This window comes from Corallincola luteus, assembly GCF_004336975.1.
In the GTDB taxonomy this organism is placed as follows: Bacteria; Pseudomonadota; Gammaproteobacteria; order Enterobacterales; family Neiellaceae; genus Corallincola; species Corallincola holothuriorum.
On sequence record NZ_SJXE01000003.1, the window covers coordinates 173,015 to 288,357 of the forward strand.

Annotated in this window: 91 protein-coding genes and 3 tRNA genes (2 of these 94 running past the window's edge); 44 read left to right on the plus strand and 50 right to left on the minus strand. The window is 49.7% G+C overall.

All coding sequences use genetic code 11. The features are described from left to right. On the minus strand, positions 1-503 hold the beginning of the coding sequence (locus EZV61_RS08880) for an LPS-assembly protein LptD (protein WP_131415089.1). 1,786 nt of this gene lie to the left of the window's left edge; the window shows 503 of its 2,289 coding nt (coding positions 1-503); its start codon is at positions 501-503; the stop codon falls past the left edge of the window. A 145-nt stretch (positions 504-648) separates the two neighbouring features. Between EZV61_RS08880 and EZV61_RS08885 the strand changes: the two genes are divergently transcribed. From EZV61_RS08885 to djlA, 3 genes are read left to right on the plus strand one after another with little or no spacing between them, the layout of a single operon-like run. Beyond that, positions 649-1,647: an aminoglycoside phosphotransferase family protein gene (locus tag EZV61_RS08885; protein WP_131415091.1), complete on the plus strand. Its 999-nt coding sequence runs from the start codon at positions 649-651 to the stop codon at positions 1,645-1,647. Next, positions 1,644-2,333: an N-acetylmuramate alpha-1-phosphate uridylyltransferase MurU gene (gene murU / locus EZV61_RS08890; RefSeq protein WP_114338239.1), complete on the plus strand. Its 690-nt coding sequence runs from the start codon at positions 1,644-1,646 to the stop codon at positions 2,331-2,333. The genes EZV61_RS08885 and murU overlap by 4 nt, the downstream gene beginning before the upstream one ends. Further along, positions 2,330-3,169, plus strand: a complete 840-nt coding sequence (gene djlA, locus EZV61_RS08895) for a co-chaperone DjlA (protein ID WP_233496470.1) — start codon at positions 2,330-2,332, stop codon at positions 3,167-3,169. The genes murU and djlA overlap by 4 nt, the downstream gene beginning before the upstream one ends. Positions 3,170-3,176: 7 nt before the next feature. On the opposite strand, the gene EZV61_RS08900 is transcribed toward djlA, so the two are convergent. Together EZV61_RS08900 and EZV61_RS08905 are read right to left on the minus strand one after the other, a co-directional pair. After that, positions 3,177-4,061: a DUF3530 family protein gene (locus EZV61_RS08900; protein ID WP_131415093.1), complete on the minus strand. Its 885-nt coding sequence runs from the start codon at positions 4,059-4,061 to the stop codon at positions 3,177-3,179. A gap of 10 nt (positions 4,062-4,071) precedes the next feature. Beyond that, a complete protein-coding gene (locus tag EZV61_RS08905) occupies positions 4,072-4,785 on the minus strand; it encodes a pseudouridine synthase (RefSeq protein WP_131415095.1) in 714 nt (237 codons plus the stop codon). A 121-nt stretch (positions 4,786-4,906) separates the two neighbouring features. Here EZV61_RS08905 and EZV61_RS08910 point away from each other — a divergent pair, with 121 nt between their 5' ends. Then, on the plus strand, positions 4,907-5,776 hold the full coding sequence (locus EZV61_RS08910) for an SMP-30/gluconolactonase/LRE family protein (protein WP_131415097.1): 870 nt from the start codon (positions 4,907-4,909) through the stop codon (positions 5,774-5,776). A gap of 43 nt (positions 5,777-5,819) precedes the next feature. Here the strand turns inward: EZV61_RS08910 and EZV61_RS08915 are convergent, their stop codons facing one another. Further along, the gene (locus EZV61_RS08915; RefSeq protein ID WP_131415099.1) at positions 5,820-7,493 is read right to left on the minus strand and encodes a FapA family protein; all 1,674 of its coding nucleotides are present in this window, start codon (positions 7,491-7,493) and stop codon (positions 5,820-5,822) included. 133 nt (positions 7,494-7,626) lie between these two features. After that, the gene (locus EZV61_RS08920; RefSeq protein WP_131415101.1) at positions 7,627-8,358 is read right to left on the minus strand and encodes a helix-turn-helix domain-containing protein; all 732 of its coding nucleotides are present in this window, start codon (positions 8,356-8,358) and stop codon (positions 7,627-7,629) included. A 132-nt stretch (positions 8,359-8,490) separates the two neighbouring features. Here EZV61_RS08920 and EZV61_RS08925 point away from each other — a divergent pair, with 132 nt between their 5' ends. The 5 genes from EZV61_RS08925 to EZV61_RS08945 all read left to right on the plus strand — a co-directional run bounded on the left by EZV61_RS08925 (position 8,491) and on the right by EZV61_RS08945 (position 17,483). Further along, positions 8,491-11,940, plus strand: a complete 3,450-nt coding sequence (locus EZV61_RS08925) for an acyl-[ACP]--phospholipid O-acyltransferase (RefSeq protein ID WP_131415103.1) — start codon at positions 8,491-8,493, stop codon at positions 11,938-11,940. 110 nt (positions 11,941-12,050) lie between these two features. After that, positions 12,051-13,100 (plus strand): polyamine ABC transporter substrate-binding protein, encoded by a 1,050-nt coding sequence (locus tag EZV61_RS08930; protein ID WP_131415105.1) that lies wholly within the window; start codon positions 12,051-12,053, stop codon positions 13,098-13,100. Next, the gene (locus tag EZV61_RS08935) at positions 13,097-15,514 is read left to right on the plus strand and encodes a putative bifunctional diguanylate cyclase/phosphodiesterase (RefSeq protein ID WP_131415107.1); all 2,418 of its coding nucleotides are present in this window, start codon (positions 13,097-13,099) and stop codon (positions 15,512-15,514) included. The genes EZV61_RS08930 and EZV61_RS08935 overlap by 4 nt, the downstream gene beginning before the upstream one ends. 117 nt (positions 15,515-15,631) lie before the next feature. Then, complete coding sequence (locus tag EZV61_RS08940; protein WP_165569559.1) at positions 15,632-16,123, plus strand: cupin domain-containing protein; 492 nt, start codon at positions 15,632-15,634, stop codon at positions 16,121-16,123. A gap of 139 nt (positions 16,124-16,262) precedes the next feature. Next, positions 16,263-17,483, plus strand: a complete 1,221-nt coding sequence (locus EZV61_RS08945) for a uracil-xanthine permease family protein (RefSeq protein WP_114338249.1) — start codon at positions 16,263-16,265, stop codon at positions 17,481-17,483. A 61-nt stretch (positions 17,484-17,544) separates the two neighbouring features. Here EZV61_RS08945 and upp read toward each other — a convergent pair whose 3' ends face one another. Next, positions 17,545-18,174, minus strand: a complete 630-nt coding sequence (upp, locus tag EZV61_RS08950) for a uracil phosphoribosyltransferase (protein WP_114338250.1) — start codon at positions 18,172-18,174, stop codon at positions 17,545-17,547. 180 nt (positions 18,175-18,354) lie between these two features. Here upp and EZV61_RS08955 point away from each other — a divergent pair, with 180 nt between their 5' ends. From EZV61_RS08955 to EZV61_RS08970, 4 genes are all read left to right on the plus strand, one after another. Beyond that, positions 18,355-18,549, plus strand: a complete 195-nt coding sequence (locus EZV61_RS08955) for a hypothetical protein (RefSeq protein ID WP_114338251.1) — start codon at positions 18,355-18,357, stop codon at positions 18,547-18,549. Positions 18,550-18,843: 294 nt separating this feature from the next. After that, on the plus strand, positions 18,844-20,403 hold the full coding sequence (locus EZV61_RS08960; protein ID WP_114338372.1) for a Re/Si-specific NAD(P)(+) transhydrogenase subunit alpha: 1,560 nt from the start codon (positions 18,844-18,846) through the stop codon (positions 20,401-20,403). 11 nt (positions 20,404-20,414) lie between these two features. Further along, a complete protein-coding gene (pntB, locus tag EZV61_RS08965; protein WP_114338252.1) occupies positions 20,415-21,824 on the plus strand; it encodes a Re/Si-specific NAD(P)(+) transhydrogenase subunit beta in 1,410 nt (469 codons plus the stop codon). Positions 21,825-22,045: 221 nt separating this feature from the next. Continuing rightward, positions 22,046-23,089: a GMP reductase gene (locus EZV61_RS08970; RefSeq protein ID WP_114338253.1), complete on the plus strand. Its 1,044-nt coding sequence runs from the start codon at positions 22,046-22,048 to the stop codon at positions 23,087-23,089. 63 nt (positions 23,090-23,152) lie between these two features. Here EZV61_RS08970 and EZV61_RS08975 read toward each other — a convergent pair whose 3' ends face one another. The 5 genes from EZV61_RS08975 to EZV61_RS08995 form a co-directional block, all read right to left on the minus strand. Continuing rightward, positions 23,153-23,608, minus strand: coding sequence for a methylglyoxal synthase (locus EZV61_RS08975; RefSeq protein WP_114338254.1), 456 nt, complete (start codon positions 23,606-23,608; stop codon positions 23,153-23,155). A gap of 22 nt (positions 23,609-23,630) precedes the next feature. Beyond that, complete coding sequence (locus EZV61_RS08980) at positions 23,631-25,784, minus strand: cation:dicarboxylate symporter family transporter (RefSeq protein WP_131415111.1); 2,154 nt, start codon at positions 25,782-25,784, stop codon at positions 23,631-23,633. Between the two features lie 104 nt (positions 25,785-25,888). Then, positions 25,889-26,215 (minus strand): antibiotic biosynthesis monooxygenase family protein, encoded by a 327-nt coding sequence (locus EZV61_RS08985; RefSeq protein ID WP_131415113.1) that lies wholly within the window; start codon positions 26,213-26,215, stop codon positions 25,889-25,891. Between the two features lie 111 nt (positions 26,216-26,326). Further along, positions 26,327-26,839 carry a PDZ domain-containing protein gene (locus EZV61_RS08990; RefSeq protein WP_165569560.1) on the minus strand — a complete coding sequence of 171 codons (513 nt, stop codon included), beginning with the start codon at positions 26,837-26,839 and terminating at the stop codon, positions 26,327-26,329. Between the two features lie 15 nt (positions 26,840-26,854). Next, positions 26,855-27,061, minus strand: coding sequence for a hypothetical protein (locus EZV61_RS08995; RefSeq protein ID WP_114338258.1), 207 nt, complete (start codon positions 27,059-27,061; stop codon positions 26,855-26,857). Positions 27,062-27,360: 299 nt separating this feature from the next. Between EZV61_RS08995 and EZV61_RS09000 the strand changes: the two genes are divergently transcribed. Next, entirely contained in the window at positions 27,361-27,879 is a 519-nt protein-coding gene (locus EZV61_RS09000; protein ID WP_131415117.1) for a YbjN domain-containing protein, read from the plus strand. A gap of 44 nt (positions 27,880-27,923) precedes the next feature. Here EZV61_RS09000 and EZV61_RS09005 read toward each other — a convergent pair whose 3' ends face one another. Further along, positions 27,924-28,730: an SDR family oxidoreductase gene (locus tag EZV61_RS09005; protein ID WP_130567054.1), complete on the minus strand. Its 807-nt coding sequence runs from the start codon at positions 28,728-28,730 to the stop codon at positions 27,924-27,926. Between the two features lie 17 nt (positions 28,731-28,747). Continuing rightward, complete coding sequence (locus tag EZV61_RS09010) at positions 28,748-30,946, minus strand: TonB-dependent receptor plug domain-containing protein (protein WP_131415119.1); 2,199 nt, start codon at positions 30,944-30,946, stop codon at positions 28,748-28,750. A gap of 303 nt (positions 30,947-31,249) precedes the next feature. Between EZV61_RS09010 and EZV61_RS09015 the strand changes: the two genes are divergently transcribed. Both EZV61_RS09015 and EZV61_RS09020 read left to right on the plus strand, forming a co-directional pair. Then, the gene (locus EZV61_RS09015; protein ID WP_130567052.1) at positions 31,250-31,840 is read left to right on the plus strand and encodes a YfiR family protein; all 591 of its coding nucleotides are present in this window, start codon (positions 31,250-31,252) and stop codon (positions 31,838-31,840) included. Beyond that, entirely contained in the window at positions 31,827-33,470 is a 1,644-nt protein-coding gene (locus tag EZV61_RS09020) for an ATP-binding protein (protein ID WP_130567051.1), read from the plus strand. Before EZV61_RS09015 ends, EZV61_RS09020 begins: the two co-directional genes overlap by 14 nt. 4 nt (positions 33,471-33,474) lie before the next feature. Here EZV61_RS09020 and bshA read toward each other — a convergent pair whose 3' ends face one another. The 11 genes from bshA to EZV61_RS09075 all read right to left on the minus strand — a co-directional run bounded on the left by bshA (position 33,475) and on the right by EZV61_RS09075 (position 48,071). Beyond that, a complete protein-coding gene (gene bshA / locus EZV61_RS09025; protein ID WP_114338264.1) occupies positions 33,475-34,617 on the minus strand; it encodes an N-acetyl-alpha-D-glucosaminyl L-malate synthase BshA in 1,143 nt (380 codons plus the stop codon). Positions 34,618-34,949: 332 nt separating this feature from the next. Next, entirely contained in the window at positions 34,950-36,116 is a 1,167-nt protein-coding gene (locus tag EZV61_RS09030; protein WP_131415121.1) for a 3-phosphoglycerate dehydrogenase family protein, read from the minus strand. Between the two features lie 97 nt (positions 36,117-36,213). Continuing rightward, complete coding sequence (locus EZV61_RS09035; RefSeq protein WP_130567049.1) at positions 36,214-37,329, minus strand: phosphoserine transaminase; 1,116 nt, start codon at positions 37,327-37,329, stop codon at positions 36,214-36,216. Between the two features lie 247 nt (positions 37,330-37,576). After that, entirely contained in the window at positions 37,577-38,566 is a 990-nt protein-coding gene (locus EZV61_RS09040) for a DUF4382 domain-containing protein (protein WP_131415123.1), read from the minus strand. A gap of 195 nt (positions 38,567-38,761) precedes the next feature. Beyond that, positions 38,762-40,720, minus strand: a complete 1,959-nt coding sequence (locus EZV61_RS09045; RefSeq protein WP_131415125.1) for a DUF4382 domain-containing protein — start codon at positions 40,718-40,720, stop codon at positions 38,762-38,764. A 146-nt stretch (positions 40,721-40,866) separates the two neighbouring features. Beyond that, positions 40,867-42,339 (minus strand): o-succinylbenzoate--CoA ligase, encoded by a 1,473-nt coding sequence (gene menE / locus EZV61_RS09050; protein ID WP_131415127.1) that lies wholly within the window; start codon positions 42,337-42,339, stop codon positions 40,867-40,869. Then, positions 42,339-43,304 carry an o-succinylbenzoate synthase gene (gene menC, locus EZV61_RS09055; protein WP_114338269.1) on the minus strand — a complete coding sequence of 322 codons (966 nt, stop codon included), beginning with the start codon at positions 43,302-43,304 and terminating at the stop codon, positions 42,339-42,341. Before menC ends, menE begins: the two co-directional genes overlap by 1 nt. An 8-nt stretch (positions 43,305-43,312) precedes the next feature. Then, positions 43,313-44,158: a 1,4-dihydroxy-2-naphthoyl-CoA synthase gene (gene menB, locus EZV61_RS09060; RefSeq protein ID WP_131415129.1), complete on the minus strand. Its 846-nt coding sequence runs from the start codon at positions 44,156-44,158 to the stop codon at positions 43,313-43,315. Next, entirely contained in the window at positions 44,151-44,948 is a 798-nt protein-coding gene (gene menH / locus EZV61_RS09065; protein WP_131415131.1) for a 2-succinyl-6-hydroxy-2,4-cyclohexadiene-1-carboxylate synthase, read from the minus strand. Before menH ends, menB begins: the two co-directional genes overlap by 8 nt. Further along, on the minus strand, positions 44,941-46,746 hold the full coding sequence (menD, locus tag EZV61_RS09070) for a 2-succinyl-5-enolpyruvyl-6-hydroxy-3-cyclohexene-1-carboxylic-acid synthase (RefSeq protein WP_131415133.1): 1,806 nt from the start codon (positions 46,744-46,746) through the stop codon (positions 44,941-44,943). Before menD ends, menH begins: the two co-directional genes overlap by 8 nt. After that, entirely contained in the window at positions 46,743-48,071 is a 1,329-nt protein-coding gene (locus EZV61_RS09075; protein ID WP_131415135.1) for an isochorismate synthase, read from the minus strand. Before EZV61_RS09075 ends, menD begins: the two co-directional genes overlap by 4 nt. 449 nt (positions 48,072-48,520) lie before the next feature. Here EZV61_RS09075 and EZV61_RS09080 point away from each other — a divergent pair, with 449 nt between their 5' ends. The 7 genes from EZV61_RS09080 to EZV61_RS09110 all read left to right on the plus strand — a co-directional run bounded on the left by EZV61_RS09080 (position 48,521) and on the right by EZV61_RS09110 (position 56,493). Next, a complete protein-coding gene (locus EZV61_RS09080) occupies positions 48,521-50,686 on the plus strand; it encodes an adenosylcobalamin-dependent ribonucleoside-diphosphate reductase (RefSeq protein ID WP_114338275.1) in 2,166 nt (721 codons plus the stop codon). Between the two features lie 28 nt (positions 50,687-50,714). Then, complete coding sequence (locus EZV61_RS09085) at positions 50,715-51,413, plus strand: TSCPD domain-containing protein (RefSeq protein ID WP_130567043.1); 699 nt, start codon at positions 50,715-50,717, stop codon at positions 51,411-51,413. Positions 51,414-51,893: 480 nt separating this feature from the next. Then, complete coding sequence (locus EZV61_RS09090) at positions 51,894-52,361, plus strand: hypothetical protein (protein ID WP_131415137.1); 468 nt, start codon at positions 51,894-51,896, stop codon at positions 52,359-52,361. 100 nt (positions 52,362-52,461) lie between these two features. Next, positions 52,462-52,815, plus strand: a complete 354-nt coding sequence (locus tag EZV61_RS09095) for a hypothetical protein (RefSeq protein WP_131415139.1) — start codon at positions 52,462-52,464, stop codon at positions 52,813-52,815. A 156-nt stretch (positions 52,816-52,971) separates the two neighbouring features. After that, the gene (locus tag EZV61_RS09100; protein WP_240695176.1) at positions 52,972-53,262 is read left to right on the plus strand and encodes a low molecular weight protein tyrosine phosphatase family protein; all 291 of its coding nucleotides are present in this window, start codon (positions 52,972-52,974) and stop codon (positions 53,260-53,262) included. Between the two features lie 44 nt (positions 53,263-53,306). Beyond that, the gene (locus EZV61_RS09105; protein ID WP_114338280.1) at positions 53,307-53,522 is read left to right on the plus strand and encodes a hypothetical protein; all 216 of its coding nucleotides are present in this window, start codon (positions 53,307-53,309) and stop codon (positions 53,520-53,522) included. A 370-nt stretch (positions 53,523-53,892) separates the two neighbouring features. Next, positions 53,893-56,493 (plus strand): hypothetical protein, encoded by a 2,601-nt coding sequence (locus EZV61_RS09110; RefSeq protein WP_131415143.1) that lies wholly within the window; start codon positions 53,893-53,895, stop codon positions 56,491-56,493. Between the two features lie 227 nt (positions 56,494-56,720). Here EZV61_RS09110 and EZV61_RS09115 read toward each other — a convergent pair whose 3' ends face one another. The 3 genes from EZV61_RS09115 to EZV61_RS09125 form a co-directional block, all read right to left on the minus strand. Next, entirely contained in the window at positions 56,721-57,737 is a 1,017-nt protein-coding gene (locus EZV61_RS09115; protein WP_131415145.1) for a zinc-binding dehydrogenase, read from the minus strand. Between the two features lie 58 nt (positions 57,738-57,795). Beyond that, complete coding sequence (locus EZV61_RS09120) at positions 57,796-59,007, minus strand: serine hydrolase domain-containing protein (protein ID WP_131415147.1); 1,212 nt, start codon at positions 59,005-59,007, stop codon at positions 57,796-57,798. A 618-nt stretch (positions 59,008-59,625) separates the two neighbouring features. After that, positions 59,626-60,393, minus strand: coding sequence for a 2,3-dihydro-2,3-dihydroxybenzoate dehydrogenase (locus EZV61_RS09125; RefSeq protein ID WP_205695355.1), 768 nt, complete (start codon positions 60,391-60,393; stop codon positions 59,626-59,628). A 104-nt stretch (positions 60,394-60,497) separates the two neighbouring features. Here EZV61_RS09125 and EZV61_RS09130 point away from each other — a divergent pair, with 104 nt between their 5' ends. Continuing rightward, positions 60,498-61,619 (plus strand): hypothetical protein, encoded by a 1,122-nt coding sequence (locus EZV61_RS09130; RefSeq protein ID WP_131415151.1) that lies wholly within the window; start codon positions 60,498-60,500, stop codon positions 61,617-61,619. 224 nt (positions 61,620-61,843) lie between these two features. On the opposite strand, the gene EZV61_RS09135 is transcribed toward EZV61_RS09130, so the two are convergent. Next, the gene (locus EZV61_RS09135) at positions 61,844-63,118 is read right to left on the minus strand and encodes an MFS transporter (RefSeq protein WP_131415153.1); all 1,275 of its coding nucleotides are present in this window, start codon (positions 63,116-63,118) and stop codon (positions 61,844-61,846) included. Positions 63,119-63,256: 138 nt separating this feature from the next. Here EZV61_RS09135 and EZV61_RS09140 point away from each other — a divergent pair, with 138 nt between their 5' ends. From EZV61_RS09140 to EZV61_RS09160, 5 genes are read left to right on the plus strand one after another with little or no spacing between them, the layout of a single operon-like run. Next, positions 63,257-64,498, plus strand: a complete 1,242-nt coding sequence (locus tag EZV61_RS09140; RefSeq protein ID WP_205695356.1) for an isochorismate synthase — start codon at positions 63,257-63,259, stop codon at positions 64,496-64,498. Further along, positions 64,495-66,123: a (2,3-dihydroxybenzoyl)adenylate synthase gene (locus EZV61_RS09145; protein ID WP_131415155.1), complete on the plus strand. Its 1,629-nt coding sequence runs from the start codon at positions 64,495-64,497 to the stop codon at positions 66,121-66,123. The genes EZV61_RS09140 and EZV61_RS09145 overlap by 4 nt, the downstream gene beginning before the upstream one ends. Positions 66,124-66,179: 56 nt before the next feature. Further along, positions 66,180-67,079: an isochorismatase gene (locus EZV61_RS09150; RefSeq protein WP_131415157.1), complete on the plus strand. Its 900-nt coding sequence runs from the start codon at positions 66,180-66,182 to the stop codon at positions 67,077-67,079. Continuing rightward, positions 67,076-71,050, plus strand: coding sequence for a non-ribosomal peptide synthetase (locus EZV61_RS09155; protein ID WP_131415159.1), 3,975 nt, complete (start codon positions 67,076-67,078; stop codon positions 71,048-71,050). Before EZV61_RS09150 ends, EZV61_RS09155 begins: the two co-directional genes overlap by 4 nt. Next, entirely contained in the window at positions 71,050-72,003 is a 954-nt protein-coding gene (locus EZV61_RS09160) for a hypothetical protein (RefSeq protein WP_131415161.1), read from the plus strand. The genes EZV61_RS09155 and EZV61_RS09160 overlap by 1 nt, the downstream gene beginning before the upstream one ends. 8 nt (positions 72,004-72,011) lie before the next feature. Here the strand turns inward: EZV61_RS09160 and EZV61_RS09165 are convergent, their stop codons facing one another. Next, positions 72,012-72,677 (minus strand): 4'-phosphopantetheinyl transferase family protein, encoded by a 666-nt coding sequence (locus EZV61_RS09165; RefSeq protein ID WP_131415163.1) that lies wholly within the window; start codon positions 72,675-72,677, stop codon positions 72,012-72,014. 132 nt (positions 72,678-72,809) lie between these two features. On the opposite strand from EZV61_RS09165, the gene EZV61_RS09170 reads away from it, so the two are divergent. Next, positions 72,810-74,738 (plus strand): TonB-dependent receptor domain-containing protein, encoded by a 1,929-nt coding sequence (locus EZV61_RS09170; RefSeq protein ID WP_131415165.1) that lies wholly within the window; start codon positions 72,810-72,812, stop codon positions 74,736-74,738. A gap of 127 nt (positions 74,739-74,865) precedes the next feature. On the opposite strand, the gene EZV61_RS09175 is transcribed toward EZV61_RS09170, so the two are convergent. Genes EZV61_RS09175 through EZV61_RS09195 form a run of 5 tightly spaced genes read right to left on the minus strand, consistent with a single transcriptional unit; the run spans position 74,866 to position 79,260 of the window. Beyond that, positions 74,866-75,657, minus strand: a complete 792-nt coding sequence (locus EZV61_RS09175) for a siderophore-interacting protein (RefSeq protein ID WP_131415167.1) — start codon at positions 75,655-75,657, stop codon at positions 74,866-74,868. A 30-nt stretch (positions 75,658-75,687) separates the two neighbouring features. Then, complete coding sequence (locus EZV61_RS09180; protein ID WP_131415169.1) at positions 75,688-76,446, minus strand: iron ABC transporter ATP-binding protein; 759 nt, start codon at positions 76,444-76,446, stop codon at positions 75,688-75,690. Then, a complete protein-coding gene (locus EZV61_RS09185; RefSeq protein ID WP_131415171.1) occupies positions 76,443-77,441 on the minus strand; it encodes an iron chelate uptake ABC transporter family permease subunit in 999 nt (332 codons plus the stop codon). Before EZV61_RS09185 ends, EZV61_RS09180 begins: the two co-directional genes overlap by 4 nt. Further along, the gene (locus tag EZV61_RS09190; protein ID WP_131415173.1) at positions 77,438-78,340 is read right to left on the minus strand and encodes an ABC transporter permease; all 903 of its coding nucleotides are present in this window, start codon (positions 78,338-78,340) and stop codon (positions 77,438-77,440) included. Before EZV61_RS09190 ends, EZV61_RS09185 begins: the two co-directional genes overlap by 4 nt. A 38-nt stretch (positions 78,341-78,378) precedes the next feature. Then, complete coding sequence (locus EZV61_RS09195; protein ID WP_131415286.1) at positions 78,379-79,260, minus strand: siderophore ABC transporter substrate-binding protein; 882 nt, start codon at positions 79,258-79,260, stop codon at positions 78,379-78,381. Between the two features lie 450 nt (positions 79,261-79,710). Here EZV61_RS09195 and EZV61_RS09200 point away from each other — a divergent pair, with 450 nt between their 5' ends. Continuing rightward, positions 79,711-80,661 (plus strand): M14 family metallopeptidase, encoded by a 951-nt coding sequence (locus tag EZV61_RS09200; protein WP_131415175.1) that lies wholly within the window; start codon positions 79,711-79,713, stop codon positions 80,659-80,661. Positions 80,662-81,095: 434 nt separating this feature from the next. Here EZV61_RS09200 and EZV61_RS09205 read toward each other — a convergent pair whose 3' ends face one another. Then, on the minus strand, positions 81,096-81,749 hold the full coding sequence (locus EZV61_RS09205) for a 7-cyano-7-deazaguanine/7-aminomethyl-7-deazaguanine transporter (RefSeq protein WP_131415288.1): 654 nt from the start codon (positions 81,747-81,749) through the stop codon (positions 81,096-81,098). 225 nt (positions 81,750-81,974) lie between these two features. Beyond that, positions 81,975-84,047: an Ig-like domain-containing protein gene (locus EZV61_RS09210; protein ID WP_131415177.1), complete on the minus strand. Its 2,073-nt coding sequence runs from the start codon at positions 84,045-84,047 to the stop codon at positions 81,975-81,977. A 499-nt stretch (positions 84,048-84,546) separates the two neighbouring features. Here EZV61_RS09210 and EZV61_RS09215 point away from each other — a divergent pair, with 499 nt between their 5' ends. Next, a complete protein-coding gene (locus EZV61_RS09215; RefSeq protein WP_130567028.1) occupies positions 84,547-86,187 on the plus strand; it encodes a SulP family inorganic anion transporter in 1,641 nt (546 codons plus the stop codon). 107 nt (positions 86,188-86,294) lie between these two features. Here EZV61_RS09215 and EZV61_RS19430 read toward each other — a convergent pair whose 3' ends face one another. Further along, positions 86,295-86,468, minus strand: coding sequence for an NF038104 family lipoprotein (locus EZV61_RS19430; protein WP_165419356.1), 174 nt, complete (start codon positions 86,466-86,468; stop codon positions 86,295-86,297). A gap of 103 nt (positions 86,469-86,571) precedes the next feature. Continuing rightward, on the minus strand, positions 86,572-86,997 hold the full coding sequence (locus tag EZV61_RS09220; RefSeq protein WP_240695180.1) for a TonB family protein: 426 nt from the start codon (positions 86,995-86,997) through the stop codon (positions 86,572-86,574). Positions 86,998-87,248: 251 nt separating this feature from the next. Between EZV61_RS09220 and EZV61_RS09225 the strand changes: the two genes are divergently transcribed. The 3 genes from EZV61_RS09225 to EZV61_RS09235 are packed head-to-tail and all read left to right on the plus strand — an operon-like array spanning position 87,249 to position 88,602. Then, positions 87,249-87,764, plus strand: coding sequence for an LEA/WHy family protein (locus EZV61_RS09225; RefSeq protein WP_158538024.1), 516 nt, complete (start codon positions 87,249-87,251; stop codon positions 87,762-87,764). A 23-nt stretch (positions 87,765-87,787) separates the two neighbouring features. Further along, positions 87,788-88,150 (plus strand): hypothetical protein, encoded by a 363-nt coding sequence (locus EZV61_RS09230; RefSeq protein WP_114338289.1) that lies wholly within the window; start codon positions 87,788-87,790, stop codon positions 88,148-88,150. Continuing rightward, positions 88,147-88,602, plus strand: a complete 456-nt coding sequence (locus tag EZV61_RS09235; protein WP_131415181.1) for a hotdog fold thioesterase — start codon at positions 88,147-88,149, stop codon at positions 88,600-88,602. The genes EZV61_RS09230 and EZV61_RS09235 overlap by 4 nt, the downstream gene beginning before the upstream one ends. Positions 88,603-88,610: 8 nt before the next feature. Here the strand turns inward: EZV61_RS09235 and pbpC are convergent, their stop codons facing one another. Then, complete coding sequence (pbpC, locus tag EZV61_RS09240; protein WP_205695357.1) at positions 88,611-90,893, minus strand: penicillin-binding protein 1C; 2,283 nt, start codon at positions 90,891-90,893, stop codon at positions 88,611-88,613. Next, positions 90,890-95,776: an alpha-2-macroglobulin family protein gene (locus EZV61_RS09245; protein ID WP_165569561.1), complete on the minus strand. Its 4,887-nt coding sequence runs from the start codon at positions 95,774-95,776 to the stop codon at positions 90,890-90,892. The genes pbpC and EZV61_RS09245 overlap by 4 nt, the downstream gene beginning before the upstream one ends. A 383-nt stretch (positions 95,777-96,159) precedes the next feature. On the opposite strand from EZV61_RS09245, the gene EZV61_RS09250 reads away from it, so the two are divergent. Together EZV61_RS09250 and EZV61_RS09255 are read left to right on the plus strand one after the other, a co-directional pair. Further along, positions 96,160-98,574, plus strand: a complete 2,415-nt coding sequence (locus EZV61_RS09250; RefSeq protein WP_131415184.1) for an EAL domain-containing protein — start codon at positions 96,160-96,162, stop codon at positions 98,572-98,574. Positions 98,575-98,690: 116 nt separating this feature from the next. Beyond that, positions 98,691-100,253, plus strand: a complete 1,563-nt coding sequence (locus EZV61_RS09255) for a phospholipase D family protein (RefSeq protein ID WP_165569562.1) — start codon at positions 98,691-98,693, stop codon at positions 100,251-100,253. 60 nt (positions 100,254-100,313) lie between these two features. Here EZV61_RS09255 and EZV61_RS09260 read toward each other — a convergent pair whose 3' ends face one another. The 3 genes from EZV61_RS09260 to EZV61_RS09270 form a co-directional block, all read right to left on the minus strand. After that, the gene (locus EZV61_RS09260; RefSeq protein ID WP_131415188.1) at positions 100,314-101,327 is read right to left on the minus strand and encodes a gluconeogenesis factor YvcK family protein; all 1,014 of its coding nucleotides are present in this window, start codon (positions 101,325-101,327) and stop codon (positions 100,314-100,316) included. Positions 101,328-101,503: 176 nt separating this feature from the next. Next, a tRNA-Leu gene (locus EZV61_RS09265) sits at positions 101,504-101,590 on the minus strand. A gap of 3 nt (positions 101,591-101,593) precedes the next feature. Next, a tRNA-Phe gene (locus tag EZV61_RS09270) sits at positions 101,594-101,669 on the minus strand. A 582-nt stretch (positions 101,670-102,251) separates the two neighbouring features. Between EZV61_RS09270 and EZV61_RS09275 the strand changes: the two genes are divergently transcribed. Next, a complete protein-coding gene (locus EZV61_RS09275; protein WP_131415190.1) occupies positions 102,252-102,830 on the plus strand; it encodes a hypothetical protein in 579 nt (192 codons plus the stop codon). Between the two features lie 95 nt (positions 102,831-102,925). After that, positions 102,926-103,576 carry an SMI1/KNR4 family protein gene (locus EZV61_RS09280; protein WP_130567019.1) on the plus strand — a complete coding sequence of 217 codons (651 nt, stop codon included), beginning with the start codon at positions 102,926-102,928 and terminating at the stop codon, positions 103,574-103,576. 93 nt (positions 103,577-103,669) lie between these two features. On the opposite strand, the gene EZV61_RS09285 is transcribed toward EZV61_RS09280, so the two are convergent. The 4 genes from EZV61_RS09285 to EZV61_RS09300 form a co-directional block, all read right to left on the minus strand. After that, complete coding sequence (locus EZV61_RS09285; protein WP_131415192.1) at positions 103,670-104,314, minus strand: protein-tyrosine phosphatase family protein; 645 nt, start codon at positions 104,312-104,314, stop codon at positions 103,670-103,672. A 262-nt stretch (positions 104,315-104,576) separates the two neighbouring features. Further along, positions 104,577-104,652 (minus strand) — tRNA-Thr (locus EZV61_RS09290). Positions 104,653-104,971: 319 nt separating this feature from the next. Further along, complete coding sequence (locus EZV61_RS09295) at positions 104,972-106,330, minus strand: (Fe-S)-binding protein (protein ID WP_131415194.1); 1,359 nt, start codon at positions 106,328-106,330, stop codon at positions 104,972-104,974. A gap of 210 nt (positions 106,331-106,540) precedes the next feature. Further along, the gene (locus tag EZV61_RS09300) at positions 106,541-107,662 is read right to left on the minus strand and encodes an S-(hydroxymethyl)glutathione dehydrogenase/class III alcohol dehydrogenase (RefSeq protein ID WP_114338300.1); all 1,122 of its coding nucleotides are present in this window, start codon (positions 107,660-107,662) and stop codon (positions 106,541-106,543) included. 222 nt (positions 107,663-107,884) lie between these two features. Here EZV61_RS09300 and EZV61_RS09305 point away from each other — a divergent pair, with 222 nt between their 5' ends. Both EZV61_RS09305 and EZV61_RS09310 read left to right on the plus strand, forming a co-directional pair. Then, on the plus strand, positions 107,885-109,015 hold the full coding sequence (locus tag EZV61_RS09305; protein ID WP_114338301.1) for a M14 family metallopeptidase: 1,131 nt from the start codon (positions 107,885-107,887) through the stop codon (positions 109,013-109,015). A gap of 15 nt (positions 109,016-109,030) precedes the next feature. Further along, a complete protein-coding gene (locus EZV61_RS09310) occupies positions 109,031-109,597 on the plus strand; it encodes a DUF4136 domain-containing protein (RefSeq protein WP_131415196.1) in 567 nt (188 codons plus the stop codon). Positions 109,598-109,642: 45 nt separating this feature from the next. Here EZV61_RS09310 and EZV61_RS09315 read toward each other — a convergent pair whose 3' ends face one another. Both EZV61_RS09315 and EZV61_RS09320 read right to left on the minus strand, forming a co-directional pair. Beyond that, positions 109,643-110,410: a substrate-binding periplasmic protein gene (locus tag EZV61_RS09315; protein ID WP_158538026.1), complete on the minus strand. Its 768-nt coding sequence runs from the start codon at positions 110,408-110,410 to the stop codon at positions 109,643-109,645. An 88-nt stretch (positions 110,411-110,498) separates the two neighbouring features. Next, positions 110,499-111,113, minus strand: coding sequence for a glutathione S-transferase family protein (locus EZV61_RS09320; RefSeq protein WP_131415200.1), 615 nt, complete (start codon positions 111,111-111,113; stop codon positions 110,499-110,501). Positions 111,114-111,258: 145 nt separating this feature from the next. Here EZV61_RS09320 and EZV61_RS09325 point away from each other — a divergent pair, with 145 nt between their 5' ends. From EZV61_RS09325 to EZV61_RS09335, 3 genes are all read left to right on the plus strand, one after another. Further along, complete coding sequence (locus EZV61_RS09325; protein WP_131415202.1) at positions 111,259-112,098, plus strand: ion transporter; 840 nt, start codon at positions 111,259-111,261, stop codon at positions 112,096-112,098. A gap of 51 nt (positions 112,099-112,149) precedes the next feature. Next, positions 112,150-112,956 (plus strand): hypothetical protein, encoded by an 807-nt coding sequence (locus tag EZV61_RS09330; protein ID WP_131415204.1) that lies wholly within the window; start codon positions 112,150-112,152, stop codon positions 112,954-112,956. A gap of 137 nt (positions 112,957-113,093) precedes the next feature. Then, positions 113,094-114,212, plus strand: coding sequence for a hypothetical protein (locus tag EZV61_RS09335; RefSeq protein WP_131415206.1), 1,119 nt, complete (start codon positions 113,094-113,096; stop codon positions 114,210-114,212). A 29-nt stretch (positions 114,213-114,241) separates the two neighbouring features. Here the strand turns inward: EZV61_RS09335 and argA are convergent, their stop codons facing one another. Further along, on the minus strand, positions 114,242-115,343 hold the 3' portion of the coding sequence (gene argA, locus EZV61_RS09340; protein WP_165419367.1) for an amino-acid N-acetyltransferase. Its footprint extends 218 nt past the window's final position; 1,102 of the gene's 1,320 nt are visible here — the last part of the coding sequence; its start codon lies beyond the right edge, outside the window; the stop codon is at positions 114,242-114,244.

Below are 115,343 nucleotides of genomic sequence, written 5' to 3' on the forward strand. Positions count from 1 at the left end.
CAGGTGGTGAATGAGGCGTTCTCCATTACTACCCTGTTACCATCTTCTAAAGCGATACGTTCGGCCTTGCCGCGACCCAACTGTTCGGTAAATTGATAATCAGCGTCGGTTAGCTCAGCTGTGCCTGAGGAGATTTCAGCGCTGAGCGTTTCGCTTTCGATATCTAACCAGCCATCTTCAAAGCGAATGCCACCCTCAGCATTCACCCGTTGTTGTTCGCGGTCGATCGATATCTTATCTGCGACTAAATGCCGATCGCCGTGGGAAAGCTCGACATTTCCTTGGAAGTCAGCTTGGAGATCACTGCCCGCTGCTTTACCCGCAGAGACTTCTACGGGAAGGTTTTTTAGCGTTCGTCGCGAGCTAGGAGGCTTGGCGGCCGTGGTATAGCATTTTGCCATTGGTAATTCTGCCAACTCTTGCTCCGACGGCAGTGGTGCTTGTGGCTCTGCATAGGCGTTAGCCGATAGCAGTAGCGGGGGGAGTAACAACAAAAAACGCATCCGTTTACTCTTTTTTATTCTTCCAACAGGATATCGAACCGATCACGTTTCCGGATCAAGACATGTTTGCTTAATAAGATATGATACTTGACAGCTTTTGACTCTGGTAACCTTGTTAGCAATTTATTGCTATTTATTTTCCAAAATGACTGATCTACGTCGAAATTTGCTTACAAAGTGGGCGAGGGAGCAACTTAACAACCCTCAATTGGAATTGACGTCGGTATCTGGTGATGCCAGTTTCCGTCGTTATTTTCGTCTGATTCATGATGACATCCCGTATATTGCGGTCGACGCACCGCCTCCCCATGAGGATTGCCGCCCCTTTGTCGCTATTGCTCAAGCTTACCTGGCTGCAGAGCTCAAAGTTCCAGAGATTAAGGCGTTGGATCTTGAGCAGGGGATGATGCTACTGAGTGACTTTGGCGATACCTTGCTGCTCGCTGAATTAACGGAGCAATCGGCGGGTTTTCTTTATGGTCATGCCTTGCAGCAGTTACCTGCGATTTACTCTGTTACAGCCACAGAAGCGGGAAATCTACCCGCATTCGATGAAGCGATGTTAAGTCGTGAGATGGCGCTGTTCACTGATTGGCTTATCGCCAAGCACTTACAACTAACGCTTTCTGATGATGAAGCGCAGCTCGTCAACGAGGCATTTGAGTTTCTGATTGAAAATGCACAAATGCAGCCACAAGGTGGCGTGCATCGTGACTACCACAGTCGTAATTTGATGGTATGTGATGACGGCTTGGGGATTATCGACTTTCAGGATGCGGTGATTGGCCCTATTACTTACGATGCTGTTTCACTTTTGAGAGATTGTTACATCCGTTGGCCTGATGCTTTGGTTTACGAACTGTTAGCACGGTGGCAGGCGTTGTTGGTTGAATCTGAGCTGTTAGACCCTGAGATAGATGAAGCGCAGTTTCGGCTGTGGTTTGATTTGATGGGGATACAACGTCATCTCAAGGCGGCTGGTATCTTTGCGCGACTTTACCATCGTGATGGTAAAGAGGGTTACCTTGCTGATATCCCCCGTACCGTTAGCTATATTGTCGATGTCGCCGCGACCTACCCGCAACTGGCTAAATTTGCTAACTTCGTTGAATCTAAAGTGTTAGCGGAGTTAACACCGTCATGAAGGCGATGATCCTAGCTGCGGGACGTGGAGAACGGATGCGTCCGTTAACAGATCGCGTGCCGAAACCACTGCTGGAAGTTGCCGGGAAGGCGTTGATCGAGCACCATCTGTTGCGTTTAGCCGCCGCAGGTTTTACTGAAGTGGTGATCAATCATGCACACCTTGGGCGACAGATCGAGGATCGTTTGGGTTTTGGTGATGCCTATGGCGTTGCCATCAGCTATTCCCGGGAAACCACCGGTGGTTTAGAGACCGCAGGGGGCATAATACAAGCTTTGCCTCTGCTGGGAGATAAGCCGTTCGCTGTGATTAATGGCGATATCTATACCGATTACGATTTTTCGCGCCTACAGAAGTTGGAGTTGCAACAGGACACTGCCCATTTGGTGTTAGTGGACAATCCGTCGCATAACAGTTCCGGTGATTTTTGCTTGATGCCTACAGGGAAAGTTGTTGCTGATAAGGCGCCGAAGCTGACCTTCTCAGGGATCGGTGTATATCACCCCCGCCTATTTGCCCATTGCCTGCCAGGTAAGTCTCCTTTGGCGCCCTTGTTGCGTCAGGCGATGATGGAGAGCAGTGTGTCTGGTGAACATTTCGCCGGGCAATGGACCGATGTGGGCACCCCAGAACGTCTAGCCGAACTTAATCGGATAGCTGACAGCATGGGGAGAGCGCCGCTTTGAAAATACGGATCTGGGGTAAGGTGTTTGGGGCGGCGATAGGCTTTGTTCTGGGGCGTTTCCCTGGGTTGATATTTGGCATCGCGCTTGGGCATATGTTTGACCGCTCTCTCGCTCGCCAATTTGATCGTGCTGGTGGCTTTTCGGCCATCTTTGGCCAACCTCAGGTTTCAGACCAAGCCTTTTATTTTTATGCGCTTTTTAGCGTGATGGGGCATATCGCTAAGGCGCGAGGTCGTGTATCGCCACGCCAGATCCAGGCGGCCGCAGCATTGATGAATCAGATGCAGTTAGGCAGTGAGGCACGGCATGAAGCACAGGCTGCTTTTCGTGAAGGTAAAGATCCTGCATTTCCTTTAAAGCGCACGTTGGCTGAGTTCCATCATGCCTGTGCTGGTCGTCATGATGTACTGCAAGTGTATCTGGAAGTGCAGATCCAAGTGGCGTTTGCTGAGGGGCCATTGGATGCCGCGCAACGCACGCTGTTAACGGATGTGGCGCTGCAGTTAGGTTTTGATGCGCAGTCTTTGGCTCAGCTTTTGACCATGATTGAGGCTGAAATGGCATTTCGTCGCCATCAGTCGAAAAGTGAGCAAACCCATGCGGCAAGCTCACACCATGGTGCATTGCGAGAAGCTTATCGCTTACTCGGAGTGACAAAAGCCGCAGATGATACCGCAGTGAAAAAAGCTTATCGTAAGCTGATGTCGCAGCACCACCCTGATAAGTTGGTGGCTAAGGGCGTACCGGAAGAGGTGATGCATTTAGCCAAGCAGAAAACTCAGGATATACAGGCGGCTTATGAATTAATCCGCAGCCATCGTAAGTCACATAGCTAGTTACCGTTTACCAGCCAAGGTAAGTTAACCAACCGTAAATCTCTTTCCACAAACGTTCGTCGCTGCGGCTAAAAGCAACATCACCAAACAGCTCTCGCTGGCGATAGTGAAGCTTAAAGTACTTATTCGCGAGTTGTGGGCGCAGGGTGACAGTGTCTTGCACCCAACGATTGTCGTAGCGACTGTAAAGATCTAAAACCGGAATGCTGGTTTTGGCCATTGCCGTTGCCAGCGTGCGATTCAGCTGATGTTCAGGTAAGTAAGCACCTATGGTAACGAAGGCATCGGCAGGCGCTAGTTTCTCTTCGGCGTAGAGCTGAGCTAACCAGCCAGCACTGCTACCTTGAGCGATCACCAGATAGAACCCAGGGTATTGTGAACTCACTTTAACCGTGGCTTCCATCCGCTGCAGCAGTGCGGTTTTATATGCTTCGATCTGTTGTTGGCGACTCTCTTCGCTGAGCCACTCGTCGGCTTGATAAGGCTTAAGTGGATCTGGAGCGCTGCGGCTAGGGTCCATCTCATCTGCTTTATCCAAAGGTGAGACATGATTTTCATCATCAACAACAGGTGGCGGTGTGATCGCCAGGGTGACCCAACCGTGGGAAGGTAGCAGTCGCCTCAGATAACCCACACCAAACTGTTCATCGGGCTGCGATCCCCAGTCGGGAACGAGAATGACGACCCCTTTGGTTTGTGGGGTCAACGCCTCCAGCTTAAGCGCACTAAATGGGTTGTCCGGCTCCCCAAGTGGTACCAGCTCGCTATCTCTATCGTAACGGGCTAACGTCGCCTCATCTGCCGGTGGGGCTGCGAACGCGTTTAGGCTGAACGCAATGAGTGGCAGTGTGACGATGAACCGTTTAAGTCGGTGGAACGCGCTATTGTCCATGGCACCCGAACTAGTTATTTGCAATAAACCCTATCTGTTTATCGACCACTTTTGCTAAAGGTTTACCTAAAAACGGGCAAGGCGCTGAAAATGTGAGCCATTCGTTGGTTAGTGGGTGATACAAAGAGAGTGTAGATGCATGGAGTTGTAACCGTGAAGCCATGGCTAATGCTTGGTCATGGGCATAGAGGCGATCTCCGAGTATTGGATGACCCAAGCTTAACATATGTACTCGCAGCTGATGACTGCGGCCAGTAATGGGCGTTAATTCGATCTCGCTGTAGTTGCCATGTTTGGCCAGTACGCGCCAATCGGTTTGGGACGGCTTGCCTGCTTCGACATCGACCATCTGTTTCGGCCGATTAGGCCAATCGCAACGTAGAGGCAGGTCAACGGTGCCTTGCTCTGCGTTGGGCTCCCCCCAGATCAAGGCATGATAGGTTTTCGCCGTGGCGCGGGTTTCAAATTGTCGATTGAGCTTACGTTGCGCATCTGCACCAATCGCCATGACGATTAGCCCCGAGGTGGCCATATCTAAGCGATGAACGACCCGCGCTTCAGGCCAAACTCGTTGTACCCGCAGTGCCAGGCTATCTCTGTGCTCGATTGCCCTGCCGGGAACAGTCAGCAGACCACTTGGCTTGTTAAATACCAGTAGTTGATCATCTCCATATAGCAGGTCAAAAGCTGGCATAGTGGGCGGGTGATAGGCGATAAGACTCATGAAAACCCCTACATTGTGAAGTCGCGGATGATACTGGCACTGGAATCGGTTTGCCACTCTACGTGGCTGGGCTATAGTGTGCGGCTGCAAAATGTTATCGGTAAACTGAGGGAGTGAAGGGATGAGTGAAGTGATCACGGCGCTGGCTAATTGCGCACAACTGGCCGAGTGTCCGCGTTGGGATCCGGAGCAGCAGCGCTTGTTTTGGGTTGATATCGATGCGGGGCGCCTGCACGCCTTTGATCCGAAAACCGGGCAAGACAGTTACCTTCAGTTGGACGAAGAGATCGGCTGCTTCGCGGTTAGAGAAAAGGGGGGCTTTGTCGCTGGTCTAAGATCTGGCTTTGTGACTATCGACTCTCTGGCGGGGGGCATTACCCCGATTGCCGATCCCGAACAAGATAAGCCGCATCAGCGTTTTAATGATGGCCGCTGTGATCCTGCTGGACGCTTTTTAGCTGGTACATTAAATCCGAACAAAGATGCTTATAGTGGTCATTACTATACCTTGGATCTGGATCTGTCGGTGCGCAAGCTGGTGGGTAACAACTGGACCTCTAACGGCCTGGCTTTCAGTCCTGATGGCAAGACACTGTATTACTCTGATACGCCAAGGCATGTGGTATTCGCCTGTGATTATGATGTGGTGACTGGGGCGGTGAGTAATCAACGCGAGTTTATTCGATTTCCCCATGGCTTTGGCCGCCCTGATGGTGCCGCGGTTGACAGCGAGGGCTACTATTGGAGTGCTTTATATGGTGGCGGCCGGGTGGTTCGTATCAGTCCAGCGGGGAAAGTCGTCAATACCATCACAGTGCCAGCGAAAAACCCAACGATGGTGGCGTTTGGTGGTGAGTCAATGAACACCCTGTTTATTACCACTGCGGACACAGACTATGCGCCAGAAAAAGCGCAGTACCCGCTGTCGGGGAGCCTGTTTTCGGTGAACTTACCGGTAACAGGGTTAATCGAGCCGAAATTTAAAGGCTGATAGATTTTGTGCGGCCAGAGAGTAGGCTACTGGCCGCCGAGCTTTAGATGGGGGATATCTGCAAACCTTCATCGGTCATTTTTATTATCGATGGGCCATAGTCACGCTCGCTGGTGACCCGCTGTTTACCAAATTGCACGGTTAGCCGAGAGTGTAGTTTGCTGGCTGCTGACACTTGGCAGCTTTTTTGTAATCGCAGGACCTCTTTCCGATAGTGCTCGACCTCCTGCTGCAGCTCCGCATTCTCCTTTTTACTTGACTTGTACCGCGCTACGGCGTTTTTCAACTCAGGTAACAGCTCAGGCTTTTCTGCTTTTTTTAATTGTTTAATCTGACTGGCGGCCTCGATGACATTCTCGGCTGAACGTTTCAGCGCGCGGGATGATTCCTGCATCTGTTGTTTCATGACCACAAACAGTATCGACATATCGATCTCTGTTTTTGCCCCAGCGGCGGTACCTATTTCCCCTGCTTTTACCTGTTCACCGACTTTGGCGATCCCCCCAAGCAGGCGTCCTCGTGGATTGTCTTCGCTGCCAAGCGTTAAGGTGTGTAAGCATCTAATGTCGCAATGACTTGCTTGTCTGGTGAGAGTGATATTTCTACCGGTATTAATTGCGGCGTACTGGGCAAAGTTTGCCGCAACATCTAACTTCGCAGTGATGTGGCAGTTCATGCTATCGGCATGGTGACTGCCACTGTCTATCTCATCATGATCGATGGGGCGCCCAATAATCCCTTTGCTGATGGTGATGCTACCAGCAGCGTCCAGTGTGGCAGAGCTGACTCCCCCGCCAACGGTAATGTCACCGCCACTTTCGACGACCATGCCTTCACCTACATCACCTTCGATGATCACAGAGCCTTTAAATCTGACATGGCCTGTGGTGACATTGACTTGGTTGATGACAAGGACATCGTCCACCATCATGCCGTTTTCTATTTCTACAGGCACGCCTTCTCGTGACGATTCTAATAGGTGGGGGTTTGCTGGATTAAAGCGCGTACCGCTACCTGATGATAATGCAGGCTGTTTACCTGGCTCGGGCGGTATAGGTTTGCCACAGACGTCGGTGCCGCTTGCCCCTTCTGTTGCTGGAACACGCTCCATCAGAGGTGTTCCTTCGGCAACCGTGACCAGATCACCAAGATCCCGCATGTCTACGGTACCGTCTTCTTTCTCTTTTGGGCGGAGTATTCGATCTTTTGCTGTTCTGGCTAATTGCTTGATAACGCCATCACTGCCCGCTTTTGGCGGCGTGCCATTAGCGACCACTCCCTGGAAAACATCTCCGGGCGCTAATGATTGTAAATGGGTGGCGATCTTTGCTAACTTCTTCTCGTGGATCCCAAAGGTCACACTGTTGGCTGCAAGCGCATATTGCAGCGCTTCAAGATCCAGTTGCTTCCCACCAAATGCACCAATGACCTCAATGCCTGCCATCATCTGATCGTCGCTAACAACGACGCGGATCTGTGCGTCTTTACGTTCAGCGATGATAAAAACGAGAGCTTCTGTTGTAGCGGCGCTGGCGGTAGCGGCAACGGCGAGTTGGGTTAATGCTTCTTCAAATACGCCTTCAAGAAAGCAATAGCTGGCATAAGGCGATTCTGAAAATGCCTTTTTGAGTTGTTCAAGCGAAGGAAGAGGGGCACTTGTTGGATCATCAACAACCCACTCAACCTGACTATTATCTTGCGTTGCTCTAAACATCATCTTACCGCACTGCTTTCCTCAAGTATAAGCTACTGATGTCAATGCGCTTGATCCAGTTCGGAGTGACTAAATCGCGACCAAGCTGGCAAAAATACCGCTTAATTGATGGTGCCGCTAACTTTACGCTGCCTTTTTACTTGCGAAAGTCAGCAAAGGCACTGAATTGCCAGCGTCTTAACGCTAGCACCAAGGTGGTACCGTGGCGGTCAGCAATTGGCAGTTTCCTCTGAACGTGATTGAGCTCGTTAAACTGTTCTGACAGTTTTTCCAGTGCTTGCATTAACTGCGCTAAAGCGTCGTCAGTCATCATGCCATTGAGGCACACCATCTCACTGCTGTCATCATTAAAATCATGGTGAAAAAATTCTTGTTCTACTCGTGATCGGAAGTATGTTTGGATCGGGCCTCTGGCTTGCCATTTGAAGTTGTTACCCACAATCAATTTGATCCGGTTACCCGGCAGTAGCTCTAATATTCCCATACGATCAAGTGTCGCCAGTTTTTGGATCAAGACAGTGGCCGAGAGCTCATAGTGGCGAAGGATCTCATCAAACTGCCAATAATTTAAGGCGCTTATTGCCACCAGAAGGAGCATTGAGTCGTCGATTAACTGCTGTTCCTGAGCATGACTGAGTTCATTCAGTTTTGGTTGCTGCTGCTCCATTAATTCAACTAAGCCGACGAAATCTATTCCCAGCCATTCGCAAATTTTATCGATTCGCTTTAGGGTAAAGCCTGCTGTTGCAAACAGGCGCTTCACTGATGCTTCGGAAAGGTTTAAACACTCAGCCACATCCCGATAGGTTTTTGTTTTTTGTTTCAGTGCTAGTTTCAGCGCCTGATGGATCTTTTTTACTTGGCTCATAAATGATATTCGCTATTTGGTATTGATTAATAATACCTTGGGTTGACTATTATGCGAATAATCAGTTTTTGGTATCGAATGGTTCCTGTTTTCAATAGTCTTAGGCGCAATTAAGACTACATGGAGTAGACAATGTTGAAGGTGAAAGGGTACCTACCCTATCTGGTGATGGTGTTTTTAAACGCGTTTGTCGATCTCGGGCATAAGATAGTGATCCAAAATACTATCTTTAAAACCTACGACGGCAGTTCACAAGTGATCCTCACTGCAATCATTAATGCCCTGATATTACTACCATTCATTTTGCTATTTTCACCATCTGGATTTATCTCAGACAAGTATCCGAAACAGCGGGTGATGCAGATGAGTGCCTGGGCCGCAGTCGGGATCACCTTGGCGATCACCGCTTGCTATTACCTTGGCTGGTTTTGGGTGGCATTCGCCATGACTTTTCTATTGGCCTTGCAAAGCGCGATCTATTCGCCAGCGAAGTATGGCTATATCAAAGAGCTACTAGGGAAAGATAGGTTGGCTCGAGGCAATGGTGTGGTGCAAGCGATCACGACGATCAGTATTTTGGGCGGAATTTTCGCTTACTCAATTCTGTTTGAGGGCTACCTTGTTGATCAGCCCGTGGATGATACCAGTCATATCTTAATGACTATTGCGCCGTTAGGCTGGAGTTTAGTTGCCTTGTCGGTGATCGAGTTGCTGATGGCCTACCGTTTGCCACAAACTCAGCCTGTCGACAGCAAGATGTCTTTTGATATCAAAGCGTATCGCCGTGGTACCTACCTGAAAGAGAATCTGACCACCGTCTCCCGCAACTCGGTGATTTGGCTATCGATCATCGGCTTAACTGTATTTTGGGCGGTATCACAGGTGATGTTGGCCGCGTTTCCAGCGTTTGCAAAGTCGGTGTTGTCGGAAGATAACACCGTGGTGATCCAAGGCTTATTAGCGTGCACCGGTATCGGGATCATGTTGGGATCGTTATTGGCTGGTCGCGTGTCTAAGCACCATATTGAAACGGGGATCATTCCTTTAGGTGCAGTTGGTGTGGCGCTGGGACTATTTTTAATCCCTCTTATCAGCTCTACAGTTAGCTTTGCATTGGTCTTTATCTTGATTGGTGTGGCTGGTGGCCTGTTCATTATCCCGCTCAATGCCCTGATCCAGTTCCATGCCCCAGAGCATGAGAGTGGTCGCATCTTGGCTGGAAACAATTTTGTGCAAAACGTGGGGATGTTGAGCTTCCTGGTGATGACCGTGTTACTGGCGATGGTCGGGATCGATGGTGCAGCATTGATCTGGCTGCTATGTGCTGTCGCCAGTTTGGGTGCGTTGTACACCATGTGGAAGCTACCGCAGTCTTTAGTGCGGTACCTGTTAGCGATTATCGCAACTCGGGGATATCGCTTGCGCGTAGATGGTTTTAAGCATATCCCGGAACAAGGTGGCGTCCTGATGCTGGGTAACCACATTAGTTGGATTGATTGGGCAATCGTGCAGATAGCTTCGCCACGCCCGGTGCGTTTTGTGATGGAAAAGAGCATATATCAGCGTTGGTATCTGAATTGGTTTTTCCGCTTGTTTGACGTCGTGCCGATCGCTTCTGGTGATTATCGGAAATCGGTTGCCCGGATCGCCGAACTGCTTAATCAAGGGGAGGTGGTGTGCTTGTTTCCCGAAGGAACCATTAGTCGCAATGGTCAGTTGGCCGAGTTTAAGCATGGTTATACCAAAGCTGCTGCGCTTGCCAATGCCGATGTTAAGATCTTGCCATTTTATCTGCGCGGGTTATGGGGGAGTCGTTTTAGTCGTGCCAGTGCCAAGTTAAGAAGTAACCGAGAGCAGGGACGTCGCCGTGATGTGGTGGTAAGTTTTGGCTTGCCAATGGCGATCACTACAACACCGGATGAGCTTAAGCGCAGGGTATCTGAACTGTCGGTACAAGCTTGGGAACATTACACCAAGGCGTTGCCGTCGGTGCCTGCTGCTTGGGTAAGAACGGCAAGCCGTGTCGGCGGCAACACGTTACTCACCGACAGTGATGGTAACTCATTATCAGGTAGACGTGCGTTGGCTGTTACCCACTTATTGGCTAACCGCCTGGCATCTCAGAGCAAAAAACGTCGGGTGGGTGTTTTGCTGCCGGCCAGCAATGGTGGCGCATTGGCTAATATGGCTCTGCTGATGCGTGCCAAGGCTGTCGTCAATTTGAATTATACCGCATCGCTGTGCGCCCTTGAGGGCGCGATAACCAATGCCGACCTAGATCTGGTGGTGACCTCTAAACGCTTCGTTAAAAAGCTAGAAAAGCGCGGCTTTGCCGTCGAAGCGCTGTTCTCTTCGTTGCATGTTATATATCTGGAAGATCTGTTTGCTAAGGTATCGCCGTGGTCGGTGATCTGGCGCCAGTTGCTGGTCACCGCACTGCCGATTAGCCTGTTGCAGTGGTTGTTTGTGTCGAAGATTGATGTGGAGCGTACCGCAGCGATAATGTTCTCATCAGGGAGTGAAGGCTCGCCGAAAGGGGTGAAGCTGAGCCACCGTAATTTGATGGCTAACATTAAGCAGGTATCTGATCTGCTTAACACGCAGGACTCGGATGTGATGATGGGCTCCTTGCCGTTATTTCATGCCTTTGGCCTGACTGTGACCACGCTGATGCCAATGGTTGAAGGGATCCCGTTGGTGTCTCATCCTGACCCCACGGATGTGAGCAGGATAAGCAAGGCGATAGCCCGTTATGACGCAACATTGTACTGCGCTACTTCGAGCATATTGCGTTTGATGACCAACAGTCGCCAATCCCACCCGTTGATGCTCAGTTCACTGCGTCTGGTGGTGTCCGGGGCAGAGCGCTTAGACTCAGCGGTACGAGATGGTTTTCAGAACAAGTATGGGCAGCAGGTGGTCGAAGGCTATGGCACCACTGAAACAACCCCGGTTGCCAGTGTGAATGTTCCAGATCAACTGGATACCCGCTACTGGACAGTGCAGAAGGGAAATAAGCCGGGCACTGTCGGCATGGCGTTACCGGGTAGCAGCTTCCGCATTGTCGACCCAGATTCACTGGCACTGTTACCACAAGGAGAAGCGGGTCTGATCTTGATTGGGGGAGCGCAGGTGATGAAAGGGTATCTGAATGATCCAGAGCGCACCGCCGATGCCGTGGTCGAGATCGATGGGATCCGTTGGTATAAGACTGGTGATAAGGGGTGGTTAGATGAAGACGGTTTTCTCACTGTGGTTGATCGTTACTCTCGCTTTGCCAAAATCGCCGGTGAAATGGTGAGTTTAAGTGCTGTAGAAACGAGCTTAAGCGAGTTGTTATCGCCGCAGTTCCCTGAGCTTTCTCTAGCGGTCGTCGCGATTGCTGATGAACGCAAAGGGGAACGCTTGGTGGTGTTAGTTGATCAGGATATTTCGCTTACCGAGCTGCGGCAACAATGCAAAACCGGTGAACTGAATAATCTGTTTTTACCCGCTGCGGTGATCAAGGTTGATGGGCTTCCCACGCTTGGTAGCGGCAAGATCGATTATCAACAGGTGAAAGCGCTCGCTGTCGCCATGTGATCTGGTGCAACTCCTGCGCAATCTAAATGTAAGTGTGCAGCGCAATGCTGCGCACTTTTCCCTTTCTTTGATTACACTTAGCTACAAATTCATGGCCGCTGTGGTGTTTGATGATACGTCTCCTGCGACTTTTGTTGATCTTTGCCGTGGTCGGTTGGTTACCTTGTGCCACCGCCACCGCCACCGCCACCGCCCCGCTCAAACTATACAACTGGGAATACTATAGCTCTGAGCGTCTGTTTAACCATTATCGACAGGTCAGCGGGCGCGAGATCCATGAACTCTATTTTGAAAGTGACGAGGAACGAGATCGTGTGTTGTTTGGCGGGCGGCGAAAAGAGTTCGATATAGCGGTGATCGACAATCAATCGATAGAAAGCTATGCCGCCGCAAGGATTATTGCGCCGTTGAGTCAGCGCGTTGCAGCCTTGGTGGAGAAACAAGTGCCTGCGGTGTTTGCCGATGCTTGCCACAACTATGGTGTGCCCTACCTTTGGGGTAGTTTGGGCATTGCTTATCGCCGTTCAAAAGTGTCGTCTGCGATAGATAGTTGGTTAGATCTGTTGCGACCGGAGCAATCACTCAAAGGTGGCATTGTGATGTTGCCCGATGCGACTGAGCTATTAATCCCAGCATTAAAGGCTGCTGGGTACTCGATCAATAGCAATGATCCTGAGCAGTTGCGGCAAGCCTATCTTCTGCTGCAACAGCAAAAGCAAGGCGTGCTGGCGTACGCCAACCCATTGGATGTGGTGGAACAGGAGGAGGGCAAAGAGAAGCTGGTGGCGACAATGTTATATAACGGTGACCTCGATACCTTGATAGAACTTACCGGGCATGAAGATTGGCAATATGTAGTACCTAAGGAGGGGAGTGCTGTTTGGACCGATTGCTTAGCCATGTTGAGTGGCTCAGAGCAAGAACCAGCGATCAACCAGTTTTTTGAGTTGTTGCTAACGCCTCAATATGCCGCTTGGTTGAGTGAAGACTCTGGCTATGCCACGCCCGTTGAGAGCGCAAAATCATTCCTGCCGAAAACTCTGCTCGATAACACCGATATTTATCTTCCCGCTGATGTGCGGGAACAAAGTGAATATTATGGTGATGTGTCAGCATCGAGTGATCTGCGCTCGCGCATACTGCTGTCGGTTATACGATGAAGTTAGAGTCAAAATTTCTGCTGATTATTCTGCCCAGTCTGTTTCTGACCGTCTCTGTGTTGTCTGTGGTTGAGTATTGGTTTTTGCTGCAAGATGACAGGCAGGCAGTTCGGCAACAGGTGGAGCTGCAGCATCGAAATTGGGTTCGGCAGGGCAACCAGCGGCTAGAGCTTGAGATCGCCCAGTTAAGAGCCATCTCCAAAATCGGTGAGATGGATGATTATCTCTTTACCAGTAATGCAAAGTTGCGTGAAGTGAGCCTAAAGCCGCGGTTGATGTTTGCTTTGGATGAGCTGACCAGGGAGCTCAGTAGTTTTAAGCGTATCTCTCTTTATGACATTGAGCATCAGCAGCTCATTATGGTGGGGGAGAATGTTGACCCGTTTGCTGATGTCGATAATGCTAATCTTGCCCTGTTGCAACGGCTGCAGGCCTACCCACATAGTCATGTTGATTCCGAACTGAGAAATAATCATGGCGCGTTGACTTTCAGATTAGCAGAGCGTTTTTCCCCCTCATTGATCAGAACCAGCCAGTCGCCAGCGGCAAGCGGTGAGCTTTATACCTTAGTTGCTGAAGTCGATCGCTTAGATGTCGCTGATGCGATTGAAGAGCTCTATCTTAAGCAGGGGATAGCTCTGCTAGTTTTTGATCGTGAACGGCGTTTCATCTTTGGACCCTCCTCGATGCCTTGGCAGGTGGGAAATGCTGATCTTTTCCAACAACTCGAACAGAGATTGATCCGTGGTCAGTCATTGATTCTGGATAATATTGGTGAGTTTCAACTGGTCTCGCAGTTAACTTCAGGGGACTCCATCTCTATCGCGATGGTGTCAGAGAGCATCGAAAATCAAGATGCCAACGCGTATTTATGGCGCGTTATCTTGCTGTTATTAGTTACTTTCCTGTTGCTGTTTATTCTGTTGCGCTGGGCGATCAAGCGTACGGTGGTAACGCCGTTGATGATGATCAGACAGCGTATTCGTGGCGTGGAGGAGGGGATAGACGAAGATGTTCCCCCTTCCAAGGGAGGGGATGAGCTTGCGGAGCTCAATAATAGCTTTGCTGATATGGTGACATCAGTGCGGCAAGCGAAGATGGCGCTGGAAAAAGTCGCGTACTCAGATCGTCTTACGGGACTCAACAATCGCCTGGTTTTGCAACGTTCCTTGGGGGAAGGGTTAGAAAGTAAGATGGCTCTGTTGATCCTCGATATTGATAGGTTCAAACATTTGAACGAGACCCATGGGGACAAAGGGGGCGATCAAATACTGAAGAGCCTAAGTGAACTAGTGCAATCGATGATGGCTAAGCCTCCATTTGACGAACTGATTGATCATCGGAGTTACGTTGCGCGCACCGCTGGTAATGAATTTGCGATTTTGTTGTTCCATGCCAATCTTGAGCTGGCTGAATCGTTGGCTGAGCAATTGGTCACGGCGTTAGCGGATCCTGTGGTTGTGGGTGCTGGACAGGTATATCTACAAGTCTCTATCGGTATTGCTGCAAGTCCGCAACACACAGAGACTGTGGCGGAATTACAGAAATTGGCTGAAGCTGCAAAACAGCAGGCGAAGCTAAAAGGTGGTGCTCAGTATCAGGTGTTTAGCCAGCAGATCGCTGAATACCTGTTAGAAAAAGAGGTGATTGAAAGAGCGTTGACGACGGCGTTAGAGCTGGATGAATTTGAACTGTTTTTTCAACCCTATGTGTGTAGCAAAACTGGACTCATTGCCGGCGCAGAGGCATTGTTGAGATGGCAAAGCGAAAGTTTAGGCCGTGTCGGGCCAGACAAGTTCATTCCAGTGGCTGAACAGTCGGGGTTGATCTATGCGATTGATCGTTGGGTGATTGAGCATGCTTGCCTGTCATTGGCTGAGATCCTAAAAACTCAGCAAAACTCTACGTTTTCCATGTCCGTTAATGTGTCAAATACCCACCTGCAACAACCCGGATTGGCAGATTTCATTTCCGGTGTTGTTTCGGCGATGGCGTTACCACCTAAGCAAGTTGAGATTGAGATCACGGAAACCGCGACCGCTGATTTGGACGACCGCTTTTTGGCGAATGCCAATGCATTGAAGAAACTTGGGGTTGGCTTAGTACTGGATGATTTTGGTACCGGCTATACATCCCTTGCGCATCTAGGCCAACTGCCGGTAACAAAGCTCAAGCTTGATCGGACTCATACTGCTGAGATTGGTTTGAAGCAGCCCGCAGATACCCCTGGGGTAGCCAAAATAGTGCTGGAGTTTGCCCATGCCTACAACCTCTCAGTTACCGCCGAGGGCGTCGAAAATCAGCAACAGCTAGACTTTTTGAACAGCGAAAAATGTGATTTTATTCAAGGGTACTACCTTTATAAGCCGATGAGTTTTAACCAGCTTTTAGAGTTGCTAAGCGGCAAAGGTTAACGTCGTCAAAAGCCGTTGCTCGGATCTTGCTCTTTTTGATCTGTTTGGCGCTTAATGTGAGTGCTGTTGAGTTAAATGTATACTCATTTCCCTATGATTTTTGGTCGCCGAGGTTCTATGAAACTGTCCAGACACGTCTATACCGAACAGGAATTTCATCAGCAAGAGGAACCCCCTGTTTATCATCGCGAGATAGGGCCTGTGGTATTTAAACAGGGTGACGAGGTGGCGACTGTGAAGTATGAGCCTTGCCATAGTAACGCCGAGTATAGTGATTATCGGCAGGGCCAAGGGCGGGTTTGGACTAAATGGTTGTTAAGTGAAGATGGCAACAAAGCGGAAGGGATATCCGAGTCGGGTATCAACATGTTTGCTGATTTCTATATGGAACCGGGGGCAAGTATTGGACAGCATCAGCATAGCGATAAGGAAGAGATCTACTATCTGCTGGAAGGTACATTGAAGATTTCCGTGGAAGATGCTGAGGGCGGTTGTACGGAGCGGACCCTAATGCCAGGCGATATGCACTTCATTCGGTTAGGTCAGTCCCATGCGGCGTTAGCTGGAAGTGAAGGAGCGCGGGTGGTAAGTGTTTGTGTTAAAGGGTAAGCGGGCTAGCGAATTAGTACTTTCTTAGCGCTCACCTCTTTCGTAAACGTATTGCTAATGCTGGCAATCTGACTTATCTCAAGTAGGCTAGGTAGCAAATTTGTTAAGGTCGTTCGGTTTTGTTAACTAGGAATGCGTTATGAACTTCACTTTGCCTCTGCTCGGGGCACAAATATTACTGACCGCGTTTGGTGCGCTGGTATTGGTGCCTATCCTTACGGGTTTATCACCGAATATCGCCTTATTAGGAGCGGGTGTAGGTACGCTGATTTTCCAGTTATGCACCAAGCGTCAGATCCCGATTTTTCTTGGTAGTTCGTTCGCTTTTATTGTTCCTATTCAACTGGGCATTTCCCAATTCGGTTTGTCCGCGACATTGGGCGGTTTGATGGCGGCCGGTTTGGTGTTTGTCCTTGCCAGTGCGCTCGTTCGATTACGTGGGATCCAGATCATCGAAAAGCTGCTGCCGCCAGTGGTCGTTGGTCCGGTGATCATGGTGATAGGTTTGGCGCTTGCGCCTGTTGCTGTGAACATGGCTTTGGGTAAAACCGGCGATGGCGCAGTGCAATTGATTGAACTCGATACAGCGCTGATTATCTCATCGGTGGCCTTGCTAACGACGGTTGGTGTGGCGGTTTATGCCAAAGGCTTGTTAAAGCTGATGCCGATTATCGCGGGCGCAGTGGTGGGCTATCTGCTGTCGTTGGCGCTGGGCGTCGTTGATTTTACTCCTGTCGGTGCAGCGCCTTGGATCGCGGCCCCTGATTTTGCCACGCCGTCTTTCGACTGGCGGGCCATCTTGTTGATTGCGCCAGTGGGATTGATTGTCGTGGTCGAGCATTTTGGCGACATTTTGGCGATAAGCAACGTGACCGGAAAGAACTTCGTCGAAAAACCGGGTATTGACCGTTCTTTGTTGGGCGATGGTTTGGCTACTATGGCTGCAGCCAGTTTTGGTGGGCCGCCAGTGGTTAGTTATGGCGAGTGTACCGGTGCGGTGGCACTGACTAAATCTTATAATCCCGTCATTATGACCTGGGCGGCTTGTTTTGCTATTGGTTTGGCTTTTGTCGGCAAAACCGGTGCCTTGTTGCAGACCATCCCAGTACCTGTCATGGGTGGTATTCTTTGTCTGTTATTCGGATCTATTGCAGCCATTGGGATGAATACCCTGGTGCGTAGTCAGGTGGATCTAGCGAAAGCGCGTAACTTAGCTATCGTGTCAATTACGCTCGTCTTTGGCATTGGTGGAATGAGCATCAGCGCGGGCGACTTTACGCTTAAAGGGGTAGGGCTTTGCGGTATCGTGGCTATCCTTCTTAACCTCGTGTTGCCGCAAGAGAAATCTGCAGCGAAGTAATCTGTCGCTTGCAGGAATAAAAAAAACCGCCCTCAGGCGGTTTTTTTATTGTTCAGAAAACTTATTTGGTGCCGAATATCTTATCTCCGGCATCGCCTAAGCCAGGCATAATATAGCCCTTATCGTTGAGGTACTCGTCGACCGACGCGACATAGATATCTACATCTGGATGGGCAGCTTCAAGCTTGGCAATCCCCTCTGGCGACGCAACCAAGAACAGCCCCATGATCTGGGTGCAGCCTTTCTGCTTTAGCAGGTCAATTGTGGCGATCAGCGTACCGCCTGTTGCCAACATAGGGTCTAGGATCAGTGCTGTGCGCTCAGGTACATCGGCGACAATTTTGTCGAAGTAAGCCACAGGCTCAAGGGTTTCTTCATCTCGGTATAGACCGACGACACTCACTTTGGCATTGGGGAGCAGGCTAATGACCCCATCTAACATGCCGAGTCCGGCGCGCAAAATAGGTACCAAGGTGATCTTTTTGCCCTTGATATTTGTCACTGGCACGCTCTCGCCGCTCCAGCTTTCAACATCAATGGTTTCTGTTTCCAGGTGTCGGGTGGCTTCATAGGTGAGTAAAGTGCCGATCTCACCACAAAGTTCGCGGAAGTGTTTGGTGCTGATGTCACGCACCCGCATCAGACCCAATTTATGTTTTACCAAAGGATGTTGGATTTCATAGACTGCCATTGCAGCATCTCCGGAGAATAATGATTACCAGTACAGTTAATAGCATAGTTGCTTTGCTGTCATTTTGATTTTACCCAAGACAATCATCTCATTGGCTATGTATCCTGCGTCAGCCGTCTACACTTTGGAAGCGGTCACGGCGTTGCCGTGTTTTGATTTTGTTAGCACACGGAGATTGAAATGAAACAACTACTGGCTATGTTGATGATGGTTGGCATGTTAGCGGCTTGCGCAAGTTCAGAGCCTGAAGCAGCGGCTGAGCCTGCTCCTGCGGCTAAGCAGGAAAAACAGCGTTGTGCAGTCGACACTGATTGTACGACGGGATATGGCATGTGCGTGAAGCCTGAAGCGGCTGATTACGGCTTCTGCCTGTAATCTACATTTGGGGGCGTTACTGCCCCCAATTACCACGTAATGAATAGACTGCCGGACTGGTCTAGTTTGATTGCAGAGGCGTGGGCGTTAGAGTGCGCTGTAATAAATTTTCAGAAAATGCTGTTTTTTAGCGTTTTCTAGTAAAAATGGTAGGAAAATTTCCTTCCTGAGTGTATAAATATTCAGATTTTTTGCATATAAACTAAAAAATGCGAATAAACAGTGACCAAATGGTCGGTTTATATCGCGTCTTTCTACGGGATTGTAACGATTGTTCAGGAGGTTTTCATGGCTATGAAAATCGGTGTGCCACGAGAAGTGATGTCAGGTGAACAACGCGTAGCGTTGACGCCAGATACTGCTGAGAAGCTGCAGAAACTGGGTTTTGAACTCGCTATTGAAGCGGGTGCCGGTGCGGCGGCAAGTTTTACCGATGACGCATACAGTGCGGCAGGTGTTGAAGTAATCACCGACACAGCGGCGCTGTGGCGTGGTGCGGATATTATATTTAAAGTCAATCCGCCTATGGTTGATCCGGCAACCGGCAACGACGAAGCCGAGTTGTTAAAACCAGAGCAGACTCTGATTAGCTTCTTCTGGCCAGCTCAGAACGAAGATCGCCTGAAAGTGTTAGCAGAGAAAAATATCAATCTGTTAGCGATGGACAGTGTGCCTCGTATCTCCCGTGCTCAGTCATTGGATGCTTTGAGCTCCATGGCGAATATCTCAGGCTATCGTGCTGTGGTTGAGGCGGCCCATGAGTTTGGCCGTTTCTTTACTGGTCAGATAACGGCAGCAGGTAAAGTTCCTCCGGCCAAAGTGTTGGTGATTGGTGCTGGTGTTGCTGGGTTGGCAGCGATTGGTGCTGCGGGCAGTTTGGGGGCTGAAGTACGTGCATTTGATACTCGCCCTGAAGTAGCTGAGCAGATCGAATCGATGGGCGGTACATTCTTACGCCTCGATTATGAAGAAGAAGATACTGGTGCCGGTGATGGCTACGCCAAAGAGATGTCTAAGGCGTTTATTGAAGCGGAAATGAAACTGTTCGCTGAGCAGGCCGCTGAAGTTGATATTATCATCACCACTGCCGCTATTCCTGGTCGTCCGGCACCTAAATTGATTTTGGCTGAGATGGTCGAATCAATGAAGCCAGGCTCAGTCATCGTTGATTTGGCTGCACTGACCGGTGGTAACTGTGAATTAACTGAGCCTGGTGAAGCGGTCGTCAAGCATGACGTCACTATCATCGGGTATACCGATATTCCATCGCGCCTACCGGCACAATCCAGTCAGCTTTATGGCACCAACCTGGTGAACTTGATGAAGCTGCTGTGCTTGGAAAAAGACGGCAATATCGACATTAACTTCGACGATGAAGTCCTGCGTGGCGTCACCGTTGCCAAAGCGGGTGAAGTTACCTGGCCTGCGCCACCCATTAAGGTCAGTGCTCAGCCACAACAGCCTGCAGCAGAAGTGGCTGCGCCGGAGCCTGTGGAAGAGGCAAAACCTAAGCCTTGGCTTAAGCCTGCCATGCTTGCAGTGGGTGCCGGACTGTTTGGTTGGGTTGCTCAGAATGCACCGAGCGATTTTCTGGCACACTTTACCGTGTTTGTTCTTGCCTGTGTGGTGGGATACTACGTGGTTTGGGGCGTCGCCCATGCCTTACACACGCCGTTGATGAGTGTGACGAATGCTATTTCCGGCATCATCATTGTTGGTGGCTTGGTCCAGATGAATTCCGATAGTCCGCTGATCCTAGCGCTATCGGGCTTTGCCATTTTAATCGCGACGATCAACATTGTTGGTGGCTTCACCGTCACGCAACGCATGTTGAAAATGTTCCAGCGCGACTGAGGAGATAACGCATGTCACAAGGTTTGTTAGTTGCTGCGTATCTGTTTGCAGCCGTTCTGTTCATTATGGCACTTGCGGGCTTAAGTAAGCACGAAACTGCCAAGGCCGGTAACCTTTATGGTATTGCCGGTATGTTGATTGCTATCGTGGCTACCTTTGCTAGTGTCGAGATCAGCGGGATCACCTGGCTGACAGGTGCGATGCTGGTTGGTGCGGCTATCGGCGTTGTTTTAGCGTTGAAAGTCGAGATGACCGAGATGCCACAGTTAGTGGCGATCTTACATAGCTTCGTTGGTTTAGCTGCGGTATTAGTCGGCTTTTCTAGTGCTATTGCATCTCACCCTGAGCCAGGCAGTGCTGCTGCGGTTGCTCAAGCATTGACCCAGACCAGTGTTGAAAAGACGATCCATGATGTCGAAGTCTTCCTTGGTATCTTTATTGGTGCAGTGACCTTCACCGGTTCGATTGTTGCCTTTGGTAAGTTGCATGGTGTGATGAGCAGCAAGCCACTTTCTTTACCTGGTAAGCACTTTATCAATCTGGCGATGGTGATCGCCTCTATCGGTTTGGGTGCATGGTACATGGACAGTGGCAATATCATCGCCTTACTGATCATGACCTTTATTGCGTTTGTATTTGGTTACCACTTGGTTGCAGCCATTGGTGGCGCAGATATGCCAGTTGTTGTGTCTATGCTGAACTCTTATTCAGGTTGGGCGGCAGCAGCAGCCGGATTTATGCTCTCTAACGATCTGTTGATTATCACCGGCGCCTTAGTGGGTAGCTCTGGTGCGATCCTCTCTTACATTATGTGTAAAGGGATGAACCGCTCCTTTATCAGCGTGATTTTGGGCGGCTTTGGTACCGATGGTGGCACTGTCGTTGGCGATGAGGAAGTGGGCGAATACCATGAAACCAATGCCGAGGATGTGGCCGACATGCTGAAGAGTGCCAAGAGCGTGATCATTACTCCTGGTTACGGTATGGCGGTAGCACAAGCTCAGTATCCTATTGCTGATATCACCAAGAAGTTGCGTGAAAAAGGCATCCAGGTGCGGTTTGGTATTCACCCTGTGGCAGGGCGCTTGCCAGGACACATGAACGTGTTGTTGGCAGAAGCCAAAGTGCCTTATGACATCGTGATGGAGATGGATGAGATCAACGATGATTTCTCCGATACAGATGTGGTGTTGGTGATTGGTGCGAACGACACCGTGAACCCTGCGGCGCGTGAGCCAGGCAGCCCAATTGCTGGTATGCCGGTGCTACACGTATGGGAAGCGGAGAATGTTGTGGTATTCAAGCGTTCTATGGCCACAGGCTATGCTGGCGTACAGAACCCACTGTTCTTTAACGACAACAGTAAGATGTTGTTTGGCGATGCCAAAGCCAGTGTGGATAACATTCTGAAAGCACTATAAAACATAGTGTGTAGATGAATGAATAAGAAAAGGAGCTATCGGCTCCTTTTCTGCTTTTTGGCCGTAGCGATACGTCGAGCTCTGTCCTAATGTCGCAATGCTTAATTGCCTTTGGTTACTTGTTGTTGGGCTATATCGCTATTTTTTGTCCTGACGCAATCTTTTAAGCTGCTACTCTTTGCTAAAGTCCGCCGGTTTGTTTTCTCACCAGAGGTTTTAGTATGCGCATTGAATCTGATATCAAGTTGGGGTTTAAGGATGTCCTTATCCGCCCTAAGCGTTCAACACTCAAAAGTCGTTCCGAAGTCGAATTAGTGCGTACCTACCGTTTTCACAATAGCGGTCGTACCTGGACAGGTGTGCCTGTAGTGGCTGCCAATATGGACACGGTCGGCACTTTTGAGATGGCGCGAGCGTTAGCAGAGCATCAGATGCTGACTGCGATCCACAAGCACTACACGGTGGAAGAGTGGGCTGCATTTATCGCTGAGAACGATGCCTCTATCTTTAACTACATCATGGTGAGCACTGGAACTTCTAAGGCTGACTTTGAAAAGCTTGGACAACTGTTAAAGCAGCATCCAGAGTTTCAATTTGTCTGTATTGATGTGGCAAATGGCTATGCTGAGGCGTTTGTTGATTTCGTTCGCCGCGTGAGAGAAAGCTACCCAGACATCACCATTATGGCGGGTAATGTGGTGACCGGCGAAATGGTTGAAGAGCTTATCCTAGTAGGAGCCGATATCATTAAGGTTGGTATTGGTCCTGGTTCTGTGTGCACCACCCGAGTGAAGACAGGTGTTGGCTATCCGCAACTGTCCGCCGTGATTGAGTGCGCCGATGCGGCTCATGGCATGGGCGGGCAAATCGTGTCAGATGGCGGTTGTTCATGTGCCGGCGATGTGGCCAAGGCATTTGGCGGCGGTGCCGATTTTGTCATGATTGGGGGTATGTTTGCTGGGCATGATGAGTCAGGTGGTGATCTCATTGAGCGTGACGGTAAGCAGTACAAGCAGTTTTATGGCATGAGCAGTGCAACGGCGATGCAGCGTCATGCGGGCGGTGTTGCCGAGTATCGAGCCTCAGAGGGTAAAGCGGTTAGCGTGCCTTATCGTGGCCCAGTAGATGCCACGGTGAAGGATATTCTGGGTGGCGTGCGGAGTGCCTGTACTTATGTTGGTGCCCGGCAGTTAAAAGAGCTGACCAAACGTATGACCTTTATTCGTGTGCAAGAGCAAGAAAATCAGGTATTTGGTAAAGAATAGACCGATTGCCTCAGAAAAAAACCGGACGACAATGTCCGGTTTTTTTGTTTTTTGGGGTGAATATTATGTCCGCCCTTTTAGGTAATTGGCGTAATCAGGGATGCTGGTTTCATAAGCTTGATTCATATGTTTAGAATCAAGCAGAAAGTCGGCGGTGACTCTGTTGGTGGCAACAGGGATGTTCCATACCGCAGCGAGTCTTAGCAGGGCTTTGACATCGGGATCGTGAGGAACTGCATCCAAGGGATCCCAGAAGAATACCAGCATATCTATCTTGCCTTCAGCGATCAGCGCGCCGAGCTGCTGATCTCCACCCATGGGACCGCTCAGCAGGCACTGGATGGGGAGGTCTAGTTGCTGCGCGAGCAGTGCGCCAGTGGTACCTGTAGCGAACAAACGATGTTGACTGAGTTGCTCACGTCGAGCTTCAGACCAAGCAATTAACTGCTGCTTCATATGATCATGAGCAACAAGTGCTAAGCGTTTTTTCGCCGGTAATGTACGTTGCGTGGTTTGCATAGTGCTCCGTAAGCAATGTTTGCTAGTTAACCCAACCCAGATAGTCGCGGATGACTGACCATCTAGGCCTATCTTCCTTGGCACCTTTGCCTAAAATCCAGAATTCGTATTCTTGCTCGATTAGTCCTTCGGTCTTTTTCAAGGTTATCCAGCTATTGAGATAGACCAGCATACTGTAGTTACCCCTAGCGGTCGCGAATGCCATAGGGAATTCGTAATCCGTGCCTTCAGGCAAGATGACGCCATAGTCAGGGTAGAGCATGCTCCAGGCATAACCTGCTTCCGCCGATATCAGTAGCGCATCGTATATCTCTTTCGGTTGTTCAAAATAGGCTTGGTAATTAGTCAGTTGGAATAGGGTTATATCTGGGCGCGCCGCTTGGATCCGCTCGGCCAGTTTCTCTTGACCAACCATGGCTATTTTCAGTTCTCCTGCCTCTCGGAGCTTCTGTACGGTAGAAAAATCTTTCAAGCGATAGTCTTTCGCGACTAAAGCTAAATGCAGCTGCAGTATGGGGTCGGTGAAGTTCATCTTGCCCATTAAGGTGGCATCCATGGCGATACCGGATATCGCAATATCGATATGCCCTTGGTTTAGGGTGATATCTAGGCGCTTTGGATCGTAAGGGATCAGCTCAATCTCTACGCCTAATTCTTGCGCAAAGGTATTGATCAATGAAATGTCCAACCCTACCAATTTATTTTGCTGATTGAAGTAAGTAAATGGCGCGTTGTTGGGCAGGTAACCCACACGGAGGACACCACGTTGGATGATGCTTTGCAGATTAGCCGCTGGTGCGGATGCGGTGGACAGATCAGGGTACTGATCTTGAATTTCTGTCGAAACTTCATTGACCACTCGCATATTTCCCAATAGCTCGGCGGTGTTGCCTGACTCGGAGATAATAACGCTTGAGATAATTCTGGCACTGACAATCATTAGCACCAAGCCTGCGAGCACCATGCCGCCCGCTTTGAGTAGATCTCTTGTGGTAACCAGCCACTGTTTTTGGATTAATGCCGTGGTCAGTAGGCCAAAGATCAGCAAATGCATCACCGCCACTAAAGAGTTAAATTTGCCGGTAATAAAGGAGGAGACCAAAAACAGCTGATAAAGATCGGAGGGCAGTTGCAGGCTGTTAAGCATAAATGGGATCGCTGCATGAACAGAGCCAAACAGGCTTAATAAGCCACTCATCGCTAACATAGGATAAGCGGTGATGGAGACATCTTTACCGGTAAACCAACCGCAAAATAGTACGAAAAAGATAACGGTGAGTTTGCCTGCATTAGGGAAGGTGAATGCGATGGGAAGCAGTACATCGAGGTTCCCATCGGTATCGGCACGAGTTAGGTTTTTTTCCGCAAACAGTTTTTTTGAACCTTCGATAAGTACCGGCAATACGATGAAAATGTTGCCGGTGGCAAAGGCCGTGATTAATGAATCCCGCGATAACGACATGACTTCGCGATAACTAAAAGGTGTAATGGCCGCCACCATGGCGGGAAAGAGCCACAAACTCAGCGCCAGGCAAAGCAGGGCGTAGGCAACGAGAAACACTTGAAGGGAGGCAAATTCATCGACGGTCAGTGTGCCTGCCGCTCCCGCTGCCGAAGCAAATACGCCGACAGGCAGTGTTTTCACCATGAAATTGGTGACACGAGAAAGGCCTTTGCCCACCACATCCATAAAGGCGATAACGGGCTCTCGCCCCTCCATGTTGATAAAAGAGATACCCAGAGCAATGGAGAAGATGACCACCGCAGGAATAGCGCCAATCGCTAGCGACTTAAACGGGTTGGCAGGAATATATAGATCGTAGTAATTCACCGGTGGTGGCGAGGTGATCACTGAGGTGCTAAAAAATGATGCGGTGGTGACCTCTGGAAACGCCAGCGGTAATACGAGGATGCCAACCAAAGCCATACCCCAGATAATCAGCATCACGATCCCAGCTTGGGAAAAGAGTAGTTTGGCGGCTTTGCCTTCCAGCCTGCCAATGCCACTGATCAAAGAAACGGTGACATAGGGCAGGATGGTCATCTGCATCAGTAGGATCACACCCGTTCCTACCCACTCCATCCAGCCAACCATTTCGCCAAAGAACAGGCCCACGCCAATACCCGCAAACATCGCCAGTAAAATAAGGCTGGATAGGGATAATTTGAACTTCATTGCCTCTCCTTTGACATAAAATTACTTGCTCTGTATTGGCCAAAGCTGATGGTGGTTAGTTGCCTGTGTTGATGCCGACATAATGGCTTTGCCTAGGGTATAACTTAGACCAACGAATCCATTTCTGGCTGCGTTTCATGCAGCATATCGAGCATAGGTACCATGGTTTGTGGTGGGTAAACACGGATAATGGCATCAACCATTTTTAGCCGTGCTTCTTGGTCGCTGTCATCAATACTATGGGCTGCTTGCCAATGATCTTCACTCGGCCAGACGGAATAGGAGATCCAACTGCCGTCGTGGGCACGATGAAGCCTGGAACCTTGCGCACCATAATGCAGCATATTACGTTGGATGATTTCGCCCCAACCTTGCTCAAACTGCTGTTCTTTGCCTTCTTTTAACTGCCAGCGATTAATGACAATAAACATGGGTTCTTCCTTCTCAATGGCTGGTGACTAGTTAACCATAGCATTTTCAGCGAATTCGTCATGTGATCAACGCATTACAAAGCTATTTGAGCGTCAGGGAGAGAGCGAAGGCTAGGGAGCTGTGAACTCTATTGGTAGGCGACGGTGTTGAGAGAGATCGCAACGATCCTGACCGAAGCTGTTTCTAAAGTTATCTTCCAAGCGTCTGGCATCCCCTTTGGCAGGATCAAAATAGCGAATAAAACTATCAACGGTGAGTTGCCGTCCGGCGCGGAGTAACGTGACGCGAAAATATTCATCTTCGGGTAAACTGTGCACAAATTGGATCAGTGCATCGGTATCTTGAAAAGATTGCTCATTGATATGAGTGATCTCATCACATGGATGAATACGAGAGAGTTCTGCAGGGCTATTGTGTGACACCCCGTTGACCAACACCCCCTGAAAACTGAAGTCGTACTTTTGCCTGAATTTTTCCGTGTAGTGCCCCTGCAGAATGACGCCCCAAAAGGCGTAAGGCGCAGCCTCTTGTTTCCTGACTTCGCTATCTGCTGATGACGAGGCATGGGCAAGTAGACCGAGCACAGCAAGGCTAATTGCAATAATTTTGTATCTGTTAAGCACGTTAGGCCTCAGCGCTTAGCGGGACATATAGCCGTTGGTGATATCACTCAGTGTGACTTCTTGGCAACCCTCAGCATGGTAGAGGGAGTTGCACTCTTGAATGACATTGCGAACATCGTCGGGACTCATGGTATTACGTAAAGGCCATGGGTCAGATGGACTCACTTTAGAAAAGGTTTCTCTCAGCAGAGAGATGGTCTCGTCAACTAAATAAAGACTCATAATAACTAACTCCTTGTGTTATGAGTGTTACCGCTATCCGTGCTCTTTATTTATAGCTTTTCATGTCGAATATAGCTAGAAAATAACGGTAGATTATTAGAGTTTCAGAGATCTCTCACACAGGCCGCGGCGAAAATCCGCAATCGTAGCGGATAAATTACTAATTTATGTCAGAATATATTGCAGATAGGGCGTTTCGTTTTGACTCGATCATGCTTTATCTTCGTTTAACTGTTTTCTAGCAACCATGCTCTACTGAGCGTGCGTTGTTTTCATATTGCATCGAGGGAGTGGTATCAATGATGTGCAAAAGGTTATTTTTGGTGCTGGTGTTTTTGCTGGTACCTATGTCGCAAGTAAGCGCTGCGCCAAGTAAAACCCAGGTTAATGCTGCGCTAGAAGTGTTGCAAGAAGCGGTGAAATCAATGGGACCAACATTGGTGTCTCGATTCTCTTTGGCCGAGCTTGAGCAGCTGTTAAAGCAGCAAGGCTACAAGGAGGTTAAAGTCCGTGAAAGTGGTAGCATCGTGTTTAACCATGATGGTACTAATTATGTATTGCAGCTCTATGATGATGGTGATCTTCAGCTCTACTTTGGTGTCTCAGGTATTCGCTTGACCGCATCAGCGATGAACGAATGGAATCGCACAAAGCGTTTGTCTCGTGCTTATTTGGATAGTGATGATGATCCAGGCCTAGAAGCAGACCTGATGGCTAATGGTGGTATCAACGAAGAGATTGTCTCTGAGTTTATTAAGGTGTTTGTTAATACATCTGCCCCAGCATTTGAGAACTTTCTGCGTGAAAATGGTGTTTAGCACTCCAGTTTCTTAATGCCTTCCGTATTGAGAGCGTAAATGCGCTATCGCCGACTCAGTTGCGATAGCGCATCTCCCATACTGCCACACCCTTTTTGCGACCATCCGCCATCTACTGGGATAACTGCCCCCGTGATATAGCTCGCCATGGGCGAAGCAAGAAAACAGCAGGCATGGCCAATATCTTCCACTGTGCCTAGACGTTTTAGCGGCACGTCATCGCAGGTTTTTTGCTTTATCGCTGCTGTTGGGGCGAGTCGTTCCATCCCCTCTGTACCGTCTATGGGGCCAGGAACAATCGAGTTAATACGAACGCCATACTCTCCCCACTCTAGTGCCAGCGTGCGAGTGATCATATCGACCCCGGCTTTGGCTGCACAAACATGCAGTTGTGCTGGCATGGGAAGGTAAGCTTGTGGCGCGCTAATGTTGATGATACTGGCACCTGGCTTGGTGAGCAGCTCAAAGCTGGCTTTCATCACATGAAAGGTACCTAAAAGGTCGATATCGACTACCGACTTAAAGCCATTGGCTGACATATTTTCCGCTAAAGCGGGAAAGTTACCCGCCGCGCCTGAAACTAAAACATCGATGCTACCAAAGCGGTCATGGGCGGTGCGCAGGCCTTGGGCGATTGCCTCAATATCTCTGACATCGGCACAAAACCCATAGGTTTTGGCACCGAGCGCTTGCAGTGCTGACTGCGTATCATCGACTTTTTGTTGCTGCCGGCTGGCGACCGTGATGTTGGCATGAAGCCGGGCGAAGCATTCCGCTATACCGCGGTTGATGCCGCTGGTGCCGCCGATAACAACCACATGCTTGTTAGTAAAATTGAGCGCTGTCTGCATCGCGGATGTTCCTATGGCTAAAAATCATAACGATAGTTCAAGGCAAATGAGGCTGCATCGGCGCGATAGTTACCGACGTTAATGACATAGAGCCGTTTATTGAAGTCGTCATCAAACAGGCCCATTAAGTTGTATCCCTGCAGTGACACTGAATGCTGTGGGGCGAGTTGATAGTGAGCGCCGAGATCCAGAAACACAGCCCAATCTGTGCTGTCGGTATAGCCCGGATCGGTTAATGCTGTTGAAGAGCTGTTGCCATCTTCGCTGGCCGCCCGCTGATCCACGGTATAGTCGATGTAGTCTTGGGAGCCTTGATAATCCCAAAACACCCGTAAGGCGCCATTAAACTTCAGTGCCGTATCAAATTGCCAACTCGCGGCGAGTTTGGAAATGTGGTTGCTCCATTGGCTCAGATCATCACCATAGCCAAATGGTTCGGCGGAGATCTTTTGTGATTTTCCCTCTTCGGCGTCAAAGCTGGACAGCTTGGTATAACTGTGGGAAGCGCGAATATCCCAGGTTTCGGTGTGGTAGCTCAGCTCTAGCTCTAAGCCACCGACGCGATACTCTGCGACTTTGTCTGAGCGAAGGGTATTGGTATCGATACCGATCACTTCAATGTCATTGAAAAAAGCACTGGCACTGTAGAGGAGTGCTCCACTTGCCTGGCGTTGATAAACTAACTCGATGCTTTTGAGCTCTTCTGGATCAGAGTTCTCGCCACCTTGATGCTGCAGGCGCAACTCTTCGGCGTTATTTTTTCTTACTGAACGACTCGCGATCAGCTTGACGGTATCGATGTCGGTTGGGGTGTAGATTAGCGCGGCGCGTGGAGACCACATACTGTCGGTGTACTGATCTTCATCTACCCGTAAACCCAGGAAGCTAGTGAACTGATCATTGATGGTCCACTGATGTTCGATCATCAGGCCGTAGGAGTAGGTTTCCCATTCAGGCATCTCTCCGAGTACAAACGAAACTGGATCGGCATCGGGATAACCCGGACTCTCTCTACCCCAGCGCTCATAAGACGCAGTGCCGCCAATGGCGAGCGCGTGATCGGGAAGGGGCAGCCAACTGGCGATCACAGATGCTAAAAATTCATCTTCGCGGTGATTCTCTGGGGGATTGTCTGGCAAATCGGTATTAAATAACTTGCGTTCGTAATCAAAGCTATCGGCGCTGAATCGGTAGTCTACCCACAAGGTGTCATCAATTTTGTCTTTATAGTCCATTGTCAGTGTGAGCTGCTGATAACCAACACTCTGGGTGGTGAGATCTTCCTGCTGCAGATCTGCAGGGGCAAAACCGTTAGGTGACTCCAGCACCACCTTATGACTCCAGGGCATCTCCTCGCCACCCCGGGTGTAGCGGAGCCAGGCATCAAAGTTTTCTTTCTGGTAGTTGAGGTGAAGCTTTAATTTCGGCAGATCGCGATGTTGGGCGTTGTTTCTCGGGTGATTCAGGTTGCTGTCGGCACCGGCGACCAATTCATCCCCCCAAGGCGTTGTGTCACTGAGGCCATATACCACAGGTGAATCACTTTGATCCGCGCCTTTGTAATTACTAATGCCGCCGTAGAGGTAGATACCACTGGTTTCATCTAAGCGGATCCCTTTCTTAATTTCGACAGATTGAAACTCCTCTACCGCGCCAACTTTGGCGATAACCTGATCGCCGGAATAGTTGTTGAAGTTTTCGGTGCGGATATTGATCACCATAGAAACCGCCCCTGGGCCGTACACCACAGAGCCCGGACCGCGAATGACATCGATACGGTGAATATCTCCCATCATGGGAAGGTCACGCTCTGACAGTGCACCGAAGTGGGTGCGCTCATTCATGATCCGACCATTCACCAGTAATAGATATTTGTCATCTCTGTCGCCCATTATCCCCCGCATTCCCATATGCTTAGCTTCCCAGTGATGGGGCAGATAGTGAAAGTTGGGTACGTATACTTCCAGTAGGTCAAACAGACTGCGTGTTTCTGAATCATTGATCATTTGCTGGGTGATGGTGGTGACTGATGCCGGATCCAGCCGCTCAATGGTTGGGGTGGCTGAAGCGGTACCGGAAACACCGATCTGCATCAGTTGCGATACATCCAGTTCAAACAGCGTTTCAAGATCAAGAGGATCTTCTTCGGCATAGGCGGTTGGCTGCCCTAAAAGAATTGCTGCACAAATTAGAGAAAGCGTCGAACGATTCGGCATAGATACCTCAAAGAGTCGCCCAGAAAAAAAATTACGACCTGTTAACAATCCAGTATTCGACCAAATTCCTATATCCACCAGTCACTATGTTGAAATGTCAGAGCTAATTCGCATATTTAGCGCTTAATATTTAGAAGTTGTGAAACCTGTGTAACAGTGGGCGCGATAGCTGTTTGTTACTCTGGGTGAGAATATTTATGGCTGGTGTCTGGGGCAGGCCAAGAGTGTCGTAATGGCCACCATTAGCCATGACTGCAAGTAGGTGCAGGATCTGTGAGGGATCAAGTTAAGGCAAAGTTGAAGATGTTTGGCGCAACACACTGGAATATCAGTGTGGGCTTTCGCTCGTCGCTATTCTTGCTACTACTTTGGTTGCCCAACCTGCTCAGCGCAGTAGAGTTAGACGCCACTAAATTGCGCGCTGCATTTCTTTATCAAATAACTAAGTTTGTTAGTTGGCCAGATTCAGTACTTTCTGAGCAACAGGCGTTGAACGCTTGTTTCGTTGGTCAACAAGTGGAAGATCTGGCAGCGCTATTTCGCCGGGCAACAGAAGGTAAAGAGTCCCAGGGGCGAGCGTTGCAAACCCTCTATTTTCAAAAGTGGCAGGGGTTACATCAGTATCAAAGTACGCAATTTTGTCATCTGGTGTTTAGTTTCGAACAGGGCAAGGGATTTAAACTTGCGCAACAGCTTTCTGAGAGTCAAACCCTGTTCGTCGGCAACGATGTGGTGGCACTGAAAGCCGGGGCGATGTTTGCCCTACCTATAGCCAGCAATAAGATCTCCATCTTGGTTAACCAAAATATGCTTGATCGTAGTCAGTTGAAAGTGCAGGCCCGTTTCTTGCGACTGGCCAAGGTGTGGAAGGGAGCAGCTGATGACGACGTTTAAGCGTCAGCTGCAGTGGACGGTCGCGATCATTGTGACTCTGGCGCTGGTGCTCAGTAGTGTGCTTCATGCCTATTTTGCCACAGAAAGAAGCCGTGAGAATGCGCTGTCAGCATTGCAATCACAACTTAATGTTGTGGCCTACAACTTGGTACCTGCGCTCTATTTCAGTGATAGTGATGAATCATTGGCTATTTTGGCCGGACTACAGATCCAAGAGAATATATTAGGGACTGGCCTGTACCTTGATGGCACCTTGGAACTGCCCGTGGATCAGCCGTTTGCGGAAACTGGTGTACGTTTGTTGCGTCCTCATCTCGGTGACAACCGGTATCAGGTTGCCCGAGGATTGGTGTTCAGCCTGACGCCGATTGTCTCTGAGGGAGAACGCTTAGGTTATCTGTATGTGGAAGCCCGGGTCCCTCAGTTGTCAGATATTATCTTTGATACCTTAAAACTGGCCGCTATTGTGGTGTTGATTTGTACAATGGTTGCGGCGGCGCTGACCACCTTTTTATCCAAAGGCTTGGCATCACCTATTACCGAGCTGGTGCGTGTCGCTGACAAAATTGTTAACAACAAGCATTGGTCACTGCGGGCACCGGAAACGGAGTACCTGGAACTACAACAATTGGGGCACTCTTTTAATCGAGTGTTGGATAGTATTGAGCAGGAGGTTGTTGACCGAAAACAGCGTCAGCGTGAGCTTGATAATCTGAATCGAACATTGGAAGAAAAAGTGGTGCAGCGCACCTTGGCGTTGGAGCAAAAAAACGCAGAACTGGAAGGAACCCTGCAAGCGCTGGAGCGCTCACAGCAACAGCTTGTACAGCGAGAAAAAATGGCTGGATTGGGTGAGCTCGTCGCTGGCGTGGCTCATGAAATTAATACCCCAGTGGGGATCAGCATTACAGCGACCTCCCACGTGATGGATAACACACGTCAGCTACGTAAAATGTTTGCTGAAAATACGCTGACCCGCACGCAGTTTTCTGACTACATGGATCTGGTTTATGAAAGTGGTGAAATCGCTTTAAGAAACCTAGAGCGCGCCGCTGAGCTGGTGCATAGCTTCAAACTCGTCGCTGTTGATCAAAGCTCTGAAGAGAGTCGGCGCTTTAATTTACTGGCCTACATGGAAGAGGTGATCGCGTCATTGCGTCCGCGGCTGAAAAATACTCAGCATAAGATCGTGCTAGAGGGGGATAGTGATATAGAGTTTTATGGTCAACCCGGCATGTTCGCTCAGCTTTTAACTAACTTGATCATGAACTCTTTATTGCATGGATTTGAAGCGCAGACCGAGGGTCGGATAGAGATCGCGTTGCAGCGTTTGCCCGACCGGCCAGATGTGAATGACGAAAACAGCACGGTGCATTGGGCTAAAATTTGCTTCTCCGACAGTGGTAAAGGGGTGGACGACACGGTGATGGCTCGTCTATTTGACCCTTTCTTTACGACCAAGCGTCACTCCGGTGGCAGTGGTTTGGGGACTCATATTATCTTTAATTTGGTCACCCATGGCCTCAAAGGTACTATTAGCGCATCCAATGGCAAGCTGAACGGCTTAAGTTACGAAATCGAATTTCCATTGCAGGAAGCAAAGCCGTTTGCTGATCAGACGCGTCATTAGGGTGTTATTGTTCTAGCAAACGCATATAGAGCGCTTCATATTGATTGAGTATTGCCTCCTCGGAGAAATCCTCGAGTATGTCGGGCGCTTTCTCTGCCATGGTTTGCAGTAGCTCTCGGTCATTGAGTAGCACGCGTATTTTTCTACCGGCATCAATAGGGTTGGTGGCTTCGCACAGAAAACCATTTTCGCCATCGATCAGCACTTCGGGTATTCCGCCAACATTGGTGGCTACCGCGGGGACATGTTGAGAGAACCCTTCTAGCAAGACCAAACCGAAGCTCTCTTCGGCACTGAGCAGTAAATTGATATCGCCAATCCCTAACCAGCGGCCGCACTCTTTCACTTTACCAGCGAAGATGACTTTATCGGCTATGCCTAAATAGTGAGCCAGATGTTCACAATGAGGTCGTTGTGGGCCGTCGCCAAAAAGGACTAATTTGGCATGGTGAGTACGACAGACACGATAAAATGCATCAATGATGTCATCGGTGCGTTTGACCGTACGGAAGTTAGAAGCGTGCACTAAGACATTTTCATCTTCATCGATATCAAATTTGGCGCGCATTGCCTTGCGCTCTGCAGCTGTGAGCAAGGGCAGTTTTTCAACCAAGAAGTTGTAAATGGTGTCAATGTTGAGATCGCTACCGTAGGTTTTTAATGCCAGTTGCTGCAGGTTTTTTGACACCGCAGTGATGGCATCGGCTTTCTGCAATGCCCACTTAATAGGCGGCCGCATACTCGGTGTGTTACCTAATTGAGAGACGTCGGTACCGTGTAGGGTGATCACTAATTTGCTTTCCAGTCCGCCGACTTGGCGAGCCATTTCAGCGCTTAAGGCATAGGGTACGGCATAATGACTATGGATGATGTCGAACTTGATCTTTCTCGCGTAGCGTTCAATTGTGCCGCTGGTGGCCAGTGTTTCAGGAGGGCCGGATAATAGCTCTGTTTTCGGCAGATTGACGGACACAAAGCGTAGGTTGTCAGGTGCGTTTTTGAGGTTGAAAGGGCGGTCTGTTGCGAATAGGTAGATTTGGTGACCACGTTCAGCGAGTCTCAGCGCCAGTGTGGTGGCCATGATGCTGGAACCACCCATACCTGCTCGACAAATAATCGCAATTTTCAGACTTGGTTTTTCTGCCACTCTAGACTCCCTACGGATCAGATCCTTGTTCAGTGACTTGAGAATAGCAGTGAAGAGTGACACTGCTATGAATTCGGTTAGCGAGTTATTTAGAGTGAGATTGTGGTCACTTAATAAACGGCTAACTCAATGATTAAAAAATAGCTTTCCTGTATTGACGCTGTATCTGGGGAGAAGTTCCATCGCTGCCGATACTGAGCAGAATCATTCCTGTGTCGTGATGAGTGAGCGTGATATCTGGACATAAAAAAAGCCAGCGCTTAGAGGGCGCTGGCTTAATCAAAAACCGTCAATGTATTTGCAAACGGCAGAGTTGCTTGGCTAGCTAACCGCTACACTGCGCGAACATGGAATACGTGTTCCACGCCTGCGACTGCCGCCAGTAACTGCGCATCCGGTTGCTGTTCGATATCCAATATGGTGTAGGCGATATCGTTACGGCTCTTGTTCAGCAGATCGATCACGTTAATGTTCATGTCGGCTAACAGCGCAAGTACCTGACTTAGTACCTTAGGCACGTTGTCGTTGGCAAAAGTCAGTCGATAGCCATGGGTACGTTCCATGCGGATCTGAGGGAAATTTACCGAGTTTTTGATGTTGCCGTTCTCAAGGAAGTCGACCAACTGGTTAGCGCCCATGATGGCGCAGTTTTCTTCCGCTTCTACGGTACTGGCACCTAAATGCGGTAACAGTGAAACCTTGTCATTGCCAAGCAGTTCCAGGCTTGGAAAATCGCTGATATAGCGGGCAACTTTACCCACTTCCAGCGCAGCAAGCATGGCATCATTATCGACGATCTCGCCGCGAGCAAAGTTCAACAACTTCAGCCCCTGTTTTGCTGAGGAGAGCGCTTCGCTATTGATCATCCCTTTAGTGGCTTCAATCGCTGGCACATGCAATGTGACATAATCACATTTGGCTAACAGAGCGCCGAGGTTTTCCGCTCGCTGCACATCGCTGGATAAGCGCCATGCGGCTTCAACACTGATCGCCGGATCATAGCCGATCACTTCCATGCCTAGTTCCAGCGCCATATTGGCGACATTGGCACCAATGGCACCAAGACCAACAACGCCCAGGGTTTTGCCTGTTAGCTCAACACCGGCATAGGCTTTCTTACCCTTTTCGACCTCTTTATTTAGGATCGCCGGGTCGGTTTCTGTGAGTGCTTGCACATACTGCATCCCTTCACAGATACCGCGACTGCTTAGCAGCAAGCCCGCTAATACCAACTCTTTTACCGCATTGGCGTTTGCGCCAGGGGTGTTAAATACCACCACACCGTTGTGGGTGCATTCGTCGATGGGGATATTGTTGACGCCAGCACCAGCACGGGCGATGGCATTGACTGAATCTGGGATCTGGTCAACGGTGAGCTTATGACTGCGTAGCAAGATCGCTTCCGGTTGAGCGATCTCCGAGCCAACCTCATAACTGTCGCGGCTGAATCTGTCTAAACCACGGCTGGCGATTTGATTGTAGGTACGTATTTTTCTCATTGAATCCGTCCAACGTTTTTATTGTTGTTAAGTAGGGAGGCGCTGTTGCACCTCCCTTTAGCCTTTGTGTTTTCTTATTGGGATCTGCGTGCGCTGATTAAGCGGTCACGGTTTCATAGGCGTGCTTGAGCCAAGGCAGCATCGCTTGCAGATCACTGGCTTCGACTGTGGCACCACACCAAATCCGTAAGCCTGCAGGGGCATCACGATAGGCGCCAATATCATAGGCGATCGCTTCCTGGTCCAGACGTTGGATGATCGCTTTAACCTGCTCAGGACTCGCTTTCAGTGTTAAGCAAACGGAGGTGTTAGAGCGGATCTCTTTACTGTCAGCAAGGAAGTCGATCCAGTCATTGGCAGCAACAAACTGCTCAACAACGGCTAAGTTGTTTTCGCTCTTGCTAACAGCCCCTGCCAGTCCACCGATATCTTTTACCCAGTTCAGGGCATCCAGATAATCTGCGACACAAAGCATGGATGGAGTATTGATAGTCGCCCCTTGGAAAATGCCCTCAATCAATTTGCCGCCCTTGGTCAGGCGGAAGATTTTCGGCAGTGGCCATGGTGGGGTGTAGCTTTCCAGGCGAGCAACAGCGCGCGGGCTAAGTACTAGAACACCGTGAGCTCCTTCACCGCCGAGCACTTTCTGCCAGCTAAAGGTGGCAACGTCGATCTTTTCCCATGGCATATCCATAGCAAACACCGCGCTGGTAGCATCACATAAAGTTAAGCCTTCACGATCATCAGCGATCCAGTCGCCATTAGGCACTTTGACGCCTGAGGTGGTGCCGTTCCAGGTAAAGACAACGTCATTGGCCGGATTGGCCTGTGACAGGTCTGGCAGCTGACCATAATCAGCCAGGTAGTTGTTTACATTGTCCAGCTTAAGCTGCTTGAGGATGTCGGTTAACCAGCCGCTGCCAAACGATTCCCAGTGAAACACATCAACCGGACGAGAGCCCAGTAGTGACCACATCGCCATCTCCATAGCACCGGTGTCAGAGCCGGGGACGATGCCGACCAGATAGCCTTCCGGTAGGCCGAGAATTTCGTGGGTATCTTCGATAGCCTTTTTAAGCATCGCTTTGCCCGGCTTAGAGCGGTGTGAGCGGCCTAGAATCGTCGTATCTAGTTGGCTAAGATCATAGCCAGGGCGCTTAGAACAAGGGCCTGATGAGAAATTAGGATTAGCGGGTTTAACAGTGAGTGTCATTTTGGGTTACCTGCATAACAATTCAAAATAGTTGATTAATTGTGCAAACTTTCCGCACTCTACATCACTCTTTCTGTTTTGTCTTGTAGGTCTAACGCGTTATGGAAATAAAGCAGATGATTTATTGATTTTGGATAAATGTGGTGGCGCAAACAGCTAATCTTCATTGCGCCACCATCATGTTAATTGTTTGATTTTTATATACAAGTACGTTGATTATGTTTCGCTGAATGGGAAAAACAGCGCTCTATAGTGGAAAATCCTGAGTACGTACTTGTAGAGCATTAACTATCAGCTCAACAATGTTACCGTTGGGTTGCGGCACCAAGATGTTATCGTAGAATTCTGGATCATCGCCATTTTCACCGGTTTGACAGGCGTAGGCCACGGTATACGAGCCTTCTGGAACAAATCCGAATTCGTACATGTATTCGCCGCTTTCATTATTCATAGTAATACCGGTACTCGCGTAAGGAGCGATGGCGCCTGCTGGCGCTCCATTGCCTTCAACGCTGGCATCGAACAGATCACTCAGCAGACTCGGATCGAGTTCTGAACCGGAATAGAGGTATACCAAATGGCCACTATCCCCACAATTGATGTCGGCGAGCAATGCGTCTAAATCAACGGTACCTGATATGGCGCCTGCTGTTCGATTGTCGGTCAGCGCTATGCCGTTGGATTTCAGATTGTATGTATCGCTAGCGTCCTGATAGACCAGTGATTGTCTTAGATTGAACTCGACAGTAAAACGCTCTGTTTTGTCGGTGCGTAGGTTAAATTCACCCAGTTCGATCACTTCCTCTGTCAGGTTTAATTCTTTAATCGCGCCGTCGCTCTCTTCGACATAGGAAAGCGTGGCATCACCGGTCAGGAGTGTTAGCTCCATTTTCGTGTAGTTACCACTTAGAATGCCTGCACTCTCAATAATGGAGAATTGCGAAGAGCCTTGGTATTGCAATAGATCGATAGCAACTGTGTCAGCGTCAAAAATATCTTCATCGCTATTGGTAAACGTATCAAATACTAAAAAGGCATCCCCTTTATACAGCGTCACCTTGTCTAAGGTAATGACGACTTTACTCGCGTCATCTACGGGGGCGTCTGAAATTGCTAAATAAAAATCGGTGGTATTTGTATCATAATCGACATCAACAAAGTCATCGTCCCAGCATCCATTAACCAAGCTCGATGCCGCTAGAATAAGCACTAATTTTTTAAAAGACTTCAGTTGCATAACGTTCAATTTTCCACTGCACAATGTAGCTACAGGGTATACAGGAGCGTAGAAATATTCTAGTCGTTGGTATTGCTTTATTTCATGAACTTTTCTTTGAATATTTAGGAAGGACGCAGATAAATAATAGGGATAAAAAAGACCCAGCAATCTACTTGCTGAGTCTTAGTCTGGCGTGGGGGTGAGGTTGCTCTACTACTGTGCTTGACCCACAGGAGCACAAGCGTCGTCTACGGATAGATCACAGCTGGTTTCTGTGTCTTCAGCCACAGTGACAGCAACCGTGGCATCCGTCGGTGTGGGTATCGCAAGCCCTTCGAAGCTGTCAGGATCATCCTCTGTTGTACCGCAATGCAGTGTCAACGTATGGGTGCCTATGGGAACAAACCCGAAATTAAACGCGCCAGTTTCATCTGTTGCAACACTGGCGAACGGCTCGACAGCTGTCACATCCGGATTCATCTCAGGATCGTATTCATCACCCAAGGTGCCCTCAGGGCTTCCGGCATAGAGATAAGCCACACTGATAGCGCCATCAGCTGCACATTCTGCAGAGGTCATCAAGGTATCGCCAACCATACCTGAGATCGTTCCTGTGCCTGCATTATCCACTAGGCTCACTCCGCGAGGTTTGAGGATGTAGCGATCAGGGCCAGGGTTGTACGTCATAGACTTACGCAGATTAAAGTCGATGGTGAGGTTGGAGCCAGTGTCACCCAAGCTGAAACCACCAAGCTTTAGCGTACCGGATGGAAGCTTCAACTCTTTGATGAAAGAGTCGTCTTGTGGATCATCGCCTTCAGGCAGCTGTTCATTGACGTATGAGAAGTCCGTATCTTCGTCGATAACGTCTAACCAGACATCGTTATAGTCACCTGGCGCAACCTCTTCATCTTCTAGCAGAATAAATTGCTCACCGCCGGTGTAGTCGAGCAGGTTCAGTGTGATAGTGTCTTTGGCGACCTTGCCCTCTTCTGTTGAGGCATCACAGCTTTCGTCATCGGTATCACCCTCTTCAGCATCAACCGTAAAACAGTCGAATACCTGATCGTCATTCCCTTCCTGTTTTAAGGTGATTACGTCAATGGTGATAACCACTTCATCAACGTCATCCACTGGAGCATCAGAGATCCCCAGCGTCAGAGTGTCCATGGCGAGTGGGAAGTCCTGTACGGTATCTGCTCCAGCCGTCACCGTGACCTCTGTGACATTGTTGGCTGGCATAGGAACGGTTATGCCATCGTAAAGCTCGGGGTCATCACCTGCTTCGCCCGCGTCACAGGCGTATGCCAGCGTGTGGGTGCCTGCGGGTACAAAGCCAAGTTCATAAACGTAGTTGCCTGAATCTTCATCCATCATGATGCCCGTGCTGGCAAAGGGCGCTATTGCACCTTCTGGCGCCCCGTTATTTGCAACGTCTGGGTCAAATTCATCGCTTAACAAGGATGCATCCAGTCCAGAGCCAGCATAGAGGTAAACAATATGGCCGCTGTCGGCACACATGGGATCAGCCAGCAGGGTATCCAGGTCGATTGTACCCATCAGCGTGCCAGTATCTGCGTTATTGGCTAGGGAGACACCGCGAGGCTTCAGGTTGTATTCATCGGGACCCGGCTTATAGGTCATAGACTTTCTGAGGTTAAATTCAATGGTGAAGTTTTGTGGCGCATCTGCGGACACTTCAAAACCACCCAATTTCAGTTCGTCGCTGGGCACTTTTATCGACTTAATGGCACCATCAGTTTCTTCGACATAGGAGAGAGCAACATCTTCATCCAGGATCTCCAGCAGCATATCGGAGTAGCTGCCCTCCGGCACGTCCTCTCCTTCGATAATGATAAACTGACTGCCGCCCTGAAACTCTAATAGGTCAATCTGGATGGTTTCAGCATCAGTGATCCCTTCATCGCTGTTGTTGAAGGTTTCAAACACCAGATCATCAGCCCCTTCACGTCGTAATGTGACAGTGTCAATGGTGATGACCACTTTGTTGGCGTCATCGACAGGTGCATCAGATACGCCCAGCGTAAATGCGGCTATTTCACCGGTATCGTCATCTTCATCATCATCGTCGTCGCTACAGGCTCCGAGCAGAGAGGTGCTGATAACCAGCGCTGCTATCCAAGGCCATTTTGTGTGATTAAATCTCATCATACCGTTCTTCCTGTTGTTATCAGTGGAGAGTGGAGAGTGGAGAGTGGAGAGTGGAGAGTGGAGAGTGGGTTTAGATAAACATAATAGTTCAAAAATTTACTTGTGCCGAAGTGGCTGTTTTGCTGATAACGGGGAGGTTCAAAATCCTATCTTGATGAACAACGCTTGAGGCAAATTGTGGCCGCTTGCTGTTTTAACGATTGGCGATCAGGTTTTGTATCTATGGGTTGCGCTGGTAGGGGCAGCCAGCCATGGGGGCACCATAGTGAACCTAATTTGTGACGTATTTCCTTGCTCAGCGCTTGTTGCTGTTGCGGTGACAGCGGATTGGTATAGGCGATAGGGCTGTGACCCCACTCCTCGTCTGCCACAGCGACAATAACCGCCTGTTCGATTTCCGAGTGTTGCAGTAATAGCTGTTCGATCTGTTCCGGCACAATGTTTTCTCCGCCACAAACGAAGCGGTTATCTTTGCGGCCAATCAGTCGTATGCCTTGCGCTGTTTGTTTGGCGATGTCGCCGGTGGCAAACCAGCCTTGGGCATTTCCCAGAGAGATGAGTTTTCCTGCGCGCCAATAGCCTAGCGCCAAGGTGCCGCCTTTTACTTCCACCTCTCCGACACCTGAGAGTCGCAGTTGAGTCTCAGGGAGCGGTTGTCCGACAATATTGTCACCCACGGCGGGGCCGGTGCAGATCTGTGAACTCATTTCCGTCATGCCGTAGCTGGTGAAGCAGTTGAGTCGATGTTGCTTAGCGCGATCCAGCAGTGACTGGTCGATGGCGCTGCCGCCTAACAGCAGATATTTCAAATGGGTAAGTGAATCGCTATCTGCTTGTTCTAATAGCCGATAAAGTTGGGTGCTGACCAGTGACAGATGAGTCACCTGTTGCTGGCTGATCGCGTCTAGTATGTCGCTCTGTTCGGCAAGCACCATCGTCGCTCCAGCATGTAAGCAGCGAAACAGGATCGCCATGCCGCCAATATGGGCTAACGGCAGCGAGAGCAGCCAGCGATCTGCTCTTTTGAGGGGGATTAACTGCTGGCTTGCGGCTGCACTGGCTAAATGATTTGCCAAGCTGTGCGCTACCGCTTTGGGTGTACCGCTGCTACCTGAAGTGAATATCAGATCCATCGGCGCATCTGCTGCTAATTCAAGCTCGTGTTGCGGTTGAGCAGGCGTGGTGTCGCTGATGTTGTTTGCTAGCTTCGGCGGCGGAATGATGGCGATGCTATCGGGTTGTGCGTGTGGCGCAGAATCATCTGTACTATTTGTACCAGCGGCATCATCGGCACCATTGGCACAAATGATGCCGTTGGCCGCAATACTGTCGAGCAGTTGCTGTTGCCGGGATAGGGGTAAACGGTGATTGAGCGGGGCGACGATTAGCCCCTGCCGTAAACAAGCCAAAATAGCGATGATCAACGCCAGTGAGTTTTGCCCTTGCCAAGCCAAGCGTTGGCCGCGGTTGAAACCATATTGCTGCAGTTCGTTGGCGTAATCTGCGACTGCCTGATCCAGCTGGAGATAACTGATCTCGCCATGAACGTCCGATAGGCAAGCGATCGCTGTTGGATCTTGTATTGCAATATTGCGCAGCGGGCAGGTTAGCTGGGACATCAACTTTGCCAGATAAGGTGCCAGTGCGCTGGCGATATCGCTGCGGCGTCAGTGTCTGCTGACGGTATGGACGGCAAGGTATGGGGTTGCAGATAGTGCAGGGTGTCTAAACCGGGGAGCTGCTGAGGACTCCATTGCTCGGCCAGTGTCGCCAGCTGACTGGTGCCCAGAGAGCTTTCGTAACTGGCGCTGACAATCACCTTGATCTTGTTTTGTTTGGCCCAGTTCACCAGCTCCTGACAACGGGCGAGCCCCCCGACGAGAGAGGGCTTAATTACCAGCGCGCTTAAGCCTTCAAATGCGGTAGGCATAAACAGAGGGTCTTGCAGGTGCTCATCCAGCGCTATGGGATAACCGCTGGCACCCAGGCAAACGCTAGCGGCAAGGGTGTCACAAGGCTCTTCGATGAAACTGACTTGTGACATATCCACTGCGCGGCAGAAGCTGAGTGCTTGTTCAAATGACCATTGGCGATTGGCATCCAAGCGGAACTCGGTCACCGGCATCTGGTCGAGCAGTGCTTGCATCAGTTTCTGTTCTTGTTGCAGTGGTGCCCGTGCGACTTTGAGTTTGACGCAACGGGGCAGGTTCGGGAAGCCTTCGACCTGTTCCAATATATCTGCTGGCTGGCCTTGCAGCAGCATGGCTCTTTGCGTGGGGGCGGTGGCGAAGTTGATCTGCTGTTGAGCGCAATCAATGGCAAAAGCGACAGAGGGCTCAGGGGCGATCAACGACTCTCCCTCGATAAGGCGGCGTAGGTGATAACGTGCACTGTCGATTGCTTGCGCTAATGACTCCTGGCTAAAGCCTGGTAGCGGGGCGATTTCACCCCAGCCACGCTGGCCATCAGCGAAAGTGAGTTCAACGATGGCGCCGCTGCGTTGCTGCCTTTGCTCAGCCCAAGAGAGTGGCTCAGTCAGAGGCAAGTCGTAACGATAAAGGTTGGCAGCGGCGATCCTGTTCATAAACAGCCTCAGGGGTTGCGGGTGAACTTATCGAAGTCCGGAGCACGCTTTTCGTTAAAGGCGTTACGCCCTTCCTGCCCCTCTTCGGTCATATAGAACAACATGGTGGCGTTACCCGCCAGCTCCTGCAGGCCGGATTGACCATCGCAGTCGGCGTTCAAAGCGGCTTTCAGGCAGCGTAGGGCCATCGGCGAGTTCTGCAGCATCTCGCGGCACCAGCGTACAGTTTCTTGCTCTAGCTCAGCCAAAGGTACCACGGTGTTAACCAGCCCCATATCCAATGCCTGCTTGGCATCATATTGACGGCACAGGAACCAGATTTCACGAGCCTTCTTCTGGCCGACAATACGTGCCATGTAGCTGGCACCAAAACCGCCATCGAAGGAGCCCACTTTAGGACCTGTTTGTCCGAAGCTAGCATTGTCTGCGGCAATCGTCAGATCGCACATCAGGTGCAAGACATGACCGCCACCGATGGCATAGCCAGCCACCATCGCCACAATGGGCTTCGGGCAGGTGCGGATCTGACGTTGAAAATCCAGCACATTAAGATGATGGACACCCTTATCATCTTTATAGCCACCATAGTCGCCGCGTACCCGCTGGTCGCCGCCAGAGCAAAAGGCGAGATCCCCTTCACCCGTTAAAATAATGCTACCGATCTGCGAGTCGAAACGGGCATCATCCAATGCCTTGATCATCTCCATCACTGTTTGCGGACGAAAAGCATTTCTGACTTCAGGCCGGTTGATGGTGATCTTAGCGATCCCTTCGGCCTTGTGATAACGGATATCTTCAAATGCTTGGCCAGCGTCCTGCCATTGAATTGGTGCGTAAAGTTCCTGTTCAGTCATGTTGTTTGCCGATTACCTGAATTGCTTGTTGAAGGATCTGAGTAAATTGTAGTGGATCTGCGTGATGGGTATTGTGGCCTACGTCATCGATAGCGTGAACCCTGATAGCCGCATTAAGTTGTGCGATCTGGTTGCCGATATCAGCAAATTTCTTGTCTTGACGGCCATAAATATAAAAGATGGGCAGTGCCGAGTCGCTTAGCCAGGGACGCAGGTCGGGCTGTTTACCCAAGCTAAGGCCATTTAACATGGTGGCTAAGCTATTGCCCCAGGCATGACTGCGCAGGGCTACCAGTTGCTGTCGTTGGTGTGGGCTGAGGTCGGCGAACACGCTTTGTTGATACCACTGTTTCAACACCGTATGGATAGGTTGTCTGGCAAAGCGTTGACTCCAGCGTTGATCTGCCTCTATCCGTTGCTGTTGCGCGGGTACTTCCGCGAGCCCTGGATGACAAGATTCCACGATGAGCCCTTGCAAACCTGTGGGCTGTTTTGACCCGTGATACATGGCGATACGGCCACCCAAAGAGTAACCAACAAGTAGATAGCGCTGGATCTGATGCTCTGCCAAATAGCGGCATAGCCATCGGTCTATGGCGTCAAAATCGACCTGTTCAGGCATATTAGCAGCGGGTAAACCGTGGCCGGGCAGGTCGGGCGTATGAATTTGCCAGTTTGCTGTGTCCTGCGCGTCTGCGCCGAGCTGAGCGATCACCGTTTGCCAGTCGTTGCCAGAGCCGAGAAAGCCGTGCAAGAACACTAAGGCTGGCGCTGCTGACTGATCAGTCATCGCTGGTTTCTCGGTGAGAACCCTGCTGCAGGTCGTGATCGTTAAACGCTGCAAATAGCTGCTTTAGTTGCGCCACACTTTGACCGGGTTCAACCATCACTTCGATGACCACAGGGTGATTTGTGGATAGGGCATGGGTGAGCTGCTGGCTAAATGCTTGTGTATTGCTCGGCTGCTGATAGTCGAGGGCAAAGCCCTTACACACATCTGCCAGTTGCCACTGGGTTGGCTGTTGAAACAGCGGCTTCATGGCATGCTCGGGCACCGGCAGGATCTGGAATATATTACCGCCATCATTGTTCAGTACCACCACCGCCAGTGGGCCCTGGTGCTTGCTCAACAAGGCTAATGAATTCAGATCATGGAGCAGTGACATATCGCCTATTAACAAGGCGAGTGGCCGATGGGGTGTGGCCTTGGCGATGCCGACGGCGGTGGCAAGCAAGCCGTCGATGCCACTGGCGCCTCGGTTACTGTAGAGCGGCGCTTGTAGGTGGCCGCTAAACAGCTCTAGCAAACGTACGGGCAAGCTGTTGCCTGTCATCAGGCGATGGGCTTGGGTCATTGTCTCGGCAAGCCGTTTGGTCACACTGATCTCGGTGACCGGGCTGATGGCTGACGGACAACTATCATCCACTAACCGTTGGATCTGCTGTTGCGCTTGTTGCTCTTTGTTATTGATCTGCTGCGCGAGTTCTATGGCATGCGAAGCTTCGTTTACTAAGGCCGCAGGTAACGCTGCTGAGTGCACTTGGCACCAAGGCGCGATGGCGGACTGGATCTGACGACTGGCTTTATTCAGTGGATCTAATGAAGTTGTTGATGGCGACACCAACCAATAGTTTGGCAACGCTGTGGTTGCCAATGCCTGCATTAACCGTTTCGAGACTAAGCGGCCACCAAACTGCAAGATTAAGGCGGGCTGGCTCATTATCTGCTGCGCGTCAGCGCTGTTGAGCCAGAGATCAAAGTAGCAGGCGCTGTCTGCGTCATCACGGGATTGCGATTGCAGATCCGCCAATAGCGGCCAGCCCAACTGCTTCGCCAGAGCCTTGACCGCGTAGGCCTCTGCTGCCGTCATAGCCCCTGCGATAATCAGCCCACTTTGTTGGCTTAGCGCCAGCCAGTCAGGTTGCAGTGCAACAGGCGCTGGTGTTGTAGTGCTGCGGAATTCTGCGGCAAAAAACGTCGCCGCCTCGCTATCCGCTTCCGCAAATTCATTTTTTTGTTCAGGGCTTATATAGAGTGGTTCGCGGAATGGACAGTTGATATGGACCGGTGCGGCTTGATGATCACGGATACGCTGTATCAGCTGTTTGGCATAGCTAGCCAACTTATCGGCTGAGCAGGCAAATTCATCTGCCGGAGGCAGATGGATCGCTTCGCTCACGTAACTACCGAATATATTGCGCTGTTGGATCGCCTGGTTGGCACCGCAGTCAATCAGCTCTGCTGGTCGGTCTGCGGTGAGCAGCACAAGCGGGATACCCGTTTGATAGGCTTCAACGACAGCGGGTAGTAGGTTGGCAACTGCAGATCCTGAGGTGACAACAATCGCCACAGGGCGGCCGCTGGCTTTGGCCAACCCCAACGCCAAAAAGCCTGCGCCGCGTTCATCAAAGTGGGTATGACGCTGAATATCAGGGTGTTGCGCAAAGGCTAGGGTCAAAGGCGCTGAGCGAGAGCCCGGTGCGATCACAACGTGCTGGACACCCGCTTGGTACAGCGATTCAACCAACCAGAGACTCCAGCGCTGGTTGCGCCAGGCCGTTGTCTGGCTTGCCGTTTGTTGGCTCATTTTTGTCCCATCAGGCTGCGTACCGTGGCGACTTTGTTGTCTAGCTCTTGCCACTCTTTATGGGCATCGGAGCCATCAACAATCCCTGCGCCAGAGTAAAGTGCCAACTGGCAGCCTTCAATATGAGCACTGCGGATGGCGACACTAAACTCACTGTTAGCATGGCTTAGATAACCAATCGCGCCAGCATACCAGCCACGTTGGAAGGGTTCATGGGCAGCAATAAAGCGCAGCGCATCGGCTCTGGGGGTGCCACCAACGGCGGGTGTGGGATGCAGTCGAGCCAGCAGATCGGCATCGCAGATCTCTTTGCGTAAACGGCCATGGATGGCGCGCTTGAGGTGCTGCAAGCGGTTCAACTTAAGTACTTGCGCCCGATCATCGTAGCTTAGGGCATCACAGATCGGACCGAGACGCGATAAAATATCATCCAGCACGATACGATTCTCACGCCGGTTTTTGCCGTCACCAAGCAGTGCCATCGCGATCAGACGGGCATGTAACGGGTCTTTCGGTCGCACATCGGTTCCTGCGACCGCTTCGCTCAATAGTTGACGACCATCGCGCTTGAACAGGCGCTCGGGGGTGCAGCCGATAAAACTGCTCTGGTTATCAAGTTGCAAGGCAAAAGGGGTGCTGTGCTGATTGGCTTGGTGCCAACGTTGTAGCAGCAACCAGGGATCACAGGGTTGTCCGGTTGTCAGTAACTGACGCCGGGCTAACACCACTTTCGATAGAATGGGCTGTTCCGCTAATGCCTGACTTACCAGCTTCGCCCAACTGGCCTGCTCCGGTGAGTTACACACCGCCAATACGTCGGGTAAAGGCGGGCATGGGGAGTGAGCCGGTTGACGAAGTGTGTGCAGTGCATCCTTGGCGGCAGCCATTTCGTCTGTGAAGCTGTGTGCTTCATCAACCCATAAGTTAAGGGTCAGGGTGATGTTGTCATCTTGCCGTTGCCATAATAGTCGCGGCAGAAAAAACAGTGGCTGCTCGGTGCCGGGGGTGTTGGTGTCATCAAAGGGCAGGGCGCCCATGATCACTAGCGGTAAAGCGGCTGATTCACTTAAGCAGTGACTCGCCTCATTGGCAGTGGCAAATTTACGCACACAGCCGGTGGCTGCGAGCTCTTTATCTGACTCACGGCTTTGCCAATAGGCCTTGGGATATTGGCTTTGTGCTTGCAGCCACGGAATACCACTGACTCTGTCTAGTGTCTGAACCAGTTGCAGCGGCCCACGAAACGGACCCAAGTTGGATAACTGCGTCAGTAAAGGTATCGACGGATCAGATTTCGCTGGGATCGGAAGTTGCCGCACTGCCATGGTTGGCGGAGTCCATAGTTTTTACTCTGAAGAACATTTTGAAGCAAATTCATAGGCCTGCAAGCCCAGCGTGAAAAACTGTTGATTCATGGCAATATCATGCTGGTAAAATTGGCATATTGATTTTATTAATGTTTTCTTTCTTGTTGGTACTTGGTAACGCTATCACCTACTACATATAGTGTTTTTTCTAAGATTATTCACATCATTGTGGGTTTCGTGGTTAATATCACAAATCCTAAAATTTAATTTTTTCGCCAACCCCGCGCCGTAAAAGGCTTGCTTCGATTTCGCCCTTAAAATTGCCCACAAGGCGCGCTTGTCAATAATGTATTTCATAAACACTAGATATATACTTTCGCCATTGTTGATGGCACTAGATGTTGTGTTTGTAGTGGACATCATGTGTATAGCCTGTGAATAAGTAATCCGAATAGGGAGACCCCGGTATGGCCCGCGCCACTGCTACCGCAAAACAACAAGAAAACGCGGAAGTCCAACTCGAACTTCAACCTGCTTCTTACGACATCTGGGATAAGAAATATCGCCTGAAAGATAAGCAGGGTGTTGCGCTGGACAAAGATCTCGATGACACCTTTCGCCGTGTTGCGAAAGCCACCTCATCGGTTGAATTGACGCCCGAGTTGCAGAACGAGTGGTATGAGAAGTTTTTGTGGGCATTGCGCAACGGCGCTATCCCTGCTGGCCGTATTACCTCTAATGCCGGTGCCGAGGCTTATAAGCCAGCCACTTCTACCATCAACTGTACCGTATCCGGTATCGTTAAAGATTCGATGGATGGCATCCTGAATAAGGTGCACGAAGCTGGCCTGACCCTGAAAGCGGGTTGCGGTATCGGTTATGAATTTTCTACTTTGCGCCCGAAGGGTGCGTATGTTTCTGGCGCAGGTGCTTATACGTCAGGACCTCTGAGCTTCATGGATATCTTCGACAAGATGTGTTTCACCGTGAGTTCAGCCGGTGGCCGTCGTGGTGCGCAGATGGGTACGTTTGACGTATCTCATCCAGATGTAATGGATTTCGTGCGTGCCAAGCGTGAAGATGGTCGCCTCCGTCAGTTCAACCTCTCTTTGCTGATCACCGCTGACTTTATTGAAGCGGTGAGAGCCGATGCCGACTGGCCATTGTCGTTCCCGTTGACGCAATCCGAGATCGATACCGACTCGTTGGATGTGAACAACAAAGAGCAGGTGGTTTGGCGTCCATGCCCATTTGATATCAACTATGCCCGTGAGCAAGAGTACGTGCTGAATGATCGCGGTGATGTCTGCTGCCGTGTGTTTAATACCGTGCGTGCCCAGCGTTTATGGGACGTGATCATGAGTTCAACTTATGACTATGCCGAGCCAGGATTTATCCTGATCGACAAAGTTAACGAGATGAACAACAACTGGTTCTGTGAAACCATTCGTGCCACTAACCCATGTGGTGAACAGCCGCTGCCTCCGTATGGCGCGTGCTTGTTAGGCTCGATCAATCTGACCAAATTTGTGGTTAATCCATTTACTGAGCAAGCCTCTTTCGATTTCGAGAAGTATCGCGAAACCGTGGCTATCTTCACTCGCATGTTAGACAACGTGGTTGAGATCAACGGCCTGCCATTGGGCAAGCAGCGTGACGAGATCATGAACAAGCGTCGTCACGGTATGGGCTTCCTTGGTTTAGGCTCAACCCTGACCATGCTGGGCATGAAGTATGGCGATGCTGCGTCGGTTGATTTTACCGAAGAAGTGGCGCGTGAAATGGCGGTGGAAGGCTGGCGTGAAGCACTGCGTTTGACCGAAGAGAAAGGCGCAGCACCGATCATGGAGCAAACCTTCACTGTGACGGAAGATATGTTGGTGAATCGCCCTGAGATGCGCAAAGACGGCATCAAAGTAGGCGACGAACTGGCAGGTAAAGTACTGCATGGTCGCTATAGCCGTTACATGCAACAGATCGCTGAAGTTGACCCTGAGCTCGTCGAACAGTTGATCGAGAAGGGCGCACGCTTTACTCACCATAGTTCTATCGCACCGACCGGGACTATCTCGTTGTCGATTGCCAATAACGTTTCGAACGGTATCGAGCCATCATTCAGTCACAAGTACATTCGTAACGTGATCCGTGAAGGTAAGAAGACCAAAGAGCCTGTGGCGGTTTATAGCTACGAGCTGTTGGCCTACCGCGAGTGGATCGATGCCGATGCTGAGCCAGAAGGCGGCTCTTTACCGGATTACTTTGTGACAACGGATCATGTCTCGCCATCACAGCATGTGGATATCCAAGCAGCGGCACAGAAGTGGGTAGACAGCTCAATCTCCAAGACCGTGAATGTACCTACCGATATCGCTTATGAAGATTTCAAAGGCTTGTATCTGTATGCTCACGAGAAAGGTCTAAAAGGTTGCACCACCTTCCGCTTTAACCCGGAAGCGTTCCAGGGCGTATTGGTGAAAGAGTCAGACCTGGAAAATACCGAATATGAGTTCTCCCTTGATGACGGCACCACCGTTAAGCTCAAGGGTAATGAAGAGATTGAATATGACGGTGAAGTACACACCGCAGCTAACTTGTTTGATGCCTTAAAAGAAGGCTACTACGGCAAGTTCTAAGCGACGTCGACTACACTGGAGATTAGAGATGACTATTAAAATCGACAAAAAAATCGTTGGTTACAAGGTGTGTAGCGAGCAAGACAAGCTAGATGCGCAAGCTGCCGCCGAACAGGAAATCGCGGATAACGTGGTGACTTTGCACGAAAAGATTGATCGCCCAGAGATGCTGATCGGCAGTACTTATAAGATCAAGCCGCCAGTATCTGAGCACGCGTTCTATATCACTATCAATGACATCCTGCTCAACGAGGGTACGGATCACGAGCACCAGCGTCCGTTCGAGATCTTTATCAACTCGAAGAACATGGAAGATTACTCTTGGGTGGTTGCACTGACACGAGTGATGTCTGCCGTATTCCGTAAAGGTGGCGATGCGACCTTCTTGGTGGAAGAGCTTAAAGCGGTATTTGACCCGAAAGGTGGTTACTTCCAGCCCGGTACCGGTGTTTATATGCCATCCATGGTGGCTGAGATCGGTCAGGTGGTAGAGCGCCACATGAAGCGCATCGGTCTGATTGGTGGTGGCGAAATGGATGCCCGCCAAAAAGCGTTGATTGAAGAGAAACGCAAAGCCCATGAAACCGCTGGCAAAGCCTCAGAAACTGAAGGTGCGACCTCGTTCCCACCGGAAGCTGTGCAATGCGGCAAGTGTCATCAGAAGTCCGTTATCAAGATGGACGGCTGCATGACCTGCTTGAACTGCGGTGACTCTAAGTGTGGGTGAGCCGTGACCGAAGCGTAGCTTCGCAGCACGGCGAAGTGGAGGCATGGATGCCGACAGGATTTAGCCCCATGGATGGGTTAATTAGCTGAACTCTAAAAACCGAAGCCTAGAGCTTCGGTTTTTTTATGCAGGAGTGTGGCAGCTAGGTGCCAACTTCGGTTATTCGCCTCTGCCACAACTTCCCGTCAATGACTACGTCATAGCAATCAATGCGGGCTGCCTTAAACTGCTCAATTCTGTGAACAATAGCTTCACCAGCATCAAAGTCGGTAATCTCTATAATTCGACGTAATTTGGGTAGCTGTTTAGGCTTCTCATAATCTTGACTTGGTTAAGATCCTTGTTTGGCTAGCTTGCTGTATGATTGTTCGATGTTTTTCTGATGTTTGTTAGTTCGACGATACCTACGCACCTCCTACCTTGTAAGGTAGGCTAACCTTGCAAGGTCGTACTAATACACTGTTAACTGTCTGTAGAAGCATGAAACTAGAACTAGTACATTGTAAGCGGTTATCACCAGAACTATTCGAAAAGCATCCTGTTTGGGCTGAGTACTATGAGCCTGACGATGAGCACCGAATGGTTGAGGATGGTTTCGATCGGGCAGAGGTACAGCGAGAATTAAAGAGGGTCAAATATTCGGATGACTATTTGATCCCATTTATTAATTACGATAAACCATCGCCATATGAATTCACTATTTACAAAGCAAGTGCAACAGTGAATGATTCCAAGGTTCTTTTCGCCACTCTTTTTGTGATGGAGAATACTGTTAACTCTGTGACTATTTTTGTGGGTAATGAGCAGTTTGTCTTAAATCTAACAGATTCTGACTTCAGCGAGGAAAAGGAGTTATGTGCTGCTTTAGAAGTAAAATCAATCTTTTCTCTTACGGTTAGGTCGGATAAAGGCATTGAATTTAATGAGCGTTTTGAGTCTGGAGCGTAAAGCAGTTAACAAGCACAGTCTGTCGGACGTCAAAACCTTCGCTCCTTCGTAGCTACGGCTTTGTCGCCGCAGCTGTGGGCGTTATATTCTTAGTTGAATCATGAAGATACCAAGCTTAGAACAAACAAAAGAAGAAAAAGACTTCTCATGGTTTGAGACTCAGCAAGACAGGTTCGCTTTCACTGCGCGTAAGAAAAATGGTTGTAATGAATCCCACTATGTCGTGGATAGCGCTGCATTTGTTAGCACCTCCGAACCACATCTGGAATACAACCATGATCGCCCGTGCGCACTAGGTGTTACTGGAGAAGTAGTAGAAACCTGGGAAGACGGCGTTTTCGTCGTTTCAGCTAATGGCTTTGATTTCTGGGTTGAGCCTGATGACATAGACGGTGAGGCGTCAATAGGGCAGTTTTACTCATTGAAAATCAGCGACTTTACTGTCTATGTCTAGTTTTGAAATCGAATATAACAAGGCGCTTAAATACCGGTCGCTTCGCTCCCGGGGACAAAGGCCACGACGCGGCGGAGCCGCAGGCCTTTGCCCTTTAGCTTGGCGTTGTATACCTAAGTAATTATGAATCTACTTTTCGTTTGCAGTGAGAATAGGTTGCGCAGCCCAACCGGTGAGGAAGTGTTTTCAGCTTATGAAGGCGTTCAAGCTATTGGTTGTGGCACAAACTCAGACGCTGAAACACCATTGTCAGGTGACTTGGTTGAGTGGGCTGATGTCATCCTGGTGATGGAGAAAACCCACAAAAATAAAGTATCAAAGAAGTACAAAAATCTGCTGAAGGGTAAGCGCTTAGTATGCTTAGATATCGCTGATATCTATGACTGCATGCAGCCAGAGTTAGTAAAGCTGCTTAAAGCTCGTGTACCCAAGTACGTCCAACTTTAGTGGCTCGGCATATAATTGGGCGTTATGTGTAAAAAGGAGGAGTTATGGCGGTAATAGTTGAAGCAAACTGTTTTGGTCCAATAGATTACAATCCACCTGTCGAATTACCCATTAGAGAATATGTCCTTGAAAAAGAATATCTTCTTATGAGTAACCGAAAACTATTGGTTACGAATACAAAAAGTACGTTTTGTCTGGATAAAACCGGCGTGTTCGATCATTTGTATATTCCAACCTCTTTAAGTAAAAAAGAGCCTTAACTTAGGCTCCGTATTTGAGATATATGCAATCGAATCTACACGTGACAAGCTCAGCCATCCGACGCCAAACTGTGGTGCGGTACCGTGATAGGTAACCCTGCGAGCAGAAGTGCTAGGCGCAATCCAATGCGAGAAATCGAGTATATGGCCCCGCGCCAAATAATGCCTAAACCTTGTTTTTCGCCAGTTAGCTATTGAGTGGAACAAGATAAAAGGAATTATTTATAACCATTAAAAGATGTCCTGCCTGTCGGCCTATAAACAACTCTCTCCTCTGCATATTTGTGACCTTACCTATTGAAAAATAAGGTTTACAATTCAATGATGGTTTTAATGAAAACAGTATTCAACATTGGAAGGCTGGCGCAATATGGATCGTTCAATAGAAACCAAAACCTATTTGGAAACGCTTCGGCTGAAAGACGCTCAGCCAGAGGAATTGGCAAAGATTGCCGAGCTCGCTGCGCCGCTATTTTGCTGCGCGGCGACTCTTCATCCCTGCGCTGATAGGAGAGCGTTGGAGGCTGCGGCTAGGCGAGATGATTTGCCGCTATGGGCACAAATTGGATTGGCATTGTACTCAGACGATGAAGATTTACTCGACGGTTTCATCAACAGCTCTGATAAGAACCTACATTTGGCGGTCAGTGACAATCCTTATTTGACCAAATGTCAGGCGCTGAGCCTGATCGCCAACAGCGATGATTTGGAGACCTGGGCATTTCTGGGAAGTAGGCATCTCGACTCAGTGGAGGTGCTGCAAGCGCTGACTTGTCAGAAAGGTCGAAACTCCGCTTGGCAGGCCAGAATAAAATCGTTGCTGAATCCCTGTACCGCAGGCAAACGATTGAAAGAATTGTTTTGGAACATGAAGCCTAGAACCGTATTTGTGGCCCGACTGATTGCTCGTCACCCACGGTGCCCAAGTGAACTGCTAAAGCTGCTCGCGTGTTATTTGCCTCTGGATGTGGCTAGGAACCCTACTTATGTAGAAAAAATGCAGAATGCTCCACAAAGCGTAGGGGCTACGCCTTTTAGTAAAAACAGGATCAATGAGTATCTGGGAAACCTTTTTGCGCCAGCGTTTTTATTAGACTGGCTCATCGACAACGACACGGAATTGAAAAATCTCCGTCGTTGTATTTCATCGGTTGAAGTTAACCCCAATAAAGTCCGTTGGATGGTGGTATCAGGAGACTCCACTATACAACGTAAGTTTGTCCAGTGGCGGGCGGGCCGTGAGTACTCCGAATATGAATATCGGATGCTCGCATTTACAGGCGGCCCAGGTGTTAAAAAATTGCTGGTAAAATGGGACGCTGTCAGCGATGCCCTGCTACTCGAGTTGGTCAATGATCGTTCGGCGGAAGTGGCCGAGCTTGCTCGGGAGCTGGCTGTACAACGCAATTTAAAGTTTACGGTAGTGAAATCAAAGAAAAAGTCTCCCAACAAAGCCCAGCGGATTGAAACCGCTATTAATACGACTGAACCAGAGAAACTTCTAAAGCTAGCGAAAGATAGAGCAAAAGATGTCCGAGCTTCTGTTGCTAATAATGTACACACACCGGTCGAAGCCCTCTCTCAATTAGCATTCGATACTGAAGACTCGGTGAGCTTTCCAGTACTTGAGCGATTAGTGTACTTCGGCCCACAGTCCTTGATCAGATCGTCAAAGTTTCAGCACCAAGTTGACTTAATGCTAATGAGTCAACAGCACAGCTTGAAAGTGAGGAGTTGGGCTACTTTACTTCATAAAGATACAAGCCGTCAGGCCCCACTATACTCTGGTACTAATCGAGAACTGGACCGATTAATTCTGAGTAGCTGCGGCGCCCCGCACTTTATTGAAGAGATATTGGCTTCAATTCGAGAAGATAGTAAACCCGAAGTTGCTAAGCAACTTGCTCGCAATTCTCATATGACTTTGGAACAGAAACTTACATTTCCTGTCGAGAAGTATCCTGACCAGCTTTCAGACCTGCTGTTGTGCACTCAAGATAAAGCTGAATATATGATGATCGTGCGTAAGTTTAAAGATGTAGTGAACTTGCATGGCATTACAAGGGTAACTTCTAGTGAAAGAGAAGACTTCAGCTCGGCAGAGATTTTTGAGATGTATGAAGAATTTCAGCCAAACGGATTCTTAGCGCTTGCCGGAGGCCTATTACATAAATTGCCCCCCGAAAAGGCAGTTCTTATTTTTGAAAAACTCATTAATCTAGACAAAATAAGTGTTTGTAATTCAGCGTATTGTCCAGAGGTCAGCAGTGCATTGCGGGATATGCTAATTGACGCCGAAAAATGGGATCCCCTGTGCTCGCTTATTACGCTATATCCCCAGCCCAAGTCAGTCATCCAAGAGCTAGTTGAAAAGCCAGCGCCAAATCTTCATGCCTGCATTGCGCTAAATTACACTCTCACTGAACAGCAGGTTACGCAGCTGATAAGCAGTAAAGATTCTAATGTCCGAGAGGCGCTGGCGAAAAAACAGAGTCTGAGTGAAGAACAATTGGATGTACTGTGCAGAGATCTGGAAATTAGAGTGATCAATGGCTTACTCTATTCAGACAAGGTTAGTAGCGATCGCCTGCCTACTTGGACTATTTGCCGCGCAATGGCTCCAGGTTACTCTAATGAAATTGACAAGAAAGCACAGGCTCTTTTGGAAGAACGTGGGATCCGCCAAGACATGGCGTACCTAGAGCAAACTGCAGTACTGGAACTGTTCGATTTAGCTATTTCGACGCGAAAATTTAATCAGCTGTTGGCTGAGCACGGCGTCATTGAATTGGTGGATGATTATGGTGGTTATAATAATGATGGTTACCTCATTAAAGCGAAGCAGTTTACTAGAAAAGCCCGCCATTTCGGTTTTGATCTCAGTGACAAGGATTGGAAATCTCAATTGCAGTTCTTTCCTGTGACGTTTCCTGATTTGTTGGCAGAACTTGGAGTACCAGTTTCGCCCTGAAGCAGAAAGCGCTCAAGTAACGGTGTATTAATGCGTAGCATTTTAGTCGGTGCTGGAATCGGAATTTGGTAAATCAAGAAAGATATATAGAGTTAAACAATACCCTGCTGGGAACGACGTATCTTTTGCTGCTATGAGATGACCGGAATAGAAAACCGAAGCCTAGTGCTTTGGTTTTTTTGCTGCAACTAAAATGTCTGCAATCAAAAGAATGCCAAGTCTTTACATTACTTGTTCACCGTCAATACCACTTTCCCCAAGTTTCTGCCGCTGCGCAGGTATTCAATTGCATCGAGTGCGTTTTCAAACTCAAATGTGTGGCCGACGTGGGGCGGGGCAATGTTGACTTGCTGCATGGCGGCGAGCTGTTCTTTAAGCAATGCAGTCTGCTCCCAAAGCCAAATCAGGTTAAACGCCATCACGGATTTGTTGTCGCTGATCATCGGCATGATGTCGTATTTGGGGCGTTTCAAATATCGCCAGGCGGCTTTCAGGTAATTAGGTCGATTTTTTCCCGGAGTAAATTCAGCCGCGCCAAACACTACCAGCCGACCCATGGGCGACAAATGGTCGAAGCTGGCGGTTTGCACCTCACCACCGATGGCGTCTAATACAAGATCAAATTGGCGACCGGCTTGTTTCAGTTGTTTGCTGAACGAACCCTGACGAACGAGAACGTCATCAAAGCCCTGTGAATTTAGAAAGGCTTGTTTGTCTGGCGAACTCACCGTGCCTACGGGGTTGCCGCCTAAGGCTTTAACTAGTTTCATTGCTTGCAGGCCGACGCCACCTGCCGCGCTATGAATTAATACCGTTTGGTCAGATTTAAGGTTGCCGAGTTCGGTTAAACCATACCAAGCGGTCAGGGTTTGCACCAGATAGGCGGCACCTTGTTCATGACTCCAATTGTCAGCCAATGGCACCAGATAATCTGGTTCAATATCTATGGTGTCGCAATAGCCGCCAAAGCGAGTGACGCCCATAATGCGATCACCTAACTTGAAAGGAGAGTTGTGACCCTTGCCCAGCGCAGAGATCACGCCAGAGAATTCCAACCCGGGCGTGAATGCGCCTTTAGGGGTGGCGCTATACAAGCCTGTTAAGGCAAAGATATCGGCAAAGTTAAGTCCAACGGCTTTCACATCGATCCGGATCTTTTCTGCGGCGAGTGCGGGCAGTGAGGCTTGCTGCAGCCTTAAATCGCTAATGGCCCCAGCTTTTGGGGTTTGCCAAAATCGAATCATGATATATCCGTGCTCCCAATCGATGCTTTGGTAACTTTTATCCGTTAACTTTCAGCCATTAACTTTTTGCCGGCTTTTCGTCCGTCAGTTTATACGCTTGTGACCAAAATTCCGTGGAGATCTCGCTGATGCTATTTGATTCGGCGTTGATCAGTACGGCGAACCCCACGCCTAGGGTAGGCGAATAGCCGATATCGGCGCGGAAGCCCTGTACCCAGCCAGAGTGGTAAATAATTGGGTAGTCTTTGAATTGATAGATGCGCCAGCCGTAACCGTAGTGTGCGTCTTCTAAATAATCCCGCCAATGCTTTCGTTTTAAGTCTTTGCGGGTGCGGATGCGAGGCTCTGTCAGCTCTGCGATCAAGGCCGGTGTCAGTACCTTTGGTGCGTGGCCTAAATTGGCGATCAGCCACTTGCTCAAATCGGTAATGCTGGCGTTAATACCTGCGGCCGTGGCTACTTTGTAGTAGTCCGGGGTGACCTTTACGGTACGCCACACGTATGACTTAATGGCTTTGCCATTCCTATCTTTTTTGCCAGTGTTGACCCTGTTAATTAGCACGTGGGGCTTTGCGCTATTTTTAGCTTGTTTGAACTTTTCGAGTCCTAGCGATGCGTTAGCCATACCTAGCGGCGTAAACAAACGTTGCTCAAGTAGGGCTTCGTAGCTTTGTTGTTGGCTCTGCTCGATAGCTGGCTCTAAGAAGCCGTAGGCGATGTTTTGATAGCCATAACACTGTGCAGGTTGGCATACCGGTACTACTCGTTCAAATCGGCGGATCACTTTCTCCATGCTCCATTTTTCATGCAGCAGGTTGTCATAAGCATTGGGTACCAAGCCCGTGGTGTGGCTCAGCACATGCTTTACTTTGATTTTTTTCGCCGCGCCTGGCGTTGCAAGGTGAAACTCCGGCACATATTGGGTGATGGGCGCATCCAGATCTAACTGTTTCTCATGGGCCAGCATGGTGGTGATGGTGGCGGCAAAGGGTTTGGAAACCGAGGCCAAGCGGAACACGGTATCTGGAGTCACAGGCTGTTCCGCTTGCATATCCAGATGACCAAAGGTCTTCACTTCAACGACCTGGTCATCCTTGATAATGGCATAGGCGCCACCAGGAATGCTTTTATCCGCTAGTAATGCGCTTACATGCTGGTTAAAGCTTTTCAGAAATTGCGCCTGCTGGTCAGCGGGTGCAGCCGTTGAAGCGGCGACTGCAGGTACATGCGTTAAGAGCAGCGAGAAAAGCGTGAAAAGAGAAAATCTCATTAGCGAAGGCCGAGGCTGAAAAAATGAAATAATACGGCGTGATAATTAAATGTCCATGCCACATTTGCAGTAGAAGTGCTGCTTAAGCGACTGACATTAGATGGTTGATTCAATCTGTGATTTGGCAATGGTCGAGGGGCACCATGGTATATGTTATCGCCTCGTTTACGCGTCATGTTTATCCTTGTGATCCTAGCGTTTTCAGCGATAAGCACATCACTTTTTTGTCATCCTCACCATTGGGGCTACTCATTTGTGTTGGACTGTTTTATGGGGAGGGAGTGTTTGGGGCCGCTTTATCAAGGTGAAGATGAGTCGACACGTAATGCCAAAATTTTCCTTTTGGCTTCGGCTCAGATCATTTTAGCCGGTGCTGGAATAGGCATTTGGAAAACAAATAGAAAATAGACAAATCAGTTGTTTTAGACTCGATAAAATGCAAGAAACGAAGCCTTAGCGCTTCGATTTTTTGTGGGTATCTTAAAATCCGGTTTCAGGTTAGGGAAGATCTTTCCCTTTCCCCCTAGAGTCTGAAGCATAGCTTTTGAAGTGGTTAGATAAAGAATTAGCGAGGACGGCATAGCCCGCGAGGTAACCTTGTTAAGGTTAGCGCCAGGTTTAGAGCGTTGCTCCGCCATCAACGCGTAGATCGTGCATGGTAATGTGGCTAGCTTTTGATGAGAGTAGAAATAGTGCCGCATCGGCGATCTCTTCTGGTTCAGCTAATTTCTGTAGTGGGATACCTAACCGGTAGTTTTGTTGATCGCCTTGAATGGTGTCTGCTTCTGTATATTGGTCGTGCCACATTTGGGTTTGCATTTCAGTACGGGTAGAGCCTGGGCTGACTAGATTACAGCGTATACCGTGTTGAGATAGCTCCAAGCCTAGGTTTTTCACCAAACTATGTAAGGCGGCCTTTGAACTGCAGTAACCCGCCATTCCTAAGCGTGGGGTTGTCGCGGCATTCGATCCGATGACAACAATATTGCCTTGGCTTCTCGTCACCATATGGCGAGCTACTGCCTGAAGAAGGGCAGCTGTGCCGATTACATTAACTGACATCATCTTTGCCAGCGCATCTATCCCCATGTCCAATATACGACCCAGTGAAAGGATACCTGCACAGCATATTAAGCCATCAATTGGGCCATGTTCTTGCTCTATCTCATCGATTAAATATTGTGTTCTTCCTGTGTTTCTCAGATCGAAAGAGCAGCTGACCAGCTGTCTGGAGTAGGCACCTGCCAATGCTTTCGCTAATTTTGAAAGCGCCACGTCGTCGACATCTAGCATGACTACTTTATGGCCTTGGGATAACAGTTTTTGGCTAACGGCAGCGCCGATGCCTTTGGCTGCACCAGAAACCAGATAGGTTTTCGATATCATTGCTGAATCCAGTAAAAATCAAACTAGATCATACAGCCTTAATGCAAATGAAATCAATTATCATTATCATGTGTGTCTTGCTGGTTCTCACGGAAAAATGCGATATGTCGTTACTACGCCGTTTTGTTTTAGATTTAGGTAGTTCTCGCCTCTGTCAGAGAACAAAGTCTCTGCCTCTCCTCGTGCTTAGTTTGTTTTGGATAACCGGTTGTGAATATCTGCCTCATAATCCTGATCTTGCCCTGTCTGACGACGAGCTTACAGCGCTGAGGCAAGCGGCAATACCGGCAGATGAGGGCATATTGTCGAGGTTCCACGACCATACATTCGTCGGTCTGGGTGATTACCATTTCAATGAAGAGTTTATGTCGTATGCGACATCACTGGTCGTGTCAGATGAGTTTGTGTCGCGAGCTCAAACGGTCATTGTTGAATTTGGCAATGCCAAGTTTCAGCCGTTACTGGATAGTTATATCGCTGGCGAGCAGGTGAGCCGCGGAGAGATGCTTAACGTGTTGCGTGGATCTGTTTTCTTTACTGCCTGGATGCCCGACGTTTACGCTGACTTTTTTACCGCCGTACGTAAGGCTAACTTATCTCGGCCTGCGCATCTGCAGATAAAAGTGGTGCTGGCTGAACAAGCATTTGACTGGCAACAAGTGAAAGATAGCGAGCAGTGGCAGCAAGCAGCGTCCAACAAAGTCGATGGTTTTTTTGCCACAGTTGAAAAAGTGATAAAAAGCCAACAGAAAGCACTTCTTATCTTCGGTGCATTTCACCTATTGCGGATCCCTGAAGGAGTCAGTAAGGCATTGCCTGATAACGAGCTGACGTTAGCCTCCCGTTTGTTAAGGCATTATCCGGGCGCGCTTTATTCTGTCTGGCCCATGGCACAGCCAGAAATAATAGAAGCGTTACAACCTCTTAGTGGTAAGCGATTGATTGACGCTCAGCAACCTCCATTTTCAGCCCTGCGCTTTATTGATTTGATGCCGAAAGCGCGTTACCGGCTCGGTAAAATCGATAGCCGGAATGCCCCCGTGTCGGCATTATTTGACGCCATGCTTTATGTGGGACCGACCCAGCGCCGAACCCTGTTTCCAAAAGCTGTGATTGATGAACGTCTCTGGGTCGATGAAATGAAACGGCGCGTGCAGCTGATGGGGGGGCCACTCGAAAGTAAGTTTACCCAAATCTTAGCTGAATCAGAGCAGTTCTATCGGTAAAGTGGGGAGCAAAAATATTCACTTTCAGTTGTATTCATGGCTATGTTATCTGCAACATTTAGCCAATGATGACCTTTTAAACGCGCCCCGAACCCGCCATTTTCTATCGCTGCTGAGAGTAACCAATACGTTATCATCACATCTGGCTGCAAGGATTCGCCAGATGTGATGGGTGCACCTTTCTTGAAGACCGCATTCTATAAGAAATTAACCGCTAGGACAGGTCACCTTATAGTGCTTTTAGCTGTCTGCGACGGCTCTCCGGTTTGATCTAGTTTGAGTACTGGTTTTACCAAGTTTCGCATCAACCAAGGCAGTACCATAAGCGCGCACGCAGATAACAGCACCAGACTCTCAATATTGGCGAGTTGCAGGGACGGTGTTTCCACTAAGATAGCGCCTGAAATCACAGCTGCTGCGCCTGTCGATAGATTCCTTACCGTACCCAGTACGGCAAAGTAACCCGCTCTTTGGTTTGCTCCGGGTAACACGCTTACTGCTATCTGTAATAGTACGTTCCGGCATCCGTTTAACCCCATAAAAAGGGTGAATATAAGTGCGACGGGGAGCGCGAGGGAACTGATAAATGCGACAATCAGTAAACCGATACTGGTAATGCAGGTCATCAACATAAGTAGAGCCATGTTATTCGGTTTCGCTACGTGACCAACCGCTTGCGTGATGACGATGGTGGCGATGCCACCAAAAAGGTAGAGCAAACTCATACCAGATCTTGGGTAGTCAAAGTTGTACTGGAAAATGGCGGAAAAGTGGGGAATAAAAAGAAATGCTGAGAAAATCCCCAAGCTGGTGAGTAGCGCGCCGCGCCTTAGGTTCTGTTGAGTGAGTGTCTGTAGTGGGTGGAATCTTTTGTTTGAGTCCAGGTCGCCTTTGGCAGTCAATTGTTTGTTATAACTGCGCCACAGCCGATGCCAAACCAAGGCTGCTAACATCATCATCATCCCATTGAATAGAAATGCCGCTTTCCAATTGATTAAGTAAGCGAGTTCTAGCCCAATAGGTACCCCCACAATCGCTGCTAAGGGGAATCCCAAAGCGATTCTAGCCATCGCTTTAGCGCGCTGGGCTGTAGGGAAAAGGTCAATGGCGATCGCCATGGCAAGCGCGGCTACCGGCGCAGATAAGAGCCCGCAAAGGGTTCGCACAATTAGAAACCCGTCGAAGCTATTAATCATCGTGATACATAAAATCAGTCCCGCTTTAAGGTAAAGGCAAGTGAGCAAGGCGGGAAGGCGCCTGAATTGGTCCAATCGTGACGACAGCAGCAACCCCGAGATGGCTGAGGCCACAGCGTATCCAGCACTGAACCAAGCGGTGTCCTGAACAGAAATGTTTAACGACTCAGCCAGGTTTGGAGCTAATGGCATGAGCACCATAAAGTCGGTGATAGCGACCCATTGAGTGAAAACAATCAGGGCTAAGATCCAGCGTAATGGTGGCGCTTGTTCTGGGTTGTTATGGGCTGAATTTATATTCATTATTTCTAATAAGCCGCTTGTTTACAATAGGATACACATTTTACACTAATCTAAATGCAAATGATAATGATTTGCAATCAATGTTAATGAGGTGTAGTTTTTAGATCTCAAGTCACTTGTTAAAGCCAAGGTTTAGGGATGCCAATTCAACTCGTTGAAGCTCACACTCCTGCCAGCACGAGACAGACGATTAGTTGCCAGAAGATGGCAGATGAAATAGCCAACGGTCAGCGTCAGGAAGAGTTCTTTTTCAGTTCGCCCAGCTCCTCGATATTAGCCAGAGGGGTAGTGTCTACCTACTCAGAGAAAATTGAATTTAGTCGGTTAGATAGTTTTGTTACTGAGATTCTGCAGAAGCACAAACGTGATGAGAGTGATAATCCCATTGCGATGGGGCTGATCCCTTTCTCTGAGCATAATCCGGTTCGATTTATTATCCCTGAGCAGGTACTTGTTTCCTCCTCCTCACGAGTTGGACAAGGAGGGCTGAATACCTGCCCTGCTTTTTGTCATCGTATGCAGCCAATTCCCGCGCCGAACGAATATATGCGAATGGTTCAACAAGCTGTGAATGCTTGTGGTTGCGGTGGTATTGATAAAGTGGTGCTGTCGCGCAGCATGCAGGTTGATACCGAAGAGGATATCGACCTCGATCAATTGCTGTTGACACTGTTACAGCAAAACCGCACAGGATATACGTTTTGTGTCAACATCTCCGAGCCGGGGGAGACACGACACCTGATAGGTTCCAGTCCTGAATTATTGGTCTCTCGTAAAGGCGCTGCCATTCGATCCAATCCGTTGGCCGGTTCCCGTCGTCGTAGTGCCCTAGAGAGTGAAAATGAGCAACTGTGTTTGGAGATGCTCGATAGTGACAAGGATCTCCATGAACACGGGCTCGTGGTTGAGTCCGTTGAGCGGGCCCTACAGCCCTACTGTAGTAATCTGTATGTGCCTTTAATCCCATCAGTTATTCACACGCCCGCCATGCTGCATCTCTCCACGCAAGTGGAGGGCAGCTTGATGAATCCGAATACCAGTGTGTTGAAGTTGGTCAGCGCACTGCACCCAACGCCGGCCGTGTGCGGATTCCCAAAAGCGTCTGCTCACCAATTTATCCGTGAATCTGAAGCATTCGACAGAGGCTATTTCACTGGTTTAGTGGGGTGGTGTGACAGTCGTGGTAACGGTGAATGGGTGATCGTTATTCGCTGTGCTGAGGTTGCTGAGAAGCAGATGCGCGTATTTGCTGGAGCGGGCATTGTTGATGGCTCGGAGCCCTTGAGTGAACTCCATGAAACAGGCAACAAGATGCGCACCATTTTGAATGCTATCGGCATCGATTTGCTGGAGAGTGAGATGTTGGGAGCGACCATATGAGCCACTACAACGTGATACAAACGGACCCCAATTATATACCGTGGCCTGAATCTTTTGCTCAGCAGTATCGCGATGAAGGTTATTGGACCGACACCAAGATTCAGCAATTGGTTGAACTCCGTGCTAGCAGCACTCCAACCAAAACGGCGCTGGTTTGCGGCGAGCGGCGCTGGTCCTATGTGGAGCTGGCTCAGCAGGTTGAAAGGCTCGCGGTTGGGTTTCAGTCCCATGGTTTGCAGTGTGGCGACAAAGTCGTGTTGCATCTTCCTAACATTGCGGAATTTTATCTCTGTTTTTTTGCGCTACTGAAATTGGGTGTTCAACCTGTATTGGCGTTGCCAGCCCATCGCACATCAGAGATCCGTTACTTCTGTAATTTTGTTAAAGCTAAGGCCTATATTGTCGCGGAGCAAGGCGGATTCAATTGGCGAGAACTAGCCGAGGGGTTACTGCATGACAGGCAGAGTGTGCAAAAAGTATTTTGCCTGCAGAGAGGTGATGACAAAGAACCAAGTAGCCTAATTGTTGATCTGCAGAAGGTGTTTAGTGATGGGCAGTTGCGCCCCTCAAAAGCAGAGCCAGCTTTTGCTTTTTTCCAGTTGTCAGGAGGCACCACTGGGGCGCCAAAACTTATACCGCGTACTCATTCCGACTATCTATATAGTGTGCGTCGCAGCACTGAGCTGTGTGAGCTAACGTCTGATGATAGTTATTTGTGTGTTCTCCCTTGCGCCCATAATTTTCCTCTGAGCTCACCTGGAGCGCTGGGCTTCTTCATGGTGGGTGGCACAGTGATCCTGGCAGCAGATGCCACTCCGCAAACGGCATTTCAGTTGATAGAGCAACATGGCGTTACGGTTTCGGCATTAGTGCCCCCTCTGGCCTTGCTTTGGCTCGATTTGGCTAAGCACAGCCGATTCAATATCTCGCCGTTGCGACTATTGCAAGTCGGTGGTGCCAAGTTTAGTGCTGAGGCCGCAAAGCGGGTTCGCCCAGTCCTGGGGTGCCAACTACAGCAGGTTTTCGGCATGGCGGAAGGTCTTGTTAACTATACCCGGCTAAATGACGACGAACAGACAGTGGTGTATACCCAAGGCCGCCCTATGTCTGATGCCGATGAAATCCGAGTTTTGGGCAGTGCAGATAAACCTGTTGAAGTCGGTGAGGTGGGACACCTGCAGGTACGTGGGCCATACACCATTCGAGGTTATTACGCTGCGCCTGAACATAACCATCAGGCATTTACCCAAGATGGATTTTATCGTACGGGTGATCTGGTTCGACTGACGCCGTCAGGCAATATCGAAGTGGTTGGTCGAAGTAAAGATCAGATTAATCGCGGTGGCGAAAAGATCGCCGCTGAAGAGGTCGAGAACCATCTGATTGCTCACCTACATGTACATGATGCTGCCGTTATTTCCCTGCCGGACCCCTACCTGGGTGAGCGCAGCTGTGCCGTGTTGGTCAGTCAAACTGAGCGGCCCAAAGCGATAGAGATAAAGCGCTTTCTTCGAGCTCGTGGCTTGGCGGAATTCAAGATCCCAGATCGCATCGAATGGGTCGATACCCTGCCGAAAACCGCGGTTGGCAAGGTCAATAAGAAACAGCTTCAGATGGCGCTCTAGTTATCGTACTCAACCTATGTTCAAGCTAACAAACAATATATATGAAAGAGGAAACCATGACTATACCTGCGATCCAGGCGTATTCACTTGCCGACGCCACTGCGCCCATTTTAAATAAAGTTGGTTGGTCCGTTGACCCGCAGCGGGCTGTATTGCTAATTCACGATATGCAGCAATATTTTGTCAATTTCTATGATCAACAGCAGGAACCTATTAGCCGAGTTATCCAGCATATTGGCCAGATTAGAGCAGCGGCTGAAGCAGCAGGGATCCCCGTGGTCTACACTGCGCAACCTGGCGACCAACCTGTAGAACACCGTGCACTGCTGAGCGACTTCTGGGGGCCGGGACTAAAGGACGATAGCGCGTTAACCCAAATTGTACCCGCCTTGCGGCCAGCAGCTAATGACACCGTTTTAACTAAGTGGCGCTACAGCGCATTCCAACGTACTGAGCTTAAAAAACAGATGGCGCAGTGGCAAAGAGACCAGCTTATTATCGTTGGCGTTTATGCGCATATTGGCTGTATGCAAACCGCCGCTGAAGCATTTATGTTGGATATTCAGCCCTTTATCGTTTCAGATGCCGTGGCTGATTTTTCTCTGCAAGAGCATTTAATGTCGCTAAATTATATCGCGGGTCGATGTGGCAAAGTGATCACCACTGAAACACTACAGGCGAGCATTAGTAGTCAGGAAAACTCAACTTACCCCATTCCTGGATCCCGCCACACTTTGCTTAAGCAACTCGCAGACTTACTGGAGATTGCGCCCGACGAGATCACAGCTGATGACAGCTTGCTTGATTTTGGTTTGGACTCTGTACGCATGATGTCGCTTGTTGGCGATTGGCAGCAACAAGGTCTAAATGTGTCATTTATTGAGCTGGCTGCAGTGCCATGCGTTGAATCCTGGTGGCAGCTACTTAGTGCCAAGCTAGAGGAGGCTGCAGCATGACCGCAGGTACACCGACAAATACAGCATGGCAGCCTTTAACAGACGCTCAAGCGGGAATTTGGTTTGCTCAACTTCGAGATCCAGATAACCCCATATACAAAACGGGCGAATTCATTGTGATTGACGGGGCGGTGGATGAGGAGGCGTTTGTTAGTGCCGTCAAAACGACTATCAATGAAGTGGATTCCTTGCATGCTCATTTTGAAACAACCACGGAAGGCCCGCGAATGCGTGTGGTACGGCGTGACTGGCAGGTTGTTCGCAAAGACTTTCGTGCCGAAGCTGCACCGTTGGAGATGGCTACTGAATGGATGCACAACGAACTGAAAACGCCGGTCGATCTGGAATTAGGGCCACTGTTTACCATGGCGCTGTTGCGGCTGACTGATGACCAGTATTGCTGGTTTTTCTCGCTGCACCACATCGCCATCGATGGCTATAGCATGTCTCTCATCGCCTCTCGAGTGGCTACGCTATATGGTTGTCTTACTCGCAATGAAGCTATACCTGAGATTGCGCTGGTGGATCAAACGGCGTTATTGGTAGAGGACAATCAGTACAAAACATCAGATAAGTATAAAGCTGACAGAGCATTTTACTTACAACGTTATGCTGATCATTCCGACACGGTTAATTTGGCCGGGAAACCAACTGTTACGTCAGACCACTTCTTACGTCTTCAAGGTGCAATGTCGACGCAGGACTTTGCCAATATGGGGGCAATGGCAAAACGCTGTCGTACCCACTGGTACAGTGTCTTAATTGCTGCTGTTGCCGCCTACGTGCATCGTATGACCCGTTCTAATGATGTTGTGCTAGGCGTACCTTTAATGGGGCGGCTAGGTTCAGTGGCGATCCAAACTCCCGCGATGCGTGTCAACATCTTACCGGTTCGGGTGAGTTTCAATCCGGGTCAGGATATTGCGGATCTGGTGACACAAGTAAACAAAGAGTTCTGTGCGGTACGTAAGCATCAAGGCTATCGATATGAAGAGTTGCATCGCGAACTAAATTTGGTCAAGGAGAGTCGCAACCTGTTTGGTCCGCTGGTCAATATCATGCCATTTGAATATCAACATCAGTTCGCTGATTTGAAGTCTAAGGCCCATAACTTGTCTGCAGGGCCTGTAGATGACATCTCCTTTTACTGCTACGAACTGGATGGCCAATTACATCTGGATATGGATGCAAATCCCGCGCTCTATACCCAGGCCGAGATCATCGGCCATCAACAGCGCCTGTTTCACTTTATGGCGGATTTTTTCACCGCCAGTTTAGTCGCCGGAACGAGCCGTAGTCGGGTCGGTGACGTTCAGCTGCTACTGCCAGGAGAGCATGAAAAAATCGTAACAAGCTGGAATGCCAGCGAGCAGCCTGTAGCGCAACAAACCTTATCGGCCCTGTTGCAGCAGTCAGTGCAAAAACATGGGCAACGGACAGCTCTGGTTTTTGGTGACGAGATCTTGTCCTATGCAGCGCTTGCGGAGCTGGTGAATCCACTCGCACGATGGTTAATTGCGCAAGGGGTAGATGTCGGCACCCGTGTCGCCGTCCTGTTGCCGCGCAGCGTGGAGTTGATTGTAGCGCAGCAAGCTATTCTGCAAGCCGGTGGTGTGTATATGCCGATTGACCCTGATTATCCTGACGGGCGGATCGGTTATATGGTCGAGAGTGCCGAGCCTGTTTTGGTGATCACTGATCAGCTGTTGTTGGCAAAACTTCCCGAATCACTTCCTACCTTGCGGGTTGATGAATCCCGTTGGACGAGGGTGCAATCAGTGTTTAGCGCGGCCCCCGTGGCTGCCGAAGAACGCTTGTCAGAGTTAACCCCGCAAGATCCTGCGTATGTTATTTATACCTCGGGTTCCACAGGCAAGCCTAAAGGCGTGGTTGTTGGGCATCAGGCGATAGTCAACCGCTTGTTGTGGATGCAGCACCAGTATGCGATCGATCATGACGATCGCGTGCTACAGAAAACACCTTGTGGTTTTGATGTCTCCATTTGGGAGTTCTTCTGGCCCATGCTTGAGGGAGCTGTGCTGGTGGTAGCACAGCCTGAGGGACATAAAGACCCGATCTATTTGGCCGATTTGATCCAGCGACAAGGGATAACCACTATCCATTTCGTACCCTCCATGCTGCAAGTTTTTTTACAACAGGCAGATCCAGCACAATGCCAAAGCTTAAGGCGAGTGTTGTGTAGTGGCGAAGCGTTACCGGTTTCACTGGTTAACAGTTACTACGAAAGCTTTAGTTCGCCGTTGCATAACCTCTATGGCCCAACTGAAGCTGCGGTTGATGTGACCTATTGGGCCTGCCAGGCTAATGCAGAAACCAACTCAATCCCCATTGGCCGCCCCGTTTGGAACACCCAAATGTATGTGCTGGATGATGCCTTACAGCCAGTTCCGCCGGGGGTTGTCGGTGATCTCTATATTGGTGGCGCACAACTTGCCCTTGGCTATTTAGGGCAACCAGCTTTAACTGCAGAGCGTTTTATTGCCAATCCTGTTGCAGAGAATAACAGTCGTATCTATAAAACCGGTGATTTGGCGAAGTGGCGCGACGACGGGGTGTTGGAATATGCCGGTCGTAGTGATTTTCAGGTGAAAATTCGCGGCTTTCGGATCGAATTGGAAGAGATCGAAAATGCGTTGGCGCAGCATGACGCCGTTGCTCAAGTGGCGGTGGTGGTGCAGGAATATGGCCAAGGGGATAAACGACTTGTGGCATATTTTCGTGCTCATGTCGATATGGAAGGGACGGTTCCTGCGTTAGATCCAGCGCGATTACAGGCGTTTCTTGCGGAGCCCCTACCTGATTACATGATCCCGGGTTACTTCGTTCAACTGGAAACCTTTCCTGTTACGGCCAATGGCAAGCTCGAGCGCAAAGCGTTGCCAAAACCAGACTTGTCGGAGCAAGTTGGTTCGAAAGGGCCAAGCAATCTGTTAGAGGAGCGGTTATGCAAATTGTTCTGTGATCTGTTGGAGCTGCCAAGCGTTGGGGTAGACGATAACTTCTTTGAACTGGGTGGCCATTCCTTGTTAGCGGCACAGCTAATCGCCCATGTTAAAGAGATCATGGGGATAGAGCTGTCATTGGCGGCGGTATTCCAGGCACCGACAGTGCAAGGGATCTCCGCAAAACTAAATGGCAGCAATGGTGACGAAGCGCTAGAGATCTTATTACCACTGCGTAAGCGTGAGGGTAAGTCTGCGCTGTTTTGTGTTCATCCCGCTGGTGGTTTGAGTTGGTGTTACGCCGCGTTAACGCCGATTATTCCCAGTAAGATCCCACTATATGGTGTTCAATCTAAAAATCTCAGTGATACCGAAGCACCTTTGCCACAAACCATGCAGGAGATAGCTGAGGAATATGTTGCTGCGATCCGCAGGGAACAACCATTTGGACCCTATCACCTTTTAGGCTGGTCTATTGGTGGCATGATCGCGCATTTGATGGCCGGAGTGCTGCAACAACAGGGGCAAGAGGTCGGTTTACTAACTCTGCTTGATTCTTATCCCACTGAACAGTGGCAGCAAATGAATCCACCCGGTGAAGATCAGGCGCTTGGCGCACTTATTAGAATGGCTGGTGTCGAGTTTGATGAAGCGGCACATAGCAGTTTGACCCGTCCAGAAGTCATTGAAATTTTGCAGGATGCTGGTAGTTCGATGGCTCACCTGAGTATCGAGACTATCTCGTCGATGATTGCTGTCGTACTTAACAACAATAAAAGGGTGCGCGACCGGGTTGATTATTTCTATCGTGGCGACATGTTGTTTTTTAATGCAGTGAAACCGCCAGAGGAAGCGTTTCTCGACCGCGAAGGTTGGTCGAAGTACATGTCGGGTGAGGTGGAAGTGATTGAAGTGGATTGTATCCATCGTGACATGATGCGCCCGGAGATGCTCAGAGAGATAGGCCAGCATATTGCTGAACGCCTGACTCGGAGGTACGGGGTTTGATGGCGCAAAATTTAACCTCACCGAGTAGCAATGGCGTTGAAGATCCCATCATGTGGGTAAAAAGTAAGCTACTTGATAAACACATTGTGGGTTTGGGTGAGGCACACTGGTTTGAGGGCGTATTTGACCACCTTGTTCAGTTGGCGTTGTCGCCACAACTGGATGAGTCTTATTCCGACTTAGTGGTCGAATTCGGTAATAGAAAACATCAGTCGCTGCTGAACGCGTACTTAAGTGGCTCTGATGTGCCCGATGAAGATCTTGCTGCTATCTGGCTGGATTCAATGGCATTTCCAGCTTGGTTACCACCACAATACGGACGCCTGTTTTATTTGGTGCGGGAAGCAAACAAGTATCGTAAAACCCCAATTAAAGTCCATTTAGCAGAGCCTGAGTTTGATTGGAACGCGATCCGTACACCGGCTGATCTGGCGCTATTGAATGGCCAGCGAGATCAAGCGATATTCAATTATTTAAAGCTGAACTTCGCCTTGAAAGATAGGCCAGCCATTATCATTATTGGTGCGCGACATTTGTTAAAGAAACCGCTGTCTGGGGTGCGTTTGCGAAGTAATCGTTGTTTGGCGGAACTGTTTCAAGAAGCCAAGGCGGGCAAGCTGGTATCTGTTTGGCCTCATATGCTGGGTACCAGCACGTTGGCTGATCACCCACTTGACGATATCGATGTTCCCTCGTTGATTTCTGCTGACGGCGAACTAGCGCAAAGGGTTCGTTTTGATGACGTGTTGCTTCATCCTCCGTCAGTGAGAGTGAGCCTGTCACCTGCGCTGTTCGATATGGTTGACGGTTATCTATACACCGGACCACAATGCCGATCCAATCATGTTAGTCGCAGTGCCACGCTTTCCAGCCGATGGCGGCAGAAACTGACTTACCGATTGCCGCTGCTTAATCGTAAGCAACAGGAGGTGGTTGTTAGCATGCTGGGTTGACGTTGAAGCTAGCCCATGACGATGCAGGCAAGCGTCACTATATGAGATTTGTTGATTCGATAGTGGCCTTGCCAACAGCAATGTGGAGGTAGTAGTGCGGCAATCTGTTCGTCCAGTGATGCCGTGAAACGCTGCTGGGATCTATCCAGCGTTAGCTCTGCTTGTTGAAAGTTGAAATATTGCTTTATGTAAGGGTAGGCGGCCTTAAAGATCGCCTCTTTGGCGCTAAAGAATAGGGTGTTTGGCAGGTCTGGATACTGTTCCAGCATCGCTTGCTCTGCAGGGGTGAGCGTAAGCGAAGCGACTGCCGTAGTTAAGGGCTTATTCATTTCAGCATCAACCCCCACACTCAAATAATGGGACGTTCTAGCACAGGCAGCGACGCAGAGATTTGAGGTATGACTGATACTGCCCGTGATCCCGTCTGGCCATATGGGTTGTCGATTTATTCCCATTGGGATGACTACATCGCTCGTAAATCCCAGCGGCTTTAAAGCGGCTCTTGCGGTATGCCTGCCTGCACGAAACTCCCGCTTCCGTTTTGGGACCGAATTTTTTATCGCGAGCTCTTCCTGCGGCATCGCTAGCTGCATCCAGCTTTGTTTCGAAGCAGACGCGATGCTTAGATTGGCCAATTTCGGTAGCAGACCGGCATGGAAATTGTCAGGGAGCATTGTGATAACCCTTGTTCAGTTGTTATGAATGAGGTCATCATGGTAATACGAATGAGAATGATTGTTGTTTGTATTGCGATCTTGTTGGGTGTTATGTAACAATTAAGCAATATCTATGATTAAGGAGTAAACATGTCTAAGTTATTGCCTAAATTGTCAAAATCGTTGCTAGCTTGCGCTTTTGTTGGCTGTTTTTCTGGTGCCGTTGTTGCTGAAGGTGTATCTGATGACGATATTGAGCATATTGTTGTTACCGCCAGCTTGACCGAGCATAATGAGTTCACTGCACCAGCGTCTGTGTCGATTATTACCGCGGAAGAGCTAGCAAAAATAGGCGCAACCAACATTGGTGAGGCGATCAGATCGACGACTGGTATTAATTTTCAACCGACCACCGGCTATGGTCGTGGTCAAATCAGTATCCGTGGTATGGACAGTAGCTATACGTTGGTGCTGATCAACGGCCGCCGTGTTAACTCCCATGATGCATTGATCCGCGGAAACAACTTCGATCTATCAACTATCCCAATGACCGCTGTGCAGCGAATTGAAGTGGTGCGTGGCCCGATGTCTTCACTTTATGGTGCCGACGCTTTGGGCGGTGTGGTTAATGTGATTTTGAAGAAGCCGGGGGCTGAAACCACAGGCGAGATCTCTTATCTACGTGAACAGATTACGACAGGAGAGGGAGGAGACCTTAACCGGGGCAATGCGTACTTGAGTGGTAAGCTTTCTGAGACCGTCGGTGCCACGGTGATCGTCGAAGCACTATCCCAAGATGACTGGCAAACGGACGATATGCCAGAAGTGGATGCGATAGAGGAGCGAGACGCGCTGAATGCGTTAGCTACCCTCAGCTGGCAGTTGTCACATCAGCAAATGCTGACTTTTGAAGCTATCTATAGTGAAGATGAGCGAACTGCCCATTGGGCTGCTCGTGGCTCTGTGGTTGAAACTAATCAGGACACTGATCGTTTGAATTTAAGTGTGACCCACGAAGGCTCGTGGGATGCATTTGATACCCAGCTAAGGGCGTACCGTGAAGAGGTTGATTTGACCGATTCTAGTGATCTTTACGACACCGGTGACATCACCCAAACCAATTTAACCTTAGATGGTTGGGTTGCCACCGATCTGGCTGAGCATTCAATTGTGGTCGGTGCTGAGTACAGAGATTCAGAACTTGATAACCCGCGGGACCTGATCAATGGCGATATTTCACAAGACCAGTACGCCGTGTTTATTCAAGATGAAGTTGAGTATGGCGATCTGTCATTAACCTTGGGTGGTCGTTATGACGACCATGAAGTATTTGGTGGTGAATTCAGTCCCCGCGCTTACGCTGTTTACAGTTTAACCCATGAGTGGGTGGTTAAAGCAGGGGTCGGTGAAGGCTTTAAAGCGCCGGGAATGTTGGAACTGAGTGAAGATTATCAACTAATTAGTTGCGGCGGGCGCTGTTGGCTGCGAGGCAACGCTGACTTAGATGCGGAGTCATCCACCACCTATGAATTTGGTGTCGCTTATCAATCGAGCGTAGCGGCGTTTAATATCACAGCGTTTCATAATGATATTGAAGATAAAATTGAACGGGATCAGACCACTGCCGTGGATATGATCGACGGTGTGCCTGTGATCACTTATCAAAATATCGACGATGCCACCGTTAAAGGGGTTGAGCTCAGTGCTTGGTATCAATTAATCGATAATCTGGATATTGATGCGAACGCGACCTATACCGATGCCGAAGACGATGAGACAGGTGATACCTTGGAGTCAACGCCTGAACACAACGTGAACATCACATTGAACTGGCAGGTATCAGATCCGCTTTATACCTTTGTTCGCTATACCTATATCGGTGAACAAGTGATCGCTGCTAATAATGTCAGCGGTTACAGCCTATGGAACGCTGGCGCCGGATATACGATTAACGAGACCTTTGAAGTGCGTGGCGGTATCAATAATATCGGCGATAAAGAGTTGGACGAAGACGTTGTCGAATATGGCTATGTCGAAAAAGGCCGCAGTGTGTTTGTCAATGTGGCTGCTCGTTTCTAATCAAAAAGCCATGTAAAGGCGCGGCTTATCGTGCCTTTGCATGTTCTAGCTTAAGTTTGATTTGGTAACTACCGAGTTTTGTTAGGGTAGATAGCTATGTAATAGCTCTCAAATATGCGTTACATGGTTAGTTTGATTCAGAGCGCTTTTTCTGTTGATGTTGATCCTCATTTAACCCCATTTGCCAGTAAGCGCTGGCATACAGTCTGTCAGGTTCTACGCCTCGCTCTTTTTTTAAATAGCGGCGTATCTGTTTTGCGCTTAATGCTTCACCTGCAACCCAAGCGGCTGGAGATCCGTCTAGCCAGACTAATCGTTTTACTTGTTCTGTTAGTGGTGACTGTTCGGGTGATGGTTTGGGATTGATGATCCAAATAACCTCGATTTCAGCGGGGGCGTAAATCTGATGGATATCTTCATCTGATAATACCTCCAGTACGGCGTAGCCTTTTGCATTGGCTGGCAACTGTTCCAGATTGGCGCAAATGGCTGGTAGGGCGGTCATATCGCCGGCAAACAGAAACCAGTCTGCTGAGAAGTCCACTAACTTATCCGGCCCAGGACCCACCAGACAAATTTGATCTCCGGGTTTACATGAAAGTGCCCAGGAAGAGGCTGGTCCTGGGTTTTCGTGCAGTACAAAATCGATGGCTACTTCTGCGGCTGTTTTGTTGAACTGGCGAATGGTATAGGTGCGTACTATCGGTTTCTCCGTTCTTGCTGGTTTATCGAATGGTGAGAAGTTCAGTACGTCGGCCATGGTTTGGCCTGCTCTAGGAAACATTAATTTGCAGTTGGCACTCTCTTTACCCGTCGGAAAATCGGTAACGTTTGGGCCGCCAAGGTAAATACGCCGCATGTGTGGCGTGATTTGTTCGCTGCGGACAATATCCAAAATGCGGTTGGGTGGCCGGTTCATATTCTGCTCCTGATTTATTAAAGGGGGCGGTTAAAGGTGATACAGGCAAACGGGTTTGCCATGTAATTGCTCAACTGTCAGTGGCATGTCATATATATTTGCGAGCTTTTGATTATCCATCAGCTGTGTTGATGACAATTGATAAAGCACTTTGCCGTCACGCATCGCGATAATTTCGTCGCTGTAACAGGCGGCAAAATTAATATCGTGCAATACAAGGATCACGCTTTTATTGAGTTCGTCAGCGGCTCGCCGTAGTTGCTTCATGAGTCCGCTGCTGTGCTTCATATCTAAATTGTTGAGTGGTTCATCTAACATCAGGTATTGCGTGTCTTGGGCGAATACCATGGCAATAAATGCGCGTTGCCGCTGGCCACCAGACAACTCATCTAAGTATCTGTCGCGTAAGGGGATAAGATCTAAATGACAAAGGGCTTGTTCAACTTGTTGCCAATCATGATCTGTTGGGCGCCCCCGGTGATAGGGATAACGGCCAAAACAGACCAGTTCATTCACTGTTAGCCTGGCCGTTATGTGGTTTTCTTGGCGAAGAATGGCCAAACGTGTTGCCACTAACTGGCTATCCATTTGATGAATGTCGTGGCCATCCAGCAATACTTCACCGTTATTGGGTTTTAGCAGACGACTGGCAATAGAGAGTAGGCTAGATTTTCCCGCCCCGTTAGGCCCAATGATTGAAGTGACGCCCTGGGGACGTAAGCTGATGTTGATCTGTTCAAGGATCAGGGCGTTGTCATAACTCAGTTCGATCTGTTTTAGTTCTATCATTTCAGTTGCTTTCTTAATATCAGTGCAAGGAAAAACAAACCGCCAACGAAGTCGATAATGATGCTTAGCCGGGACTCAAATTGCAGAACGTGTTGGAGAATGGTCTCGCCACCCACCAGACAGACCACGCCAATGCCAGCCACCATGGGGAACAAGTATTTATGCTGGGCACTTCCTGCCAATGTATAGCTAAGATTTGCGACTAAAAGCCCTAGAAAAAGCACTGGGCCGACGAGCGTGGTTGAAAGTGCGGTGAGCACTGCAATCAGTGCAAGCGTAGCAAGGACTGATCGTTGATAGGGAACACCCAGGTTAATGGCGTTGTCTTTACCTAGCATCAGAACATCGAATAGAGAATGGTAGCGAAATAGAAGGAGGGAACTGATAACGACAACCATCAGCGAAAGAGTGAGTAAATAGCCATCTACTGAATTAAAGCTGGCAAAGATGGCATCTTGAAAAAGGGTAAATTCAGACGGGTCTAACATTCGTTGGATCAAAGAGGAAAGGCTACGAAACAAGGTCCCCAGAATAACCCCCACAAGCACTAACAGGTGCAGGTTCTGGCCCTTTAGGCGAAATAGCCACTGATATAGCAGGCATAGCGCGCCGACCATAATGAGGGTTTCTCCCGTCCATTTAATGTAAGGAGACAGTTGTGTATAGGTGATCCCCCCGAAGAGAAAAATAAGCCCCGATTGCAGCAGAACATAAAGCGCATCAAACCCCATGATCGAGGGGGTGAGAATACGATTGTGGGTAATGGTTTGAAACAGAACACTGGCAATGCCTACGGTGTAAGCGACTAACAATAAAGTCAGCAATTTTTTACCGCGAAACATGAGTGTGAATTCCCAGCCAGCTTTCATGTTCAAGCTAAGAAACAACAGAATGCAGAGTGCCGCCAGCCCCCATATCACCGCCAGTCTAAGTATCGGGCGTGAGCGTGCATTTCTGATTTGACCTGATTTCTCTGTCACATCGGAAGGCGTCATACCGCACCGCCTCTGACTTTCGGTGCGGGCTTTAGCAGCAAATGAAGGAAAATAATACTGCCAATGACGCCGGTGACGGTGCCGACCGGAATTTCATAGGGATATCTGAGTAACCGAGCCAATAGATCACAGCAAAGCACCAGTCCTGCGCCTGTTAGTGCTACCCAAGGCATGCTGTTCTTTAAATTATCGCCACGGATCTGACTGACGATGTTGGGTACCACTAAGCCTACAAAAGGGATCGCACCAGCAACCACAACGGTTACGCCGGTGATCAAAGAGACCACAATCAACCCCCATGCAAAGACCAATGAATAGTTCAGCCCTAGGTTGGTACTGACCTGTTTGCCTAATCCTGCCAGCGTTAGATGGTCTGCGGTTATATAAGCCACTAATGACATGCCGGCGGCTATCCATAACAACTCATATCTGCCCCGCAGAATCATCGAAAAATCGCCTTGCATCCATACCCAAATGGCCTGAAGCAGATCAACGCGATAAGCAATAAAGGTGATGACAGCACCGATCACGCCTGCGTACATGATACCGGCAAGGGGAACCAGCATATCGGAACGGGCGGGTAGGCGTTTAAGTAGCAACATAAACAGAGAGGTGCCAATTAGCGCAAATACACAAGCCACTATCATTTTGCCTAGTACACTGAGTTCGGGTGTGAACAACAGCACCAGTAGAATGCCCAATGTTGACCACTCAGCAGCGCCTGTGGTGCCGGGCTCTACGAATCGGTTGCGAGCGAGTTGCTGCATGATCACGCCGGCGATAGCTAAAGACACGCCAGCGAGCACAACCGCCAGTGTTCGGGGTAAGCGTGATACGAATACAAGCTCAAGCCCGTTAGTCTGAAAGTCTGCGCCTCCGATACATAAACTGGCAATCATCAGCAGGAGTACAATCCCTGATGCACATACGAAGAGTTTCACAACTGCGTGATTGACTGAGTTTGGGTGCGCAATGCGTTTAAGATTTCATCGACGTTGGCATTCATCGCCGATAAACCTGCGCCAATCACATACCAATTAGTGCCATTCAGATAAACGATCTGCTTGTTTTTACTTGCTTTAGTCTGTTGTATCAGCTCATTGTCCAGCAGTGCTTGTGCGGCACCACTGTTTTTTCCTATTGCAGCATCGCGGTCAAGTACGAACAACCAATCTGGATTGGTGTTTAGGATAAATTCAAACGAGATCGGGTCACCATGGGTGGCCGCTTTGACGTCTTTTATCGTAGGTTCAATGCCGAGTTCTTCATGCAACCAACCAAAGCGAGAGCCCAGTCCGAACGCGGTTATTTTTCCTCCGTTGGTCATTATAAATAAGCCGTTGCCACTGCTGGCTGCCAGCCGTTGTGCTTCGGCGATTTTGGTATCCAGTTGCGTAAGTTTTATCTCCAGCAATGCTTGCTTATTGAATAGGTTTGCGAGTGCTTGGCTACGAGCCTTGAAGCTGTCCCAAAGGTGGTTGGGATCGAGCGTCATATCAATAGTGGGCGCAAGCGAGCTCATCATCGGGTAGCTTTTTGCCGTTCGTGGGCCAAGGAGCACCAAGTCAGGTTGCGCTGCTGCGATTGCTTCGAAATCTGGTTCGTGTAGCGAACCAATGTTGATGTAGCTATCGGTAGCATACTTAGGGTCGACGGCCTTAGCCCATTGCTTAGGTGCACCTTGGACATCCACCCCTAACGCATCAAGTGTGTCGAGGCTAATAAGGTCAAAACTGATGACCTTCTCAGGCGGCGCAGAGAAAACAATTTCCCCCTGAGAGTGAGCGATTTTTGTTGCGCTTTGGGCGAGCGATGACATGCCTGTGATGCCAAATAACACTACGCAGCTTAAAACTACAAACAACGAACTCCTCAGCATGTATATCTATCCTTATGTTTTGTTTTGATTAGCTGTTACTAAGTATCTCTTCCAAGCATTGGCTGGCACTGGAATTAAATGATGTGTCATTAACTTGTTCGCATTATAAGATGCAAATGAGAATGATTGCAATTTAGGTTTGGATGGTTATTGGCGTCAGCGACTATCGGTTTTGATCGTTTTCGTCGTCGCTGGTTTTGGACTGATTTGTTGTTGTCGTCATGAGGTGACTTGAATAGAAAATCGAAGCCTTAGTGCTTAGCACTGTATAATGCGTACACCCATCTCTCTTTTGCTTTTTGAGATGAAACAGTCACAGAGCGTTTGTCGCTAGAGATTGAACTGGGAGCCGGACCTATCTACTCTGTGACGCCTTAGCAGAGGTGCCCTATGACAGAACAACAATCACATTATCCTATCGGTACGCCGGGCGAAGCCTGGGGCGAAGCACAGAAGCAGCAATGGCTGCAAGCGCAACGTATTAAACGTTCCTACCAAGCTGAGGTGCTGGAAAAGCTGAGCGAATTAAGTGAACACGGTGAGCTTATTCAGTACGGCGCCTTACCGTATAAAACTGAGCCGACTCTTACTGAGCAGCAGAATGCCGATGCCTACCCATTGTTTATTGTGAAAAGCCGACAGTGGCAGGCAGATAAGCCAGTGGTATTGATCACCGGCGGTGTACATGGTTATGAGACCAGTGGGGTACAAGGGGCGCTTCGTTTTGCCCAAACCCAGTTGGAAAAGTATCAGCAAGATTTCAATATATTGGTGGCACCCTGTGTCAGCCCTTGGGGATACGAAACCATCAACCGCTGGAACCCGGATGCGGTCGACCCCAACCGTTCATTTTGCGCCGATTCGCCTTCACCAGAAGCGGCGCAGCTAATGGCCTACATAGAATCACTGGCGGTGAATATATATGCCCACTTCGACCTGCATGAAACCACTGACAGTGACAATGCTGAGTTTCGACCTGCCCGGGCGGCAAGGGATGGTATTACCCAGGATAACTGGAATATCCCTGATGGGTTTTATCTGGTGGGTGATACAGAAAAGCCTGTGCCTGAATTTCAGAAGGCAGTCATTGATGCGGTGGAGAAAGTCACTCATATTGCGCCCCCCGACGAAAACGGCATGATTATCGGTGCCCCGCTGGAGCAGAAAGGCGTGATTAATTACGCTAAAACCAAATTGGCTTTATGTGGCGGCTTCTCACAAGCGGCGTTTGTCACCACTACAGAAGTCTACCCAGACAGCCCGAAAGTAGATGATGAAAACTGTATTCAGGCGCAGATCGCGGCGGTGACGGGCGGGCTGGATTATCTGCTTGCGCAGTAAAAGACACGCACGGGGATAAACTGTTCGCGGTGACTTATCCAATTGAGCTTAGAAAAAGCCGAAGCTTAGGCTTCGGCTTTTTAACAGCATTACATCCAATCAAACAGATGTTTAGCTTTTAGGCTTTGAAATAAGTTTGTAATAGGAAATGATTGAGCAAATCACTAGCAGGAATAAATGATACCCAATCCCTTCTGCGGATAGCATATGTTCATGGCTTCGCTCCCGAAACCACTGCCAAATCAAAGTGCCGGAATATATCCCAAACGAAATGCCAAAACCGTAAAATATGGCAGTTCTTAACGCTGCTTTATCAATACTCATTATTCTATTTAAAGCTCACTTATGCTGATTTCGAGTTGATGTTAATCATTTTTCCATCAGTCCTTTAGCAAGTTATCCATTAGCACGCGCCTCTTTGTCTGGAGGCTTGTCTAGTAAGCTGGCTGGACAGCGAAAAAGCGTCGCTGCAGATAGTTAAGCAGCATGCCATACAGCGGTACAAACAGTGCCAGATTGACTATCAACTTAAAGCCGTAATCAACCCAAGCGATTTCCAACCAGTGCTCCGCCATAAACGGGTCAGAGCTGGCATAGAATGCAACAGAGAAGAACAGCAGGGTATCGACACCGTTACCAAATATACTGGAGCCTGCCGGGGCAACCCACCAGGTTTTGAGTTGACGTAGGCGGTTGAATACCAAGATATCCAGCAGTTGGCCAACGGCAAAGGCTAAGAAGCTGGCCAAAGCGATGCGGGCAACAAAGCCATTCCATTCATATAGCCCTGATGCGCCTTGAAACAGCCCTTCAAAAAACAGTACAGAGATCAGATAACTGGCGATCAGAGCGGGTACCATGGCGAGAAACACTACCTGTCTGGCTCGCGCTGCACCGACTAATCTGACCGTCAGATCGGTGGCTAAAAAGATAAAGGGAAAGGTAAACGCTCCCCAAGTGGTATGAAAACCAAAGAGGGTAAACGGGAGCTGCACCAGATAGTTACTGGCGGTGATGGTGACAATATGAAACATTGCCAGAATAAAAACACCACGGCGCTGCGCCTCGGTGAGCTGTAAAAACTGCATAAAATGACCTGTGTCTTTTTGTTGATTGGGGTGAGAGAACCCAAGGGCGGCGGAGTATTCCACATCTACCTTAATAAGGTCAACAATTGGTCGTTTTTCCGCTGATGATCGTGATAAGGGGTGTGCTGATGGGGGACGGTTTTATCGGGTAGTGACAGTGACAGTGGCAGTGGTAAAAACCGAAGCACTGGGCTTCGGTTTTTACCGTTCACAGCGGAGAAAAGATTAACGCCCCCAGTGACGAGCGCCAAATAATAGAGTGTATTCAGCGTCAGTATCGTAATCGCCGTTCGCGTAGCCACCAATCAGTAGATCGGCATAGCCATCGCCATCCATGTCACCGACGGGCGAGCTCCAAACTTTGAAGTCATGGTTGGGGGACGTTGCGTAGTTATGGATGACAGCACCTACCGTGCCATCGGTAAGCTCTGGGTTTCCTAGATCGTCTACAGATATTTCTGGGCTCAGGTCTGATCGCCCGTAGATTAGAAGCAAAGGCTTTTGGCTTTTAGCTACATTGTTGATGGAGATATCGTCGATACCATCACCATTAATATCACCTAGGTTTCTCGGATAAGCGTAGCGAAAGAAGCTGGAAATAATGGTGATCTGTCGGTTCGGGTCCAAAATCGATAAGCGTCCCTGTTTATCCAAACTAAGATCGATGGCGTAGACCTGCTCTTGATCTTGCACCAGCACCTCATTCTTCCCGTCGCCATTAAAATCACCTGCACCACCGCTAATAAGCCGAGGCTCTACTGGCACGGTACCTGCTGTCAGATATACGCTATTTAAGGTAGATATAGAGGTAGGCTCAGCGCTGTAGTCCTGCTTACCGAACAAAATGATTAAGCCATCTTCATTACTGTTCGGGCCTGCTGTTTGTGCTGCATTGATAGAGAAATCATCGTAACCATCTTGGTCAATGTCTCCCATGGGATGAAGAAAGCTGCCGAATCGAAAGTGATCCCCCGTAGGCAAGGTTTCAGCTTCAACATAGCTAATACTCTGTTCTGGGCGAGTGAAAGCGTCCAGATCCAGCGGTGTGTTGCTCGCCTGTATTGCTTCAGAGCCGAAAACGATCTGCAAGCGGGTTTGTTGAGTGTCATCCGCAAGGTCGACCCGTTTTACCAGCGAGAAATCTGCATAGCCGTCGTTATTAACGTCGCCAATGCCGCTCAGTGCCAGGATCAGTTGTGATGTTGATAGCTCAAGCGTCACAGCGTTTGCTTCACTACCTACAAGTAGATTGGTAGGTAAATTTTCAGCGCCGAATATAAGGAACCAGCGCTGTTGGTTGCCTTCGCCTGCCTGTATTAGGAAGTCATCATAGCCGTCATTGTTGACGTCACCTGCGGCATTGGCACTGATCCCCAGCTGCATCGCTTCTTGAGTACCCCAGAGCCGATGGAAGGATCGTAGAGAACTGTCGCGGTCTGCACCCAACTTAAGCTCACACTCACCTGCTTTTTCCAATTCGGTAAGTTCGGGGGCACTGGATTCATCTGGGTAACAGATGATGGCGTCTTGGTAACCATCTGCGTTGAGATCGCCTACGCCAGCGGTATTTGCATACCCTTCATCGGAGGTTTCTCTGGAAATAGTAAAGCCTGTGTCTTCAAGGGAGAAGCCTTTAACATCGCCGACTTTCAGTGAGTGAAACCTGCCTTCGGTACGTGCTTGCACCAATACCGATACGTTGACACCGCCATATCCGTTGCCAGTGTTATCTTCGACGCTATATGAGAAGTAATCGGTGCCATAGAAATCAGCATTTGGTGTGTATAAAACTTTGCCATCTATGATCTGTGCCGTGCCATTGCGCGCGTCACGAAAAATCTCAGTGAGAGAGAGTTCACCATTGGGAACGGTGTCATTGGCGAGTACGTCGATCTCTACCGGCTGGCTAATCGTGGTGACTGCTGTGTCGCTATTTGCGTCAATTAGACCGGGCTGAGGCACCGCTTCAGCGACAATCGTCACGGTTGCGTTTTCTGACTCTTGTCCGTCCTCGGTAATCGAATAAGTGAAGGTAATATTGAAGCTGTCGGCATCGGGGGCGGTAAAACGGATTTTGCCATCCACCAGTGTGTAATCATTTGATGGCGGTAGGTTAATGGTTACGTTGGCGCGATCACTGTATGTGTCGTTGGCGAGTAGATCTAAATCTATGGTCTGGGCGCGACGGACTGTGTAGCTGTCGTTGAGTGCTTGTAAGGTGGTACCACCACCTGAGCCCCCGCCACCTCCGCAGGCTGTCACTACTAAACAACTGCTAAGCAATATCCATGGCTTCATCGGTTTCCACTCCTTTGGAATCTATTCGGTGTAAATTTAATTCAGTGATTGACTGTCTTACAACAATCAATGTCCACACCTACAGTGTGGATATGTTTTACCGTTTCATTCTTTCTTTTGTTTGCTTGTTTATCAACCTGTTATTCAAATTGTCATAATTTGAGGTGGTACGTTTAACTTTACATTTCATGAATTAAAAGCTAATTAATTTGAATCTAAATTACGTGTTGAGTCCTCCCGAAACGACTGATGAGCGCTTTGTTTTTTTGCCCTGCAGTGCTTATAAAAGCACCAATTTGAATTGGCAAATGAACCCAGATAACTAGCCGTATATCGCTTATTTGAATAGAGCCAATTGTGGCCTGATGATTGATATGACAAGTAGGTGTTAGCCGTTTGTTAACACTGCTTGGAAAAACTACCTCGAACGGGATAAACTCTCGCCCTCGAAACTAAATAAGAATACGAATAACTACGCATTAGATTGGGGTGGTAACGATTGAACGTGTTTAATGCCATAAGCTTACAAAACATCCGCGGTGACCTGTTTGGTGGTTTAACCGCGGCCATCGTTTCACTGCCGCTGGCACTGGCCTTTGGTATTGCCTCTGGGGCAGGTGCCGAGGCGGGCATTTATGGCGCGTTGCTGATTGGATTATTCGCTGCGTTGTTTGGTGGTACGCCCACGCTGATCTCCGAGCCTACTGGGCCGATGACAGTGATTATGGCGGCAGTGATCACCAATATGCTGGCTACGGATCCAGAAAACGGCATTGCCATGGCATTTACTGTGGTGATGATCGCCGGTCTGTTTCAGATCGCCTTTGGTGCACTAAAGCTTGGTAAATACATCACCTTGATGCCCTATAGCGTGATCTCCGGCTTTATGTCCGGTATTGGCTTCATCTTATTAATCATGCAGTTGGCACCCTTCCTTGGGCAAGCCGCGCCCAGTGGCGGAGCCTTGGGGACACTTAAAGCCCTGCCTGAGCTGATTTCTAATGCGATCACCATAGAGATCTTTTTAGCCTTCGCTACCCTCGCTGTGCTGGTTTTTACCCCGAAAAAAATCAAGGCGATGGTGCCGCCGCAACTCATCGCTTTGGTGGGTATCACGCTGGTCTCCGTGCTGGTGTTCGATTTGGGGGAAGTACGCCGAATTGGTGAGATTGAAGTGGGATTACCCGGTCTGGTATTCCCCACATTTACGGCCGATCAGATAACGACCATGATCCTCGATGGCATGGTGTTGGGCATGTTGGGATGTATCGACTCGATGTTGACTTCGGTGATCGCTGACAACCTGACGCGTACTGAGCATAAATCGGATAAAGAGCTTATCGGTCAGGGCGTCGGCAACTTGGTGTCGGGCCTGTTTGGTGGTTTGCCGGGTGCCGGCGCTACCATGGGCACCGTGGTAAATATTCAAGCGGGTGGACGAACTGCGTTATCCGGCGTAATGCGGGTGGCGGTACTGGGCATTGCGGTGTTTGGTGCCGCAGACCTATTGGAAGTGATCCCTTTGGCCGTACTGGCCGGTATTGCTGCCATGGTTGGCCTGAACATTCTCGACTGGAGCTTTATTAAACGCTCCCACCGAGTGTCCTGGTATTCGACACTGATCATGTACGCGGTGATGTTGTTGACTGTGTTTGTTGATCTCATCGTTGCCGTTGGGGTTGGGGTGTTTGTTGCCAACATCATCATCATTGAGAAGTTAAGCCGTTCACAAGCGCAAAGCATTAAGGCGATCAGTGACATCGATGATGAGGTGCCATTGAAGCCGAGAGAGCAGGAGATCCTGAATCAAGCCAAAGGCAAGATCTTGTTGGTGTATCTCAGCGGGCCGTTGATTTTTGGTTTGGCTAAAGCGCTGTCCAGACAACACCAAAAAATAGAGAAGCATCAAACGGTGGTGATCGATCTGAGTGAAGTGTCGTTAATTGATGACACGATTTCTCTGGCGGTGGAAAACACCATTACTGAAGCGATTGAGCTGAAAAAGCATGTTTATTTGGTGGTACGTACCGAGGAAGCCAGAAACAAATTGGCCAGAATGGGGTTGATAGATCTGCTGGGCAAAGAGCACTTGCTAGATAGTCGTACTGCGGCGCTGGAGCTGGCATTGCAAACCGTTTAGCGGTTTTGCCTGAAAGAAAATCGTTGTGCTGCGGGTTAAGATTAAGGGAGCAGGGTGATGCCTTGCTCCCTGAAAGCACTATCGATCGATGTCAGCTTGGCGAACGCTTAATCGTCATCATCGATAATGTCGGGAGTGACGGCATCGGCCACATCAACGGCGCCACCTACAACACTCGTTGTTACCCCTACTGCTGTGCCTACGACAGCCGCGGCAACGCAGCCTGATAGATGAACAATGATCAGGCTCGCTAATAACAATTTTATGGCTTTGTACTGCATTTCATTTTTCCAATTCTCGAATCGAGAGCAGCATATCGAGTTGCGCTTTCGTTGTCCCGTCGTGGATCAGAATTTGCGTGGCAGGGGGCTGATTTTTGTTGCTCTAAGGTGCCAACTGAAATCTTAATTTATAGGTTGCCGTGACTTTTTCGGGGCCGTTGGTTCCGATTGTTGGTCGCCACTTCCAGCGTTTGACCGCTTTTATTGCGGCTTTGTCAAAGATGCCGGTTGGTTTTGCAGTGACAACATTAACCTGATCGGCACCGCCTATTTCATCGATAACGACTTCGACCACGACTTCTCCTTCAATCCCATCTCTGGCAGCCCGCATCGGATACTTTGGTTCAATTCTGACGATAGGGCTTGGCGCATTGGCTATTGGGCTACTGGGCTCAGCCTTAAGTGGTGGCTTTGAGTTCTCCTGTGAGCGCTCATTTGACTGTTGTTCTGTTTTCGCTACGGCGGGGGTACAAACTAAAAACAGGGTGAGACAAGCAGCTGAAATCACTGAGGCCGTGTTTAAAATCATCAATGGCACTAACTCTATGGTCGGTAGAAAACAGACAAAATTGACTCGTCTGGTCTGTCGTTGGTTGGCTTTTGTTCAGGGTAGCGTAACCCTTATGCTATGCCAATTTGTTGATTAGGTTATTGCTAATGTTTCCAGTCAGGGGCGAAGTTAACTGTGAACTTAGGACGAACATAGATCGACATTTTCTGTCCTGATAAAAGCTTTTCATAACCACTGGTAGTATGCTCAGATGTTGTAGGAAGCGCAGTATGAAGGATTCCGATTTTTCTCTGCATGTGGCTGATGGATCGATGGTAATGAAACAGAAACTGGTAGCGAGTTTATTTTTGTTATTGATGGCAGGCTGTGCCAGCTTGGATTTTGCAAGCCCAAATGTCAGCTTGTCCAGCATTAAGAGCTTAGGTGGTGATCTGTTTGAGCAGCGTTTCTTGGTGGTGCTCAATGTGCAAAACCCGAACAACCAAGCGCTGCCGATTGAGGGACTGAACCTTGCACTGGAAGTGGAAGGAAAAGAGGTGGCGACGGGTGTCGGCGCATCTGAAGTAGTCATTGAGCCGTTTGGTGAAGAGAAAGTGAGCCTTTATCTCACCACGAATATGTTCAAGGGCGCGGGGATATTGCTCAAATTTATCAGCGCTCAAGACGATGCGCTTAACTACCACGTGAGCGGATATCTGCATACCAGCTTGGGTTTTTCGGTAAAAGTACCGTTTGAGAATACCGGCGTGTTAACGCTGGATGATATAAAGCCTAAGGGTCATTAATCAGAATCTGTACGAGTATCGTTATGACGACATTTAGAACTTCTGTTGTCACTATTCATCAATTAGCGCCTGATATTGCCGAGGTGATTGTTGATGATGGTGTTGAGATGACACTGTCGGATGTGCAGGCCTACCACGACTGTCTATTGGCCAATTTCAGTGCGCCATTTCGCCTACTTATCAATAAGATTAATCAGTACACCTATACCTACGAAGCACAACAAGGCTTAGCCGATCTGCCGCAGATTGAGGCGATGGCGGTGTTGGTTTACAGCAAGGCGAGTATGGCCGCCATGCGTGTGCTGCAACAGCAGCAACGAGAAAACCCCTGGCATGCGGAGGTGTTTACCAGCCGCCGTGAAGCATTGGCGTGGTTAGATAAATGACCAATGACCACAGGCCACTGACGATCTGGCATAAGTCAGCGACGTTGGATGCGCTCAACCAGATGAACCGCAATACCTTAAGTGAACATCTGGGGATGAGGATCACTGAACTGGGTCAAGCTCATCTGCTGGCGACTATGCCCGTTGAGCAGCGTACCATGCAGCCGATGGGGCTACTGCATGGCGGTGCATCGGCGGCGTTAGCAGAAAGCTTGGGCAGTATGGCAGGTTATTTGGCTGCACCTGAAGGGATGCTGGTGGTGGGGCAGCAGATAAACGCACATCATCTACGTCCGGCACGCTCCGGAATGGTCACAGCGAAGGCTACTGCGGTACACCTCGGGCGCAGCAGTCAGGTATGGCAGATCGATGTTGTTGATGAAAATGATAAGCTCTGCTGCAGTTGTCGGCTGACTTTAGCCGTACTTCCTGAGATCACGAATAACCAGTAAATTCCGCTTTATTTCAACTCAAACTCCACTAAATCACTGTTCCCCAAATTATCACTGACCAAGAGTTGATATCTGCCTGGTGCGCTGACAGAAAAGCGCTGGAGTTGGTTATTGCTTTGGCCGAGCAATTCGCCATCGAGATACCAATACTTGATGTTGCCGCCGCCCATTACTTTGGCAGTGATCGCTACGCTACTTTGTGTTGGCGGCAGTAAGTAGCGCGAGCCTTGTCGTGGTGTGACGACAAACAGTGGTCGCGCAACAGGCTGATTATCGCAACCATGCATCGGCAGTTGTTGATGGCGACGCTGTGACTTGGCGACCCAAGGCTCTGCCAATAGCGGCCATAGAGCGATCTTGACCTGTTGTACTGCATCATCACAGCGTTGCAGCGTGGGCGTGCCCTCTGCCGTCAACCAGACGCTTTGCATCAAGCTGCCGTTTTCACCCTCCGCGGCCAGTAAAGTTGCGGGCTCCTGATCGCCCAGTAGCCATGCCTGGTGTTGCTCTTGGCACAGCTCAGGGGGCGTTTGTAGTGCGCGCTTACCCAAAGGCCAGCAGATGGTTGTGTCGATCACCCCCGGCGGTGCTTCCGGCGGAGGGGTATTGTCGGCCAATAGGTTCGCTAACATCAGGAGTAGCGGTGTTGCTGTACGTGCGCCGAAGTGCCCCGGCATGGAGGTGCCATCGGGACGACCGATCCAGACACCAATCGTATATTTGGGCGATACGCCGACCGCCCACATATCTCGATGGCCATGGCTTGTGCCGGTCTTCCAGGCCAGGTTGTTACGCCGCCCCGTGACATTCTCATCGAACGGTTGGTCGGTACGACGTTGGTTACGTAATATCTCGTAAATCATCCATGCGGCTTGCGGCGACATCAGCGGCCGCGTCGTGATCTTTTCATCCTTGAGATAGGAGATGCGAGCCAGCTGGCCTTCATTCATTAGGCTGGCATACAGCGCCACCAGCTGTTCCAGATTGGTACTGGCCGCACCTAGGGCTATCGGTAGTCCGGGGGTATCACTGAGGCGGAACTTAGCGCCGGCATTGACCATCCGGGTATAGAACTGTTTTGGCCCGAGGTGAGCGAGCAGCTCTACCGCGGGCACGTTGAGCGATCGGGTTAACGCATCTGCAGCGGTGATGGGGCCTTGAAACTTGCCACTGAAATTCGCTGGCCGGTAGTCACTGAAAAAGCGCGGAGCATCGACCAGCAGTGATGCTGAGTGGATCAGTCCTTGATCGATGGCTAAGCCATAAATAAACGGTTTTAGCGTTGAGCCGGGGGAGCGCACCGCCTGCGCCATATCGACATAGCCTAAACGTTGGCGCGAGCCAAATTCGCCGCTGCCCAGATAACCAATGGGGCGTTGGCTTTGGTTGTCTAACACCATGATGGCTAAGCCAGTATGCAGCGGATATTGGCTTAAATAGTCCGTTGCCAGTTGCTGCAGTGCTTGTTGCAGTGGTTTCTGCAGACTGCTTTGCAGGAGTGGTTGATTGGGATATTGCGACACCAGCCGACGTGCTAACAGCGGCGCTAACATGGGGCGGTAGTGATGTTGGGCGATCACCGGCTCTAGGGCAACATCTGTCAGCGCTGTGGTTGGCCAGATCCCACCGTCGACTAAGCGCTTCACCAACTTGTCGCGGGCTTGTCGTGCTCTTTGTGGGTAACGGTCAGGACGAAAGCGACTGGGCGCTTGCGGCATAATCGCCAGCAGTGCTGCTTCAGCTTGACTGAGCTGTGCAGCGGATTTGCCAAAATAGGCGTGACTCGCCGCTTCAACCCCTTCAATGGGGCCGCCAAACGGTGCCAGATTGAGGTAAAGCGTCAGGATTTCCTGTTTTGAGTAGTGCCATTCCAGCTGCAAGCTGCGTGCTATTTGTTGCAGTTTTCCCAACGGTGTTCGACGGTGGGGGGACAACAGGCGGGCCACTTGCATGGTCAGGGTAGAGCCGCCAGAAACGATGCGACCATGACGTAGCCACTGCCAGCCAGCACGCACCAATGCATAGGGGTTAACCCCAGGGTGCCAGTAGAAGAACTTATCTTCGTAGTGCAGCAGTGCCGTTAGATAGTTCGGGCTGACCTGTGCCGGTGTGGTTGGCTGGCGCCAGATACCTTGTTTATCGGCAAACGCACGCAGTGGCTGCCCATCGGCGGCCACAACGACTTGAGAGAAGCGTTTTTCCTGATAAGGCGCTGGCAGCGGAAAAAGTCTGTCTAAAAGCCACAGACTTACCGCTGTACAAATCAGCGCAATGGCAAACCGTTTCTTCACCGAGGCAAGACGGTCAGCTTATTACGGGTGTCACTGATGGCACGCAAGTTAGGCCGATACATATCTTCGAGGTAGCTAGGTGGCACACGATAGGTACCCGGCGTCACAGCTCGCATCAGGTAAACCAGCACCTGCTCGCCTCGACCATAAAGATCAATGGCACCGACGTAGCGATCATCACGGTACTCTTGATGTTTAACATAGCCACTCCAGCCCTCATGCCATGCAGGTTGGTTGTCAATCTGCAGATCAGATAACTGGATGCTGTGAGTCAGGTTGGGGTTTTCCAGTTCAAAGCCTGCTGGTAACGCATCTACCACCAATGCATCCGGTGTCCGTTGTGATGCTGACAGAGTCAGGCGCACAATAACCAGATCACCGACTTTAATGTTGTCGAAGTTCAGCGGCTTACCTTCGCGATCATAATAGCGTCTGGATACTGCCATACCATCGCTCACCGGCTTCGGTTTGCGGGTCGGGTAGCCAACGCTGGTCAGGTCGAGGTAAACACTGTCTGCGCCTTGAGTCGTGACACTCAGACTAGGCATTTTGCCCTGCCAAAGTTGCGTGTATTGCGTGGTTTGCTGTAAGCGGTGCGCCTGACCTGCCAGCTTCATGGTGGCGCGCCAATCTTTTTCTACGTCCAATTGCAGCGCCAATTGTAATAGCGCGGCACGGTCTTGAGTGCTTAGCCAGCGTTGGCGGGTAAGTTGGTCGGCCAGATCCAACAAGCCTTCATTCTGTTGTGCAGGAGCTAGCCCATGTTCAGCTAACAGCGCCAGCACAATCGCATTGTCGCGTAGGGGGGAGCCGTAGTCTGCCAGATATTTATTCTCTTCCCGGCGCAGAGTCTGTGACAGTGCTAATGCCTCTGTACTGCGTTGCTCGTCGCCCAGTAGCTTGAACGCTATGCCTAAATGCACCAATGGCAGCGGCGATTCGGCAAAGCTCTTCGAACGGTCAAACAGAGTTCTCAAGGTGCCGAGAGAGGCTTGCTGTTGTGTCGCCAACAGGTATGCGGCATAAGCCTGATAAGCCAGTCGCGTATGGTTGGGGGCCTCGGAATAGTGGCTGCTTAACATCTCACTGCGCAGGTAGTGCTGCAACCTGTCTTTCGCCGCAGTTAGTGCCTTGCTTGGTACCTGATAGCCGTTATCTTTGGCGGTTAACAGGAAGTCGGTGGCGTAGACGGTTAGCCAAGGCTCTTCTGTGCCATGATTGTCCCACAGGGCAAAGCTGCCATTCCCTTTTTGTTTCGCTAATAGCTGGGTGATTGCTGCGTCAATGGCTTGCTGCGGATCCAGACCATCGGGCAGGGTGAGGTTAAGTTTGGCGCGGCTGTGACTGTTAGTGGCCAATAGCGGCCAGCCGCGGCTGGTGGTTTGTTCCAGACAGCCATAAGGGTATTGCAACAGGTGTTTGAACTGTTGATCCAGAGACAGTGGCGGCATGGCATCCAACACCAGTTGGGTTTGCAGGGTCTCTGCATCTAGCCCTTTTTGAAATTTGGAGCTCAGGGTAAAGGGACGGTGGCGCACGACAAGCTTGCGCTCATTTCTGGTTTCCGCTGGATAGGCTGGACGCATCGGCACTTGCCAATGGCGAACAATGTTGAGCTCGTCGTTGCCAATCTCCATGGAGATGTGGCTACTGCCGCTGCGTCCTTGAGCAATCACCGGCAATATCAGTGTTTGCTTTTGTTGTGGTTGCAGGGTGATCTGCTCTGGTAGTGCCTCTTTCAGCAGTAGCAGTTTTTTATCGGTTTCTACTTTAATCGAAAGGGTTTGCTCGGTCTCCGTCATATTGCGGAGATCTAAGGCTAGCTGGCTTTGATCGCCATCAGCCAAGAAGCGGGGAGCACCGAGTTGCGCGACGATTGGTGCGGCGATCACCGAACTACTTTCACTGAGAGCGAACTGGCGATCACTAAACGCGAATGCCATCAGATGCAACTCACCGTTGAAGTCGGGCAGATCGAGTGGGATCTCGGCTTCGCCGTTGATATCAAAGCGCACCGGCCCTTGCCAAAGCGAGACGATTTGCACGTCGTTATTCAGCTCGCCACCACGCTTGAGCTCCGTTGCGTCGGCGTCACCGCCAAATCGAAGCGTGGCGTCGTGTCCGGTATAGCGATGGATCACTCGGCCATAGTTATCAAACAGGTCGATTTCAAAGCGCTTCTGGCCAAACAAACGGGCCAGGGGATCTTCTGGTGTGTAGTTACTGACATTGAGAGCACCTTGGTCGACAGCGGCAATCACTGCATAGGCGCTGCTGCCTTTCGCGTTGCCCAAGGTCAACTTGATTGGCAATTCGGTGAGTGGCAGTGCTTTTTCTGGTGCTTGCAGTGCCAACTCAAAACGGCGCTCGTCACGAGATAGCGGCAATGGGATCATGCCGAGAGCACGCATCGGTTTATCGGCGCTGACTTCGGCTTCTGGTTGTGCGATCAGCACCGATATGTGTAAGTCGTGGCGTTGCCAGGCAGGATCAATAGGTAATGAGACCTCGCGCTGAGCGCTATCCAGCGGCAGGCTTTGCCACCAAAGTAAGCGGTCGCTATTTTCGATGAGCACTAAGCCATAGCCGTCATAGGGTGCGTCAATCGAAAGCTCGGCGCTGTCACCGGCTTGATAGCTGGCTTTGTCCAGAGACAATTTCACCATATCAGGTCTGAGATTCTCTACCTGCTGGTAGCCCCAATGACCAATACTGAACTTAATACTACTGGTGTGTTGCTGGCTGTTGGTGACCTCAAGCAGATACTCACCCGCACTGAGCGGGGGAGCAAAGCGTGTGGGCTTGTCGCTGTCGAGATTTAACCGTGTTTCGAGTTCGATGTAGGGGCGAGCCGTGTTGTCATAGTACCAACCGCTGCCTTCATCATAGCGCCAGAAATAGTCCCGATTTTCATTGGTCAGGGTGATCTGCACTTCACCGCTGATCGGGGTGCCTGCCGCATCCAAATTTAGCAGAGAGAAAGCGGCTGGTTTACCGTCGGCGTGGTTGTCAGGATCAAACTCCATCGCGATGCCTGGCCATTGCTCCTCTTTCTCCCAGAGGGTTTTCTGCTGACGTCGGTTGATTGCCCGGCCGCCCTCTTCATAGACGCTGACCAGGTATTGAAAACTCAGTGGGCCTTTGAGTTCACGCCACTCCGTTGCTTGCTGCGGAGTCACCTTTAGTTCGCCGGTGCCGGCATCATTCAAGTTGATGCCGTTAAGGTAGATCCAACGTTCTCGCTGTTCATCGTCTGCCAGACCAACGGCAAACTTCTCCCACTGTGTATGGGGGTGACGCGCCAGACTGACGGTCAGCTCGGCCTCGACCAGATTGCCATCAGCGGGGGCACCATATAGGTAGTCAGCGGCTACTTTGAGGGTGTAGGCTTGGGTTGCTGAGACGATCTGTTGTTCCGCAGCATCATCCAGCTCCACTTTGATCCGTTCCGGCAGAAACTCTTCAATCAGTATGCTCTGTTGGCGAATGCTGCCTGCCGCGCTTTCTAGTCGTAGTAACCATTGCCCGGGCAGGGCGTCGGAAGGGATCTGATATTCAATATCAAATTCACCAAATTCAGAGGGTTGAGCCGTTTTTTCGAACGCTACCTGGCCATCGGGACGGGTAAGTTTGAGCTGCACTGACATGCCTGGAAGCACTCTGCCGTCGGCATCTCTCATCATCCCCAACATCTTGATCTGTTCGCCTGGACGATAAAGATCCCTTGGCGCAAACAGATAGAATTGCTGTGGCGTGTATGTGGTATCACCAAGTTTGAAGGCAGAAAGATCTAACGCCTGACGGCTGACTTCCAATGTGGCCAGCTGCTGGTCTTTGGTGACAAGCACCAGCGCCGCTTTGTCATGGGCTGGAATATCGACACGACCATCGAGATCTGTCGCGCCGTCCCAAATCAGTTCTCCCTTGCGGTTGAGCAGTTCTACTTTTGCCTGGGAAATGGCGTTGCCGTTACTCAGAGATTGAGTGAACAAGGTGATATTGCTGCGATAACGTCGGGCATGCAGTCCAAGATCACTGACAGAGAAATAGGTGGTTTGATGGGCCCAACTGTAATCGCCCAAGGGGGTCATCACTGCAAAATAAACGCCTGCTTTTTGCAGATCTGCACTGGACAACGGCAACAACACTGTTTGTCTGCGATTGGCTTCAGTGTTCAGTTTGAAACGTCCGCTATAGACGCGTTCTCCCTGTTGCGTCAACTCATTCAGTGCATAGTTATCCAGTGATGATGCTGGTGAATAGTAACTTAACAGCTGAGGCAGATAGCTTTGCGAAATACGGAAAAAATCGACATTCACTTCGTCGACATTGATGGCGGTTACCGGCAGTTTGGCCGACTGGTTTAACGGCAATACCGAGCCATTGCTGCTAAAAGCTGCACCGGCAGCTAATGGACGGGTTTTGATGGTTAAGGTTTGGGCTTCCTGTAAACTGGCACCGTTAATGGCGAGCAGACCCGCAGCCAGTTGTACTTTGTACTCTACTTCAGGCTCGACAAATGGCAGATACAGGGTTTTACCATCTTGGGATTGCAGCCAATTTTGGTTGACCAGCGTCTCTTTTATCGACGCTTTCAGCCATTTGTTCCAATCATCTTGTGGCGTGAGGGGAACAGAAAAAGTGAGTGCTAAAGCGGGGCCATCAAGTACACTACGTTGACCCGACTGGAGCAAGGTGAGCGCTTTCCCTTGATAAAAGCTTTCCTGCTCCGCCAGTAGATCTTCATCTGGGCCGATTGCGTTAACGGCAGGAGTGACGGCGGCGCTCTGCGCAGGCGCTGTACTCTTCTCATTTGGGGAGTCGCAGGCAGTTAAAATCAGCCAAGAAAAAAATATTATAAAAAGGTTGCGAGAGTTAAACATGACCGCTGAATTCTCCATCTTCTGGTCTCGAGGCGCAGCATAACTAAGCTGCTAAGTGAGAACCAGCTTGATAGGTTAAAGGATTGAGATCCGGCACGAAAAACGACGGACTATGGGGATTGTATATGAAGTTAGTCTGGATTGCTTAAGTGAGGAGTTACTAACTTCAAGGTGAGACTTGGCGCACGAATTGGTAATCTCTCGGTTGTTTGAATGTGTGTCAATAACGCATTTTTGTGAGATGGAGAGGCATTGTCACGGCAGTGCTTGGTAAAGTGTCAGCTAATTTGTTAATGGACAACTAACGCTGGACGAATTGCATGTATGCTGATGGTTGGCGTGCATCACACCAATAATCTACGGAATATTTTGGTATTAAAAACATGAAGCTTTGGCAAAAACTTTTTCTGGGTTTAGTCGCCTCTATGCTTCTTGTGGTCAATCAAGGAATTGCAAGTGAATTGCCTGTGAATACAGTGCGGATTCACTATCACAGGGATGCGGCTGACTACGAGGGGTGGGGACTACACCTTTGGGGAGACGATTTGGCGTTAACCCACGTTGTATCGTGGCGTTTTCCTATGTTGATCACCGGTCGCGATGACTTTGGTGTTTATTACGATGTCCCCGTCATCGATAAAGCCAAGGGTTTTGGGTTTATTATTCACCGTGGAAAAGAGAAAAACGTTAAGCAGGATATGGTGCTTAATGTTGCTCGTGATGGCTTTGAGGTATGGCAGCTTCAAGGAGATCCAAAGTTATACAGCAGCGATCCTTTGATTGCTTTGGCCAAGGCAGAAAAGGCCAAAGCAGAAAAGCTCAAAGCTGAAAAGGCCGAAGCAGAAAAGGCCAAAGCAGAAAAGCTCAAAGCTGAAAAGGCCGAAGCAGAAAAGGCTAAAGCAGATAAGCTCAAAGCAGAAAAGGCCCAAGCAGAGAAGGCAGAAAAGGATCGAATCGCTGAGCAGCCGGTAGATGAAGGCCGAGTACTCTCTTTGTTGGAAACCTTGCGGAAAGACAATGAAGTGCGGGTGGCCGAGAAAGAGGCCAGCTTACAACGTTTGCGTAAACAGTTGGCTGCGGAAAGTGCTGCGCGGACAAAAGCTGAGAAAGCCTTGGCGGAAAGCCAGGGAGGCGTTGGCGAGAAAGGTAGTGAATTGGCTGCTGAACTTGAGATAGCGCAGACCCGCGAGCGTGAACTGAATGAACGTGTGACGGCTTTGCAGACTGAGCTCAATAAGTTAATTCAGATCAGCAAACGCGCTGCGCCATTGCAAGCGGCAGAAAGTAAGCAACGCTGGTTTGATTGGCTCAGTCACACCACGGTTATCCTGCTGACTATCATCTTGCTAGTGTTTGTGACCATCTATCGTCGCCAACGTGGCGAGCTGGTGAAGAAAATGCTGGCACAAAAAGCGGAGCTGGTATCGGCACAAGAAAAGATCTCCCGGGATACCGAAGAGCGCCAGCAAGTTGAGAATAAAATGATTGCCATGGCGGGCGTTGATGAACTGACCGGGCTCCCCAATCGCTCTATCTTTAACCGCTCGTTACAGCGTTCGGTGGCTAAGGCGAGCAGGTCTAATCGGAAAATGGCCTTGCTGTTTATCGACTTGGATCGCTTCAAACTGATCAATGACACCTTGGGTCATGACTATGGTGACCAAGTCTTGAGAACCGTCTCTGAGCGATTCCGAGAGTGTATTCGGGAAGTTGATATGTTGGCTCGCCTAGGCGGGGACGAGTTTGTATTGATGATTGAGGACTTGGTTGATCCTAAATTCCTCGCCGGTGTGGCCACCAAAATGATCAGTGCGGCACAGCAACCGTTCTTTATGGCTGGCCAGGAATACCATGTGACTGCCAGTATCGGTATCGCTACCTACCCGAAAGATGCGAAAGACGCATCGGCACTGCTCAAGCATGCGGATATCGCCATGTATCGAGCGAAAGATGCCGGGAAAAATACTTACCAGTTCTTTTCTGAACAGATGAATATTCACTCCCTGCAGCAGTTAGCACTCGAGTCGAGTTTGCGTAGCTCTATCGAGCGAGAAGAGCTGTTGCTGCACTATCAGCCGATTGTCGATGCAAAGGTTGGCCGCATTACCGCGCTTGAGGCTCTATTGCGTTGGCAACATCCCGATATGGGCTTAGTGGGGCCAATGCAGTTTATTCCGATTGCTGAAGAGAGCGGGCTTATTGTGCCTATTGGCCATTGGGTCTTGCAGACGGCCTGTCAGCAGGGGCAAGCTTGGCATCAAGCCGGTTACGATATTGCCCTGACAGTGAATTTGTCGCCGCGGCAATTGATTGAGCCGGATATTGTGGCATCAATTGAAGAGATCCTTAGTAATACAGGGTTCCCAGCAGAGTACCTGACACTGGAGATCACCGAAGATTTGATGATGAGCAACCCTGAAGAAACTGTGGAGCGGATCGAAGATCTCCGTCAACTGGGGATTAAGTTTGCTGTGGACGACTTTGGTACCGGTTATTCATCGCTGAGCTACCTGAAGAAGTTCCCTATCGATACCTTGAAGGTCGATCGTAGTTTCTTGCAAGGGGTGCCCGATGACAGTGATGATTCAGCGATCACCTCGGCAATTGTCGCCATGGGTAAGAACCTGCGCTTGAACGTTATCGCTGAGGGGGTCGAAACCTCTGAACAGTGCGACTTCCTGCTTAAACAAGGCTGTCGTTTGATGCAGGGGTACGCATTTGCTAAGCCGCAACCAGCGGAAGAGGTTTCTAGTTTACTCGATGGCACGGTTGGAACTTTCCAAGTATTAGCCAGTTAAACAGAAAGCGGTGCGGGCATCTGGCATAGCACTCTATGCTTGGTGCCTGTGACTTATCTACTGCCCCCATGCTGCGTTTGTTGTTTTTCCTTATAGATTCTACACGGAGGTTCTCCATGGCTGTGATCCTGCACTTGTTCGCTTGTTGTGCTGTTTTCCTGCGCCGTCCTGTCACTGCTGTTACGCCCACCTCTATCTTGCTCTCTGGTTTACTCTGTCTGCTGGTTGTGCCGGTCAAAGCCGAGGCCGAGCTACCCGTCAGTGGCCTGACTGAACGCCTGCAGCCATTGCAGTCGCAGATGCAAAACTCCACCGGTGTTTATCTGTTGGAGTATGGCGAAGAAGCCTTAATGGGGCGTGCCTGGTTAACTGCCCATGCCGAGCGCAGCATCGATGTGCAGTATTTTATCTGGAGCAGTGACAATATCGGAACATTAGCGGCAGAAGCGTTACTCAGTGCGGCAGAGCGCGGTGTTAAAGTCAGGGTGCTGGTTGATGATCTGTTGATTGATGCAGACGATGTCACGCTGTTGTCATTGGAAGCGCACCCAAATGTTGAAGTGAAGATATATAACCCGCTGCATTCAGTGGGGGTTTCTGGTGTGAAACGTTTTCTGAATATCGCCTTGGGATTCAGGCAGGTGAACCAGCGCATGCATGATAAAACCGCCACGTTTGATGGCGTGGTTGGCATCACTGGCGGGCGCAATATGGCCGACGAATACTACGACTTCGACCAGCAGTATAACTTTCGTGATCGCGATATTCTGTTAGTGGGGCAGGCGGTTAAGCAGATGACAGGCAACTTTGAGCAGTTTTGGCAAAGTGATCTGTCTAAGCCGATCAGCGATCTTCTGCAACACTCCAAGCAACAACTAACCCAGCAGCAAGTGCGCGAATTTCAGCAGCAACTGCACCTGTATGCGCAGGACCCAGCCAACTTTGCGCCGGAGGTGCGGCAAGCACTGGCAGACTTACCCAGGCGCTTTAGCGAGTTGGTCGATGCGCTGGTGTGGACAGAGGTGAAATTTGTTCACGATATGCCAGGGAAAAACAGCGGTAAAGAGGGGCTGAAAGGCGGTGGTCGTTCAACGGACTCCTTGGTGCAAGTACTGGCCAGTGCGAAACGCACAATCACTATTCAGTCGCCCTATCTGATTCTGCCAGAAGGGGGGATGGATTTTTTTTCTGACAAAATAGCCCAAGGGGTGAAAGTAAAAATTGTCACTAATTCTCTGGCGTCAACGGATAACCTCCCAGCCTTTAGCGGTTACGCCAAAATACGGGAAGATCTACTGGCGATCGGTGTTGAGCTCTATGAATTTAGGCCGCACCCACTATCGCAGCGCACCCTGATGGCAAGGTACCCGCAAGTGCAGGGCGCGGGGCGTGAGCCGATATTTGCTTTGCACGCAAAAAGCTTCGTGGTGGACGGTCAGCTGGCGTACGTTGGCACGTTTAATCTTGATCCGCGTTCGGCTAACTTGAACACCGAGGTTGGGGCGCTATTTAACGAGCCCACCTTGTCGAGCCGTCTTGAGCAAAGCATTCTCAACGACATGCTGCCGGTGAATAGTTGGCGAGTAACCAAAGGTGATAATCCAGATAAACATGCGTCGCTGGCCAAACGTGCCAAGCTCATGGGCTTTAAATTGTTGCCCCTGGATCCAATTCTTTAGTTGCCCTGTGCGACAGCTTTAAGGTGTGGTTTGCGAGGTGGCTAGCGAGTTACGTGCCTATTAAGCAGCTAACAACCGTGATAGCGCAGCGGCCAGCTTACCGCTGTCATGACGGGCGATGTCAGCTTGGCTGTCTACCAGATCGTAGTTGTGTAAACGATAACGTTGCGCACACTCAGCGATATCCTTAAAGCGAACAAAGGTGCTTTTCTGCGCCGCATATCGGCTCAGGATCTTTTCCGGGGGGCGGCCTTCGTTATAGATGATCTCATCCAGTGGCCGTCCAACATAAGCTTCGACCTCACGAATGAAATCTTCCGCATGGTAACTGTCGGTTTCACCAAATTTGGTCATGATATTGGTCAGATAACAGATCCGGGCACGACTGTTTTGCAGCGCCTCTTTTACCCCCGGTACCAATAAGTTAGGCACAATACTGGTATAGAGATCCCCTGGCCCAATCAGGATCATATGGGCATCTAAGATCTGTTGTAATACCGGAGGATTCACGGATACCTGATCGGTATGGTGCGGCACCAGAAATACGGAAGAGATCTTCTCTCGCTGATCTCCCCGTGGCAGGTCGATGGCACTTTCACCAAAGACCCGATCGCCATTGGTCAGCTCTGCGACCAGTGTCGCCTTGTCTGTGGTGACAGGTAAAATGTCGCCTTTAACATCGAGAATTTCAGCCAGCGCTTTAATCCCCTCCTGAAACGAACCGGCATATTGACCCAGCATGGTGAGCAGCATATTGCCTGCATTGTGTCCCATCAGTCGTTCACCGCTGCTGAAGCGTTTTAGCAACAGCTCTCGCGCCACTTCTCGCTGTGGTGATAACGCCAGAATGCACTTCAACACATCACCCGGCGGTAAGATGCCTAACTCATCGCGCAGTTTTCCGGTACTGCCGCCACTGTCGGTCATAGAGACCACCGCCGTGATCGCCACATTGGGCATATCACGTAAAGAGGAGAGCAGGGCATACTGGCCACTACCGCCACCGATCGTGACGATACGGGTTTGTGTGGCTTGTGGACTTTGCAGATTGTCTTGGCTGTCCAACTGACTCATGGAGAGGCTCCAACGGTTTCCGACGTTTGCTGGCACAACTATGGTGCAGTGTCATTAATGTGTAAAGCGATGACTACCGAACAGTGATACAGGCAACTAATGTTCGGTAACAGAACAGAAATATGTGAAATCAGGCATAAAAAAACCCGCTCGGTGAGCGGGTTTTTTTATGAATTTGGTGCAGATGGGGAGACTTGAACTCCCACGCCCGTGAAGGCACTAGCACCTGAAGCTAGCGTGTCTACCAATTCCACCACATCTGCAAGTGGTGCCCAGACCCGGAATCGAACCAGGGACACGGGGATTTTCAATCCCCTGCTCTACCGACTGAGCTATCTGGGCATATCTACATCACTTAAGGCTGGCTGCAAGCAGCGCTTACGCGGTAAGTGGGGCGCATTAAATAGATTTGCGCGGCAATTGTCAAGCCTGCAGGGGCTAACTTTTTGCTGTTTGTTCAAGCTTTGTTCGATTTACAGATCTCAGCGTAAAAATTGGCGCCATCGTGGTTTAGCGCCAGTAAGGGCATAGGGTGCACTAGTGCTGCTTTCAGCAAAATCTGACAGAAAATAAGCGGGCACCGATGAGGTGAATCGTGGTGGTGCAGGGGGTCAGCAGGCAAGCCTTATTGCGTCAGCGTATTTATCTAGAATCAAGTTCTTCTATTCTACCAGGCGGATCTGTTTAGTTAATTGATTTTGTTGTTTATTTAGTTTTTGCATGTGTGCCGATAAGAACCCTGTAACGCCGCTTTCCCGCTTTCACCGCCGCAGGTGTCGGTGTAAACAACTCAAACTGTGAGTTAACTAGTTGATAGAGCGAAAGTTAAGGACGTATATTGGTGAGATAGTTGATTGACGGATGGGCGACTTAGTGAGAATTCTGTCTAATACACTGTTATGTCTTCTTCGAGGAAACGATTAAATGACCAAGGACAAAACACTTGGTGTAATCTCTAAAGGGACAAAAGTTGGTGAAATAGCAGACACTGGAAGCCCTATAGGGAATGCAGAAAAGGCAATAGAGATCCTCAAAAGAGAGGGGCTGTTCGCTGAGCAAAGTCAGAGCAAACTGATGTTCAGACAGGCGCGTTCATTTTCCAAAATATCCAGGGATATTCATCAGGCGTCATTGCTAGTGCCTCCATATAACCCTGAAGCTTGTGCTCCTTTCGTTGTAAACGCGGCGTTTGCTAGTGAGATGTACCTGAAAACCCTTTTAAGCCTGTCTGACCAAAGCAAAAATACGCACACTCTTTCATCGCTATTCAAGCTATTGCCGAATAAGCTCAAAGACCAAATAAACAAAATAACAAAGGACAAATCTGCTGTTTTTCAAGTTGAGGCCAGTTTGTTCAAAGATCATTTAAAAACAATAAACAACGCTTTTGTTGATTGGCGCTATATCTACGAGCACAAGCAAGCGACTGTTAACATTAACAAAATACTTCTTATACTTACGGTACTAGATACGTTGGCTTGTAATGAAGTACAGAAGACATAACAAGCAAAACCAAACCGCCGCAAAAAGCGCGGCTGGGACTCCCTCCGCGAGCTCCTGTCGCCCCTGTTTTGAGCGTTATGCCTCAAGAGTGAATCATGGAATATAGCGAAATCATAGATAACTGGAAGGCCTTCGCTAATGCTGTAAAAGCTATCGGAGGTGATGTCCAAGCTTTCACCATAGAGGAGCCAGCAACTGAAGAAGAGATTTCTGGTATAGAGGAAAAGCTAGGTTTTCCTTTGCCTAAGTCACTGAAAGAGGTTTTGCTTAATTTCTCAAGGAAAGTTGAGTACCGTTGGTTTCTTCCTGATAAATTTGAACTAGAAGGCGAATTGTCGGAGATATTTTCGTGTGACAGGCATTGGTCACTAGATTGGCTCTATGATTTCAATGAGTCTAAGAATGGTTGGGTCGAAGAATGTTTTCCAAACAAAGAAGATCCATATGATGTTGTTTGGCACAACAAGCTTGCGTTTCATGAGGTAGGAAACGGCGATTATTTGGCAATTGATCTGTCTTCCGCTGAGGCGGAGCCTGTTGTTTATTTAAGCCATGATGATGGTGATGGGCACGGAGTCGAGCTAGCAAAAAACTTCAAAGATTTCGTTTTTGAAAGTAGCCTCATAGGGTGCGTTGGCGGTGAAGATTGGCAACAACTGCCATTTATTGAAAACGGGAAAAAGCATATAAACGGAAGTTGCGCTAATGCAATCAAGCTTAGAGAAGTCCTTGGGATCAAGGCTTAGCATCAAATTTGAAGTGCAACAGTAACGATTAGTGTTGATTGAATACCTCAGCAGGTGTTTTAAGCCTAATCGCTTTCTCGGACTAGCATCAGGCTATTGACCAGAAAACTGATCACCCCAGCGCTTTCTATGATCACCCACTTCATTCGCGGTTACGCCTCGTAAATCAGCTAACAGGGATTCTGACTTTGAAGAGTTAAATCCCATGTACCTTAAGAGCGCATAAGCGATCATGCCGGTACGATGGATCCCCGCAGAACAGTGAATGTAGATTTTGGCCTGGGCTTGCAGTGCATCTACGCAGTGGCTAAATAGTTCATTGATCGCTTCGACGCGATCTTGTGCTGGAGGCTCAGCCGATGGCAAGGGTAACCACAGCCACGTTAACCCCTGTTGCTCTGCTGCCCGTCCAATCTCTTTAGCGCCCTCTTTTTCAGACAGCAAGGTCATAATGTGGGTGACACCAGATGCTCGCATAGTTTTCAGCAGTTTCATTTTGGGTCGGTGGCCAATGGCTATGCCACCATGGGATAGCTCAAGCCAGTTTAAATCCACATCGTTACTTGGCGGGGGGGCGGTTTTTAGGCGACCAATCAGTGGGCCAAGCCGCTTTCTTGCCGCGAGGTCATCAGCCATCATCACTTTTGCGTCTGCAATTAATGCTTTATTCACTGCAGGGTCGTATGAACCAGTAGTCAGCTGTGCTTCAATCCTGCCAATCAGTTCATCTATTGCCACGGGTCTGTCTCGAGATTAGTTGCCGCGTTCTGTTCATCTTACGCGCTCATTCAACAGACCGCACGCGACATACAAAACAGCAACACTCATCCAGCGTTAAGTTGGCTTCTGTGCTTTTAAGTGATTGATGTTAAGGAAGTTGTGATGATACGTCCACGTATCTTTGAGCGGTCGGTTTTCGCGAGTTTCTGTTTTGCATCTATTTTTCATCAGACAAAGAAAAAAGGCTTAACCCTTTCGAGTTAAGCCTTTCTCTTAAATTTGGTGCCGGCTGCCGGAGTCGAACTGGCGACCTACTGATTACAAGTCAGTTGCTCTACCAACTGAGCTAAGCCGGCGGTGTGTATAGGGCATCAACGTTGCCGTTGACATCTCCCTCACCACGGCGCGAGATATTACTTATCTGTCCGTGGAGTGTCAACGCTTGTTTTGATACTTTTTTCATAAATCGGTCATTAATTTATGAATCGTTTGAAATCTGTTCGTAATCGTCGCTATTAGCTGGTTTTCTAGTCGAATTCGCAGTCACTGATTTGCAATGGCTATCTTGCTATCACCTTCGCGTTAGCGGGCGAATAGCCTGAGATAACGGTTTTCGCTTGTCCGTCAGGCGATGCCGCGATGAGTTTCTTGTTTCGCGCGCTGCGCAAATAGCATCTACTCATCCTCTATCATCTCTGCCAGTACGTTGGCTAGGTGGCGGGGGCGGCGGCCGGTCATGGCATAGATTTGCTGGCCGCAGCCAAAGCCGTTACAGACTAGATCGGCTTCAGGTGCCGCAACTATTTTTGGTACCAGTGACAGGTTGGCCATTTGCTGGGATTGCGCAATGTGCTCGCTTTCCAAGCCAAAGGTGCCACCCATGCCGCAGCAGCTCGACTTAATAAAGCTGACGTCTAAGTCGGGCAGTAAGCGCAGCGCTTTACGCATCGACTTCATTGCGCCGACCGCTTTTTGGTGGCAGTGACCGTGAACCAGTATGGGCGCATGTTGTTTGCCGCTATTAAAACTGAGGTTGAAACGCCCGTTGATCTTCTCCCGGGCAATAAACTCCTCCAGTAGTTGTGCTAGCTTAGCTGCTTTAGCTGCTATCTCGCCGAGTCCCAGCGCTTGGTATTCATCGCGTAGCATTAATAGGGTGGAGGGCTCCAAGCCAATGATCGGGCGCTGTTTCTCTATGTGGGGGCTGAGTTCTTGTAGCAGGCGCTTAGCTTGGTCGCGGGCTTCGGCGACCAGCCCTTGAGATAGCAAAGTTCGACCACTATCCAGTGGCGTTTCGTTGGCAGAGCTGTGTGGATCGATCAGCCACACTTTATAGCCTGCTTTGCGTAGCAACTGTAGCGCTGCTTCGCCCTGTTCTGGATTGAAGAGCGTGGTAAAGCTGTCTAGCCATAACACCACCGAATGACTGAATCCTGCCCGAAAGGCGAGTGGCTCGTATACGGTACGGTTGGCAATAAACGGCCTAGTGGCAACCTCTGGTAGCGGCACGGAGGCGGCGATTTTTAGCCATTTGTCACCCAAATATGCCAGTAGACTGCTGCGGTTCCGCCAACGGATCAGGTGACTTAACCAGGGATATTTGTGCAACAGGAAGGGGTGATAGGCGAAGAGGCGGTTGCGTAGAGACAGGCGCTGATTTTTTAGCTTTTGTGCGAGGTATTCCGTCTTGATCAGTGCCATATCGAGGTTGTTTTCACACTCCCGTTGGCATCCCTTGCAAGCGACACATTGATCCATCGCGTCGTCGAGCGTTTTACTGCTAACTGGTGATTCGATGTCAGGCTGATTAAGTATCTGTTTTAGCAGTTTGACGCGTCCGCCGGGGGAGAGGTGTGGATCACTGCTGATGCGAAAGCTGGGGCACATCACGCCAGTTTGTTGCTGTTCACAAACTCCGCTGCGAATGCATACCGATATGGCTTTAGCGAAGTCTCCCCCCTGTTTGGGGATGTCGGCGTAGGCATCGCCCATGCCTTGGTCATGATAGTTAGACCAATCCAGCTCACTCTTCATAAATACCTATCGACGTGTTGGCTATCAAGCTAAAAGAGTTAATACATCAAGAAGTGTGCCGAGGCTGATCTACTGAACTAGGGGGTTAGCAGGCTGAATATAGGGGAGCGGCTGGCAGAAAGCTGACAAAGGCAGGTGCAGCGTCGTAAGTGCCACATTCCTGCCGATGATATAAAGACTCGCTGTTGCGGCTTTTTGTTGAGAGTAAGATCAGGGCTTATCAAACAGCAGCACGGAGCGGATGCTCTTACCCTCATGCATCAGATCGAAAGCGTGGTTAATCTCATCCAATGGCATGGTGTGGGTAACAAACACATCCAGTGGGAACTCGCCATTGAGGTAGCGTTCGACATAGTCGGGCAGTTCGCTGCGCCCTTTGACACCGCCAAAGGCACTGCCACGCCATACTCTGCCTGTGACCAGTTGAAACGGACGGGTGGATATCTCCTGACCTGCACCGGCCACCCCGATGATCACCGATTCGCCCCAACCTTTGTGGCAGCACTCTAATGCGGAGCGCATCAGGTCCACGTTACCAATACACTCGAACGAGAAGTCAACGCCACCGTCGGTCATCTCGACCAGCACTTCCTGTATCGTTGCCCCATGATCCTTCGGGTTGACGCAATCTGTGGCCCCCAACTGCTTCGCCAATTCGAATTTGCCAGGGTTGATATCCACCGCAATGATGCGTCCAGCGCCGGCGATCTGTGCGCCTAAGATCACGGACAGGCCAATACCGCCAAGGCCAAAGACGGCAACGGTGTCACCGGGCTGCACTTTGGCGGTATTGAGCACTGCACCAATGCCGGTGGTGACGCCGCAACCGAGTAGGCAGGCTTTGTCTAGCGGTGCTGACTTATTAATCTTGGCAACCGCGATTTCGGGTACGACGGTGTACTCACTAAATGTCGATGTGCCCATATAGTGGAGCAGGGGTTGACCATCGAGGCTAAAGCGGCTGGTGCCATCCGGCATCAATCCTTGGCCTTGGGTAACACGTATTGCTTGGCAGAGGTTGGTTTTCCCTGACAGGCAGAATTTGCACTTGCCGCATTCAGGGGTGTAGAGCGGGATCACATGATCACCGACGCTAACACTGGTTACGCCTGCGCCTACTTCTTCAACAATGGCGCCACCTTCATGACCAAGAATAACGGGGAATAACCCCTCAGGATCATCGCCCGAAAGGGTAAATGCATCGGTGTGGCAGACGCCACTGGCGACCATGCGCAGTAATACTTCTCCCGCCTTTGGCGGCGCGACTTGCACGGTTTCAATGGTAAGCGGAGCGCCAGCTTTCCAGGCGACGGCGGCACGTGCATTAATCATCGGGAGTTCCTTATTCTTAGATTGTTCGACATTAACCATAGCTATAACTGTCACGGCTGGCTAACAAAAACGTCAGAGGTTTAATTACTCGTATAGACAATGAGATACGTATGATTTGTTATATTGGATTATTGTCAGTGCTGAGGTGAACTTCTCACCGAAGTTAACTGACTAACAAAAAGACAATAATAGGGTTGCTAACCCAAGCCAGAGAGAGAGTCGATGAAGATTTCCAGCCAGTTTGACGGTGGTAAGATCGAGGTCATTTCCTGCGAACGCGCAGATGATATTCAGTTAGCTATTCCAAAAGACAATCAGTCTGATTTTTACCAGTGGTTTTATTTTCGCTTAAGCGGTGCCGCTGAGCAGACTTGCCAGATTAAGTTAACTGATCTGGCGAAGTCAGCCTACCCCCCAGGTTGGCAAGGCTATCAGGCGGTGGCGTCTTACGATCGGGAATACTGGTTTCGTGTCGACAGTGAATTTGATGGTGACACGTTGACGATCAAACATACACCGTCGTTAAACTCCGTCTATTACGCCTATTTTGCGCCTTATTCTACTGAGCGTTGTGCGGACTTTATTGCCAGTTTGCAGCATTCTCCGTTAGTGAGTACTGAGGTGCTCGGTCAGACTTTGGATGGTCAGGATATGGATCTGCTGACCATTGGTGAGCCAGGTGAAGGTAAGTTGACCTGTTGGGTCATTGGTCGCCAACACCCTGGTGAAACTATGGCCTCTTGGTGGATGGAAGGTTTTCTTGAGCGTTTATTGGATGAGTCAGATCCAGTGGCGCGTACGGTGCTAGATAAAGCGGTGTTTTATGTGGTACCGAATATGAATCCTGATGGCAGTCGCCGTGGTCATCTGCGGACGAACGCTTGTGGTGCCAATCTTAATCGTGAATGGCAGACGCCGACATTAGAGCGCAGCCCTGAAGTCTACTATGTGCGTGCAAAGATGCAGCAGACGGGTGTGGATTTCTGTCTTGATGTGCATGGCGACGAGGCGTTGCCCTACAACTTTATCGCTGGTGCTGAGGGTAATCCGAGCTGGACGCCACGTCAGGCGGGGCTGCAGAAATCCTATATGGATGCGTTGGTGGTTGCGTCGCCAGATTTTCAAACTGAGCATGGCTATGAGATTGATGCGCCCGGCACTGCGGATCTGCGGATCTGTACCAACTATATGGCCGAGACGTTTGACTGCCTGGCGATGACCTTGGAGATGCCGTTTAAAGACACCATCGATACCCCTGATCATGATGAAGGGTGGTCGCCAGACCGTTGCCGCCGGTTAGGTGAAGCCAATCTTAGTGCCATTCTCAAGGTACTGCCGGAACTGGTTAGGTAGAAAAAAGGAGACTGCATGGCGAACCATCGATTTTTAAGCCCGCTGAAGTGGTCATTTGGGCTGATATTAATGATGACCCTGTTTGCTTGTACCAGCAAACCGAGGACAGATGTGGACTACGACACCAGCTATGATTTTCTGCAGATGAAAACTTATGCTTGGTTGGCTCAGCCGCCGGAAGATGCGCAAACCACCAGTTTACATGCGTTGCGGGTGCAGGAGTCGGTGGATGCCGAGTTGTCACGTCGAGGGATGACCTTGGTTGATAGTGAGCAGGCCGATGTCTTGTTGGCGTATCACCTGGTGATTGATACCAAGTACAACGTGGATAATTATTACAGTCGTTGGGGGTATCGCAGCTATCACCGCGATCGTGTTGGTGGTTTTGGCGTTTCCAATACCCGTGTTCGAGAGTACCAGGTTGGCACCTTGCTGATCGATATGATTGATCCGGTAAAAAAGCAGGTGATCTGGCGTGGTTCTATGAGCAGTCGGGTGAAGAAAAACGTGGCGCCAGAAGAGCGTGATGTGATGATCCGCCAGAGTGTGGTTGATATTCTGGCACCGTTCCCACCGTTATAAATCGTCGTTTAACGACGCATTTCTCCAGCCGATAAAACCGGTGGCTTAGCGGCCGCCGGGTACTTCACCTGCATAATGGTTGATGATCCTGTCTATCTCACCACTTTCAGCCAGTTTATCTAACAAGCTAGCGAGCTGTTTGGTATCAAACTTCGATTTGGCTGAGAACATACAGTGCACCTGATGCTCGGAAATTTTCAATTGGTGTTGGGTGAACCTCTGTTCCCCCGAGCTGTGTACCAGATAATTGGTGGTTATATTGTCGGCGATAACATAGTCAACTTGTTGGTTGAGCAAGGCGGCAAAGTTGTCAGCATGTTTGGATGCATCACTACGTTGGATATTGTGTTGTTCAAACTGTGACTCCAGCGTGGGGTAGTGAAAGCCCCGTATGGTACCGACGCGGGTTAACGATAGATCGCCAATTTCATCCACTTTACGTTTGTCATCTGGTGGTCCGTATAGCCGATCCTGTTCTACGAAGAGTGGGCCGGACCAAACGAAGCGCTCCGGTTGCTTGAACCATGCAGGATTGGCAATACAGTTCATATCCAGTTCGCCTGAATTCAGCTGGTTATCTAAATCGAGCCGGTTGACCTCTTTGAAGCTGACTTTGATATTGGCTTTTGCGGCCAGCGCGTCAGCGATATCTTTGATGATGCCGCTTTGCAGGGTACCGGTTGAAATGATCGCGTAGGGTGGCGCGTTGTGATAGCCATAACCCACAGTGAGGTTATTAGGCGTGGCGCTTAAAGCAGGAGACAATAAACCACAGGCTAAGACGCATTTAGATAACAGTCGAACTACAACCACGGTGGTGTCCTTTTTGCCGGAGTTATAAGAGATTGTTGCGATTGTTGTTGGAGATGGGAAAACAATCGCAACAGCAATAGACTCAATCTTATAGGTGACTTAGCTCCTTTTCTAGCGCTTTAGCCATGGTTGGCCTTGATTTTACCCGCTTTCGGTAGGCCGCTAGCTTGCTGGGCAAGCGCTGCTCCGATGTCATTGCCCAGTTCAGTGTGTGGGTGAGCAATATGTCGGCGATATGGAAATCGTCGCCAAGCAGGTAGCCTTGTTCTGGCACCCAAGTTTCCGCCGTTGCCAAGGCTTGTTCAAACTCCCAAACGGCTGTTTCTATCACCGCTTCATGGCGCAGATGTTCCGGCAGGGCAAATCTGTGTTTCGCCATTGTCCACAGCGGTTGCTCTAGTTCGTTGCCGATAAAATTTACCCATTGATGGTGTAGACCGGATGCATGCGAGCCTTTTTCTGGTAACAACTTGCCCGCCTTTTCAGCCAGATAGAGGCAAATAGCGGCAGACTCTGTGAGCACCAAGTCGCCATCAGCAAGGGCTGGAATTTTGCCGAAAGGGTTAATTGCTAAAAACTCAGCTTGTTTGTGTTGTGCTTTTTTCAGGTCTATCAGCTGATAACTGTAGGGGAGTTGGAGCTCTTCTAACGTCCAGGAGACGCGGAGTGAGCGGGTACGTGGGTAACCATAAAGCGTGATCATAGGTAACTTCCTTTTGGCCAATAGCTAAGCATATATCAAGTTATCCACCATCACAGGTTGTAATTGTGCAATGAGTTGGCGAAAGTAGTCGCCTATTCCGTTGTTTATTAAACTCAATTGAACTGACTTGAAGCCTACACTGCAAATGAATCTGCAATCTGCAAGAACCCAGCTGTTCGAGATTATTTTTGGCACACAAACCCGTGCTGGACGCTATTACGATATCAGTTTAATCATTGCCATCCTGTTGAGTGTCGTGGTGGTGGTGATCGATTCTGTTGAGGGATTCAGCGGTGAGTTTGAATCCGTACTCTGGTCATTGGAGTGGGGCTTTACTCTGCTGTTTACCGCTGAGTACCTGTTGCGGTTGTGGATATCGCCGAAACCCTTGGCGTATGCCCGCTCTTTCTTTGGCGTGGTCGATTTGTTGGCCGTATTGCCGAGTTATTTGGCTCTGTTGGTGGCGGGCGCGCAGTACTTGCTACTGATCCGTTTGTTGCGTGTGTTGCGCATCTTCAGAGTGCTGAAATTGGTGCGCTATCTGGGTGAAGCCAATGTGTTGATCCGCTCTCTGGTGCAGTCAAAACGTAAAATTCTGGTGTTCTTTTTGTCTGTCGGTGTGTTGATCGTTTTGTTTGGCGCGTTGATGTTTGCTATTGAAGGGCCAGAGCATGGCTTTACCAGTATTCCGATCTCTATTTACTGGGCGGTGGTGACGTTGACCACAGTCGGTTATGGCGACATTTCACCACAAACGCCGTTAGGGCAGGCTGTCGCCGCATTAGTGATGCTCACTGGCTATGCCATTCTTGCAGTGCCGACCGGTATTGTGACCGCTGAGTTATCGACAGAGATCTTGCGCCAACGTAGCTTAACGCGTTGCACTCAGTGTGAGCGCGGTGGTCACGAGGCTGACGCCGAGTTTTGTAAATTTTGTGGCAGTGAACTGCCAGAGCCGCTGATAAAAGATAATCCCCACAGCTAGCGAGTGTGTTGCCTTACTGGTAAAGCTAGCTGACCATTAATTGGATAGATAATGACGTTAAATCTTATTTCGTATTGCCGACCTGCAATGACTGCCAGACTGACTGGCCTTTTGTTTTCCGCCTTGCTGCTTAGTGCCTGTGAGCCAGTCGCAGATGCACCGATCTATACGCCAGTGACGGCGACGGATCCTCTGGCCAGTCAGATGATCGAATGGGCCATGGTGTCTGGTACGAATGGTGAGCAAACATTAGCCGTGACAGAGGCTAATCGGCGTTTCTCCGGTTACTTAGCCGCTGAGTTTGGCACGCTGCAGGATGCCGAGTTGCGGGATCAGAATTTTTCGCTATTTAACCAGAAGATATTGGCGCACTACCTGAAAGGCGGCACTGCCCATCGTGATGGCAAAGTGACATTGTCGCAATGCGGCAACGTTGCTGATATCCAAGCAAAACATGGGGTGCTACCGGTGCGATACAGCATGTATGCCTGTTTTGCTGACAGTCCGGCATTTGCCAGTTGGGTATACACCATGTCTGCTGAATATATTGACCGCCACGGAAAGGTGGTTGCCGTCGAACTGCTCGGTGCTGCTGGGCGTGCGGAAGATAAAGCGACACTGGAGGATAAACAGGTTTGGTTTGCCGAGCTGATCCAGACCCGGCAAGCTTTTATCCGCAAGGCACTATCGGCACTCAGTGCAGCGCAGCAACAACCGTTCGCGGAAAGCGCGATTGTCGCGGCAAACCTGAGTAAAACGGCTGTGTCGCTCTATGCTGCCACGCCAGATCAGGGTTTCCAAAAGATCGGCGCAATAGCCTGTGAGCCAGCACATGGTTGCCAGTTGCAGGCTGAATAACCACTGTTAGAGGCTGAATTAGCAAAGCGTTATATCTAGCCTCTATTTATATCTAAAATGTCTAATGGATGGGCTCTCGCTCATCCATCTCCTGCCGATAACCTAGGTATCTCTATTGATGAAGTTAATTGATACCTATGACAGCCCTGACTCTCGATCGTTTGCAGACACAGTCGAGCCATTTTGCCTCCCGTGAGCAGTCACGGGAGATTGTGCGCCGTGGCGAGGGCCTGCCTGCGAGCAATCGTAATACCGCGCCACGGACTGCAGCACAGCCCTCGGCTGTGCAGGCTGGTTTGGCGACTGCTGAAGCCGATTTAGCACAACAACAAGCCCAGCGACTGGCTGCCAGTGCCAATCTCAACTCAGCTTCTTCTTTAGCCAACTTTTCTCTACGTAGCCCCGAAGCCAGCGATGCTGTGCCCGATCTAGACGCGTTGCCGCTGACTCCGGAACTGCGGGTGGCGGTGCAGATGATGGAAGCGCTGGCAGGACGTAAGTTTGAGCTGTTTGCCCTCGATCACCTACCACAGCAATCCGCTGCGGCGTCCGGTTTCACCTATTCGGCACAGGCGCAGCTGTCCGTTGAGATGACCGCCCCTGTTGATGACACGCCGGTGTTGGTGATTGAGCGGGTGTCGGAGCAAGAGCGGATGAGTTTTAGTGCCAGTGGTCAAGTCACGTTGGCAAATGGTGACATCCAGGTGTTCTCCGTATCCTTGATGATGGCCAGAGATCAGCAGCAAGTGAATCTGTCTGCGACTACTGCTGGTGCGTTGAAAGACCCGTTGGTGTTGAACCTGGGGGGCAATGGTGTGTCGCTCAGTGAGCAGAAACATGAAATAGATCTGGATGCAGACGGCGAAACCGAGTCTGTTGCCATGCTGGGGAAGCAGAGTTTTTATCTGGTGTTGGATAGCAACGGTAACGGTGAGGTTGATGATGGGCGTGAACTGTTTGGCGCGCTCAGCGGAAATGGTTTTGCTGATCTGGCGGCATTTGATGAAGATGGTAACGGCTTTGTTGATCAAGGCGACAGCGTGTTTAATCAGTTACGGCTATGGCAACCACAGACAGAGCAATGGCTGAGTTTGGCCGATGTAGATGTGATGGCGCTGTATGTGGGTAGTGAAAGCACACCGTTCATGCTGAAGGATAGCGACATGAGCTTACAGGGCGCGGTGAGGTCGACCGGATTTTTCCTGCGTAATGAGGGGCCCGCCGGTACCTTGCAACAGGTCGATCTAGTGGTGTGATCGACCTGACATCAACATAACTGTTTTAGTTAGATCTCCATTTTCAGGATCTTAGAGCGGCGCTGCAGGTTATACATCTGCTGTTTTTGCGGCGGTAGGTCGGACACATCGGCAGGGACAAAGCCATGCTCTAAGAACCAATGAATACTGTGCGTGGTTAAGGCAAACAGTGTTTCGATACCCATCCGTTTGGCTTTTTGTTGGATCATCCGTACCAGTTCTGTGCCGCGGTCAGCAGAGCGGTATTCTGGATCCACGGCCAGGCAGGCCAGTTCACCGACATGGCTGTCTTCAAACGGGTAGAGGGCTGCACACGCCACCACTAAACCATCTCGTTCAGAGATGGTGAAACGGTCAATCTCCACCTCTAGTTGTTCCCGTGAACGGCGCACCAGAATCCCCTGTTTTTCCAACGGGCGGATCAGGTTCAAAATACCGCCAATATCATCAATCCGTGCCTGACGTACCTGTTCTGCAGGCTCAGTCACTACCTGTGTGCCGATACCCTCGCGAGAGAATAACTCCTGCAGGATCGCACCATCCACTTCACCACTAATTAGATGGCAGCGGGGCACACCGCTGCGGCAAGCCTTAATGGCTGCGAGCAGGAAAGGCTTGGCCGCTGAGCAGTTGGCTTTACCGTCGTCATAGCTTTGCAGCAGTGCTTCGGCTTCTGATGGCATCAGCTCGGCGATCACCTGACCATCGGGATCTAGTAACCCTTGGTCGGCGCAAAAGCCAATCACTTTATCTGCTTTGATACGGATGGCTATCTGTGTGGCCACCTCTTCGGCGGTCAGATTAAAGCTTTCGCCGGTAACCGATGCGGCGACGGGACCATGGATAACAATGGAATTTTGATCGAGCTGACGGTTGATACCAGCCACATCAATCCGTCGTACCTTGCCACTGTGACAAAAATCGATGCCGTCGATGACACCAAGGGGTTGAGCTATCACAAAGTTGCCACTGACCACGTTTATCTGTGTGCCCTGCATCGGCGTATTGGCCAAGCTCATCGATAACCGCGCCATGATCTGTAGTTGCAGCGAGCCTGCCACGCCGGAGATAACATCCAACGAATCGGCGTCGGTAATACGGGTATGTTGGTGGTATTCACAGGCAATTTTC

Bases quoted from the DNA above. Each gene is read 5' to 3' on its own strand.
- menC (WP_114338269.1), bottom strand. From the start codon at position 43,304: ATGAACAGGATCGCCGCTGCCAACCTTTATCGTTACGACTTGCCTCTG.
- EZV61_RS09320 (WP_131415200.1), bottom strand. From the start codon at position 111,113: ATGATCACGCTTTATGGTTACCCACGTACCCGCTCACTCCGCGTCTCC.
- EZV61_RS09235 (WP_131415181.1), top strand. From the start codon at position 88,147: ATGACCAATGACCACAGGCCACTGACGATCTGGCATAAGTCAGCGACG.
- upp (WP_114338250.1), bottom strand. From the start codon at position 18,174: ATGGCAGTCTATGAAATCCAACATCCTTTGGTAAAACATAAATTGGGT.
- menD (WP_131415133.1), bottom strand. From the start codon at position 46,746: ATGAGCCAACAAACGGCAAGCCAGACAACGGCCTGGCGCAACCAGCGC.
- EZV61_RS08900 (WP_131415093.1), bottom strand. From the start codon at position 4,061: ATGGACAATAGCGCGTTCCACCGACTTAAACGGTTCATCGTCACACTG.
- murU (WP_114338239.1), top strand. From the start codon at position 1,644: ATGAAGGCGATGATCCTAGCTGCGGGACGTGGAGAACGGATGCGTCCG.
- EZV61_RS09245 (WP_165569561.1), bottom strand. From the start codon at position 95,776: ATGTTTAACTCTCGCAACCTTTTTATAATATTTTTTTCTTGGCTGATT.
- EZV61_RS09000 (WP_131415117.1), top strand. From the start codon at position 27,361: ATGATGTGCAAAAGGTTATTTTTGGTGCTGGTGTTTTTGCTGGTACCT.
- EZV61_RS08915 (WP_131415099.1), bottom strand. From the start codon at position 7,493: ATGATGTTTAGAGCAACGCAAGATAATAGTCAGGTTGAGTGGGTTGTT.
- EZV61_RS08945 (WP_114338249.1), top strand. From the start codon at position 16,263: ATGAACTTCACTTTGCCTCTGCTCGGGGCACAAATATTACTGACCGCG.
- EZV61_RS09010 (WP_131415119.1), bottom strand. From the start codon at position 30,946: ATGCCGAATCGTTCGACGCTTTCTCTAATTTGTGCAGCAATTCTTTTA.
- EZV61_RS09250 (WP_131415184.1), top strand. From the start codon at position 96,160: ATGAAGCTTTGGCAAAAACTTTTTCTGGGTTTAGTCGCCTCTATGCTT.
- EZV61_RS08985 (WP_131415113.1), bottom strand. From the start codon at position 26,215: ATGTTTATTGTCATTAATCGCTGGCAGTTAAAAGAAGGCAAAGAACAG.
- EZV61_RS08930 (WP_131415105.1), top strand. From the start codon at position 12,051: ATGATACGTCTCCTGCGACTTTTGTTGATCTTTGCCGTGGTCGGTTGG.
- EZV61_RS09310 (WP_131415196.1), top strand. From the start codon at position 109,031: ATGGCGAACCATCGATTTTTAAGCCCGCTGAAGTGGTCATTTGGGCTG.
- EZV61_RS09075 (WP_131415135.1), bottom strand. From the start codon at position 48,071: ATGGCAGTGCGGCAACTTCCGATCCCAGCGAAATCTGATCCGTCGATA.
- EZV61_RS09200 (WP_131415175.1), top strand. From the start codon at position 79,711: ATGACAGAACAACAATCACATTATCCTATCGGTACGCCGGGCGAAGCC.
- EZV61_RS08940 (WP_165569559.1), top strand. From the start codon at position 15,632: ATGAAACTGTCCAGACACGTCTATACCGAACAGGAATTTCATCAGCAA.
- EZV61_RS09225 (WP_158538024.1), top strand. From the start codon at position 87,249: ATGAAGGATTCCGATTTTTCTCTGCATGTGGCTGATGGATCGATGGTA.
- EZV61_RS09115 (WP_131415145.1), bottom strand. From the start codon at position 57,737: ATGATTCGATTTTGGCAAACCCCAAAAGCTGGGGCCATTAGCGATTTA.
- EZV61_RS09035 (WP_130567049.1), bottom strand. From the start codon at position 37,329: ATGACACTCACTGTTAAACCCGCTAATCCTAATTTCTCATCAGGCCCT.
- EZV61_RS09205 (WP_131415288.1), bottom strand. From the start codon at position 81,749: ATGCAGTTTTTACAGCTCACCGAGGCGCAGCGCCGTGGTGTTTTTATT.
- EZV61_RS08980 (WP_131415111.1), bottom strand. From the start codon at position 25,784: ATGAAGTTCAAATTATCCCTATCCAGCCTTATTTTACTGGCGATGTTT.
- EZV61_RS08935 (WP_131415107.1), top strand. From the start codon at position 13,097: ATGAAGTTAGAGTCAAAATTTCTGCTGATTATTCTGCCCAGTCTGTTT.
- EZV61_RS09110 (WP_131415143.1), top strand. From the start codon at position 53,893: ATGGATCGTTCAATAGAAACCAAAACCTATTTGGAAACGCTTCGGCTG.
- EZV61_RS09305 (WP_114338301.1), top strand. From the start codon at position 107,885: ATGAAGATTTCCAGCCAGTTTGACGGTGGTAAGATCGAGGTCATTTCC.
- EZV61_RS09260 (WP_131415188.1), bottom strand. From the start codon at position 101,327: ATGAGTCAGTTGGACAGCCAAGACAATCTGCAAAGTCCACAAGCCACA.
- EZV61_RS09330 (WP_131415204.1), top strand. From the start codon at position 112,150: ATGACGTTAAATCTTATTTCGTATTGCCGACCTGCAATGACTGCCAGA.
- EZV61_RS09300 (WP_114338300.1), bottom strand. From the start codon at position 107,662: ATGATTAATGCACGTGCCGCCGTCGCCTGGAAAGCTGGCGCTCCGCTT.
- EZV61_RS09280 (WP_130567019.1), top strand. From the start codon at position 102,926: ATGGAATATAGCGAAATCATAGATAACTGGAAGGCCTTCGCTAATGCT.
- EZV61_RS08960 (WP_114338372.1), top strand. From the start codon at position 18,844: ATGAAAATCGGTGTGCCACGAGAAGTGATGTCAGGTGAACAACGCGTA.
- EZV61_RS19430 (WP_165419356.1), bottom strand. From the start codon at position 86,468: ATGCAGTACAAAGCCATAAAATTGTTATTAGCGAGCCTGATCATTGTT.
- EZV61_RS09160 (WP_131415161.1), top strand. From the start codon at position 71,050: ATGGCGCAAAATTTAACCTCACCGAGTAGCAATGGCGTTGAAGATCCC.
- EZV61_RS09045 (WP_131415125.1), bottom strand. From the start codon at position 40,720: ATGATGAGATTTAATCACACAAAATGGCCTTGGATAGCAGCGCTGGTT.
- EZV61_RS09325 (WP_131415202.1), top strand. From the start codon at position 111,259: ATGAATCTGCAATCTGCAAGAACCCAGCTGTTCGAGATTATTTTTGGC.
- EZV61_RS09030 (WP_131415121.1), bottom strand. From the start codon at position 36,116: ATGAGAAAAATACGTACCTACAATCAAATCGCCAGCCGTGGTTTAGAC.
- EZV61_RS09125 (WP_205695355.1), bottom strand. From the start codon at position 60,393: ATGATATCGAAAACCTATCTGGTTTCTGGTGCAGCCAAAGGCATCGGC.
- EZV61_RS09165 (WP_131415163.1), bottom strand. From the start codon at position 72,677: ATGCTCCCTGACAATTTCCATGCCGGTCTGCTACCGAAATTGGCCAAT.
- EZV61_RS09150 (WP_131415157.1), top strand. From the start codon at position 66,180: ATGACTATACCTGCGATCCAGGCGTATTCACTTGCCGACGCCACTGCG.
- EZV61_RS09040 (WP_131415123.1), bottom strand. From the start codon at position 38,566: ATGCAACTGAAGTCTTTTAAAAAATTAGTGCTTATTCTAGCGGCATCG.
- EZV61_RS09210 (WP_131415177.1), bottom strand. From the start codon at position 84,047: ATGAAGCCATGGATATTGCTTAGCAGTTGTTTAGTAGTGACAGCCTGC.
- EZV61_RS08885 (WP_131415091.1), top strand. From the start codon at position 649: ATGACTGATCTACGTCGAAATTTGCTTACAAAGTGGGCGAGGGAGCAA.
- EZV61_RS08975 (WP_114338254.1), bottom strand. From the start codon at position 23,608: ATGCAAACCACGCAACGTACATTACCGGCGAAAAAACGCTTAGCACTT.
- EZV61_RS08905 (WP_131415095.1), bottom strand. From the start codon at position 4,785: ATGAGTCTTATCGCCTATCACCCGCCCACTATGCCAGCTTTTGACCTG.
- EZV61_RS08925 (WP_131415103.1), top strand. From the start codon at position 8,491: ATGTTGAAGGTGAAAGGGTACCTACCCTATCTGGTGATGGTGTTTTTA.
- EZV61_RS09105 (WP_114338280.1), top strand. From the start codon at position 53,307: ATGGCGGTAATAGTTGAAGCAAACTGTTTTGGTCCAATAGATTACAAT.
- EZV61_RS09195 (WP_131415286.1), bottom strand. From the start codon at position 79,260: ATGTCATCGCTCGCCCAAAGCGCAACAAAAATCGCTCACTCTCAGGGG.
- EZV61_RS09190 (WP_131415173.1), bottom strand. From the start codon at position 78,340: ATGATTGCCAGTTTATGTATCGGAGGCGCAGACTTTCAGACTAACGGG.
- EZV61_RS09175 (WP_131415167.1), bottom strand. From the start codon at position 75,657: ATGAACCGGCCACCCAACCGCATTTTGGATATTGTCCGCAGCGAACAA.
- EZV61_RS09080 (WP_114338275.1), top strand. From the start codon at position 48,521: ATGGCCCGCGCCACTGCTACCGCAAAACAACAAGAAAACGCGGAAGTC.
- EZV61_RS09230 (WP_114338289.1), top strand. From the start codon at position 87,788: ATGACGACATTTAGAACTTCTGTTGTCACTATTCATCAATTAGCGCCT.
- pntB (WP_114338252.1), top strand. From the start codon at position 20,415: ATGTCACAAGGTTTGTTAGTTGCTGCGTATCTGTTTGCAGCCGTTCTG.
- EZV61_RS09140 (WP_205695356.1), top strand. From the start codon at position 63,257: ATGCCAATTCAACTCGTTGAAGCTCACACTCCTGCCAGCACGAGACAG.
- EZV61_RS09335 (WP_131415206.1), top strand. From the start codon at position 113,094: ATGACAGCCCTGACTCTCGATCGTTTGCAGACACAGTCGAGCCATTTT.
- EZV61_RS09020 (WP_130567051.1), top strand. From the start codon at position 31,827: ATGACGACGTTTAAGCGTCAGCTGCAGTGGACGGTCGCGATCATTGTG.
- EZV61_RS08910 (WP_131415097.1), top strand. From the start codon at position 4,907: ATGAGTGAAGTGATCACGGCGCTGGCTAATTGCGCACAACTGGCCGAG.
- menH (WP_131415131.1), bottom strand. From the start codon at position 44,948: ATGACTGATCAGTCAGCAGCGCCAGCCTTAGTGTTCTTGCACGGCTTT.
- EZV61_RS09275 (WP_131415190.1), top strand. From the start codon at position 102,252: ATGACCAAGGACAAAACACTTGGTGTAATCTCTAAAGGGACAAAAGTT.
- menB (WP_131415129.1), bottom strand. From the start codon at position 44,158: ATGACTGAACAGGAACTTTACGCACCAATTCAATGGCAGGACGCTGGC.
- EZV61_RS09005 (WP_130567054.1), bottom strand. From the start codon at position 28,730: ATGCAGACAGCGCTCAATTTTACTAACAAGCATGTGGTTGTTATCGGC.
- EZV61_RS09180 (WP_131415169.1), bottom strand. From the start codon at position 76,446: ATGATAGAACTAAAACAGATCGAACTGAGTTATGACAACGCCCTGATC.
- EZV61_RS09145 (WP_131415155.1), top strand. From the start codon at position 64,495: ATGAGCCACTACAACGTGATACAAACGGACCCCAATTATATACCGTGG.
- EZV61_RS09155 (WP_131415159.1), top strand. From the start codon at position 67,076: ATGACCGCAGGTACACCGACAAATACAGCATGGCAGCCTTTAACAGAC.
- EZV61_RS08920 (WP_131415101.1), bottom strand. From the start codon at position 8,358: ATGAGCCAAGTAAAAAAGATCCATCAGGCGCTGAAACTAGCACTGAAA.
- EZV61_RS09095 (WP_131415139.1), top strand. From the start codon at position 52,462: ATGAAGATACCAAGCTTAGAACAAACAAAAGAAGAAAAAGACTTCTCA.
- menE (WP_131415127.1), bottom strand. From the start codon at position 42,339: ATGTCCCAGCTAACCTGCCCGCTGCGCAATATTGCAATACAAGATCCA.
- EZV61_RS08970 (WP_114338253.1), top strand. From the start codon at position 22,046: ATGCGCATTGAATCTGATATCAAGTTGGGGTTTAAGGATGTCCTTATC.
- EZV61_RS09170 (WP_131415165.1), top strand. From the start codon at position 72,810: ATGTCTAAGTTATTGCCTAAATTGTCAAAATCGTTGCTAGCTTGCGCT.
- EZV61_RS08995 (WP_114338258.1), bottom strand. From the start codon at position 27,061: ATGAGTCTTTATTTAGTTGACGAGACCATCTCTCTGCTGAGAGAAACC.
- EZV61_RS09255 (WP_165569562.1), top strand. From the start codon at position 98,691: ATGGCTGTGATCCTGCACTTGTTCGCTTGTTGTGCTGTTTTCCTGCGC.
- EZV61_RS09220 (WP_240695180.1), bottom strand. From the start codon at position 86,997: ATGATTTTAAACACGGCCTCAGTGATTTCAGCTGCTTGTCTCACCCTG.
- EZV61_RS08955 (WP_114338251.1), top strand. From the start codon at position 18,355: ATGAAACAACTACTGGCTATGTTGATGATGGTTGGCATGTTAGCGGCT.
- EZV61_RS09130 (WP_131415151.1), top strand. From the start codon at position 60,498: ATGTCGTTACTACGCCGTTTTGTTTTAGATTTAGGTAGTTCTCGCCTC.
- EZV61_RS09135 (WP_131415153.1), bottom strand. From the start codon at position 63,118: ATGAATATAAATTCAGCCCATAACAACCCAGAACAAGCGCCACCATTA.
- EZV61_RS09120 (WP_131415147.1), bottom strand. From the start codon at position 59,007: ATGAGATTTTCTCTTTTCACGCTTTTCTCGCTGCTCTTAACGCATGTA.
- EZV61_RS09295 (WP_131415194.1), bottom strand. From the start codon at position 106,330: ATGAAGAGTGAGCTGGATTGGTCTAACTATCATGACCAAGGCATGGGC.
- EZV61_RS09090 (WP_131415137.1), top strand. From the start codon at position 51,894: ATGAAACTAGAACTAGTACATTGTAAGCGGTTATCACCAGAACTATTC.
- EZV61_RS09085 (WP_130567043.1), top strand. From the start codon at position 50,715: ATGACTATTAAAATCGACAAAAAAATCGTTGGTTACAAGGTGTGTAGC.
- EZV61_RS09015 (WP_130567052.1), top strand. From the start codon at position 31,250: ATGTTTGGCGCAACACACTGGAATATCAGTGTGGGCTTTCGCTCGTCG.
- EZV61_RS09185 (WP_131415171.1), bottom strand. From the start codon at position 77,441: ATGACGCCTTCCGATGTGACAGAGAAATCAGGTCAAATCAGAAATGCA.